At 41.9% G+C, this 98,413-nt stretch carries 75 protein-coding genes, 1 tRNA gene and 1 pseudogene; 43 read left to right on the top strand and 34 right to left on the bottom strand.

All coding sequences use genetic code 11. The features are described 5' to 3' along the window. Positions 1-199 precede the first annotated feature (199 nt). A complete protein-coding gene (locus AACX33_RS01125) occupies positions 200-1,558 on the top strand; it encodes a cytochrome P450 (protein WP_194001230.1) in 1,359 nt (452 codons plus the stop codon). Between the two features lie 179 nt (positions 1,559-1,737). Here the strand turns inward: AACX33_RS01125 and AACX33_RS01120 are convergent, their stop codons facing one another. From AACX33_RS01120 to AACX33_RS01105, 4 genes are all read right to left on the bottom strand, one after another. Further along, positions 1,738-3,198, bottom strand: coding sequence for a hypothetical protein (locus AACX33_RS01120; protein WP_194001227.1), 1,461 nt, complete (start codon positions 3,196-3,198; stop codon positions 1,738-1,740). An 83-nt stretch (positions 3,199-3,281) separates the two neighbouring features. Beyond that, positions 3,282-4,088 carry a tetratricopeptide repeat protein gene (locus AACX33_RS01115; RefSeq protein ID WP_194001225.1) on the bottom strand — a complete coding sequence of 269 codons (807 nt, stop codon included), beginning with the start codon at positions 4,086-4,088 and terminating at the stop codon, positions 3,282-3,284. Positions 4,089-4,178: 90 nt separating this feature from the next. Further along, complete coding sequence (locus AACX33_RS01110) at positions 4,179-5,270, bottom strand: response regulator (protein WP_227788838.1); 1,092 nt, start codon at positions 5,268-5,270, stop codon at positions 4,179-4,181. A gap of 232 nt (positions 5,271-5,502) precedes the next feature. Beyond that, the gene (locus tag AACX33_RS01105; RefSeq protein ID WP_194001223.1) at positions 5,503-11,691 is read right to left on the bottom strand and encodes a hybrid sensor histidine kinase/response regulator; all 6,189 of its coding nucleotides are present in this window, start codon (positions 11,689-11,691) and stop codon (positions 5,503-5,505) included. A 703-nt stretch (positions 11,692-12,394) separates the two neighbouring features. On the opposite strand from AACX33_RS01105, the gene AACX33_RS01100 reads away from it, so the two are divergent. The 8 genes from AACX33_RS01100 (at position 12,395) to AACX33_RS01065 (ending at position 23,133) form a co-directional block, all read left to right on the top strand. Continuing rightward, positions 12,395-14,404, top strand: coding sequence for an EF-hand domain-containing protein (locus AACX33_RS01100; RefSeq protein ID WP_194001221.1), 2,010 nt, complete (start codon positions 12,395-12,397; stop codon positions 14,402-14,404). Between the two features lie 99 nt (positions 14,405-14,503). Next, a complete protein-coding gene (locus tag AACX33_RS01095; protein WP_227788837.1) occupies positions 14,504-15,088 on the top strand; it encodes a hypothetical protein in 585 nt (194 codons plus the stop codon). Between the two features lie 45 nt (positions 15,089-15,133). Then, positions 15,134-16,063, top strand: a complete 930-nt coding sequence (locus AACX33_RS01090) for a bestrophin family protein (RefSeq protein WP_194001219.1) — start codon at positions 15,134-15,136, stop codon at positions 16,061-16,063. 128 nt (positions 16,064-16,191) lie between these two features. Continuing rightward, the gene (locus AACX33_RS01085) at positions 16,192-16,509 is read left to right on the top strand and encodes a hypothetical protein (RefSeq protein ID WP_194001217.1); all 318 of its coding nucleotides are present in this window, start codon (positions 16,192-16,194) and stop codon (positions 16,507-16,509) included. Positions 16,510-16,563: 54 nt separating this feature from the next. Beyond that, positions 16,564-18,615 carry a histidine phosphatase family protein gene (locus tag AACX33_RS01080; protein WP_194001215.1) on the top strand — a complete coding sequence of 684 codons (2,052 nt, stop codon included), beginning with the start codon at positions 16,564-16,566 and terminating at the stop codon, positions 18,613-18,615. Between the two features lie 150 nt (positions 18,616-18,765). Then, entirely contained in the window at positions 18,766-20,766 is a 2,001-nt protein-coding gene (locus AACX33_RS01075; RefSeq protein ID WP_194001213.1) for a pentapeptide repeat-containing protein, read from the top strand. 4 nt (positions 20,767-20,770) lie between these two features. Then, complete coding sequence (locus AACX33_RS01070) at positions 20,771-21,793, top strand: DMT family transporter (RefSeq protein ID WP_194001211.1); 1,023 nt, start codon at positions 20,771-20,773, stop codon at positions 21,791-21,793. Positions 21,794-22,056: 263 nt separating this feature from the next. After that, complete coding sequence (locus tag AACX33_RS01065) at positions 22,057-23,133, top strand: mechanosensitive ion channel family protein (RefSeq protein ID WP_227788836.1); 1,077 nt, start codon at positions 22,057-22,059, stop codon at positions 23,131-23,133. A gap of 280 nt (positions 23,134-23,413) precedes the next feature. On the opposite strand, the gene AACX33_RS01060 is transcribed toward AACX33_RS01065, so the two are convergent. The 3 genes from AACX33_RS01060 to ruvB all read right to left on the bottom strand — a co-directional run bounded on the left by AACX33_RS01060 (position 23,414) and on the right by ruvB (position 26,796). Then, complete coding sequence (locus tag AACX33_RS01060) at positions 23,414-24,901, bottom strand: arginase family protein (protein WP_194001209.1); 1,488 nt, start codon at positions 24,899-24,901, stop codon at positions 23,414-23,416. 518 nt (positions 24,902-25,419) lie between these two features. Beyond that, positions 25,420-25,590, bottom strand: coding sequence for a hypothetical protein (locus AACX33_RS01055; RefSeq protein WP_194001207.1), 171 nt, complete (start codon positions 25,588-25,590; stop codon positions 25,420-25,422). Positions 25,591-25,695: 105 nt separating this feature from the next. Beyond that, a complete protein-coding gene (gene ruvB / locus AACX33_RS01050; RefSeq protein WP_194001205.1) occupies positions 25,696-26,796 on the bottom strand; it encodes a Holliday junction branch migration DNA helicase RuvB in 1,101 nt (366 codons plus the stop codon). Positions 26,797-26,957: 161 nt separating this feature from the next. Between ruvB and hisF the strand changes: the two genes are divergently transcribed. Together hisF and AACX33_RS01040 are read left to right on the top strand one after the other, a co-directional pair. Further along, the gene (gene hisF / locus AACX33_RS01045; protein ID WP_194001203.1) at positions 26,958-27,731 is read left to right on the top strand and encodes an imidazole glycerol phosphate synthase subunit HisF; all 774 of its coding nucleotides are present in this window, start codon (positions 26,958-26,960) and stop codon (positions 27,729-27,731) included. Positions 27,732-27,838: 107 nt separating this feature from the next. Then, positions 27,839-28,030: a hypothetical protein gene (locus AACX33_RS01040; RefSeq protein WP_194001200.1), complete on the top strand. Its 192-nt coding sequence runs from the start codon at positions 27,839-27,841 to the stop codon at positions 28,028-28,030. Positions 28,031-28,264: 234 nt separating this feature from the next. On the opposite strand, the gene AACX33_RS01035 is transcribed toward AACX33_RS01040, so the two are convergent. Next, entirely contained in the window at positions 28,265-28,987 is a 723-nt protein-coding gene (locus AACX33_RS01035) for a D-Ala-D-Ala carboxypeptidase family metallohydrolase (RefSeq protein ID WP_194001198.1), read from the bottom strand. Between the two features lie 325 nt (positions 28,988-29,312). Here AACX33_RS01035 and AACX33_RS01030 point away from each other — a divergent pair. Then, positions 29,313-29,385, top strand: a tRNA-Ala gene (locus AACX33_RS01030). A 541-nt stretch (positions 29,386-29,926) separates the two neighbouring features. Then, positions 29,927-30,436, top strand: a complete 510-nt coding sequence (locus AACX33_RS01025) for an orange carotenoid protein N-terminal domain-containing protein (RefSeq protein WP_194001196.1) — start codon at positions 29,927-29,929, stop codon at positions 30,434-30,436. Between the two features lie 140 nt (positions 30,437-30,576). On the opposite strand, the gene AACX33_RS01020 is transcribed toward AACX33_RS01025, so the two are convergent. The 3 genes from AACX33_RS01020 to lepB all read right to left on the bottom strand — a co-directional run bounded on the left by AACX33_RS01020 (position 30,577) and on the right by lepB (position 33,571). Continuing rightward, a complete protein-coding gene (locus tag AACX33_RS01020) occupies positions 30,577-30,834 on the bottom strand; it encodes a hypothetical protein (protein ID WP_194001194.1) in 258 nt (85 codons plus the stop codon). A 4-nt stretch (positions 30,835-30,838) separates the two neighbouring features. Next, positions 30,839-32,428, bottom strand: coding sequence for a leucine-rich repeat domain-containing protein (locus AACX33_RS01015; RefSeq protein WP_227788835.1), 1,590 nt, complete (start codon positions 32,426-32,428; stop codon positions 30,839-30,841). Positions 32,429-32,998: 570 nt separating this feature from the next. Further along, a complete protein-coding gene (gene lepB, locus AACX33_RS01010) occupies positions 32,999-33,571 on the bottom strand; it encodes a signal peptidase I (protein WP_194001190.1) in 573 nt (190 codons plus the stop codon). A 256-nt stretch (positions 33,572-33,827) separates the two neighbouring features. On the opposite strand from lepB, the gene AACX33_RS01005 reads away from it, so the two are divergent. Further along, a complete protein-coding gene (locus AACX33_RS01005; RefSeq protein WP_228049049.1) occupies positions 33,828-35,417 on the top strand; it encodes a SpoIID/LytB domain-containing protein in 1,590 nt (529 codons plus the stop codon). Between the two features lie 850 nt (positions 35,418-36,267). On the opposite strand, the gene AACX33_RS01000 is transcribed toward AACX33_RS01005, so the two are convergent. Beyond that, the gene (locus AACX33_RS01000; RefSeq protein WP_194001186.1) at positions 36,268-36,567 is read right to left on the bottom strand and encodes a ferredoxin; all 300 of its coding nucleotides are present in this window, start codon (positions 36,565-36,567) and stop codon (positions 36,268-36,270) included. A gap of 496 nt (positions 36,568-37,063) precedes the next feature. Between AACX33_RS01000 and AACX33_RS00995 the strand changes: the two genes are divergently transcribed. Together AACX33_RS00995 and map are read left to right on the top strand one after the other, a co-directional pair. Then, positions 37,064-38,083, top strand: coding sequence for a Gfo/Idh/MocA family protein (locus AACX33_RS00995; protein ID WP_194001184.1), 1,020 nt, complete (start codon positions 37,064-37,066; stop codon positions 38,081-38,083). Further along, a complete protein-coding gene (gene map, locus AACX33_RS00990; RefSeq protein ID WP_194001182.1) occupies positions 38,080-38,841 on the top strand; it encodes a type I methionyl aminopeptidase in 762 nt (253 codons plus the stop codon). The genes AACX33_RS00995 and map overlap by 4 nt, the downstream gene beginning before the upstream one ends. A 153-nt stretch (positions 38,842-38,994) precedes the next feature. Here the strand turns inward: map and AACX33_RS00985 are convergent, their stop codons facing one another. After that, positions 38,995-40,329 (bottom strand): pentapeptide repeat-containing protein, encoded by a 1,335-nt coding sequence (locus AACX33_RS00985; protein WP_194001180.1) that lies wholly within the window; start codon positions 40,327-40,329, stop codon positions 38,995-38,997. Between the two features lie 309 nt (positions 40,330-40,638). Between AACX33_RS00985 and AACX33_RS00980 the strand changes: the two genes are divergently transcribed. Both AACX33_RS00980 and AACX33_RS00975 read left to right on the top strand, forming a co-directional pair. Further along, positions 40,639-41,391 carry a tetratricopeptide repeat protein gene (locus AACX33_RS00980; protein ID WP_194001178.1) on the top strand — a complete coding sequence of 251 codons (753 nt, stop codon included), beginning with the start codon at positions 40,639-40,641 and terminating at the stop codon, positions 41,389-41,391. Between the two features lie 20 nt (positions 41,392-41,411). Beyond that, positions 41,412-42,284 (top strand): SDR family oxidoreductase, encoded by an 873-nt coding sequence (locus tag AACX33_RS00975; RefSeq protein ID WP_194001177.1) that lies wholly within the window; start codon positions 41,412-41,414, stop codon positions 42,282-42,284. Between the two features lie 148 nt (positions 42,285-42,432). Here the strand turns inward: AACX33_RS00975 and AACX33_RS00970 are convergent. From AACX33_RS00970 to gcvT, 6 genes and pseudogenes are all read right to left on the bottom strand, one after another. Continuing rightward, positions 42,433-43,239: pseudogene (locus AACX33_RS00970) on the bottom strand (IS5 family transposase). A 145-nt stretch (positions 43,240-43,384) separates the two neighbouring features. Continuing rightward, complete coding sequence (locus AACX33_RS00965) at positions 43,385-48,154, bottom strand: PAS domain S-box protein (protein ID WP_194001175.1); 4,770 nt, start codon at positions 48,152-48,154, stop codon at positions 43,385-43,387. 265 nt (positions 48,155-48,419) lie between these two features. Continuing rightward, positions 48,420-51,278: an aminomethyl-transferring glycine dehydrogenase gene (gcvP, locus tag AACX33_RS00960; protein ID WP_194001382.1), complete on the bottom strand. Its 2,859-nt coding sequence runs from the start codon at positions 51,276-51,278 to the stop codon at positions 48,420-48,422. 119 nt (positions 51,279-51,397) lie between these two features. Further along, a complete protein-coding gene (locus AACX33_RS00955; protein WP_194001173.1) occupies positions 51,398-51,565 on the bottom strand; it encodes a hypothetical protein in 168 nt (55 codons plus the stop codon). A gap of 144 nt (positions 51,566-51,709) precedes the next feature. After that, positions 51,710-52,099: a glycine cleavage system protein GcvH gene (gene gcvH, locus AACX33_RS00950; protein ID WP_194001171.1), complete on the bottom strand. Its 390-nt coding sequence runs from the start codon at positions 52,097-52,099 to the stop codon at positions 51,710-51,712. 101 nt (positions 52,100-52,200) lie between these two features. Next, the gene (gcvT, locus tag AACX33_RS00945) at positions 52,201-53,337 is read right to left on the bottom strand and encodes a glycine cleavage system aminomethyltransferase GcvT (protein ID WP_194001169.1); all 1,137 of its coding nucleotides are present in this window, start codon (positions 53,335-53,337) and stop codon (positions 52,201-52,203) included. A 44-nt stretch (positions 53,338-53,381) separates the two neighbouring features. On the opposite strand from gcvT, the gene AACX33_RS00940 reads away from it, so the two are divergent. Both AACX33_RS00940 and AACX33_RS00935 read left to right on the top strand, forming a co-directional pair. After that, positions 53,382-53,549 carry a hypothetical protein gene (locus tag AACX33_RS00940; protein WP_194001167.1) on the top strand — a complete coding sequence of 56 codons (168 nt, stop codon included), beginning with the start codon at positions 53,382-53,384 and terminating at the stop codon, positions 53,547-53,549. Positions 53,550-53,580: 31 nt separating this feature from the next. Beyond that, positions 53,581-54,075, top strand: a complete 495-nt coding sequence (locus AACX33_RS00935) for a pentapeptide repeat-containing protein (RefSeq protein ID WP_194001165.1) — start codon at positions 53,581-53,583, stop codon at positions 54,073-54,075. 233 nt (positions 54,076-54,308) lie between these two features. Here the strand turns inward: AACX33_RS00935 and AACX33_RS00930 are convergent, their stop codons facing one another. The 4 genes from AACX33_RS00930 to AACX33_RS00915 all read right to left on the bottom strand — a co-directional run bounded on the left by AACX33_RS00930 (position 54,309) and on the right by AACX33_RS00915 (position 58,138). Further along, positions 54,309-54,839, bottom strand: coding sequence for a helix-hairpin-helix domain-containing protein (locus AACX33_RS00930; protein ID WP_194001163.1), 531 nt, complete (start codon positions 54,837-54,839; stop codon positions 54,309-54,311). Between the two features lie 13 nt (positions 54,840-54,852). Continuing rightward, entirely contained in the window at positions 54,853-55,227 is a 375-nt protein-coding gene (locus AACX33_RS00925) for an NINE protein (protein ID WP_194001161.1), read from the bottom strand. A 96-nt stretch (positions 55,228-55,323) separates the two neighbouring features. Beyond that, entirely contained in the window at positions 55,324-57,135 is a 1,812-nt protein-coding gene (locus AACX33_RS00920) for a bifunctional serine/threonine-protein kinase/formylglycine-generating enzyme family protein (protein WP_194001159.1), read from the bottom strand. Between the two features lie 277 nt (positions 57,136-57,412). Beyond that, positions 57,413-58,138 carry an ABC transporter permease gene (locus tag AACX33_RS00915; protein ID WP_194001149.1) on the bottom strand — a complete coding sequence of 242 codons (726 nt, stop codon included), beginning with the start codon at positions 58,136-58,138 and terminating at the stop codon, positions 57,413-57,415. A 570-nt stretch (positions 58,139-58,708) separates the two neighbouring features. Between AACX33_RS00915 and AACX33_RS00910 the strand changes: the two genes are divergently transcribed. Together AACX33_RS00910 and AACX33_RS00905 are read left to right on the top strand one after the other, a co-directional pair. Beyond that, the gene (locus tag AACX33_RS00910; RefSeq protein ID WP_194001147.1) at positions 58,709-59,797 is read left to right on the top strand and encodes a glycosyltransferase family 4 protein; all 1,089 of its coding nucleotides are present in this window, start codon (positions 58,709-58,711) and stop codon (positions 59,795-59,797) included. A gap of 168 nt (positions 59,798-59,965) precedes the next feature. Next, positions 59,966-60,238, top strand: coding sequence for a hypothetical protein (locus AACX33_RS00905; RefSeq protein WP_194001380.1), 273 nt, complete (start codon positions 59,966-59,968; stop codon positions 60,236-60,238). 181 nt (positions 60,239-60,419) lie between these two features. On the opposite strand, the gene AACX33_RS00900 is transcribed toward AACX33_RS00905, so the two are convergent. The 6 genes from AACX33_RS00900 to dnaK all read right to left on the bottom strand — a co-directional run bounded on the left by AACX33_RS00900 (position 60,420) and on the right by dnaK (position 67,990). Continuing rightward, positions 60,420-60,686, bottom strand: a complete 267-nt coding sequence (locus AACX33_RS00900; RefSeq protein ID WP_194001145.1) for a DUF3143 domain-containing protein — start codon at positions 60,684-60,686, stop codon at positions 60,420-60,422. Between the two features lie 149 nt (positions 60,687-60,835). Further along, positions 60,836-61,375 (bottom strand): DnaJ domain-containing protein, encoded by a 540-nt coding sequence (locus AACX33_RS00895; protein ID WP_194001143.1) that lies wholly within the window; start codon positions 61,373-61,375, stop codon positions 60,836-60,838. A gap of 141 nt (positions 61,376-61,516) precedes the next feature. Beyond that, the gene (locus tag AACX33_RS00890; protein ID WP_194001141.1) at positions 61,517-62,278 is read right to left on the bottom strand and encodes a DUF4476 domain-containing protein; all 762 of its coding nucleotides are present in this window, start codon (positions 62,276-62,278) and stop codon (positions 61,517-61,519) included. 163 nt (positions 62,279-62,441) lie between these two features. Further along, entirely contained in the window at positions 62,442-64,139 is a 1,698-nt protein-coding gene (locus tag AACX33_RS00885; protein WP_194001378.1) for an iron uptake porin, read from the bottom strand. 641 nt (positions 64,140-64,780) lie between these two features. After that, entirely contained in the window at positions 64,781-65,776 is a 996-nt protein-coding gene (locus tag AACX33_RS00880; RefSeq protein ID WP_194001139.1) for a DnaJ C-terminal domain-containing protein, read from the bottom strand. A 120-nt stretch (positions 65,777-65,896) separates the two neighbouring features. Further along, positions 65,897-67,990: a molecular chaperone DnaK gene (dnaK, locus tag AACX33_RS00875; protein ID WP_194001137.1), complete on the bottom strand. Its 2,094-nt coding sequence runs from the start codon at positions 67,988-67,990 to the stop codon at positions 65,897-65,899. A gap of 317 nt (positions 67,991-68,307) precedes the next feature. On the opposite strand from dnaK, the gene AACX33_RS00870 reads away from it, so the two are divergent. Continuing rightward, positions 68,308-69,159, top strand: coding sequence for a M20/M25/M40 family metallo-hydrolase (locus tag AACX33_RS00870; protein WP_194001134.1), 852 nt, complete (start codon positions 68,308-68,310; stop codon positions 69,157-69,159). A gap of 24 nt (positions 69,160-69,183) precedes the next feature. On the opposite strand, the gene AACX33_RS00865 is transcribed toward AACX33_RS00870, so the two are convergent. Both AACX33_RS00865 and AACX33_RS00860 read right to left on the bottom strand, forming a co-directional pair. Beyond that, positions 69,184-69,510 carry a type II toxin-antitoxin system HicB family antitoxin gene (locus AACX33_RS00865; protein WP_194001132.1) on the bottom strand — a complete coding sequence of 109 codons (327 nt, stop codon included), beginning with the start codon at positions 69,508-69,510 and terminating at the stop codon, positions 69,184-69,186. 192 nt (positions 69,511-69,702) lie between these two features. Beyond that, positions 69,703-70,698, bottom strand: a complete 996-nt coding sequence (locus tag AACX33_RS00860) for an NAD(P)/FAD-dependent oxidoreductase (RefSeq protein WP_194001130.1) — start codon at positions 70,696-70,698, stop codon at positions 69,703-69,705. A 282-nt stretch (positions 70,699-70,980) separates the two neighbouring features. Between AACX33_RS00860 and AACX33_RS00855 the strand changes: the two genes are divergently transcribed. The 14 genes from AACX33_RS00855 to AACX33_RS00790 all read left to right on the top strand — a co-directional run bounded on the left by AACX33_RS00855 (position 70,981) and on the right by AACX33_RS00790 (position 87,213). Then, positions 70,981-71,823, top strand: coding sequence for a YaaW family protein (locus tag AACX33_RS00855; protein WP_194001128.1), 843 nt, complete (start codon positions 70,981-70,983; stop codon positions 71,821-71,823). Continuing rightward, complete coding sequence (locus AACX33_RS00850) at positions 71,820-73,070, top strand: O-antigen ligase family protein (protein WP_194001126.1); 1,251 nt, start codon at positions 71,820-71,822, stop codon at positions 73,068-73,070. Before AACX33_RS00855 ends, AACX33_RS00850 begins: the two co-directional genes overlap by 4 nt. A 40-nt stretch (positions 73,071-73,110) precedes the next feature. Next, positions 73,111-74,034: an ion channel gene (locus tag AACX33_RS00845; protein WP_194001124.1), complete on the top strand. Its 924-nt coding sequence runs from the start codon at positions 73,111-73,113 to the stop codon at positions 74,032-74,034. Between the two features lie 128 nt (positions 74,035-74,162). Then, on the top strand, positions 74,163-74,687 hold the full coding sequence (locus AACX33_RS00840) for a Ycf51 family protein (RefSeq protein WP_194001122.1): 525 nt from the start codon (positions 74,163-74,165) through the stop codon (positions 74,685-74,687). 414 nt (positions 74,688-75,101) lie between these two features. Next, positions 75,102-76,286 (top strand): iron-containing alcohol dehydrogenase family protein, encoded by a 1,185-nt coding sequence (locus tag AACX33_RS00835; RefSeq protein WP_194001120.1) that lies wholly within the window; start codon positions 75,102-75,104, stop codon positions 76,284-76,286. Beyond that, positions 76,283-77,494: an aspartate aminotransferase gene (locus AACX33_RS00830; protein WP_194001118.1), complete on the top strand. Its 1,212-nt coding sequence runs from the start codon at positions 76,283-76,285 to the stop codon at positions 77,492-77,494. The genes AACX33_RS00835 and AACX33_RS00830 overlap by 4 nt, the downstream gene beginning before the upstream one ends. A 29-nt stretch (positions 77,495-77,523) precedes the next feature. Continuing rightward, positions 77,524-77,847: an ArsR/SmtB family transcription factor gene (locus AACX33_RS00825; protein ID WP_194001116.1), complete on the top strand. Its 324-nt coding sequence runs from the start codon at positions 77,524-77,526 to the stop codon at positions 77,845-77,847. Positions 77,848-78,165: 318 nt separating this feature from the next. Next, positions 78,166-78,840, top strand: coding sequence for a hypothetical protein (locus AACX33_RS00820; protein WP_194001114.1), 675 nt, complete (start codon positions 78,166-78,168; stop codon positions 78,838-78,840). A gap of 156 nt (positions 78,841-78,996) precedes the next feature. Continuing rightward, entirely contained in the window at positions 78,997-80,007 is a 1,011-nt protein-coding gene (locus tag AACX33_RS00815) for an ArsJ-associated glyceraldehyde-3-phosphate dehydrogenase (RefSeq protein WP_194001112.1), read from the top strand. A gap of 83 nt (positions 80,008-80,090) precedes the next feature. After that, complete coding sequence (arsJ, locus tag AACX33_RS00810; RefSeq protein ID WP_194001109.1) at positions 80,091-81,353, top strand: organoarsenical effux MFS transporter ArsJ; 1,263 nt, start codon at positions 80,091-80,093, stop codon at positions 81,351-81,353. Between the two features lie 165 nt (positions 81,354-81,518). Beyond that, positions 81,519-82,670 (top strand): ACR3 family arsenite efflux transporter, encoded by a 1,152-nt coding sequence (gene arsB / locus AACX33_RS00805; protein WP_194001107.1) that lies wholly within the window; start codon positions 81,519-81,521, stop codon positions 82,668-82,670. 622 nt (positions 82,671-83,292) lie between these two features. Next, entirely contained in the window at positions 83,293-85,590 is a 2,298-nt protein-coding gene (locus AACX33_RS00800; protein ID WP_194001105.1) for a sensor histidine kinase, read from the top strand. Beyond that, complete coding sequence (locus tag AACX33_RS00795) at positions 85,544-85,990, top strand: response regulator (protein ID WP_194001103.1); 447 nt, start codon at positions 85,544-85,546, stop codon at positions 85,988-85,990. Before AACX33_RS00800 ends, AACX33_RS00795 begins: the two co-directional genes overlap by 47 nt. 65 nt (positions 85,991-86,055) lie before the next feature. Next, positions 86,056-87,213 carry a hybrid sensor histidine kinase/response regulator gene (locus AACX33_RS00790; protein WP_194001101.1) on the top strand — a complete coding sequence of 386 codons (1,158 nt, stop codon included), beginning with the start codon at positions 86,056-86,058 and terminating at the stop codon, positions 87,211-87,213. A 280-nt stretch (positions 87,214-87,493) separates the two neighbouring features. Here AACX33_RS00790 and psbA read toward each other — a convergent pair whose 3' ends face one another. Continuing rightward, on the bottom strand, positions 87,494-88,576 hold the full coding sequence (psbA, locus tag AACX33_RS00785; RefSeq protein ID WP_089090755.1) for a photosystem II q(b) protein: 1,083 nt from the start codon (positions 88,574-88,576) through the stop codon (positions 87,494-87,496). A 334-nt stretch (positions 88,577-88,910) separates the two neighbouring features. Here psbA and AACX33_RS00780 point away from each other — a divergent pair, with 334 nt between their 5' ends. Next, positions 88,911-89,951 (top strand): 1-acyl-sn-glycerol-3-phosphate acyltransferase, encoded by a 1,041-nt coding sequence (locus tag AACX33_RS00780; protein ID WP_194003853.1) that lies wholly within the window; start codon positions 88,911-88,913, stop codon positions 89,949-89,951. Between the two features lie 40 nt (positions 89,952-89,991). Here AACX33_RS00780 and rppA read toward each other — a convergent pair whose 3' ends face one another. After that, positions 89,992-90,687 carry a two-component system response regulator RppA gene (gene rppA, locus AACX33_RS00775; protein WP_194003851.1) on the bottom strand — a complete coding sequence of 232 codons (696 nt, stop codon included), beginning with the start codon at positions 90,685-90,687 and terminating at the stop codon, positions 89,992-89,994. 56 nt (positions 90,688-90,743) lie between these two features. On the opposite strand from rppA, the gene hisG reads away from it, so the two are divergent. The 4 genes from hisG to AACX33_RS00755 all read left to right on the top strand — a co-directional run bounded on the left by hisG (position 90,744) and on the right by AACX33_RS00755 (position 97,082). Continuing rightward, positions 90,744-91,391, top strand: coding sequence for an ATP phosphoribosyltransferase (gene hisG, locus AACX33_RS00770; protein WP_194003848.1), 648 nt, complete (start codon positions 90,744-90,746; stop codon positions 91,389-91,391). A gap of 428 nt (positions 91,392-91,819) precedes the next feature. Next, a complete protein-coding gene (locus AACX33_RS00765; protein WP_194003846.1) occupies positions 91,820-94,372 on the top strand; it encodes a GAF domain-containing protein in 2,553 nt (850 codons plus the stop codon). A gap of 17 nt (positions 94,373-94,389) precedes the next feature. Beyond that, entirely contained in the window at positions 94,390-94,815 is a 426-nt protein-coding gene (locus AACX33_RS00760; protein WP_194003855.1) for a response regulator, read from the top strand. Between the two features lie 8 nt (positions 94,816-94,823). After that, positions 94,824-97,082 (top strand): hybrid sensor histidine kinase/response regulator, encoded by a 2,259-nt coding sequence (locus AACX33_RS00755; RefSeq protein ID WP_194003844.1) that lies wholly within the window; start codon positions 94,824-94,826, stop codon positions 97,080-97,082. Here AACX33_RS00755 and AACX33_RS00750 read toward each other — a convergent pair. Then, a complete protein-coding gene (locus AACX33_RS00750) occupies positions 97,075-97,500 on the bottom strand; it encodes a Fur family transcriptional regulator (RefSeq protein WP_194003842.1) in 426 nt (141 codons plus the stop codon). The genes AACX33_RS00755 and AACX33_RS00750 overlap by 8 nt on opposite strands. A gap of 192 nt (positions 97,501-97,692) precedes the next feature. Between AACX33_RS00750 and AACX33_RS00745 the strand changes: the two genes are divergently transcribed. After that, a complete protein-coding gene (locus AACX33_RS00745) occupies positions 97,693-98,241 on the top strand; it encodes a peroxiredoxin (protein ID WP_194003840.1) in 549 nt (182 codons plus the stop codon). The last annotated feature ends 172 nt before the right edge of the window (positions 98,242-98,413 follow it).

Here is a 98,413-nt window from a genome sequence, read left to right as displayed (position 1 = left end):
CAGCCGTCTCTGCTGTAGGAGGGGATGTCAGACCAAAGCTTGGGCGAAAGTCTAAGTTGCGGCATTCCCCTGTGAGTACAGAAGCCGACACTTTACTTGGTACTCCAAGTCAGTGTGGGTAGTTCACATTTGTGTTCTAAAATTTATCAAGTAATGGGTGCATAAAATTCTGGCTCCAATCATTGGAAAAATAATCAAAATGCCTGCACTTCAACTACCTGATGGCCCCAAAAATCACCCTTGGCTACAGACATACCGATGGCTGACTAGCCCTTTGGAATATATGGAAGACTGTGCTAAAAGCTATGGTGATATTTTCACCCTCCGCGTCGGACCACTTTTTACTCCTCAAGTATTCGTCAGCAACCCTGAAGCTATTCAGCAGATTTTTAACACCGATCCCAAACATTTAGACTGTGGTGCAGCAGCTGGGTTTCAATCGCCTTTATTGGGAAATCAATCACTACTATCCCTAGATGGTAAGCCTCACCAGCGACAACGCAAGCTGTTGACACCCCCCTTTCATGGAGAAAGAATGCTGGCTTATGGCGATTTAATTCGTGATATCAGTCAGCAAGTGACTAATCAATGGCAAGTAGGTGAAACAGTTTCTGTGTTGTCATCGATGCAAGCCATTTCCTTTCAAGTGATTTTAAAGGCTGTATTTGGTCTAGCTGAGGGGCCACGTTACGAAAAACTCAAGCAACTTTTAATTGCCATCCTCAATCCCAAAAAACCTATTTTACGGTCAATGCTGGTAATTTTCCCATCACTGCGCCGGGATTTAGGTGCTTGGAGTCATTGGGGAGAGTTTCTGCGTTTACGACAGCAAATTGATGAACTCATTTATGCTGAAATTCAAGAACGCCAAGCACAGTCTGACTCATCCCGGACTGATATTTTATCTTTAATGATGGCAACTCGTGATGAAGCGGGTAAGCCGATGACGGATGTGGAGTTACGTGATGAGTTGATGACTTTATTACTAACAGGTCAAGAAACTACTGCTACAGCACTGACTTGGGCTTTGTACTGGATTCACCATCAGCCAGAGGTGCGTGAGAAATTATTGCCAGAGATAGACTCTTTGGGTGAAAACTCCGACTCCAATGCTATTTTTCGATTACCTTATTTGAATGCAGTTTGTGCGGAAACACTGCGACTTTACCCAGTTACAATGTTGCTTTTGAGTCGATTAGTCAAATCACCGCTACAAATTGGGGAATATCAGTTTGCACCTGGGACGTTATTAATCCCCTGTGTGTATTTAACTCATCATCGGGAAGATTTATATCCTGATTCCCAGACATTTAAGCCAGAGCGTTTTTTAGAAAGGCAGTTTTCCAGTTCTGAATATATACCCTTTGGTGGTGGTAACCGTCGCTGTATTGGCATGGCGTTTGCCCTGTTTGAAATGAAACTAGTGTTGGCCACAGTGCTGTCTAAATGGCAAATGGAATTGGCGGATAGTCAACCAGTGCAGCCAATACGTAAGGGCATACTGTTTGGGCCTAAAGGAGGTGTGCCGATGGTTATCAAGGGAACGCCAAAAAATTAAAGCCCAGCGTAACCAACCATCCTCGGTTTTCGGTGCGTTAGGACTAGCATCTATAACGCACCTTAAGAGTTTCAAGCCAATGTGGGTAGGGTTTTTCGACTTGTGTGTACACGGTAGCTCCACTTGCGGGGAGGGGTTCATTGATGGTGATCATCGTCACTCATGAACCACACTTAATATTACCGAAGAATACCTCTTTGTTTGATAGAGGTTTCTGTTGTCTGAGATAAACTAGGCCAGGAGAGAAAATTGAGTCGAAGAATCCGCTTTGTCGGGTCGTTATCCCAAATACTATAAAGCTTTTTATAAGCTTCTAAAAAATAGGGTTCTAAGCGTCCTAAAGTTTTAACTAAAGAGTAATAAACTAGTTCTCTCTTTTCTTCATCTAGAGCAATCCCTTGTATAGTTTCTAAATCAAATGATAAATATTGTTTATTTTCTTCGTAAACAATTTTAGCCCGGTATAGTCCTGTGAGAATATGATTTAGCTCTTCATGTTTTACGGCTTCATCTAACATATATTCCATTAGATTTGCTGCCCCAATTATCAAACAGCTATCAGCCCGACCTGTGACCGCGATTAAATCAGGAAGCATCTCACCAGCTGATTCTAGAAGTTTCACCCAAGGTTCATCTTGAGAATTGAGCTGATCTGAGGAGAGAATGGCTTGTCTTAATTCTCTCCAACTGTATAAAGATACTCGGTCATAAAGAATGTAGCGTACCAGAGGAATTCCTTGCCAAAGAGTAATACATAGGTTTCCGTTCACAGTTTCCAAAAATGTGTTCGGTGCAACAAAATGATAAAATTGGGGAATCGGAGATTCTAACCCTAATTCTTCAGCAAGAGCTTCATTTTGGCAGAGTTTTCGCAAAGCGACTGAATACAGGGATTCAAATCCGAAATTCCCAGTATCAGCGCTCCCATACACAGAAAGCATAAATGGGATATTGTGTTCTACCCCCGCCTGATTTTGGAAAGAAGTACGCAGTGTTTCTGGAAATGGTTCGCCACCCACTACATATCTGAGTTTTTTGACTGGAAGAGACTGTTTTAACTGACTGGCTCTCAAGTGAAGATGACCAATGGCGGAGGGGACGATAAAGAGGAGAATCTGCTCCACAGACGACTCTAATTGGCAGATTATTTTGATGATCTCATCGATATCATTCCCTGGGCAGAGAACGGAAAAAGAATAAGGAGTATCGAGTGCCACATTTTTGAGATTCCAAGAAGAAGATTCTCCCCCAATCCAGCCGCCAAGATTAAATCCAACAATAGCTAGTGTTTTTTTCTGATCAATAGAAAAGATATCTTCAAGAGACTTTCTTGTTGCTATAGGTGAAAAGCGATAAGCTGATTTAAGTTGAGGCCAATAAAAGCTATTACCTGATGAACCGGAAGAACGAAACAGAGCAAAAATTTCTTCTTTCTCTGTCGCCAGAATATCTTCATAGGGATAGACTAGGGCATAGGATTTCTTATCTGAGGTTGGTAAGTTTTCAAAAGGTTCACCAGGTTTTAAACCATGTTTTTCGAGATATTGCTGATAAGCAGGGACAAATTTTTGAACTTTTTCAGCCAATTCTTTTGCTGTATCTTTTGAACCTAGACTCTCTTTCAAAAATGCTTTATTCATGTTTTTTATTTCTAAAGGTATCTATTTTTGTTGATTTCTCAAACAGATTTGCGTTGAGCAATTGTGAAGGCCTTCAGCGGTAATTACTGAAGTTTCAAGAACTTATCTAAAGCTACCACCATAGTGGGAGGCCAACGGCGGATATTTGTTACCCAGTTCATATCTTTGTAGCGGTTATCCAGGCCATAAGCTGCTACCCAGTTGCTTTCAGCTTCGCCTTGGTTACCATTTACCCAGTAAGCTGCTGTGAGGGCGGCACGCATATCGGCAAATTGGGGATATTTGCGGACGATGTTCTTCATCTCGCGGATGGCTTCGTCGATTTGACCAGTTTCATAAAGGGCGAGGGCATAGTTGGCCCGCGCAAAGGCAAAATTTGGGGCAATTTCCATTGATTTTTGATAATCAGCGATCGCCTCTTGCCATTGTCCTAATCCTGATTTGGCATTACCCCGATTGTTGTACGCCATCGGATCATTGGGATCAAGTTCTAGTACATGATTATAATCCGCGATCGCCTCAAGCCATTTTCCCAACCCTTCTAAAGCTGTACCCCGATTTAAATAGGGATCAGTGGCATTAGGCACGAGTTCTATAGCTTTATTGTAATCTGTCAATGCTGCTTGCAATTTATTCTGACTCACCCGCGAATTTCCCCGGTTACTCCATGCACCTGCATTGGTGGGAAACTGCTCAATAATCTGTGTCCAGTACGTTTCCGCAGTGGCAAAATCACCCTTATTCGTAGCAGTCAAAGCCTTCTTCGCCCATTCATCCCCTTGTTGTAACTGTACTTGAGTAATACTAGGCGTTTGGGATACTGCGCTCGCTGGTGTACTCCAACCCAACACAAGCAACAAACTCAAAACAATACCAATTAATTTAATCATTAAACTCTCTATTATGTGCAACATAATTTATCTTAAAACAATGTTCCATCTCTAGTGAACTACAACAGAAAAAATTCTGAATCAAATTTATCAAGGAACAGCTCGTCCAGTAATCGAACAGCCATCTCCAAACTTCACAATAGTAAAGTTATACAATTTTTGAACTTTACCATTTTTACAGTAAATTTTTTTCTCCATTGGTTTTCCTGTCTTAACTACCCATACTAATGTATCAAAGAATTCTGGAGCAAGCAGATTCACCAAGTTCTTCACCCCTGACATATCTGTAAGACGTTCGCGTTTTACACCAAAGAATTTAGCAAAAACAGGATTAACCACCAGATAGATAAAGTCATCAATTTCTCCATCAATCGTATTTCTCACCGCCTGTATAGCGGCAATTCCATCTAGAGAATTATTCAACAAATTAGCCAACAAAGCCCGAGATTGATAAAGAATTTCTGCCGTTTGCTGATGTTCTTCAATTGCCTGTCGTAGTTCAAGCTTTTGTTTTTGAATAGTTAATTGAGTTTGAATGCGAGCTATTACTTCTTCTGGATAAAAAGGTTTAGTGATGTAATCAACTCCCCCAACTTGGAAAGCTTTAATTTTATCAATAACTTCATCAAGTGCGCTTAAGAATATTACAGGTATTTCTGAAAGCAATTCGTTCATTTTGAAAGCTTTGCAGACTTCATAACCATCAATCTGTGGCATTTTAATATCCAATAAAATAACATCAGGCAGTTTATTAATAGCTGTTTTTAATGCCATATTGCCATTAGTCACGCTGCGGACTTTGTACCCACGCCTAATTAAAATATCTGTTAAAAAACGCAAATTATCTACAAAATCATCAACAATTAAAACATTAGCTTTATCAGCTTCAATTTCTTCTATTTGAGTAAAAGCAGGATTGTTTATTATAGCTTGGTTCTCTATGAAATAGCGAAAATTTCTCTTGTTAACTTTTGCTTCCATTACATATGAAATGCGCTTCCATAAAAGAGAAGCTAAATCTTTAATATGTCCTATGCTCAAGTACAAACTGTCAGAAATATTATTGTACGGCTGGTTTTCCCAAGCAGCTTTTAAAATTCTTTTTTCTGGATCTGTTAATTGCTTTCCCGTTTTATCTTTAAAGATAGATTCTACCAATAATAATGCTTGCTCAAAGTTCATATTTAAATATTTAATGCTGAAAAATTGGAATTTATACAGAACTTACGCAACTTTCATAAACAATCAAGCAGATACACAGCGACGCGCCCTAAAAAACTAGACCATCAACGTTGCGTCAGTCCTGTTTTATATTTTATACCTTATTGTCAGTATTTCCAATTAAAGATTCGCGCACATAATTTGAAAAGTAATTATGTTTTTAAATAAATTAAATATTAATTAATAATACATATCAATTGCCCAAGAATGATTCTGTTAAATCAAGAATTTTTTCAAATTCAAACTTATTTACCCAATTTCTAATAATTTGAATTGTGGAACCGTGAATTTCTGGAATTTGAACAACCATTTCATTAACCAATTCCGAGTCAGCATCAAGAGCTGCTGCATTTAATTTTATGATCCATTCCCGTGGCATAGCGCTCATAAATTCGCTGAGGTCAAACGGCTCATTAGGCAAACAAAAAACTTGAGAAGATAAAGTCTTCTCTTCATATATATAACTAACTTCTAAATATTTAGCTATAATTTCAAAGATGACTCTTTCTTGAAATGGCTTACGCACAAAATTATCACAACCAGATGATAAAACCACCGCTTTCTGCTCTTCTAAAACGCTAGCAGTAATAGCAATTATAGCTGTAGCTTGACCTTTAGTTGTGCTTTTAATGTGTTTAGTTGCTTCATAACCATCCATCACCGGCATTCGCATATCCATCCAGATCAAATGGGGTGACCACGCTTCCCAAATTTCAATTGCTTCTTGACCATTAATTGCTTCTCGCAACTCAAAATCTAAGCGTCCGAGAATTTTAACTAGCAATTGGCGATTGTATTCATGATCGTCAACAACTAACATTCGATATTTTGGTTGATTGGGAGCTAAATTAATCACGCGAATAAGTTCAGATTTGTTCTCAACTTCGACCCTATCAATAACTGTAGTTGTAACGTCAAATATAAATGTTGTGCTAGAGGGAGGTAGAGCAGTTTTCTGGTTAGTGACTTGCTGTTGGTCAGCGATGTCTAGCGCTAGGGAATCTGTCGCTGATTTTTCTAGAGATGGTGAAAAAGATTTGCCACCACTGATCACAGTTATTTCACCTCCCATTAAATTAATGAACTGACGGCTGATAGTTAATCCCAATCCTGTCCCTTCTTGTACTTGTTGGCTTGAAGAAGTTTGTCCAAAAGGTTTGAATAATTTTTCTAGTTCGTGAGGAGCAATACCAAGACCTGTATCTGAAACTTCAAAGATGATTTGACATTGAGAGTGTAGAGACATTTTAGGCAATATCTCAACAGCAGCTTTCAATTTGATTTTTACAGATACACTTCCTTGAGGAGTAAATTTAATAGCATTATTCAATAAATTAATCAGCACTTGCCGTAACTTAAGTTGATCTGTGGAAATATATTGCGGAACATCTTTAGCACATTGAAAATGTAATTGTAAACCTTGCTCTTTAGCTTGCAAATAGAAGATATTTTCTACATCGGCTAGTAAGTAGTAAAGGTCAAAATTAGTTTCATTAAGTGTCATTCGTCCCGCTTCAATTTTGGAGAGATCAAGTACTTGGTTAATTAAATTCAATAAATGTTCTCCACTACGATTAATAATACTCAGATTTTCTTGCTCTTCTGCACTCAAATTTGTATTACTCATCATGAGGTTAGAAAATCCTAAGATTACGTTCAGAGGCGTTCGCAATTCGTGGCTCATATTGGCAAGAAAAGAGCTTTTAGCCTGGTTAGCTGCTTCAGATTCTTGTTTAGCTATCTCTAATTCGGCAGTCCTTTCTTTAACTTTTTGTGCTAAATTATTGTAAATCCGGGCATTTTCTATGGAAATAGCAGCTTGAGATGATAGTAATTTTAATATTTCCACCCTGTCGGGAATAAAAGCTTTGACAGTCAAATTATTTTCTAAATAAAGTATGCCAATTAGTTTTCCTTGATTCAGGATAGGAATACATAAAACTGATTTTGGTTGCTGTTGGATGATGTAAATATCATGAGCAAAATTCGTTTCAGTTGTAGCATTGTCAACTAATAAAATTTCTTGGGTGCGTGTGACATAGTTAATGATACTGTTGGGTATTTCTTCTGGGGTGAGTGCTACTGATGGCAGCAAATTTACTAAAATTTCTGGTGTCTGGGTTCCTGTTTCGGAAAGAGCTATCGCTTCTAAAGTTAAATCACCCTGATCGTGCAAGACAAGTACACCTTTAGAAGCTCCGGCATTTTCGATCGCTACTTGCATTAAAGTAGAAAGCAAGCTTTCTAAATTGATTTCTTTTGACATAGCTTGAGAAGCTGCAATCACCGTTGCTAAGTCTAAAGCTTCTGAACCTCTTGTTGAGTTAGAAATAGCATCACCTGTCGTGACTTTACTAACCTTATCCTTGATATCAGAGTTAGTTTGTTCAATCAATTGAATGTGAGATAATAAGTTAGGATAGCGGTTTTGCAAATCTTTTAGTTTGGCTAATGCACCCCAGTGAAAGTAGGCATAATAAGCCTCAGCAAGGTAAATACGGGCAATTTTTTCTTTCCCCCATGCTAAATAAAATTTAGCAGCGAGTTCGTTAGCAAGAGCTTCTTCATTTAAATACTCATTTTCTTTAGCTCCGGCAATAGCTTTGTCATAATATTCCATTGCCTGAATATTTTCACCCATAACTCGATGCTGTTCTGCCTTAAGTAGGTCAAATTTATGCAAATAATTCATCGGCGCATGATCCGCCCAATTCCGCATCTTTGCCAAATTAGATTCTGCATTTTGGAGAATATTTTTTTGTTCATATTCTGAACTTTCAGAATATATCGCTAGCCTAGCTAGAGAATCGTAAAAATGGAAAATCGGCACAATCATTGTGGATGTTACACCAGCTAAATATTTTTCCGCATTTTTCGCATCTTCAATAGCTTTTAGGTAATTATTAAACAAATAGTTTAAAATAAGCTGAGTGCAATATACTTGGCAAGATGCTGTTTTGTGATTAATTTGAATTTGATGATTAATCACCAACTTTGTATTTTCATCTTGTTCATTTAGCTCAGTTAAGGCGATGACAGCATACTCATATATTTGCAACTTCTCTAAAGTAGCTTTTTGTTTCATTTGAGTCAGAACTTCTCCATATTTAGCCATCTCTTGCCTAACTTGCGATAGTTCCTTACCAGTAAAAAACAAAATGTTGCAGTATAAGTAAGCAGAAAGAGCCGCAAATTGTAAATCTCCCGTCTCCAAACCATTAGTGTAAGCATCCAAAAAGTTTTTTAATGTATCTTTAAGATGCACTTTCCAATGTTTTGTCCATACAGAAACGTAAAAGATAGTTTTGGTTTTAATTTCTGGAGTTTTTAACCTATCTAACAGATTTAAAGCTAGTTGACCAAATTGATAGCCAGCATCAATTTTTCCTAATCTACCGCAGAGAATTAGTCCATAATTGGTATAGGCGATCGCCGACTCTAAAGCATTTCCATATTGAATTGATAAATTGACTTGTTTAAATACAATCAGTGATAATAGTTCAATATTGGTGCTAAACAGAGAAGAGGTAATAATTGAAAATATCCTCATGGCTGCTAGCTTTTCCCGATCGGTCATTTCGGGTAACTCAATTAAGCCCTCAATTTTCTTCAGAGCCAAATTTGACTGGATTTCCTCCACGCCATCCTGAATATCTAACTGGCTTGGCTGTTCAGGAAATTCTATTCCCAAAAGTGCTAAAGCAGTGAGGGCAATTTTAATCGCTATTAGTGGTTTATTCTGACTTTGATAAGCTTTAATTTTCACTACATATATTTTCATTTTGTCCAGCACTGTCCTAGCCTGTTGCAGCACTATCTCTACCAAAGAAGACATTTCCACAAAGTCCCCAGTCAGGTATGCTGTCTCTGCTGCTGACTCATACAAGCAGAGGGTTAAGTCATATAAGTTCAGCCAACTATCTGCTGGTAAAAGTTTCTTAGAGATAGTGAAATATTTTCCAGCAGCAGTATAAGCAGTGGAAGCTAAAGCTTTACGTCCCGCAATTAAATTTAATTGAGCTAGTTCATCTCGCTCAGTTTGATTTTTCAGTAATTCCCACCCATAATTTAACTGATTGACAATATCAAAAATTCTTGTTTCTCGTTTTGACTCTGGAATCTTAGTTAAAAGTAATTGCCCAATTTTTAAATGTGTGGACTGCTTTTGAGCTTCTGGAATTAAAAGATATGCAGCTTGCTGCACTCGGTCATGTCCAAATTTGTAATGTATTTGTTCTGAATTTTGACTCTGTAATCCTAATATTTCGGGGTCATTTAAAAAATGAGTTTTGTCTTCAAAGATTATTAAGCTTTCTTGTAATGCACTAATTAAAGCCGCGGCTATTTCATCAGGCGATCGCTCGTGAGCAATTACTAAAGTATTCAAATCAAAAGAATTGCCAATACAAGCTGCTAACTTTAAAATTTCCTGGGTATTTACGGGCAGTTTTTGTAACTGAGTTGCCATAAATTCGACAACATTATCACTGGTATAAAGGGCTTTAATTTCAGCAATGTTATATTGCCAGATTCCCGTATTTTTTTTATATCTAAAGTAAATTAAGGATTGTTCATGAAGAGATTTGATTAATTGAGTCGCAAAGAACGGATTACCTTTAGTTTTATTAAATACAACTTCTGTTAAAGGCTGCACGGTTTTTTTTAAACAATTCAACGTATCAGCAATTAAGGCATTAATAGAATATTTATTGAGAGGCTTTAAGGTAATACTGTCAAACCTAACCTGATTTTTTTTAAGTTCATCCAATGTTAGCATTAACGGATGGGTTGCAGAAACTTCATTATCTCGATATGCACCAATTAGTAATAAATAGCTTGTATTGGTTTCATTCATGAACAGTTCTATCAACTTCAGAGAAGCTGTATCTGCCCACTGCAAGTCATCTAAAAAAATTACTAAAGGATGGTCTTTGGTAGCAAACACCAGAAGAATTTTTTTTAATAGCAAATAAAAACGATTATGTCCAGCATTTTCTGAAAAATCTGATACATCAGGTTGCTGACCAATCAAAAGTTCTAATTCGGGAATAACATCAGTCAGCACTTTAGCTTGTGTACCCAAAGCTGTTAATATTTTTGTTTTCCATATCTCGACTTTAATCAAGCTTTCACTAAATAGTTGTCGGATTAAATTTTGCAATGCTTGTATCCAAGCCAAAAAGGGAATATCGCGTTGAAATTGATCAAATTTTCCTTTAATAAAATAACCTCTTTGACGCACTATTACTTTGTTGACTTCATTCACTACTGCTGTTTTACCAATGCCTGAAAATCCGGATACTAATATCAATTCGATTTGATTTTGGGGATTTTCAATAGTGCGATACGCGCCTAGTCTAGAGGATTGGTTAGTTGGTTCTATATCCGCATTCCCTTTCTCTGATAATCGGTTGAAAGCAGCTAACAGGGTGGCTACTTCGGTTTCTCTGCCGTAGAGTTTTTCTGGAATAATCAAGCGGGAGTCAATATCATTTTGAGCTAATTTAAACGGAGTAATACTGGTTTTTTCTAAAAATTTTTCTCGACACTTTTCTAAATCTATTCGCAGTCCAAAAGCTGTTTGATAGCGTTCTTCAGGTGTTTTTGCCATCAGTTTTAGAACAATATCATTTAACATCTTTCCAATTGCAGAATTAATTGCTATTGGAGAAATTGGCATCCTAGCAATGTGACAGTGAAATAACTCCATTGTGTCATTGCTTTGGAAGGGTAGTTGTCCGGTGAGCAATTCGTAAAAAGTTACACCTAGAGAATAAAAGTCAGTACGATAGTCAATCCCTCGATTCATTCGTCCTGTTTGTTCTGGAGACATATACGCAGTAGTCCCTTCAAACATATTAAGGTGAACAATTTCGGGTTTTTGTCTGGGTAAAATAGAGCAAATACAAAAATCAATAATTTTTATCTGTTTAGTTTCTGGATTAATTAAAATATTCTTTGGCTTAATATCTTTATGAATAATATAGTTTTGATGTATTGTTTCTAGAGCCTGAACAATCTGGATAGCAATATGTAAGAACTCATCTAAATGTAAATTTTGGGGAACAGAAGAGGCTTCAGTCTGATTGTTAGCTCCCATATAATCAGATAACGAAATACCCCCAAAATCTTCTAAGACTAATAGATAACTATTACGGTATTTTTCTAAGCTTAGGTGTTTGATTATTCCTGGTAAATCGAGATTTTTCGCAATAGTATACTGATGGCGAAATTGCACCAATTCATTGAGGGTGGGATACTCTGAAGAGAGGAGTTTCAGAATTACGCTTTGGTCGTTGAGTGCAGAGATAGCTCTATACACCAGGCTGCGGGAACCAGAATAAAGCTGTTGAGTAATTCGATAATTGGGAATTGTGAGCATAATGGTAAATTTAGCAAGATATTTTATTTAGATATTGAGTTTTTTGGCGACATTATCAGGACTTACGCACTTGTGACACGCAGACATCTTGTCCGTACTAAATATAAGGCTGAAAATAAAGATAACTCTATATGTAGTATCTTAGCCTAGCGGGCGCGATCGCATCTTAATCGCACCTGATGAGACATCTCCAGAAATTCAATATGTGCCAGTTGAACCGCGATGAAGGAGAAAACAAAGATGTTGCGAATCTCCCTTGAGGCTGGAGTTGGTCGTGGGGATAAATTTTTTACCCAATCATACCTTAGTAACTTCATTGTAAGTATTATTACGTAAAATCTTCTTCGTTGCAAATCAGGTGTCAGTCAGTTAAGGGGTTATGACTGGACTTTTTGATCACAAACCAACTTTTCCGACTTTAACTTCCGACTTTTCCGACTTGATTTTCCATTACGATACAAGCTTTGATACTAATAAAAGTTAATTAAGCTACTTAATCATCTAAAAACTAACCTATGTCTATTTATTTCCTTTTCGAGTCAGTTTTCCTAGCTCAAAAGCTTTAAACTCATTAGACAAAAGGGTTTTAGCTGACTGCTTACCGCCTAGCCTCCGGTTCGCGCAGAGTCCCGAATAAAAGCTATTAGCTAAGTACTTACAAGAAAAGCAACTTAAGTAATAAATCAAATAAGATGACCAAACAATGGAAACACCAAAAATTATTTTAGAGGAATTGCGACAGGTCTTCACCAAAATTGCCGGAGAAGACCAAAAAATTGATCAAACAGAATTTAAGAAAGCTTTAGGACTGAAAGACGAATATTTTGCCAACAGATTATTTTCTATATTTGATACTGATAGTAGTGGCACTATCCAAATAGAAGAATTTTTAATATCTGTAGAAAACCTGGTTTTTGCCAGTACAGAAGAAAAACTAAAATTTGCCTATCAATTACACGATATCAACGGGGATGACTGTATTGAAAAAGCAGAAATTGCTGATTTGATTGCGGCTAGTTTGAATGAAAATAATCTCAGTTTCAAACCGGAACAAATTAACGATTTAGTTGATATATTGTTTCTCGAAGCCGACAAAGACAAAAGCGGGGAAATTTCTTTTGCAGAATTTAAAGCTCTCATAGGCAAATTTCCTGATTTAATTTCGGCGATGACAGTTAGTCCTGTTAGCTGGCTCAGACCTGACAAGCAAAACTCACAAGCAGTCTCTACCCCAGAAAAAAAGCGGTCAAAAAAGGCTTATATCAAGCATTATATTCAAAATAATTGGGTCAAAATTGCTTTTTTAACCCTGTATGTTGCTGTCAATTTGTTTCTTTTCTTCGGGGCAGTTGAGCGATATGCAGATTTAGGAAAAAATGTCTATGTTCAAATTGCTAGAGGTTGCGGTGCAACCCTTAACTTCAATGGGGCGCTTATTCTCATCCCGATGATGCGGCATTTTATGACTAGGCTTCGCAAAAGTAGCTTTAACGACTATTTACCCATCGATGAAAGCATTGAGTTTCACAAGCTGGTAGGTCAAGTTATGTTTGCGTTGGCAGTCGTGCATACCCTAGCGCATTTCCTCAATTACAGCACTTTACCCACTGCCTTCACTGAAAGTTTATTTGGCACAAAAGCTGGTTTATCGGGCTTTTTATTACTGCTAGTTTTCACAATTATGTGGGTAACAGCGCAAGCACCTATACGACAAGGAGGGAAATTTGCGCTGTTCTATATAGCTCACATGGGGTACGGGCTGTGGTTTATTCTGGCGTTAATTCATGGGCCAGTTTTTTGGCAGTGGGTGTTATTCCCTGGGCTGGGATTTTTGATTGAATTATTTATTCGTTGGCGAACAACAAATGATGCAACATTTGTTGTTAATGCATCTTTACTTCCTTCTAAAGTTTTAGGTTTAGAAGTTCAACGTCCAGCATCATTCCAATATCAACCAGGGGACTATTTGTTTATTAAATGTCCCAGTATTTCTAAATTTGAATGGCATCCATTTACAATTAGTAGCGCCCCTGAAACACCAGATGTCTTATCTTTACACATCCGCGCAGCAGGAAGTTGGACTGGTAAGTTATATCAACTTTTTCGAGAACAGAGGGAAGAATGGATACGTTCAAATAATTCTCAGACTGAGCCAGGGGTTCCAGTTTATTTAGATGGTCCCTATGGTACACCTAGTACACATATTTTTGAATCTAAATATGCTGTTTTAATCGGTGCTGGTATCGGTGTGACTCCCTTTGCTTCTATCCTGAAAAGTATTTTGTACCGCAATCAACATCATTCTTCTAACATAAATTTAGAGAAAGTACATTTCTTCTGGCTAAATCGAGAACAAAAAGCCTTTGAATGGTTTGTTCAACTGTTATCACAAATCGAAGTGGAAGACACTAAGAACTTGTTTGATATCAACTTATATCTCACAGGCGCACAACAAAAGTCAGACATGAAATCTAGCACGCTGTTTGTGGCAATGGATTTGATGCACTCCCAGACAAAGGTTGATTTGATCACAGGTTTAAAAAGTCAAACAAAAACTGGTCGTCCAGACTGGGATAATATTTTCCGTGACTTAGCCAAACAACACGCACCCCATCAAGTTGATGTATTTTTCTGCGGACCTCCTGGACTTTCAACACAGTTGAAGAGTCTTTGTAGCAAATACGGATTTGGCTATAGGAAAGAAAATTTCTAATCAAAATACTTCTTAAGTATGAAGTATTTGAAACACGAACTCTAATTTTGCCTAAATATACCCTTTGACAACGAATTCTTTACTGACAAATTCATTATCATGAAAGAACCTAATATGCAACCGCAAAAACCTATTCAAGCCGCCATTGAAGACTTGCAAAAAAGTCATTCTCATCCTTCCAGTAAGCGCCAGAAGTTTTTTGCTTACCTCAAGCAAAAACATCCCAATTTTCACATTTTCTACGTCTTTTTCAACATCATTGCTATATGGAATGGCTTTTTCAATATATTCGGATCATGGGCTGATGGAGTAAATTTGTTAGAAGCACCCGCCCCTGAATTTTCTCTCCCAAGTGTTCTGCGCTATTTGAGTTTATTAGCGATTGGCCTGATCATGCTTCTTTTAGATGACCTATCCTTGAAGGAGTTGTTATTTGGCAGAAAAACTACTTCAGAAAAACCTTTCAAAGTTATGAATTATAGGGAGAAATTATTTCATATCTTCAAGAACAGGTATCCAAATTTGTCTACTATTTATACTCTCATCGGAATCGTTTTCTGCTGGTGCGGTATGATTGGTCTTTTGAACAAAATTCCGATGCCACCATTTTTATTGGCGTTAATATCAGTATTTGGCGGTTTCTTCTTCCTATATATTGACGATATGAAGCTGGATGAATTATGAATCAGGCTGAAATATCCTCAAATTTAAACAAAATTCTTTCTCATCATGAAACTCAAAAAAACAAATTGGTTTAAACTCGTTTTTCAGCTAAAAGGATCAGTTATTTCAGCCATTTATATCCGGGTTATTGGTTTTGGTCTGTTTGGTTTTATTATTTCTGTTCTTTACTATTTAAAACTCCCTGTATCCCAACCTATTTTGGGAAGTGTTGTTCCCAGTATTGTCTTAGGTTTATTACTAGTCTTCCGAACTAATACCGCTTACGAAAGGTTTTGGGAAGGTCGGAGGTTATGGGGAAATTTAGTCAACGATGCCCGTAATATGGCTTGGCAAATAGGGGCAATTATGAACGACATTGAACCACAAGATCAAGCCAACAGAATTAGAGCCATGCGCCTTGTAGGTGCTTTACTTGTGTCCTGTAAATTGTATCTTAGGTTAGAACCTGTAAATAGCGAATTAGAAGCATTGATGTCTCGCTCTCAATATTTACAGCTAAAAACAATTAACAATCCACCGCTACTGATTGTTTCTTGGATAGCAGATTATCTACAACAGCAGTATAAACGTGGTAGCGATGTTTTACATTACAGTCATGTAATTTTTATGCAAACTACTGTGAAGAGTATGATGGAGTCTTTAGGACACTGCGAACGCATTTTAAGAACGCCCCTCCCCTTAGCTTATTCCATTCATCTCAAGCAACTGTTATTAATTTACTGCCTGTTATTGCCTTTTCAGTTAGTTAAGGATTTGGGATGGGGGACAGGCTTGCTTGTTAGTTTGATTAGTTTTACATTACTTGGCATTGAAGAAATTGGAATGGAAATAGAAAATCCTTTTGGTTACGATCCGAACGACTTACCTCTTGATGATATTTGCAACAATACCAAATCGGATATTGAAGAGTTCATTATTTTTAATTCTAGCCTCGCATCTCATTCAAATAATATGTGTTATGAAGAATATAATTAATCTTTTTTGATTTTTAGCGGGTTTGTTTTTGCGTAGGAGTTGATTATCAAGGTAAGGCGATGTCCAGAAATGTTGTGTTAATTGTTCATGTCTTGTTTAAGTCTTTGTAAATTAGAAAAAAACCCAAAATGAAATTAGACAAATTTGTTCTTGCACAAAATATGGCTTTCCTGGTATCTATTCCCCCGGAAAGTAATCTAGCTAAATTACTTGCTTTTTGTTTAGCTACAAAGGCTAGAGAAAATACTACAGGAACAAAAATGTTGGAGATGACTTATGAGCTAATGCAAAATCCGTCTAAGTTGCCTTATTGGACTCAAGACATTATGGGACAGGATTTAGATTACACAACAGAAGAATGGAAAGCACTGGGAGAAATGGGTATTAAGGATGCTAATGATTTTATGTCTCTTCTCTGGCAGGAATTAGAAAGCTTGAGTTTATAACTGCTGTTTTCAACATCACAAAATTTTTTAGATTACAGGGATTCTAGAAACATCATGAATAATCTACCAAAAGAGCATCTATCTTCAAAAATAATTTTCAACTCGGAAACATCTAACCAAGTAGTAGAAAACAATCATCAAGAAGGAAAAGTCTATTTCATTCGGCATGGTGAAAGTACCAGCAATGAACGTAATATTTTTGCAGGTGTATTAGATGTAGATTTGACTGCATTTGGTAGATTGCAAGCGCGTCAAGCAGGTTCTGACCTTAAGAAAAAAGGGATGAAGTTTGATGCTGTATATGTCTCTCACATGAGACGCGCACGACAAACTTGTGAAATTGCACTTGCTGAAAGTCAGGCTTTGAAATCCTCTGATATTCCTATTCAAATCGACCATCGAATTAGCGAAAAATCTTTTGGTATTTTTGCAGGTCGTAACCTGAATTTGCTGCGTCTAGCTTTGGGCTACGAAGGCTTTGAGGAAATGTTGCATTCACATAACGAAGCACCTCCGGCTGGCGAGAAGATTGGACAAGTTTATCAACGCGCTGCAAGTTTCTATGAGGAGCGAATTGTACCGCACTTAGAACGGGGTGAAACTGTCCTGGTGGTGTGCCACCAATATGTATTGGAGCCTTTAGCACTTTATTTAAGTGATTTACCACCAACTGCTTATAAACATCTGAAACTCCCTAATGGTAAAGCTCTTAGTCAAGAGGAGTTAGTCAAGTTTCGTGATAAGGAATCGGGTGGTGCAGCTTCTGTGCGTAAGCAGATCAATGATCTGTCAATTATGTGGGCAATTTTTCTCTATGCTGCTGCCTTCTTACTAGGATGCTTGGTAAGGGCGTTAAGTGCCTCCACAGGAGGAATGCCATCAGAACTATTTCGAGGAATAATTGTTGTTTGTCTGGCTGCTTCAACCTTTTATACTTACCTGGATATTGACTTTGCAGCGAGTAAACGCAAAGTAACTTCAACTGTGAAGTATATAGTCTACGGATGGATGTTAGTGAGATGGATAGTTGGGCTATTTTTAATATTTTCGGGAATCTTGTATCAAAGCCCAGGCGATTTGTACAAAGTTATGTGGGTGCTGTTTTTGATGGTTCCACCCGCCCTGACTTCCCCAGTTTTATCGGTACTTTGGGGCGGTAATCTTTATCCTTCGGCTATCTTATCTAGGACTTTATCAATCATCGCTCCAGTTGCACTGGTTGTGACATTTGGCTTGGCAAAACAATTACCAATTAACAATTCAAGCCTGATATTTTTCGGGATTATTCTCATTGTTGGTCTGGCAATACCAGGAGCGATAGCTCAGTTTTGGCGTGACAAATCTCCTGTTGAGTCAAACCATCACAGTAAGAACTGGAAATTTATTGGAGTGCTTGCTGTCGCATTAATGGCTTTGGCTACAGGGTTTCAGTTTACTCCATCAACATTTATTTCCGATTTATTGTCATCAACCGATCCGACCCGCTCACTAGCCTGTTTGCAACAACTAGCAGTGGCAACATTAGTTTTTATCTTAATCCGTGTCTCTGCCGTATTAACTTCAGTATTGACAACAGGCAAGCTGAATAAAGCAGAAGCTAAGGATGCTTATATCCTGCTTGTGAATCCCAACTTTTTCCTTTGGGCATCTCTTTTCGTGGGAGTTACTACAACTGCAAATCCAGAAGCTGTAAAATATGCAATTTTTTGGGCAGCATTAGGGTTTTTCTCCATACCACTCGTCGAGCAGATATTGTTTATGAATTCATTTGGTAATGAATTATTGAGAGAAACTTTACGCTCTTCGAGAATGGCAACAGAAGATATCAGAAAGCTTTTCCTTGAATTGGATACAGATGGAAGTAAGGCACTCGATAAAGACGAAATTATGGAGCTTTTAGGCCGAATAGAAGATATGACAACAGGTGAACGTAGCTCACAAGAAATTAGGAGATACATAACTGATTATCTGTTCAACACTCTTGACGCAGATAAAAATGGCACAGTTGATTTGCAAGAGTTAGAAGAGTATGTATCAACCTATGGGTTAGTTGCTAACCTTAACGTTGTTTCTGCTGCTGCATCTCCAGGTTCATTAGGAATTTAGATAGAATATTCAAAATACTTGAAGAATATCAAGTTATTGTATGAGCTTATTTCAAGTAATTAAAAGTAAAATTTTAACGATATATTTATATATTTTAAATCCTTTACTTTTGATTTTTGACTTGTCTAAAAATTGAAATTAAGGAAAAATATGTCGTTAAACGTTGAACTTTTAGAGCAAAGTTTTGATAAAATTAAACCCCGTGCTAATGAATTTGCAGCCAGTTTCTATGAGAATTTGTTTCAAGCCCACCCAGAGGTGAAACCGCTATTTACCCATACTGATATGGGAAACCAAGAGAAAAAGTTGTTAAATTCTCTGGTTTTGGTAGTTGAAAATCTCCGCAACCCAGAAGCTTTGGGGCCAGTTCTCAATGCTCTAGGAGGTAGACACGTTGGCTATGGAGCGATTCCCAAATACTATGGGCCAGTGGGAGAAGCTCTGCTGTTGACCTTTGAGCAGTATTTGGAAGAAGATTGGACTCCTGAAGTTAACAAAGCTTGGCTAAATGCTTATCGAGCAATTACTGCTTTGATGTTAAAAGGTGCAGGTGTAGATTATGCACCAACTCAAGTTAAATCAGAGATAGCCGCAAATTCCAAACAACCAGTAGCGACAAAACCAATTGAGCAAAAAATCAAGGAAATTCCACAAGTAGAAACAGCCGAGCCAATATTAACAGAAATACCAGAGGAAGAATCTTCCGAGTTACCTGTAGATTTACTAGAAAGCACTTTTGCAAAAGTTAAACCCCGTGCTAATGAATTTGCAGCCAGCTTCTATGAGAATTTGTTTGAAACCCACCCAGAGGTAAAACCGCTATTTACCCATACTGATATGGGAAACCAAGAGAAAAAGTTGTTAAACTCTCTGGTTTTGGTAGTTGAAAATCTCCGCAACCCAGAAGCTTTGGGACCAGTTCTCAATGCTCTAGGAGGTAGACACGTAGGCTATGGAGCGATTCCTAAATACTATAGACCGGTGGGAGAAGCTCTGCTGTTGACCTTTGAGCAGTATCTGGAAGCAGATTGGACTCCTGAAGTTAACAAAGCTTGGCTAAATGCTTATCGAGCAATTACTGCTTTGATGTTAAAAGGTGCAGAGGAAGAATCTTCACCTAAAGTTATCCAAGCTGAGAAACCTGCTGTTTTACCAAAACCTGTCCAAGTTGAGAAACCTGTTATTGTATCAAAACCTGCAACATTAAAAACCCAAATTCAAAAAGAATCTCAGCTATTTCAGCCCTCAGCAGAGCTAGAGAAAAAATCTCTGATATCAATTCAGTTAGATGGTGAAGTTTTAAAAGAAATTATCAATAATTTTACTGCTAATTATCAGAAATTTCAGACGAAAATATCAGAACAGCCAATCAGTGAAGTCCTTAAACAACTTCCTGCTAAACTTATTGATGCTTTCTGGATAGCACCAGTATGGTTAGTCGCTATTGGTTCGGCAGTTATTTTTACAGTAGTTCTTGTAATTGTCGATGACAACTCTTTACTAGCAGAGGTTTTGGGTGCTGCTGATACTATCAGTTTGGTAGTTGCGCTAGTTCTATTCATTAAAGAAGCTCCAGATCGCAGAAAACAATTTCATTATCAAGCCTGGGGTACGGTTGATGCAGCCCACGATGTTAAAGTGAGTTATGCGAGAATTTTGGCACTGCAAGATTTGAATGAGGATGGTGTTTCTCTGAGAGGTTTGGATGCTCCGGGTGCGGAGTTGGTAGATATTAATCTCTCTCATGCCAATTTGAGTAAAGCTAATTTAATGGAAAGCGATTTGACAAATGCTAATTTGAGTTATGCCAATTTAGATAATGCTAATCTCAGTCAGGTTAAACTGAGTGGTGCAAATTTGAGTCATGCAAAATTGGGGTTTTCTCGTTTGATTAAGGCTAATCTTAATAGTGCAAATCTGAGTAATGCTAATTTAATTTGTGCAGATTTAAGTGATGCAAACTTGAATGGTGCAAATTTGAGAGATGCTAGTTTGAGTGGTGCAAACCTAGCAGGAGCTTACCTAACTGGTGCTAATCTCAAAAATGCTAAGGTGAGCGATTATGAACTGAATAGTGCTTTCCTGGAAGGTGCGATTATGCCTGATGGCTCAAAGTATAAATCTGTGGAAGATCGGACTAAAAATAAATAAATTTATGTCCGATCTAAATATTTCTTTTGAGTCCAAAAGCAGTCTGAAATTGCAGCATACCCAGGGGATCATCCTGCTTGTGGCTGTAACTATTTTCTGGGGAACGACCTTCCCTCTGGTTAAGCAAACAATTGTTAGCCTTTCTCCGGGAACGCTGATCGCCGTTCGTTGCTCCTTAGCAGCACTAGCTTTTGCTGTGCATTTGCGTGACTTGAATATGCGATCGCTCCGGGATGGCACAATCTTGGGATTGCTGCTGTTTGCCTCTTTAGCAACCCAGGGGATGGCGCTTGAGACGATCTCTGCTAACCGATCAGCATTCATAGCTAGCATGAATGTCATCTTAGTCCCGCTCTTGGGACAGCTACTTGGTCAGCGTGTACTGGTTACGACTTTCCTCGCCGCCGGACTGGCTTTAGGTGGTGTTGGTGTCATGTCTTGGGAGGATGGAGTCTTAGGCATCGGTGATCTGTTGATGGTAGGTGACGTTCTCTGTTATGCCGCCTATATCATGACGCTTGAAGCGGTCACGCCACGTCACTCACCCTTGTCACTGACCGCAGTCCAGATATTGGTAGTAGGAGTACTGGCCACCCTCTGGTCAGCCCCCGAACTAATTGGAGAGCTTCAGGCGCTGACAACGAACTGGACAAACTTGATTCCGATTGTCTACTTAGCTTTAGTTACCGCCGCCACCACTTGGCTACCTGCGATCGCTCAGAACTCTGTTTCGGCTCAAGAGACGGCGATCATCTACACCTTTGAGCCTGCGGTTGCAGCAGTATTCTCGTTTTGGCTGCTAGGCGAAAAGCTGGGAGTACGGGGTTGGCTTGGCGCAGGGATGGTACTAGCCGCAATGATTCTTAGCCAGATTCCCATGATCAATTTCCCCATCAAAATCAAACCTCTTTCTCAAGAACCAGCGAAGGCTCAAGAAGATGTGAGTGAGTTCGCTCAAAAGTTAGAGTTTGAGCCTATGGAAGAAAAATTGCCTGAACAGAAGATGTGTGGGGGTTTGCTGAAGTAAGTGCTATTAAATACAGCACATTTCATTTTTGTAGATACCTTCGGGAGGGCAGTCCTTGCCCTCCTCCACAACATTTTCACTATTGCTTTTGTACCTCAAATACCTGCAACCTGCTGTATGTGGAGAAAATTTCTATCGGGATAATGAAGGACTACTTATAGTTTATGCTTAAATCACCTTCTGGGTTGCTATATATGGAGATTATTTGGAAACAATTTCAGGAAACTCTACTTGATTCAAACATAACTATTGCAGATATACCTATGAATAAAATATTTTTGATCGTCACCATCATGACGCTGACACAGCTGTTGAGAGGATTGTTTTTTTCGATAATCATCAAGAGAATCAAACATTTTACTAGCGGAACTGAGACTACACTGGACGATGAATTAGTCGAGATTCTGGAGGAACCATTAGGGTGGCTGATTTTCATCGCTGGACTTTGGATAGTGCAGTTAATTTTGGCAGAGAATCTCAAGCCTCAAGTCAGTGAGATACTGGGTAAGACTCTCAGTCTGATCGCTATTGTTGCCGTTGCATATATTGTTTACCGTGCTTCTCCATTGTTAGGAGAGATACTGAGAAAACTGACGCTGAACACCAAAACGGAACTAGACGACTTGCTTGTACCCTACGTGCCTCGTCTGTTTCAGACGGTGGCGATCGCTATTGTAGCTTTGAAGGCAGGTGAGGTGTTGTTAGGCGCATCTGCAAATGCGCTGGTTGGTCTATTAGGGGGAGCGGGAATCACGTTCGGTTTATTGCTGAAGGACATTATCTATGACTGGTTCTGTACCATCATTATTTATACGGATAATCTATATCGACCTGGTGACTGGCTGGTTGTGGATGGAATAGATAGTACTGTTGAAGTCCTAGAAGTCGGCATCCGAACTACAAAGCTTCGTCTAGCAAAATGGGACTCTATCAAAAAGATACCCAATTCCACAATGATTACTGGAATTGTCGAGAATTGGTCGCAAAATCCTGGCTCTGAAGAATCATTTGGCATTAACTTAACTCTGAAGATTGATAGTATTTCGGCGGAAAAAACTGCGCTAATTTGTGAGGCAATTCAGAAGCTACCTAAGTCTATTGATTCCTTACATGACGGATGTGATGTTTGGTTGGATAGACTTGAACAGAATGCTCGCATCATAAATATTCGAGCTTTTAATAACAATATGGATTTATACTTTAACGCTTGTGAAAAATTAAATTTAGCAATATTGGTACTACTGGAAGAACAGGGTATAGATACCCTACACGTGGAATTTAGAACATACTTGGACAGCTATAAGCAGACTTGGGGAAAAACTGATCAAGCGACAAATTGATGTTGCACTTTCCCTGGAATCAGAGTTTGGGGGAATGGCATTAAGATAATGGCAAATTGATTATTTACAAGGCTTTTAGGTATGGGGTGTGGGGAATTAAAAAGATGTTGAACTCTAGGAAGTACTAAAATTCAATGTCTAATGAACTACACCCAACACCATACCCTGAGGAGGTTTCACTCTCATTTCCCTCTGCCTCTTCGTTAAAACCTCAAAACTTTTGGGGTTTTTAGGCGGGAACGTTTTTTAATTCGGGGATGAAAGCCGGGAAAAGAGTTGATTAACGCTTCGCTATGGCATCTACCACACTTTCAAAAATGAGCAGAGAGTTTTCTACCATCGTATTCAGGGTATCAAGCAGGGGATTAATTTCGCAGATTTCCCAACAACATACCCGTGGATCTTTGACCAACGTTTCATTGAGCAGCCGCGCTTCTTCAAGAAAAATGCCATGAGGAGCCGGAGTCCCTGTTCCCATGCAAATCGAGGAATCCATGCTATCCACGTCAAAAGTGACGTAAATCAGATCCACCCCATTTAATTTTGCCAAACAGTGTTGTGCTACGACATCCGCACCCCAGGTACGAACTTGCTCGGCGGTCATATTCAGGATGTGGTGTGTTTCAATCAGGTGATCTTCTGCTTCTTCGGTATCTCGCACTGCCACATACACCAGATCGTCAATGCTCAAATTGGCACCATTTCCTAATCCTAATGCTTTGCAGAGATTCCACATTTCTAGGGTGTCTGAGTCTAAGTCATTGATTTGTTTGGCGAAGTTATCAGTGCCAGTAGCGATCGCCACTGGCATTCCATGCATATTCCCCGATGGGGTCGTATAGGGTGAATGAATATCGGCATGAGCATCAATCCAGACGACTCCTAAACGGCTATGGGGAAAGGCTTTTTTGATGCCAGCGATCGTTCCCGCCGCCGTTGAATGATCTCCTCCCAGTACAACTGGAAACAACCCCGCCTGTAGGGTTTGTGCCACCAGTTCACTCGTTCCAGTCAACACTTTATACAATGCATCAATATACTTGGCGTGGTTATGTTTGTTTCCCAGGGCATCTGCCTTATTTTCTGTTTGCACTTTCAGACTATCCAGACTCAAAACACCATTCTCGGCGTGCATGAGGGCAGACTGTTTTTGGATTGCAGCTTCTCTCAATGCGGCCGTTCCCATAGATTGACCGCGCGTTCCTGCTCCCAATTCAGAATCAACTTCAATCAGGGCAATTGAGGAAAACTCGGCAACTTTCTTGTACTGAAGCAAAGTCTTTTTGAAACTGCGTAAGGCTGCGATGGAAATCTTCAGAGGCGATTCAGAAGTCTGACTCACAATAAACTCTTCAAAATCAATTTCACCATCTCCATCTAAATCGACTGCTTTCACCGATGCGGCAATTTCTGCATCGCTGGCTGTGGTATTGAAACAGCGAATAACTTGCGTGAACTCATCAACGGATAATTTGCCACTACCATCAACATCAATCAGATGGAACACTTGTCGTAGATCCGCCGCCATGTCCATATCCTGGCGGTTTGCCATCCATTCAATGAAAGCATCCCGTGTCACGATATCGTTGGTTTTGAGTACATTCAACAGGTTAGTCCGATCTTGAGTCGAAACGCCTTTTCCCAGAACTTCGAGAGCATCCACGATTTCCTCATGAGTGATGAAGCCATCACCATTAGCATCAAACAATTGGAAAACATGGTCAAATTCTGCATATTGTTGAGATGTAATTGATGTGGTTGTAGTCATGGTTAAGCACCTGTTTTGGAGATTTTTACGAGTATTGTTAGCGATCGCGTTCAGCGCAACTGAGAAATCTGGCTTTGGGAGAAAACTTTTTGGTTAACTGATTATTGATTAATCGGACAGCAATATATAGCACAACCATTTGAAGTCAATCAAAAGTCTATAAAATCAGCTTTTTGACTTTTGACTTGACGGCTGTACTAGGCTTTGATATCCCCTACCCCTGAAAAAAAGGGATTCTGATTGTCTCTCTCAACCTATCAGGATGTTAGGGTGATTTTTGCGTAAGTCTTACTTTTAATTTGTCTAAAAAAAAACTTAAATATATTATATGGATGAAATAGCCAATTTCATCGAGCAATCCGACTTTTAGGCGCAATAATCCTGACTTTTCCGACCTTCTTTGTGATCAAGTCGGAGATGATGAGGATGTTTGAAAAATCGCAAAGTATTCTGAAACCCCTGCTTCCTACTGTGTACACACAAATCCTACCTGTCTTCGTTTGTGCCTATCTTGCCCCCTAAATCCCCCAACTCTGGGGGACTTTAAAAATTCTTGTTCCCGATAATTCGGGGTTAGGGGGCGGTTCGGTGAAGGCTTGACTAAATTCGATCACTTGTGTGTACAGGGTAGCCAGAAATTCAGTTCCTAGTACAAGTTGGCGTAAATAAACAGACCATTCAAAACCCATGAAAAGCCCATTTTATAAGCTTTTTGACTTTTGACTTTTGACTTTTGACTTTTGACTTCCGCCTTGCGGTACTAGACCTTGCAAAGTCCGGGTGAGGCAGTGCTGTTACAGCAACGATAATTGTTCATTAGGCGGCTTAAAACCCAAATGCTTGTAGGCTGAGGTTGTGGCGATTCTGCCACGGGGAGTCCGGCCTAAATAGCCAATTTGCATTAAGTAAGGTTCATAAACTTCTTCAATTGTTTGGGTATCTTCACCTGTAGCGGCGGCAATTGTTTCTAATCCTACGGGACCACCATTAAATTGTTCAATTATGACACTCAGCATTCGGCGGTCTGTCCAATCTAAACCGCATGGGTCTACTTGAAATAGTTGTAATGCCTCGGATGCAACGGTTTCATTAATCTCACCTGATGATTTTACTTCAGCGTAATCACGTACACGCTTAAGTAACCTATTGGCAATCCGGGGTGTGCCTCTGGAACGCCGAGCAATTTCTATCGCCCCATCATCGGCGATGGGAGTTTTGAGAAAATCGGCACTTCTTAACACAATTTGCCTGAGTTCGTCAACTTCGTAAAATCGCAGCTTCTGGACTAAGCCAAAGCGATCGCGTAATGGTGAACTCAGCGCCCCTGCACGAGTTGTGGCTCCCACGAGAGTAAATTTGTTCAGTGGTATACTTCTGATGCGAGCGCCAGCACCCTTGCCTACGGTAATATCTAAACGATAATCTTCCATAGCTGGATAGAGAATTTCTTCGGTCATCCGCGAAAGACGATGAATTTCGTCAACAAAGAGGACATCTCCGGGTTTAAGGTTAACTAGTAGCCCGACAATATCTCTGGGACGTTCTAGCGCTGGCGCACTGGTAATTTTGTAGTCAACTCCCATCTCTGATGCTAAAATCATTGCCATTGTTGTTTTACCCAATCCCGGAGGTCCATATAGCAGCAAGTGATCCAGCACCTCACCCCTTGACTTAGCTGCTTTGATGGCAATATCTAGCACATCCTTTAAGTCTTTCTGTCCAATGTAATCAGCAAATTGCTGAGGTCTGATACTCTCTTCTTGCTTACCTTGTTCGTCAGTAGCAGCTTCAGGTTGCAAAATGTTCTGATTTGCAGGTGCGGGGGCCGACTCCCGATGCGGCTTTGGTTCTCCGTTGGGTTCTTGAGGCTGTTTTTTCGAGGAGATTATCGCCATAATTCAGCTATCACCTTTGACTTGAGGACTGTTTGAGGGCTATCTACGCCGCAATGGCTGCGAGTAAACACGAGAAAAGGGGCAAAAATTTTCGGCGAGAACTACACGCGTCAATTTAGAATTTAAATTCCAGTCGATTACCCAGGAGTGAAAAAGTTATTATGTTATCTAAAAGAATCTTACCGTGCTTAGATGTGAAGGCGGGACGGGTTGTAAAAGGAGTTAACTTTGTAGACCTCAAGGATGCCGGCGATCCGGTGGAACTGGCAAAGGTTTACAATGAAGCCGGTGCTGATGAGTTAGTGTTTCTGGATATTACAGCTACTCATGAAGACCGGGATACAATTATTGATGTGGTGTACCGCACTGCTGAACAGGTCTTTATTCCGTTGACTGTGGGTGGTGGGATTCAATCCTTAGAAAATGTTAAAGCTTTGTTACGAGCAGGGGCTGACAAGGTTAGTATTAATTCGGCGGCGGTACGTGATCCAGACTTAATAAATCGGGCAAGCGATCGCTTTGGTAATCAATGCATCGTTGTTGCAATTGATGCCAGACGCAGGGTTGACCCCAACAATCCTGGCTGGGATGTGTATGTGCGAGGTGGGAGAGAAAATACTGGTTTAGATGCCTTACGTTGGGCGCAAGAAGTGGAAAGACGAGGTGCAGGAGAATTACTGGTGACAAGTATGGATGCAGACGGAACTCAAGCTGGCTACGACTTAGGTCTAACAAGAGCGATCGCCGAATCTGTACAAGTTCCCGTCATTGCTTCTGGTGGTGCAGGTAATTGTGAACATATTTATACGGCATTAACTGAGGGTAAAGCCGAAGCTGCATTACTAGCATCATTACTGCATTACGGACAATTAAGCGTGGCAGAAATTAAGAACTATCTGCACGATCATTCAGTACCAGTACGGTTGTGTTACTGATTTCCAAAACGTCATCAAAATTTAACCACATCCATCATCAGTTAGATACAGTTCTCTCAAACAGTGTTAACATTGGTTTACAAGTATGAATAAATATTAATAATATTATGTTGATTGTTATTTTACTATTTGACGTAGCGTTAGTAGCGTGGTCACTGCACCTCATGGAAAAAGCCGTACAGCATAAAGAGTTTTCGTTAATGCTGGCGGGGACATTAGTGGCGCTGGCTGCTGCTGCTATGTTGGTAGTCTATTTCCTCATGGGACACTGTATGACTTATTTGTTACAAGTGTCCTAAAACATCCTGTTTCATCGACGATATATATTACATTTAATCAATTTGACTGGACAAAGCTCAAATATTAAGAAAATATTAAAATTCTGTGTAGTAAATTAAAATACTAGAACTCCTGAACATACACTCAAGAAATATCAGCCTTGGCTAGAAGGTCACATATTCCGGTAATGCGAAACCTTTGACGCACTCGGCATATCTTGATTCATTAAGTATGCTGAGTGCGTACTAACTAAATTAATAGCCGAATCTAATCTGTCCTCTACCACTTGAAGGACGGATGTCTGAGTGTACAAACCCTTTGTTCACTGCATCACCTACTGCGGTAAATTCTGGTGTTGCCATTAAAATACTATGCCACTGCCGTAAGTCACCACGATTTAGTGGACAAGTATCAATTGCCCTCCCAGGAATGTGCTGTGAGTTACGCACGCCTATACGAAGCGCCGCAGGGCGATAACCTGAATTAACACCTACAGGTTTGCCATACTTAGCACGCGCTTTGCCAAATACTACAGCCAACGCCCTGATATTTCGCACAATATCTTCAGTATTTGGGATTCTGCGCGGGTCAAAATCTTTTGTCATTTCACCCCAGGTTAGAGGGATATCAGGAACAATAAATTCATTCGTGTAGACTAACCCTACCACTGGCAAGGTAACGCTTTTTCCGGTGCGTGTTCCTGCATTCTCTATAAGCTTTGTGGGTTGGTTATCTAGCTGCTCTGTAATAACGTGCTTTTCGGCGTGAACAATTAAAGATTGAGCCGTAGATACTCCTATATAATCCGGGTAATCTAAATATCTTTTTTCCTTAAAATCTGTAAAAGCTTTGAGTGTTTCCGGGCCAACTTTACCATCAACAGAAACTCCTAGTATTTGCTGTATTTCTTTGATCACCTCAGCACTTGCTTCAGTGATGTGCATTCCTTCAACGATGGACTCTAAGCTTGGATACATAATTTAAAGGCACAAGTAAACTCCTTTTATTATAAGTATAAAAGACATTATATTGACACTGCAATTGCTGTATTGCTGCCTCAAAATACAATCACTATTTTTATGTTAGGGAGCATAAAAAGATTTTTAAGGAGTGGAGGAAGTCAAAGGTTTAGTTAAGGAAATCAACCATAAATCAAAATAAACCTGACTTAATTTTATATAACTTAACAATTGCCTTGTTGAAAATTGACATAAGCTGCCATATAATTGATTAATACGACAACTTCAGAAAAAACACCTAATAGCTCAAAGCTATATATAGGGCATCTGTAGAGGGTCGCATGGGGCTATAGCACAGTTGGTAGCGCGTCTCAATGGCATTGAGAAGGTCAGCGGTTCGAATCCGCTTAGCTCCATATTTTAATAATCCAGTCACGAAAGCTGGAATTGTAAATTTGGTATTGGGTTTGATCTCCGGGTTTTCGCCGTTGCAGGAACTCCAGCCAATTTTCTAGTATTTACTTCCTCCGCGTCCTCTCCTACGAGACCTACCGTGTACACACAAGTGATCGAATCGCCCCCTAACCCCCAATTATGGGGGAACAAGAATTTTCCAAGTCCCCCAAACTTGGGGGATTTAGGGGGCGAAACAGGCTCAAACGCAGGCAGGAAGGACTTGTGTGTAGACCGTAGCCTACGAGACGCTGCGCGAACTCCGCCTCAGTGGTTCAATACTCTTCCCCATTAGCCAAATACACGCCCAAGGAATCAATCGACCAAACCTAAAATACTGATATTTCATCCTTCTTGTGGCTGGCTTAAAACATTAAAATTTACCATAATTCTCTATCTTTCTATAGTGCCTGACATAGAACCAAAATTTCTAACCTTAAAAAAGTCCAAAAATTAAATTTCCCACCTTTTTAGATCAAAAATATCATCAAACGGGAGGCTTTTATGACATCTACCAACATTAATCCTGTCCAGCAAAGCGCATCCAAATTTAAACAGTTGGATATAGATGATAGATTAGGAGTAATAGGGCGACTTTATACCGAAATTGCGGAGCAACTTCCTGCTGATATGATCGATGCCTTACCAACACAAAAAGCAGCAGAGTTAGTAGCACAAATTCAGCAAATTTCCCCAGAAGAACAACTTTATGCTTTGCGTGATTTGCTACCAGCTACAAAAAATGATCAAGATGAAATCATGCTTGATCCACATCCTACCAAAGCCACAGTAGAACTTGCACAAGGCGGAACCACAATTCCCACAGGTGAGTATGGCGCAATGAAACCTGAAGCTAAGGTGGCTTTTTGGTCTCTGTTAGCGGAAAGATTGGGAACTACAATCATCGATATTCCCCATGACTATAGCCTTTCTCAACCTGCAACAGAAGTATTGAACTCCCTCAAATCATTAGAACCTAACGATTTAGTATACTTCTTAAAGCAGGTGCTATAAGTAGAAATATAGATCCCCGACTTCTTTGAGAAGTCGGGGATCTGAGCCTCTCATTATGTGCAATACTTTTATTTTTTACCTGTAATCTGTTTAATTAAATTGCCAATTAAAGGTAACTGTTCTAATACCATCTTTATTAATTATACAGTATTTATTTCAGATAAGCGGTCATCTTGACGAAGTTGTAAAACTCCAATCAAGACAATAAATATAGTTGTGCCAATAATTGTTAAAGCTAGATAAGGCAATGGTAATGAGCCGCCGAAAAATGCAATCATACAAAATACAATTACAAATACAAATACAAATAAATAGAACATTCCATTTCTAAACGCAGATGGCAATTTAACTTGCTCTGCTGGTTGAAGTTTTTCTTCATTATTAGAATTTTGTGTCATCTCATTATTTCCTTGTTGAACTTGTGCCTTCCTCTTTTAATTGTCGGAAATAATCTTTAATTGCCTCCAGACCTTTTTCTACAACTTCCAGTGGTGGCTTTTCAATGGAGTTGTTGTCTAAATAAAGTTCTGTGAGATTTTGGAGACGGGCGATCGCATCAGGCAATGTGGTGATTTGGTTGTCGCTTAAATCCAGTTGGGTGAGATTTTGGAGACGGGCGATCGCATCTGGGAATATGGTGATTTGGTTGTCGCTTAAACCCAGTTCCGTGAGATTTTGGAGACGGGCGATCGCATCAGGCAATGTTGTGATTTGGTTGCGGCTTAAATCCAGTTCCGTGAGACTTTGCAGACGGGCGATCGCATCTGGGAATATGGTGATTTGGTTGTCGCTTAAACCCAGTTCCGTGAGATTTTGGAGACGGGTAATCGCATTTGGGAATGTGGTGATTTGGTTGCGGCTTAAATCCAGTTGGGTGAGATTTTGCAGACTGGCGATCGCATCAGGCAATGTTCTGATTTTGTTGCCGCCTAAATACAGTTCTGTGAGACTTTGCAGACTGGCGATCGCATCAGGCAATGTCGTGATTTGGTTGTCGCTTAAATCCAGTTGGGTGAGATTTTGCAGACTGGCGATCGCATCAGGCAATGTTCTGATTTTGTTGCCGCCTAAATACAGTTCCGTGAGACTTTGCAGACTGGCGATCGCATCAGGCAATGTTCTGATTTGGTTGCGGCTTAAACCCAGTTCCGTGAGACTTTGCAGACTGGCGATCGCATCTGGGAATATGGTGATTTGGTTGCCGCTTAAATCCAGTGAGGTAAGACTTTGCAGACGGGCGATCGCATCAGGTAATGTGGTGATTTGGTTGTTGTATAAATTCAGTGAGGTGAGATTTTGCAGACGCGCGATCGCATCAGGCAATGTCGTGATTTGGTTGCCGCTTAAATCCAGTGAGGTAAGACTTTGCAGACGGGCGATCACATCAGGTAATGTGGTGATTTGGTTGTTGTATAAATTCAGTGAGGTGAGATTTTGCAGACTGGCGATCGCATCAGGCAATGTCGTGATTTGGTTGAAGCTTAAATCCAGTTGGGTGAGATTTTGCAGACTGGCGATCACATCAGGCAATATTGTGATTTGGTTGCTGCCTAAATACAGTGAAGTGAGATTTTGCAGACTGGCGATCGCATCAGGGAATCTGGTGATTTGGTTTCCGCTAAAATGCAGTTGTGTGAGATTTTGCAAACTGGCGATCACATCTGGCAATGTCGTGATTTGGTTGTTCCTTAAATCCAGTTTTTTGAGATTTTGCAGACTGGCGATCGCATCTGGCAATGTCGTGATTTGGTTGTTCCTTAAATTCAGTGTGGCGAGATTTTGAAGCCGGGCGATCGCATCAGGCAATATTGTGATTTGGTTGTAGCTTAAGTTCAATACTTGTAACCAGTTGCAATCAAATACCTCAGCAGGAATGTCTGTTAATTTTTCCTTGTCATCAGCGTTCCAATCATTGCTTAAATCCAATTCCTGAAGCCGCTTCTCCTTTACTTCCTGGATTTTTTCCCAGACGCGTTGAGGTATTTGTGACATATTTGTGCCTTGCAGATAAAAGAAATGTTGCGCCTTGCGCCTGTCAGCAACCACATTGTTAAAAGCTATTTACACCAGCATTAACTAGTTTTACGGAATTATCAGGTCAAATATAGCGCTTTTTGGTTAAATACAGCAGTACCCCATCGTAGCGTGTGTTACTCGGCACATCCTAAAATTTCGGTGCGTTAGGACTAAAGCCCATAACGCACCCTACTGGCGTGGCAAGCTTAAATTAGTGCATAAGCATAAAGATTGTGGGGTGGGCTACTGGTCCCTCCAGAACAGGCAAGACGTGTACTGAGCTTGTCGTTCGCGTAGCGTGGCGTTAGCCATAGTATGCTTGTTCCACAAGAGAAACATAATGCAACATTTTAGGCTTGTCAGTCCACTAGTACAACAGGGCGTAAATAAACAGACCATTCAAAATCCATGAAAAGCCCATTTTATAAGCTTTTTGACTTTTGACTTTTGACTTTTGACTTCCGCCTTGCGGTACTAGTTGTATCCTAGAAAAAATGCGATCGCTTAGTTTGGACTCTAAAATCCCAAATCCCAAATTGAGTGACACTAAATAAAGCCAATGCGATCAGGAGGCCAAAAACGAAATGCTGCCCGACCGATGATATTTTGTCTCGGTAAAAACCCCCAGTAGCGAGAATCGTTACTATCGTTGCGGTTATCTCCCATGACAAAAAACTCTTCTTCTGGAATTTGTACGGCGGGAAATGGCTGATTGGGGGGTTCGGCGATGTAGTCTTCTTCTAAAGCTTCTCCGTTCAGGTAAACTTTACCGTTAGTGACTTTGAGTATCTTTCCAGGGACACCAATGACGCGTTTAATAAAGGCTTGGTCTGGGGGATATCCCCGGCTTTGCAGTTCTGCGGGAGGCTGAAAAACGATAATCTCTCCAGCTGCGGGAGGGTGAAAACGATATGAGACTTTTTCTACTACCAAGCGATCGCCTGTGTGTAAGGTAGGTAGCATTGAGTCTGATGGGATATACCGGGGTTCGGCGATAAATGTTCTGATCAGGATGGCTAAACATAAGGCGATCGCAATCAGAGTCAGATTTTCTAGCCAACTACTCCATCCTTTCGATGACGTAGCAGCTGGTTTTGCATCACTTTCGTGAGGAGTCATAAAGATTTCAGCCAGTTCAAAATGTGGGACGAATACCTTGATTATTTTGGCGCTAAAGGTATGCTTTTGACATTTTCACCCATTCCCAGAGTGAATATTTGCTTTTGTTACCGATTGATCAATTTTAAAACTTTTCTTTGGATGAAAGGGTCTGTTAATTTATGAACTATAAGTGCCAACACTTTTAGGTAGAAACAACAAAAAAATCTCCGTAATTGTTTGCATTTTTGAATTGGTAAGAAAGCATATGACTACTATGACATCTACATTCTGGCGTTTTTCCTACACTGTACTGACAACATTTTGTTTGTTGGGGCTGACAGGGGCTTCGGCTGTTGATAGCAAAAATCAGGATGTAGAACTGAGAGTTGGGATTGTACAGCGATTTGGCGAGAATCTCCAAGTCAAGTTGCAACTGGAACCAACATCAGGCGATCGCTTACAGCTTAGATTTACAGAAGGTAATCAGCAAAAAACCTTAGTCACCCAAAACCCAGTCAATCTAGAAACAGTCATGGAACCTTTACCGAAACCTGAAGTGGAGGAGGTAGTGGTTTTAGGTACATACCGCACCTTTGAAACTGCGGAAAACAGCGCCGAAAATTGGCGTTCTCAGGGAATAGAGGTAGAAATAGCCCAACCAGAACGCTGGCAAGTTTGGGCTAAACGGGATGTTTACAGTAGTCCCTTGCTGCGACGGTTGCTATTTCAGGGCGTACAAGCTGCGGGAAAGGAAATGGCATATATCGATACGAAAATTTTGCCAGAAGTGCCGCGAGTGCGTTGGTTGGTCAACGGTAACAGTTACAGCCCCAATAATTTAGAAATTAGTACAAATAACAACTTAATTCGGGTCAAAAGAGGCGAAAAACTCGAAACTAATCGTCTCTATCCCGGAAGTCTGACTTTACAGCCCAATGCCTATGGTACATATACTTTAGTGAATGAAGTACCTCTAGAAAGCTATTTGCGTGGGGTTGTACCTCACGAAATTGGCACAAGTGCGCCAAAGGCCGCCGTGGAAGCCCAAGCCATTCTCGCCCGGACTTATGCTTTAAGGAATTTGCGGAGATTTGTGACTGATAACTATCAGTTGTGTGCTGATACTCACTGTCAAGTTTATTACGGTTGGAGTGGCACAGCCCCTAGTACCGATCAGGCGATCGCCGCAACGAGGGGTATGGTTTTAACTTATGATGATCAGCTAGTGGATGCCCTATATTCTTCTACTACTGGCGGCGTTACTGCCTATTTTAGTGATGTTTGGAATGGTGAAGATCGTCCCTATTTACGCCCTGTAGTCGATGCAGCGACTAATTTTTGGAATTTATCTGAGCAGAGTTTAGCCGATGAAACCAACTTTCGTAACTTTATTAATCGGCGAGAAGGATTTAATGAAAGTGCCTGGAATACCTTTCGTTGGAACCGGGAAACTCCCATTGATGATATTAACCAACTCTTAAAAAAATTCCTGGAAATCAAAAATAGCCCCTATGCCAAATTTAACACCGTTGAGGCTATGTCTGTAGTTAAGCGGAGTAAAAGTGGCCGGATTCTGGAACTGGCTGTGAAGACAGATATCGGCGTTTTTACCCTAGAGAAAGACGAAATTCGTAGCGCCTTTGCAGCTCCGAGAAGTACGCTGTTTTATATAGAAGCTCTGAACAAAGGTACACCAGATTTGTGGGGATATGCTTTTATTGGTGGTGGATTGGGGCATGGAGTTGGCTTAAGTCAAACTGGCGCTCAAAATTTAGCTAAACTTGGTTGGTCAAATTCCCAAATTCTGCAATTTTATTACCCTGATACCCAGATTAAAAGTCTCAGCAACGAGATCAAGTTTTAGGGTGAAGTACTCCGGCTTGCTTCGCTGAAACCGGAGCTTCAGTAAAACAACCATCATCGTTTCGCGTCTCATTCGTCGTTGCCACGTTGGGTATATCACAAGGATATTCGGGACTAAACCCGATGATGGTCTTACACAGCGTCTCTGGTATTGCTACCTTTATCAACTCATCGGAAGAACCCGCGCAGCCGTCCGCCTCCCGCAGACAGTTTGATTACTTTCTCGTACACCTCTGTATGGCTTATTTTTACCGCAGGACGTAACCTTGCGAACCAGTGACCGAGGTCTTTCCCCCTTTCTCTCGCTCTTAGACTTGGTAAGCATATTACTGCTACTGTGACCGTTTGTTATGAGTCGAGTGGGTGGGTCAACAACCATTTATATATTACCATAGATATGTCCACGGTATAGACATATTTATGAAAACAAAGGAAGTGCATATCCGTATATCGGAAAAGCGTTTCAACAAACTAAAAAACCATGCCACGTTGAAGGAAAAAACAGTAACTCAAATGATTGAAGATTACATTGACAGGTTGCCTAGTCTCAAGATTGACGACTCCTTATCCAACCCGCTCTCTAATCAATCTGAAGATTGATATTGGTCGGAGTTGGAATCGTCGCCGTCCGCTCCCTATCCCCACCCTATGAGTACATTGAGGGTGGGGACTTCCGCGACACGTTAAATCTCAGAAACCGGGTTTTTGCGAGTTGGCACCAGAAAAATTTGATCTTTCCAGGGACAAAAACCCGGCTTTTCTAACTTAAGCAGGGGTGCAAGGCCTTACACCCCTGCTATACCAGTATTAACTCTTGCAAGAAAGAGGTGTTTGATTGAGACAGTGATCTCTTAGTAGAGGTCTTCTTCTTTGTTAGTTTCGATTGTACAGTCAGAAGTTGGGTAAGCAACACAGGTCAGCACATATCCACCTTCAATCTGGTCATCGTCTAAGAATGATTGGTCAGATTGGTCAACACTACCCTTGACGATTTTACCAGCACAGGTTGAGCAAGCACCAGCACGGCAAGAGAAAGGCAGGTCAAGACCAGCTTCTTCTGCCGCATCAAGAATATAGGTGTCTTCCTCACAATCAATTGTTTGGTTTAAACCTTCGGCTTCGTTAATTAAAGTGACTTTGAAAGTAGCCATTAAGTAATCCTCTCTTGTTCAAACGGCAGTATAAGTTATTCTGAAGCACAGCACAGGGCTTTCCTTATGAGATGAGCCGCTAGTTTCCAATGACTTCAATTCTGATACTACGAGAAAAATCACAGGTTTTAACTGGAAATCGACCCCGATTAGTAATGAAGTTGAGTTATTAGATAACAATAAGTTTATTTTATATATTAAATGCCATCAGTATTCTCCCCTGCTCCCTGCCCCTCCTCTTTGTCTCTTCTTCCTGCCCCCTTTCCTATTTCTTGACCCATGAACCAACAATTTCGCATATTCTAGGCGTGGGATGTCACGAATGGGGTGTAGGGGGTAGGGTGTAGGGAAGACGGTATTGGTCGGGGCTTGGAACCCCCATCAATACAATCGTCTTGAGACGACGGGGCTTGTGATCCACTGGTTGTTCGATGCTCTTTCTTCCCCCACACCCCGCCCCAACTGGGCTTGGTCAAAAACAGAACTGGTGAGGATCATGTATAATTCAGAGAGAACTTTGGAAACAGCAAAAGTGCGTGTAGGCTTAGTCGGTACTGGATATGCAGCAAAACTACGGGCTGAGGCATTACTGGGTGATCAACGCACAAATTTAGTAGCGATCGCAGGTCATCAGCCAGAAAACACAGCCGCCTTTGCTCAAGAATACCAGACAGAAGCGTTGACTTCCTGGGAAAAATTAGTAGAGCGCGAAGATATTGATTTGGTAGTGATTTCCACAATTAACCGCGATCATGGTGCGATCGCTCGTGCAGCACTTTTACAAGGCAAACACGTAATTGTCGAATATCCCTTGTCTGTAGATGTCACCGAAGCTGAGGAATTAATCGCCTTAGCCAAAGCCCAAAATAAGCTGTTACACGTCGAACACATTGAACTCTTGGGTGGCTTACATCAAGCCTTGAAGCAGAACATAGCTAAAGTTGGCGAGATTTTTTATGTTCGCTACAGCACCATCAATCCTCAGCATCCCGCACCCCGGAAGTGGACTTATAATCATCAACTGTTTGGTTTCCCTTTAATTGGGGCGCTGTCGCGATTACATCGGCTCACCGATTTATTTGGTAAAGTCTTTACAGTTAACTGTCATCAGCGATATTGGGAAACAGAACAGGATTACTATCAAACTTGTTTCTGCATCAGTCAACTGTGCTTTGAAAATGGACTGTTAGCACAAGTAGTTTATGGCAAAGGCGAAACCCTTTGGCAACCAGAACGGAAATTTGAAGTTCACGGCGAACAGGGTGGTTTAATCTTTGATAGCAACACCGGACTTTTGATTCAATCCGGGGAAACAACACCAATAGAGGTTGGGACTCGTCGGGGTTTGTTTGCTAAAGATACAACTATGGTGTTAGATCATCTTTTTGATGGCACTCCTTTGTACGTCACCCCAGAGTCAAGTTTATATACCCTTAAGGTTGCTGATGCTGTCCAAAGAGCTGCACAGACGGGTTTAACTATATTTATGAGAGATCCTGCCGACAAAAGTTTATGAAAACCGAACCAATTGTCATTTTATCTACACGAGAACTCGACAAAATGCGTCAAGCAGGACGCTTGGCGGGGCAACTTTTACAACACTTGGAACCAATGGTGAAGCCGGGAGTTACCACACTCCAACTGAATGATGAAGCTGAACGTTGGACACAAGCTCACGGAGCTAAAAGCGCACCTCTGGGTTATAAAGGCTATCCCAAGTCAATTTGTACCAGTGTGAATGAGGTCGTCTGTCATGGTATTCCTAACGCCAGACAGATTCTCAAGGAAGGGGACATTATCAATATCGATGTCACATTGATTGTGGATGGCTACCACGGCGATACATCCAAGACATTTTTAGTTGGAACTCCTTCCCCAAAAGCGCAGAAACTGGTAGAGGTAACCGAAGAATGTCGTCGTCTGGGGATTGCTGAAGTCAAGCCTGGGGCAAAAATTGGGGATATTGGTGCAGCCATTCAAGAGTATGCGGAGGCGCAGGGCTTTTCTGTGGTGCGCGACTTTGTAGGACACGGGATCAGCAATATTTTCCACACTGCACCCGATATTCCCCACTATGGTACACGAGGCAAAGGCAAACGTCTCAGAGCCGGAATGGTGTTTACCATCGAGCCGATGATTAATGTTGGTACTTGGGAAGTTGAGGTTCTCGATGATGGTTGGACGGCGGTAACTCGCGATCGCCAATTGTCGGCACAATGTGAGCATACCTTAGCTGTAACAGAAGATGGCGTGGAAATTCTCACCCTAGCTTAAGTTCAGTTATCAGTTAACAGTAGACATCTGCTGACCAAGAATGTATAGACGTTCCATGCAACTGGGGCGGGATACAAGCGACCTCTGGGTCTTCCCCCATGCCCCCCTACGGCTACGCTCAGGGCAAGCCCGCACCCTGCCCCCTGCCTCTTTTTACCGTCCCAATTTGTTAGGAATACCTTCGCAACCGCCGGGAATAGTGGCTCTAGTTTTTTCACCACCCCAAGCACAGCAGTAGTGACGAGTCATCTCAGGTAGACGCTGGACATTGGTAAAATCGGCATTTTCCACCACAGCCCCAGTGTGTTCTCCCGTCTGGTAGTTTGGTGGCTCGTCACGACTGCGGGGTGAGGCTGTTGCTAGTGAACCATAGAAAAAACGAGTCCCATTTAAATCAGCACCAGTGAGGTTAGCACTATATAAGATAGTGCGGGCGAGATTAGCTTTGACTAAATCACAATTGCTGAGATTACCGCGCACCAAATTAGCTTCACTCAGGTCAGTCCAACGTAAATCGTTACTAGAAAGGTCTGCTGCGGCTAACATTACGCCTAAATCGATGACGCGGACACCATCTAGGCGGTCTTCTTCGTAACCCCCCATACCGTCAAGAATGGCTCTACCTAAGCGGCGATCGCGCTTGAGAGGGGTGAGCAATTTGGAACGGGAGAGAAAACGGATAATTTTCGCTTTACCACTGCCATCTACACTACTAAATATAGCGGCTGTCCGTCCTTCTGCGATCGCTCTTTCTTGGGGCCAATCTTCTAATAATCCTTCTTCATCTAAGACCAAATCTGAGACACCTTGGAAATAGGAATCTATGGTTTGCTGCTGAGTAATAATATTTTGCTGCACTGTCAGCAGGTTTTGCTGAATTGTCAAGTCTTTGGAAATCACATATTGTCGCCATGCGACATAAACGGCAATAATCGCAATCAGAATTTGCCCCAAAGCCCCAAACCATTCGGCTAAACTACCCGAAGCTTCCCAGCTAATTTGCTTTCCCCAAATCAGCAAGCGGGAGCCTAAACCAGTAAATTTAAATACGCCGATTATCCCGACTACTAGACCGACAAAGGCGACAAATAGTGTTCTATCTTGGGACGAAAACCACTTTTGCAACACATATTGCCACCAAGGTAATAGCATCGTCAGAGATAATACTAAACTAATCACAGTTCCCAAGATGCCTATCAGCCAGTTATTGATTACAAGTCCAAAAAAAGTGATGGCGATCGCGACTAAAGTAAACAGTAATGCCCTCGGCTTGACAGTGAATTGACTAATAGTGTATTGCTTAATTTGGGAATGGGCTTTTTGCAAAGCATCTCTATTTTGTGGAGATTGCAAAGAGGCAATTTTTGCTAAGGATTCTTGCGCGGCTAGTGCTTCTGGGGTCAAGTTATTGTCATCTGTACCACTGTCAAAATTGTCTGGGGTTAAAGGTTCTGGATTTGGTGGCTGGGGGGGAGTAGATTCAGTCATTATGCTTACTATTTTTACCCAACAGGTTGAGATTTGTGGGATATAAATTCCTGACTCGTAGTTACTGCTTTATACCAATTCTGTATGATAGCTTGTGTGGTGTAGCCATAGATGCACTGAACTGTAGAAAAACGTGCGCGTAGCCCATAACGCCTCAAGCCTTTGTCTACGAGAGGCTCCGCGTTACGCTAATGGCGCTAGTTAATTTTCCAGATCAGCAAAAATTAATGCAAAAATTTAATGTTTTTTGATAGTATTATAAAATTTCAAAGTGTTTGAACATTGTTCTATGAGTTTTGTAGGTATAGCATGGTTTTTTGGCGTTGCTTAGTTGCCTCTAGTGTGATGAGTTTTTTCACGTTTGGCTGTGGTAATGGCACAGGAACATCAACAAAATATGCTACGCAAGTAGTACAAGAAATTAATGTTGCTCAGTTACTAACAGAAGCTAAAGCCACCCAAAAAGCGCAAAATTTATTTCATGAAGGCAATAGTTTACTAGACACGCAACATTACCAAGATGCTGTTCAAGTATATGACAAAGCGATCACTGTCCAACCGAAGAATCCTGACACTTGGATAAATCGTGGCAATGCTCTGATATCATTGCAGCAATACGAAGAAGCATTGGCATCTTATGATCAGGCGATCGCACTAAAACCCGATAAAGATGAAGCTTGGTATAACCGGGGTAATGCCTTAACAGCATTGCAAAAACATTTAGAAGCATTAGCATCATACGATCAAGCGATCGCTCTTCAGCCAAACAAACACGAAGCCTGGATTAACCGAGGAATTGTCCTGACAAAAATGCAAAAATACCCAGAAGCATTAGTATCTTATAATCAGGCGATCGCCCTTCAGCCGGACAAGCATCAAGCCTATTATAATAAAGCCTGTGCTTATGCCTTACAAGAAAATGTTGACTTAACAATTGAGAACCTGCAAAAAGCCATGCAACTGATTCCTGGGAAGTATGAAGAGTTAGCAAAAACTGACCCAGACTTTGATAAAGTGCGTAATAAGCAGCAGTTTCAAAAAATTATTCAGCAATCATTGTAGAGTGTATCATACTCCGCGAAATGAAAAAAATCTTAATCACCGGAGCTAGTGGTTTTTTAGGGTGGCATCTTTGCCAACTAGCCAAACAAGAATGGGAAGTTTATGGTACTTATTGCACCCATTCTCTAGAATTGCCAGGAATCAAAATCCTCCCAGTAGACTTAACAGATTTTTCAGACTTAAAGCGCCTCTTCAATGATATCAGCCCCAATGCAGTCATTCATACAGCCGCGGGATCGCAACCTAATTATTGTCAAACCCATCCCCAAGAAACCCAGACAATTAACGTCACCGCATCCTGTAATATTGCCGGACTTTGTGCAGATTATGCCATACCTTGCGCCTTCACATCAACAGACCTAGTTTTTGATGGTTTAAATGCACCCTATAAAGAAACAGATTCTGTGTCTCCTGTCAATACTTACGGCGAACAAAAAGTCATGGCAGAAATAGGAATGTTAGAACGATATCCCATGACAGCAGTGTGTCGAATGCCCTTAATGTTTGGTAGAGAAACACCCACAGCCAAAAGCTTTATGCAACCATTTATCCAAACCTTAAAAGAGGGCAAAGAATTAAAATTATTCACAGATGAATTTCGCACCCCAGTTAGTGGAATCACAGCCGCTAAAGGCATTTTATTAGCATTAGAAAAAATCAACGGCTACATTCACCTGGGAGGAAAAGAGCGAATTTCGCGCTACGATTTCGGCAAATTACTAGTAGAAGTATTCCAACTCCCAGAAACCGGACTCAAAAGTTGCCAACAGCAAGACGTAAAAATGGCAGCACCCAGACCCGCCGACGTATCCTTAGATAGTGCCAAAGCCTTTGCATTAGGGTATCAACCCCTATCCATAAAAACAGAACTAGAGCGAATTCCAAAAATTTAGCTCATCTCTTCCTCCTCCTCTGCGTCTCTGCGCCTCTGCGTGATAAAAATTAAAAAACTCCCCTCGCCTTGACAAAGCTATCCATTACCCACAAAATTCTTAACAATCTTAAAACCCCCAAAGGGAGAGGCTAGGGCGTGTTTTCAAACTATAACCACAACAAAATGCAGGCGATCGTAATCATAGCTGTATAATTGGCTGCAAGTTTTTCATATCGGGTGGCAATGCGGCGAAATTGTTTGAGTCTGTTGATAGCGCGTTCGACAATGTTGCGTTGACGGTAGATTTCACGGTTAAAAGGGCCGCGTCGCGGTTCATTTGAGAGTCGTGGAATGGTGAGACGGATACCACGGCGGCGAAGGTAATTACGTATTCTCCGACCCGTGTACCCTTTATCTCCGACTAATCGTAAAGGGCGTAAACGTGGACGACCACGCCCAGAACGCTTGACTGCTCCTTGTTCCATCAATTGTTCTAGAAAAATGGACTCGTTTCTTTGTCCAGGGCTGAGAATAAACGTTATGGGTTTACCTTTACCTTCACAACGTATGTGTATTTTTGTACTAAACCCACTCGCGTGTTCGACCTAGTTTCTCCTCTTCTGCGCCCCTTTTTTTCCACCAGCTGCGTGTTGGTGGGCGCGGATCACTGTTCCATCAACGTAATGAACCTCCCAATCAAGCTTTCCTTGTTCGTCAGCGCTTGCTTGTAGATGTTCTAAGATTTGATTCCAGATTCCAGCTTTTTGCCATCGGTAAAACCTTGTGGCCACACTCTGCCACTTTCCATAACGTTCTGGTATATCCCGCCACGGTGCGCCTGTTCTCAGTATCCAAAGAATGCCATTCACAACTGTGCGGTGGTCATTATTTGGCTTCCCTGTTGGTGGCTTTTCTGGTGGTAGTAACGGTTTTAACCTCTCCCACTGTTCGTTGCTTAAGTCTGGTCTATTCATCATCACTACAACGCGATCGCCTATTTCTTAGGATACAACCAGTTTGAAAACACGCCCTAGCGCCAATGCGTGAGATATAAAGATGTAGTTCATTTAGCTGAAAATAGCTGTAACAAAGCTGAGTTTAATCAGCGCTCAATCCCGATTATGGTGCAACTACAACTTGATTACGTCCGGCGGCTTTGGCACGGTAGAGGGCAGCATCAGCAGCTTGTATCAGGGCTATGCCTGTGGTGCCGTGCTTTGGGAAGCCTGCAATGCCGAGTGATATGGTAAGGTTGCCCAAATGCTTTCCGTTGTAAGCAAGAGTCAGTTTGGCGATCGCCTCTCGAATTGCTTCTGCCTTAATAGTGGTTTCCTCTAGGGAAGATTCCGGCAGAACCAGGGTCATTTCTTCTCCCCCATAGCGACAGGCAATATCTGACCCACGCACCCTTTCTTTCAGTAGTGCGCCAATGGTTTGCAGCACATAGTCCCCGGCATCATGACCGTAGGTATCATTGAATCGCTTAAAGTGATCCACATCAATCATCACCACACCGATTGAGTGTTGCTTACGTTGGGCGCGATCAATTTCTTGTTTCAGGACTTCTTCCAGATACCGTCGGTTAAATAAACCAGTGAGAGGATCGCGGATGCTCTGATGTTGTAAGGTTTCCCGAAGATTGAGGTTAGCGATCGCCAGTGCTACCTGTTCGGCAACAGTACGCGCCATCTGTCGTTTAGCGTCGGGTAGGGCGGTAGGTGTATCGGTACTGAGGTAGAACAAACCCAAAGTCTCACCCTGGGCAATCATGGGGATGCAGAGGGTAATGGCTATCGCTTCATTTGCCGGGATATGCTGGCAGCGTAGCCCCGACCGATGGTGGTCGCAGGTATGCAATCGCCCCCGCCGCAATGCCCAGCAATCCTTGGGGTGAAAGTCGGGTGCAGATTGGAGGGAATCTCCCCAAGAGGACAGCATCTCCAATCGGTTACGAGACGGATTGGTAACAAACACTCCCCCTGTACAGCCAGGGAAGAGGGATTCCACCAAGCTGCTGAGGGCGGCACAGGCTTCTGCTACTGTCAGACAGGCTTGCAGAAAATCGCTGATTTCGCTCAAGATCAACATTTCGGCATGGCGTTGATCAAGGTCAGCAACACGCTCTTTCAGTTGTTGATTCACCAGTTTGAGCGCCAGTTCTGATTTTTTGATCAGCGTCACATCGCGAAAGGTGACAGCAAAGCCATCTCCCAATTTGACCGCAATATTTTCAAACCAAGACTCAAGCCCATCCTGGTTATAGTAAAACTCTCGCTGAATTGGCTCGCCAGTTTTCACCACGTGAACATAGAGATCAAACAAACCCTCATCTCGATTGCCAGGAAGTTCCTGCAACAGCCGCTTCCCAATCAGGTCATCTACTTGTCGTCCCACAAGGGAGTAGGCGGTGGGATTGCTCAACAGCCACTCAAAGTCGATGATCATGCCTTGGTCATCGCGTAAGGCACGAAACGCCATGATGCCATCCAAGGAACTATTTAAAACACTACTGAGTTGCATTTTCGAGGTTTTGAGTGCATCTTGAACAGTGACGAGTTCGGTAATGTCGGTGAGTAAACCAGTTATCCCCATGAACTTGCCGTGGTCATCTAACAACAGTGTTGCTGAGATGATCGCCCACAGATCAGTTCCGTCCTGGCGCTTAAACTTGAAGGAATGCTGTTCCTCAATGCCTTCTCGTCGCCTTTGCAGATAACTTTGGGCTTGGGGGAGGTCACCCGGAGCAATGAAATCTATGAGCGTGGTGTCTTTCATCTCGGACTCAGTGTAACCCAGCATGGTTGCCATCCTCTGGTTGACAAAGGTGGTTTTACCATCTGCATCCAGCATCCACACCCCTTCCAGAGTGGTTTCAATGATGTTGCGATAGCGGGATTCACTTTGCTGTAAGGCGAGTTCTGCCTGTTTGCGATCGCTGATATCTTTCATCAAACAGTAATGCCCGATGAATGCGCCCTGGTCATCGTGGTCTGTAATCATGATCACCTGCTTGTAAAACAGAGAGCCATCCTGACGCACCCCTCTGGCTTCAACATTTACCTTGCCCGTTTGCAGCATGGTTTCATAGGCCGATTCCAGAGCAGGTAAATCCTCTGGATAAACTGTCACCTTCCATCCCTGACCGATTAATTCATCACGTTCATAGCTACAAATCTCAGCATAGGCGCGGTTAACGCTGATGTATCGCCCAGTAGTATCTAAGCGGGCAATTCCTTCCACAGCGTTTTCTAATACCAGGTTAATGTGGCGGAGGTTATTTTCTGATTGTTTGCGATCAGTAATGTCAATATGACAACCAATTATCCGCATGGGATTGCCTTCGTTATCCCACTCAATCACTTGTCCTGAACACATCACCCAAACCGTTGAGCCATCCTTGTGACGATATCTGACTTCGTTGTAGTAGGGAATCTGCCCACGACTTTGAATATGTTGCTCAAAACAGGCTAAGACCCTGGTTAAATCCTCTGGAAAGATCAGTTTTTGCCAGGTTTGTGGTGAATTGGGGAGTTCGTGAGCATCATAGCCAAACATCCGTTTAAAGCCGGGGCTGAGGTATTCTTGATTTTCCTGAATATCCCAATCCCAATAGCCCGCCAGGATGATATCTAAGATATTCTCCAGGAGTTTGAGTTCATGACTGACTTGTTCCGCCTGACGCTGCATAGCTTCTGCACGCTGATGCTCAATTTCCAGTTGTTTGCGTTCAGTAATATCTTGCACTGTATAGGAAAATTGCGATCGCCCACTGTTGGCAATGCCGATAAATTGAACTGCGGCTAACAACCAGTAAGTCTGAGCCTCCGTTTCATGTTCATATTCAAATTGAACCGGCTTTTGCATCTCCTGGCTTTGGTGGTAGTGAAACAACCAAAGTTGGATATGCTCTGGTGGAACTCCAATTTCACTAGCCCATTTGTGGTCGAGGGCTTCGGGAGAAACCCCAAAAAACTTGAGGTTGGTTGGGTTATGGTATGTATGGAGAATGTCATTGTCTGATAATTCCACCACTCCCAGGATTAGGGGCGAAGATTCATAGAAGATGCGGAGTATCGTTGTTTGCTCCTGGAGAGTTTTTTCCACCTGGCGTTGCGCTGTCTCATCCCGCAAGATGGCGCGGGTGGCAATGGGTATCCCTGCTTCACAGCGGACATTGAGACTACCTTCCAGGAGAATCTTTTTTCCTGTTTTACTGACAAAGGCAATTTCCAGTGGCTCAACATGGTCAATTGCTCCCGATTGCAATTCCTGAAATATCCTTTGATAATCTGGTAGACACTCAGGGGCAATCAAGTTAAAGATAGTCAAAGCGGCAAGTTCATCGCGCTCGTAGCCCAGGGTGGTCAGCCATAGGCGGTTCACATAGAGAAACCGCCCATCCTGCAAAGAGACGCTCTGGATCAGGTCGCTGGCATTGTCAAAGAAATCTTCAAGTTGGGCGTTGCTCTGGCGCAGCTGAAGTTCGGCTTGGTTTCGTTCAGCTTCCAGACGTTGGCGATCGCGAATATCCCTGGCAATTTTCGATGTGCCAATTACCACACCGTTTTCGTCCCGAATCGGGGAAATGGTTAATCCTACATCTACTAAGCTGCCATCCTTATGTAACCGTTGGGTTTGGTAGGTATCAACCCACTCCCCTCGGTGGATGCGCTGTAAAATCAATTCGGCTTCCGACTGGCGCTCTGGTGGAATCATTCCCGTCACATACTGACCGATTACCTCCGAGGCGGTGTAGCCAAATAATCTTTCTGCCGCCTGATTCCAACTGGTGATCATGCCATCAAAGGTTTTGCTAATGATGGCATCCTGGGAAGATTCCACAATCGCCGCCAGTTGAAACCGTTCGTCTCGGCCTTGGCGCAGGGCAATTTCTGCTTGTTTGCGTTTAGTGATATTAATGCCAGAGGGAATCAGATGAGTGATTTTTCCAGTAGCGTCGCGGAGGGGATTGAGGGAAAAATCGATAATGATGCGATCGCCTCCCCGCACCTGCACCGGAATATCAAATCGCACGGAATTTCCTTGCTGGGCTTGGGCGATGGCCTCACGAATTTGTGCCTGTGCCTCTGAGGAGTAGCACCACCAGTAAGCATCAGCAAAGGGCTTGCCAATTACATCCTCAGTTATGCCAGCGACATCCAAGGGAGCTTGGTTGGACTCGATCAACACCCCATCGGGGGTTAACACCCAGACAAAGGTAAACAGACTATCAAGAACCTGGTGCAAAAAGGTTTCCCGTTGGTGCAATGCGATCGCGACTTCGTTGCACTCCTCTACTTTGGCTAAAAGTTGCTGATTAGCCTGTTCTAGTTCCTGGGTGCGAGTTGCGACCTGAGCTTCCAAATCCGCGTTTGCAGCTTGCAACTGAGCCACCAAGCCCGCTTGATGAATTGCGATGCCCAGATGAACGGCAATTTGTTGCACACCAGCAATTTCTGCATCTGGCCATGGGCGAGGAGCCGTACAGTTATGGACAATTAACAACCCCCAAAGCTGGGATGTACACAGCACTGGAACCACCAGGTTGGCTTTGACCTGAAATCCGGTCAGAAATTCGGCATGGCAGGGGGTGAGGTTGGCAGCAGCAACATCAGCGATCGCGCGGATCTGCTTTTCTTGATAGGATTCCAGCCAGCAGGACTCAAAACAGGTATCATGTACCACCCGATTCAACAACGACCACTGGGGATCGGCAACGGCTTCCACCACCACCTGACCGCTCCAATCAGGGTCAAATTGATATAGTAGTACGCGATCGCACTTAAGAAGTTGATGCACTTCGTCCGCAGTGGTTTGTAAAATCGTAGCCAGGTCTAAGGATTGACGGATCTGGAGAGCGATCATTGCCACCAAGTGATCCCAATTCATTATTTCTGCCGACTTTTACTAGATTATTCGCGATGGACAATTGCAAATAATTTGACTTTCTTTATTTTTACACATTTGAGATACTCCCTACTGAAAGTTTAACAGGGTTCATCCGTAATTTCTCTGAAATCAGTGAACATTTAGGAAGGCCGATGGTGGGGGATTTAGACCCGCCACCAACGCTTTTTGTGGATTTAACGCCGATATAGTCCGGGAGTTAAACCCAATTATCTCTCTTGACTGATAACTGATAACTGTTCACTGTTCACTGATAAGCTTCCATTGGCAGACAAGAACAAACAAAATTGCGATCGCCAAACGCCGCATCAACTCTTCCCACACTCGGCCAGAACTTATGTTCACGCGTCCAAGGCGCAGGGTAAGCAGCTTGTTCACGAGAATAGCCGTGATTCCATTCACCCACAATCAAACTTTGGGCAGTATGAGGTGCATTCTTCAAGAGATTATCTTGAATATCCATCTTTCCTGATTCAATTGCCGAGATTTCCCCACGAATAGCAATCAACGCATCACAGAAACGGTCTAACTCCTCCTTAGACTCGCTTTCCGTCGGTTCCACCATAATAGTACCAGCCACAGGCCAAGAGACAGTCGGCGCATGGAAACCATAATCTATCAGCCGCTTGGCAATATCATCGATTTCGATACTCGCAGATTTTTTGAGCGATCGCAAATCTAAAATACACTCATGGGCAACTAAATCATTTTTCCCCTTATACAGCACCGGATAGTAATCACTGAGTCTGTGGGCGATGTAATTAGCATTGAGAATTGCCACCTTCGTTGCATCAGTCAAACCCTCAGCACCCATCATGGCAATGTACATCCAGGAAATCACTAAAATACTAGCACTACCCCAAGGCGCAGCTGCGATCGCCCCAATCTGAGAATGCTGAGTCTTAGGTACAACAGGATGTCCAGGAAGGAACGGTACAAGATGTTCCGCCACACCAATCGGTCCCATACCAGGGCCCCCGCCACCATGAGGAATACAAAAAGTTTTGTGCAGATTTAAATGACAGACATCCGCGCCAATATCGCCAGGACGGCAAATACCCACTTGGGCATTCATATTCGCCCCATCCATATAAACTTGTCCACCGTGACTATGCACAACAGCGCAGATTTCCTGAATTCCTTCCTCAAACACACCGTGAGTTGAAGGATAAGTCACCATTAAAGCCGCCAGTTGCTGACTGTGTTTTTCAGCCTTCCCTTGCAAATCATCTAGGTCAATATTACCGAATTTATCACAAGCCACAGCCACCACCTTCATGCCGCACATCACCGCACTAGCTGGATTAGTTCCATGTGCTGATTCCGGAATCAAACAGATATTGCGGTGTCCTTCCCCACGAGTTTCGTGATATTGCCGAATCACTAAAAGTCCTGCGTATTCCCCTTGAGAACCAGCATTAGGTTGGAGAGAAACTCCTGCAAATCCCGTAATTTCAGCCAACCATGCCTCAAGTTGCTGGAACAGAATTTGATAACCCCGTGTTTGTGACGGTGGCGCAAAAGGATGAATCTTGCCAAATTCCTCCCAAGTCACCGGAATCATCTCAGATGTTGCATTCAACTTCATTGTGCAGGAACCCAAAGGAATCATCGATGTAGTTAAAGACAAATCCTTCGTTTCTAGCTGATGCAGATAACGCAACAACTCAGTTTCTGAATGATAGCGATTGAATACAGGATGAGTCAGATAGTTACTGGTACGGGGGAAGGGGATGTGAGAAGATGGGGGTAATTCTTCTATGGTAAAGGGAAGATGATCTGTACCTGCAAAAATCTGCCAGAGGTCAATTAAATCTTCTGGTGTCGTGGTTTCGTCTAAGGAAATCCCCACAGATGTAGCATCGAAAATCCGCAGATTAATATTTCGCCCTTGACAAGCTTCCAGAATAGCTTTGACAGATTGTGTACCTAAATCCACTTGCAGCGTATCAAAGAAATGTTCAGAATTAATCTTGTATCCTAACCGCTTCAATCCTGCTGCCAAAGTGACAGTTAACTGGTGAACATTCTCAGCAATATTCCTGATACCATCCGCACCATGATATACAGCGTACATACTCGCCATCACTGCCAATAAAACCTGTGCCGTACAGATATTACTAGTTGCTTTTTCTCTACGAATGTGCTGTTCACGGGTTTGCAAAGCCAGACGTAAAGCGGGTTTACCTTGAGCATCTTTTGATACTCCCACAATTCGCCCTGGAACCAGCCGTTTATACTCTGCTTTCGTAGCGAAGTAAGCCGCATGAGGTCCCCCAAACCCCAAGGGAATACCAAAGCGCTGAGTACTGCCCACAGCAATATCAGCCCCAAATTCTCCAGGTGGCGTGAGTAAAGTTAAACTTAAAGGATCTGCCGCTACCGTCACCAATGCACCCTCAGCATGGGCTTTTTCAATAAAAGCGCGGTAGTCGTAAATCGTGCCATCACTGGCGGGATATTGCAGAACAGCCCCAAAAATCGGTTCAGCAAAATCAAATGTCTGATGATCACCGATAATGATCTTAATCCCCAAGGGTTTAGCCCTAGTTTTTAACACATCGATAGTTTGGGGATGGCAATTCTCAGAGACAAAATAAGCATTTGCCTGATTTTTGCACACACCATAACTGAGACTCATAGCTTCGGCTGCGGCTGTCGCTTCATCAAGTAAGGAAGCATTGGCAATTTCCAACCCTGTGAGGTCAATAATCATCGTCTGAAAATTCAGCAGCGCTTCCAGTCTTCCTTGGGCAATTTCTGGCTGATAGGGAGTATAGGCTGTATACCAACCAGGATTTTCCAGAATATTCCGTTGAATGACCGGGGGAGTGATACAGTCGTAGTATCCCGTACCGATATATGAACGGCACACCTGATTTTTGGCAGCAATTTGTTTTAATCTTGCCAGTGCTGCATACTCACTTTGGGCTGGTGGTAACTTGAGGCTTTTCTGGAGTCGAATACCCTGCGGTACTGTTTTGTCAATCAGGGAGTCCAGATTTTGTAAACCCAAAACCTCAAGCATTTGCTGGATGTCATCAGAGTTAGGGCCAATATGTCGTTGTGCGAAATTACTTGACTTGGGACTCCTTTGACTCACCATCGGTGAATGGCTTGATTTAGGAAGAGGCGGGTAATGTACCACAAGTTGAACTCCAAACGTAACTATTTCATATTTTGCAACAAATACTCATAATAAGTGGGAGTCGCAGATTAATTCATCTAAATTTCATCGCTGATTTTTGAACAAAATTGTTTAACCAATTTGCAAAGCATTTCTTCCTTCTCTTTCTTCTCTTTCTTCACTTGGCGTACTTCTCCCTTGGCGTACTTGGCGTACTTGGCGGTTCGTTTAAAAAAAAATTGATTTTGACAAAGTGTTTGAACCATAACTGAACCATATTTTCTCAGGAATTAGGAATAATTCAGGAAAAACAAACCACAGAGGACGCAGAGGACACAGAGTCAAGAGAGGTCAGCAGATGTCTATTGTGAAGTGGGGGAGTAAATTAAGAATTATTCCCCCTGACTCTTCTACTCGCCTTCTACTAGGGCGCGATACTCATCGGCTGTCAAAGCATCCAGAACTTCATCTGCATCATTGACACGTACTTTTAATAGCCAGGCTTCCCCATAAGGGTCATCTGCTATTTCTTCGGGAGATTCAATCAAAGCTTCATTGCGTTCTATGACTGTGCCGGTGACTGGTGAATTCAGGTCTTCAACGGCTTTCACAGATTCAATTGTGCCAAAAGTTTCACCCTTGGTCAGCAAATCACCAATGTCTGGTAATTCCAAAAATACGACATCACCCATTTGGTCTACAGCAAATTCAGTAATGCCAATGGTGCCAATTTCACCATCTAGCCGCACATATTCATGAGTATCCAGGTATCTAAAATCCTGCGGATATTCAAACGACATATCAGTTTTCCTTCGATATCAAAATAGTTAGCGCCCCAAAGTTATCCAAGTTATGGTCGGTTATTAACCATAGTTGAGATTGAGTAACTCAACACACATTATCAGCTAGTGACACGATTTTTGGCGCGATAAAAGGGACGTTTTACTACAACGCCTGGGTAAGTTTTGCCCCGAATTTCTACCTCTAGCTGTTGACAAACCTTTGCTAGCTGTGTACGAACGTAGGCTAAGGCTATGGGATAACCAAGTGTAGGCGATAATGTCCCACTAGTAATTTCTCCCACAACTTCACCTGCTGAGACAACTGGGTAGCCGTGACGGGCGATATTACGCCCTGACATTTGTAAGCCGATTAATCGCTTCTGCACTCCATCGGCTTTTTGCTGTGCTAAAACTTCTCGACCGATAAAATCACCTTTGGTATCGAGGTGAACCAGCCAACTCAAACCTGCTTCTAGGGGTGTGGTGGTGTCGTCGATATCTTGTCCATAAAGTGCCATTGCTGCTTCTAGTCGCAGGGTATCTCTAGCACCAAGTCCGCAGGGGGTAACGCCAGCTTGATAAAGTTTTTCCCACAATTCTACTCCGACTTCTGGATCAACCATCACCTCAAAACCATCTTCGCCGGTGTAACCTGTGCGGGCTATAAAAGCAGGTTTACCCAGTATTGTTGCGGGGAGATGACCAAAGGCTTTAATTGGTTCTAAGTCTGACTCTACTAAGGCCTGGAGATATTTCGCTGCTTTTGGCCCTTGGACGGCAATTAAAACTTTTTCTGGCGATAGGTCTTGAAATTCTACCTGATTGAGATCAAGCTGTTGTAATAGCCATGCTTGATCTTTATCTGTGGTTGAGGCATTGACAATAATTACAGCCTGTTGTCTACCAGTGGCATCTTCACCCTGAAAATAGACAATGATATCGTCAATAATTCCCCCTTGGGGATTTAACAATACGGTGTATTGCGCTTGACCTGGTTGCAATCGGTGCAAGTCTGAAGGCACTAAACGCTGAAGTTGGTCAATTAGGTGTTTACCTTGGAGGGTAAATTTGCCCATGTGGGAAATATCGAACATTCCAGCGGCGTTTCTCACTGCTTCGTGTTCTTTGCTAATACCAGCAAATTGTACAGGCATTTCCCAACCGCCAAAGCTGGTAAAGCGGGCTTTGAGTTCTGCACTCCTTTGATATAGGGGGGTTCGCGCTAGGGCTTGGGTGATGTCTTGTTGATTAGCCACAGGTATTTTTGCGATCGCACGTCAATATCTCTATATCCTAAGAGATGGTTGATAGTTTGACAGGCAAGCGACGCTACGCGGAAGTCAAAAGTCAAAAGTCAAAAAATCTCAGGCTTTTCATTGACTGGGAATGGTTGGTTTATTTAGACGATTTACAAATCTCTGGCAAATCACAACAGTTGGAGTTAGCTGTAAGGTTTAATGGTAAATAGTGCAATTGTTGAGATTTGTTAATAAAAGATTATGAAGTATTGGCAACTACTGGCTAGCTGTGTTTTAGCTATGGTTCTGTTTTTGTTTCCCCTCTCGGCGCAAGCTGCTAGTTCTTCCAGCATTACCCGTTCTGTGGGTGATGAAGTTGAGATTAAGGATTACTCTGGTCAAAATTTGGTGGGATCTGAGTTTACCAATGTGATTTTAGAGAATACTAATTTTAGCAATGCTGATTTCCGTGGCGGCGTATTTAACGGTTCGCTGTTGGAGGGAGTGAATATGCATGGTGTCGATTTTAGTGATGGTATCGCTTATTTGACACAGTTCAAGGGTGGGGATTTCACTGATGCGATATTCACTAACGCCATGATGTTACGTTCGGTTTTTGATGATGTTGACATCACGGGGGCTGATTTTACCAATGCAATTTTAGATGGGACGCAGATTAAAAAACTCTGCACTCAGGCTAGTGGGGTGAATTCTCAGACTGGTGTGGATACTCGCGAGTCTTTGGAATGTAGATAAAAGAAGGAACTTCAACCTACCAAGGCTACGGTGTACACAGAAGTGATCGAATCGCCCCCTAACCCCCAATTATGGGGGAACAAGATTTTTCAAAGTCCCCCAAACTTGAGGGATTTAGGGGGCAAAACAGGCTCAAAGGCAGACAGACAAGACTTGTGTGTACACCGTAGCGCCAGCGAGGAGGGGAACCGGATTTACAGTGCAATTCGGTTTGTAGGGCGTGAGGTTCTGTATCAAAAGCGGAGAAAATACATCAGCTGGGCGATCGCCTCACCAGGTAGATCCAACCGTCGCTGTAAATCAGCCAAGTTGCGGTAAAGCCCAGCCGATAGACGATTTTGAACGACAGCCTCAGCCAGAGATACATCCATAAAAGGAATTGTCACTAATTGTTCAACCGTCGCCGTATTCGGGTTAACTAACTGAGTCGGATAATCTAAAGATTCGTTGTCATAGTAAATAAAAATTAGCAGAGGCTTTAAGGGTTCGAGTCGCTGAGTCGGTATAGCTAAAGCCGCAGCCACATCTTCAATGCAGTAAAATTTAACACCAGAGCGGGAAAGTTCCACAAGCGATCGCCCTTGGTGAATTGACAAACCAGGTAGCCGTAACCAATCATCCACAGTCGCTTGATTCGCATCAATCCGTATCCCCAATTTTACCGCCAGCTGAATTTCCTCCCCAGACTGTAATCGATAATAAGGGTCATTGAGGAGTTTGGCACGGAGTTTTTGCAACTTGGAATTTAAAGGTAGCCAGTTCATATTTTTTGGTTCATCAAGAAATTTGGTCTAGCAGCTGGCGGCGCTTTTGCTCAAATTCGTACTCAGTAATCAGTCCATCTTGACGCAGAGTATCTAACTCACGCACAGCGTTAGCGATCGCTTCCACCTGATTACTCCTTTGTGGTGAGTTCTTCACTGCTGACTTACCCAAATTAAAATGACGGTCAAAAGCTTCCTCATCTTGCGCTAAATACCAAACGCCCTCAATAGCGCTGGCTACCTTGGGGATAGGTGTCCAGGAAAGCAACACATACAACACACCCCACAACGGTTGTCCCAAATAAAACTTATGTAACCCGGAAATAGTCAGCGTCCCGGATAAAGCTAAAATTGCCGCAATGCTGCGACTTTTGCGTTTTGTTAACATCTTCCCCATCAACCTACCACGACCACAGTTTCTTTAAGGATATGATACATAGCCGATGTGTGGAGCGGTTTAATATAGACTTTAAACGCAGTGCTACTAGGGAACTGTGGAAAATACCACCCGAAAACCGCATATCCTCAAACCACCATCAGAATCATTCCAACTCCGGCTAGCGCTACGACAAAGTTCTGCACTAAAACTCCAAGAACCGCCACGTAATAAGCGACGATAAAAGTCACCCTCAACTTCCCAGGCCGTTCCATCAGCAGGTGCGCCCCGATAATCATTATGCCAAGTATCAGCACACCACTCCCACACCAGCCCGTGCATATCATACAATCCGAAAGCGTTTGCCACCTCAAAACTGCCGACATCGGTTGTTTCTTTGCAGCTACAATTCACTAAATCACTGGTAATCATTTCCCCAAAGTGGAACGAAGTCGTAGTTCCGGCGCGACAAGCATATTCCCATTCAGATTCGCTGGGTAAACGATATTCACGTCCGGTTTTTGCGGACAGTCTGGCGCAAAATTCTACCGCTTCGTACCAAGAGACTCTTTCTACAGGAAGATTAGCACCTTTAAATTTTGAGGGATGAGGATTTAACCGTTGTTTGACTTGAGGTAAAGCGGCTACAGCTTTCCATTGAGCTTGAGTTACGGGATATTTACCCATAAAGAATGGGTTGAGAATCACTTCGTGTTGAGGACGTTCGTCAGCATCTCCTTCAAACTCTGGCGAACCCATCATGAAACTACCACCGGGAATTGACACCATTTCCAGTGTTATGGCTTGGCTGATTTTTTCGGCAAAAAATTTGGCGCTCAGGAAATTGCGGTTGACTTCTCTACCTGCTGTATCTAGTGTAACTACTTCAAACTTAAATGTTTCTAAGGGGGGTAATGGAGGTGTGACTTTCTTTGGTGGTGGTAATTTGATTAATACAGGTAAAGGAATTTCTCGACCTTTTACTTCAATAGCCGTTTTTTTGAGAGATTTCAAATCATTGATCACCTCTGTGGCTGTTTGATATCTTTCACTCGCTAAATGTTTTAATAATTTATTTAAAATTTGGCTTAATTCGTCGCCGATAGTCATGCCTTTTTTCTGTAATTCTTCTTGCCATAACCAATTACCGTTCATGGCATCATAAAGAGGATCATTAATTTCCCCATAAGTATTTTGGCATGGTAAACATTGCGTTAACAGACGCACGCAAGTTACACCCAAAGCATATAAATCACTTCCATGACAAGGAAATCCCGCCATTTGTTCAGATGGTGCATAACCAATGGTATAAATCACCGTAGCTTGTCTAGCTAAAGTTGTTTGTGTGACCTGTTTAGCACCACCAAAGTCAATTAATACTGGTTTCCCATCACTGTCACGGCGAATGATGTTTTCTGGTTTGATATCTCGATGAATCACGTTAGCAGCATGAACAAATTGCAGAACTGGTAATAAATCAGTTAAAAGCTGGTAAATTTGCTCTTCAGTAAAAGGTTTTTGCTGAACTTCTTGTAAAAGAGTTTGCCCTTCGATAAATTCTTGCACCAGATACAAGCTGGAACCTTGTTCAAAATAAGCCAATAATCTGGGAATTTGAGTATGATTTTCTCCTAATTCATATAACCGAAATGCCTCTTCTTTGAAAAATTCGGCGGCTTTGTTGCGTTGGATTGTACCTTGAACTTGAGGAAAAAATTGTTTGATGACGCAAGGCGCATTCAGTCTGTCTGCGTCTTCAGTTGCATAAGTTCTGCTAAATCCACCTTCACCTAAAAGTCTCAAGACGCGATAGCGATTTCGCATAAATTTGCCAAAGTTACTTTGTCCGCAACTCATGCAAAATCTATTGCCTTCAGGGTTGAATGGATTCGAGCAATTGGGATTTTGGCAAATTTGCATAATGAGGAGGAAATAGCATCTTATCCAAAGTTAGCCCCAATGAGATCAAATTCAAAATACATATATAGACAAATCAACCTGAACTACATCTGCATATATACTTATAGGAAAAATAGACAGGCAGAAATTTAATTTATATTTGGTTCTAGGTAGTATTTAAATACGAATAATTCGGAGATTATATATTTTGAATTTTGATCACAAGAGAAATAATATTGTGAAACTCTGGAATTTGTCAAGTCTGTCTCTATCCGGTTAATTTTGTACAGTTTACCAGTTATTTATTGTGATCAAAAGCACGAATAAATTCAGCTATAAAGGCGACAATTGCCGATACTGTAATCAGGAGAACACTCAAAGCATTCATATCAGGCTGAACTCCTGTTCTAATGCGACTAAAAATTTCTAGAGGTAGGGTGTTAGAACCGCTACCTGATGTGAAACTGGCAATGAGAAAGTCATCTAAACTCAGTACAAAAGCTAGGAGACAGCCAGCTATAATACCAGGCATTAACTGAGGTAGTAATACTTTTATAAATGCTTGGATTGGTGTCGCGCCTAAATCTAACGCTGCTTCTTCTAAGTGGGGATCTAAATTTGTCAGTCTGGAAGAAACTACAACTCCGATATAAGCTAGGCAAAATACGATATGAGCGGCAATAATTGTCCACAAACTCAAGGGAACGGCAAAGGCGGCGAGAAAAACTAAAGTAGCTACTGCGATCGCAATATCTGGAATAATTAATGGTAGGTAAGAAATACCACGATACAAATTCTTACCCAAAAACTGATAACGTGCCAATCCTACCGCCATTAAGGTTCCCAACACAGCCGAAATACCCACCGCACAAAAGGCCACTATCAAACTATTTTTCAAAGCTGATAAAATCCGCTCGTCGCTGAATAATTTGTAGTACCAATCAAGAGTGAATCCTTGCCAAGATGCACTGTAGGGAGACTGGTTGAAGCTATAAAAGCCCAGTACCAGTATAGGCAAATACATAAATACATATAGAACTACTGTGAAAACCGCCTGCCAGGAGACACGCGGTTTTTTTGATGAAGAAATATGCACGTTTAGTATATTTGTGATTTTTTATAACTGATGAACGTGTTCTGTATAACATAAATATTTTACATTGTCAAGAGTGGGGAAGTAGGGAGTGGAAAAGTGGGAAATACTCCTTCTTCAGATGCATAGATTTTATTACCTTCTGGCTGTGGGGTGAGACGAACAAAAATCAGAGACGAGGAAAAACATCCGAAAAACTTGGTTCCAGAAATTGAATTTTGGGAAAAAATTGCCAAATTTAACCAACATTTTCCAGAAAATCGCCAAGATTAGATTAGCTGAATTTTTAAATAAAAATAATCTAATTTATGTCCTAAAAAAAGCCATATTTCCCTACAAAGGTAGAAAGGAAATTTAGGATATGGACAATATAATTTTAATGAACCTGTTTATAAAATTGGTATTGAATTGAATTTGAAAGTGCTAATTAAATCCTTTTAAGGCACTGGAAAAACAGCCAACAGATAGATCGTTTTCAGCTTATTTTGCAGGAGTTTTGTGATGCGAATTGCTCAAATTGCCCCATTATTAGAGAGAGTACCGCCTCCAGCTTATGGCGGAATAGAGTTAGTGGTAGGATTACTAACTGATGAATTAGTTCGCCGGGGACATGAAGTTACGCTATTTGCTTCAGGAGATTCTATTAGTTTGGCAAAGCTAGTATCAGTTCATCCCCGTGCCTTAAGACTCGATCCAGACGTGAAAGAACATAACATATATGAAATGTTACAACTAGGTTTTGTCTATGAACGGGCAGAGGAATTTGACATTATTCATTCCCATGTATGCTGTGCGGCACTACCCTATGCGAATCTGATTAAAACACCCACGATTCATACCTTACATGGTATTTTTACCCCTGATAACGAAAAGATGTTTCAGTATGCTAAAAACCAACCTTTTGTGAGTATTTCCAATGCCCAGAGGGAACTCAGGTTAGGCTTAAACTATGTATCAACGGTTTACAATGGGATTGATGTTAACAGTTATAAATTTCATCCCCAACCGGATAATCCACCATACTTGGCGTTTTTAGGGCGGATATCTCCGGAGAAAGGCACACACTTAGCGATCGCCATTGCTAAACAAACAGGTTACCATTTGAAAATCGCCGGGAAGGTCGATGTAGTTGACCAAGAATACTTTGAGGAACAAATCAAGCCACACATCGATGGTCAGCAAATTGAGTATTTGGGTGAAGCAAACCATAGCCAAAAAAATGCCCTGATGGGAGGTGCAGTCGCAACTCTTTTCCCCATCACTTGGCGAGAACCTTTTGGGTTAGTGATGGTAGAATCAATGGCAGCAGGTACACCCGTGATTGCGATGAAACTCGGATCTACTGTTGAGGTAATTAAACACGGAAAGTCTGGCTTTCTATGCAATAACGTGGCAGAATTTATTAGTGCTATTGATCAGGTAAGGCAGTTAGACCGCTATGTTTGCCGAGAGTATGTCGAAAATTACTTTAGCCTGCAACAAATGACCGATGGTTATGAGGCAGTATATCGGCAAATTATCCAAGAAAAATCTGCTCAAAATGCTAATATCCAGGATGTGGTGAGTCTAGGTATGAGCAGCAATTCCTGAGATGCTTCATTTTCAGAAATAGTTATAGGTAATTGAGAATGGGTAACTGACACAAACCATGAGCAATTACCTAAAATAAAGTTGATGATTCCGCACTAGCGAGTAGCCCTTGGCAACACTGGGAGAAAACTGGTGCGCGTGTTGATTAAAGAATTACAATTAGAAATGATGGAAAATACATTATTTGATCAAACATTCCGTGACAGCAATGGCGAAATTGTTTTAGCTCAGATGCCAAACCTACCGCTGATTGTTTGGATAGTAGCTAGTATATTAGCTCTAATTTTTACAGATGGCAAAGTTAATACAGTGTTAGACGTACTGGCAAATGGTTCCTTATTTACTTGGGCGTGGATGGAATTATTTCAAGGTGTTAATTACTTTCGCAGAGCGCTAGGTCTTGCAGTATTTATTGGTATTATCGGCTCAAAAATCCTGTAGATTAAATTGCCTGCGCTACCCTCGGCAAGCGTCAAAGTCTTGTTCAGTAGTAGCAGGAAAAAGCTGCATAATGCCTGTCCCTCGCTGACCTGATTTTTCTTTGCTGCCCCTACTTATTGAGCAGATACAATAAATCTGGACTTGATCTCAATGAAAACTGCTGTAATCGCTCCATTCTGTTTTAGGGGCCAGAAAACACAGCTTGTTCTATATCTTCGCGACTGAGAGAATATTTAAATGAGCGTTGCATTTCTTGGTCATTTTCTCCAGATTTGATATATCTGACTGTAATTTGCTCAACATCAAGCCACAGTTCAGCTTGCCAACTAGGTCGTTTTACACGCCAACAATGTAGCTCATTTTCATCTTGTTGACAGCCTTGCTCTTTTAACCACTTCTCGATTTGTGGTAGCGAATGACTATATAAAGGTGTGTCAGGGGTAAGCATAAAAAACTCAATAAAACAACTCAAAAATTCAAATTTATCACTAAAAAATCAAAATTCAATAATCTTAACTTGTCCAGGGCTGGGGACTAGTACCGCCGTGAAGTCAAAAGTCAAAAGTCAAAAGTCAAAAAGCTGATAAAATGGGCTTTTCATGGATTTTGAATGGTCTGTTTATTTACACCAACTTGTACTAGAGAAATATGGGTAATTTGTGCTGGGGTAACTTGGCTGGGGATGCTGCTGTCACCACGAATCAGACCAACAGCGATCGCTACTAATACACAACCTGCCAAGGTTAAGCCTAACACAAATAATACAAAGATTTCTCCGGCTGATAAGGGGCGATCGCTGGCATCGAGATACATTGATTTTGAGTAATCGTAAGGTTTACGCACCGGATGGTTTAAATCCGTTGGTGCTTGAATTACTCCAAACCGAGAATAGCCAATTTTCACATCATAACTTAAACGCCGTTCTGGACTACTGAGAGTGGCGTAAGCTTCATTAATTTGCTGAAATTTGGTAGTCGCAACCGTAGCAGGTAATTCTGTAGTATCTGGATGATACTGTTTACTCAATTCCCAATAAGCGCGACGAATATCAATCACCGATGCTGAGGGATGCAGTCCTAGCAGTCCGTAATATGTTGTATTCTTGCTGATTTGTCGCTTTGTCCCGTTTTCAGTCACGGCTTTGATTCACTTTGCTCCAATTCAGTTTTTTATATTTTAAATCTTTTCTCAATTCACGTGCTGCAAAACTTCATAATTTCGACCCCCAGCTTTATCTGGAGGTTTGAATCTAGTTTATATTTCTGCCATTCTCGCCAATTACTGACTAGATAAATTAGCAATCTGACGGCGCAATTCCCGGCGCTCACTCTCGAAAATAAAAGCCTGCTCGACCACAAACCAATTACCACGATCCACAACTTGGGGATATAGCATCACCGCCACCGGTACCTTATTTCTCGAAAATTTTATCTCCTTGACAATCTCAGTAGCTTGGGCTGCTGTGAAGTAGTTGTGAGGAACCGCCTGAGCTAAGAACTCAAGTGGTGTAGCCCAGTTACTGTTCAAAGCATTCATTAGTTGCTTAAAAGCAGCATCACTGATAACGGTTGCACTAGACTGAGGCGGCGTACTAATAGGAGACTCACCTATGTCTGTGACAATAGAATTGAATACAGAATTAAAGTTAGCCGCAGAGACAAATTTTGTCCCAGCAACCATCAGTATTGCTTCCGATAACTGAGGATTAATCGGGCGACAGTATATGGTAGCGCTGATCTCTTTTCCTTGAGCATTAATCGAGTTTTGTCTAGTATTTTGACGCACCAAACCAGAACGCTTTATAGCAGTTTCGGCACGGTTGAGACAAGTAGATAAATTGCCATTTACCTCTAGAAACTCATAGAGGAGTTGCGGCGATGCTTGGGCGGGTAGACTCCATCCTGCTATTCCTAAACTCAGCAGCAGAGTACCCAGTCCATGCTTATTCAGAACGGCGTTGGTGGAAATTGGCATCGTCCATACTCCCAGAACAAACCTGACCAAATCCCTTTGCTTCTGGACTGACTTTTCTGTTTTCATTTTGTGTAACCTTACAAAATATAGGGAACTTATATTACCCATTCTCTTTGATTTATGAATTTATTGAACCGCCAAGTCGCCAAGGTCGCCAAGTGAAGAGGTTCAGAAATGATTTAGGACTGCTATATTTCCCATTTCTCAGCTAAGTCAGCCAAAAGCTGAATTAAAACGTGAAAGTAGTGCGAATCGTACCAATGACTACATCAGGATTATTGCTGGTTTGATTAGGAGCGACGAGCCAAATTACACCTGGTGTAATGGATATATGATCATTTAATTGATACTTGTAGAAAACTTCCAGATGTAGTGGTGTTTTGGCAGCATTAGGGATGTTACTGAGTATCTCCCTATTTGCACCAGCCAACAACGGCCTATAAAAGGGAACGAAACCAGAAATATCAGCATAGGGAGGGACACCGACTACAATACCTCCCAGATTACCGTCTTTACCCAAATCAGGAAACGCTAAGGCGATCGCATAACTGTAAATATCCGCACTCTCATTATCCGCCCCTGCTGATCTACCTTGTTGATTAGTATACGTCAACCAACTATTGACGACAAATTTGGGAGAAACTCGCCACAACCCCGCTACACCATAGGAATTTATCGTGCGTCGGTCATTATCCGAAATTAAACTGGGAGAATTGGCCGCCGTTGTCCCCACATCATTGAGAAAAGTGGGTATTCCTGCGGTATAAGCATTGACGTAAGTTAACCCAAAAGCTAAATTGTTTGTCGGTTCGATAGTTAATTGCGCCAAAGCTGAATAGTTACCATTAAATAAACCTCCAGCCGTTTTACCATTGCTACTATCGGGAGTTAAATCTTCTGGACTATTAGCATTTGCAGCTAAATAGCCCAAACTCAAATTAATAGCGGGACTCAATTCATAATTTAAGCCCAAACCCGCACCACGTGAACCAATGCGATAAATCGGGCTATATTGAGCAAAAGTAGAAAGTGAACCAGAACCACCATCTTGATCACCAACTGCACTAAACACATTCGGTAAATAGTCTACGTGTTCACCACGATTGGCAAATACAACCGCCCGTAATTTATTACCTACCGGAAACTTATAACTCACAGTCCCGATTTCTACACTACCCGCTTCCGAAAAGCCCTGGTTAAATGTTTGTCCACCTTCTGGGGTTGTTTCTCTACTACCTAACGCAGCTATCAAAGCATCTGCACCATAGCGAAAACCGCCTTCACTGTGGGGGGGAGGAGTGCTACCAGATTGGAGTCTAATTTTTAGCTCATCTCTCCCTGTAAAACTACTAACTAAATTCAGACGAACTCTGTTAGCGAAGATAGTGTTATTTCCAGATCCACCAACTCCAAAGGGGTCACTATCTCCACTCAAAACATCAGTCAGAGCAAAAATCGCTTCACCCGAAAGCTTTGTAGTTGTAGAAAACTGCTGACTTTCTAAAGCTGCTGTTCGGCTTTCTACTGCATCTATTCGTCCCCGCAAAGTTGCCAATTCTGAGCTAAATTCTGATTGTAGTCGTTGGATAGTTGCTAAATCTTTTTTCTGCACTACATCTGATGTAGCTGTAGCAATTAGCTCATTAACTCTATCTAAACAAGCATTTAAACCAGCTGCAAACTCATAACGTGTTAAGGCGCGATTTCCCTGGAATGTACCGTTGGGATATCCTGCTATACAGCCATACCGTTCTACTAAAGATTGTACAGCACTAAAAGCCCAATCTGTGGGTTGTACATCAGACAACTGAGATACAGAATTTACTTGGGCAGAAGCATCAATTTCTCGAACTTCACCAGCCCATACAAAGGGAGAAAGCACAACTATTGGCGCTGCTAAAAATAAAGCTGATAAAACTTTTAACATCATATCCTCACTGTTCAGACACTCTGATCATTCCCGCGATTTAGATCATCGAGACACAGGCGTAGATATATATACTTAACTTTTTCCTCCCATCGGGAATAAAATTAGTACATCATCGTCTGAATAATTTCAGCGAAAAAGATTTATAAAGATCAAAAGCTTTTATAGCAACCTCTTAAACCTATAGGAATCCGGTTTGATTTATGAAAAAATTAAGTATTGTAGGGTGCGTTAGGATGAAGTCCGTAACGCACCATTATTAAGGCTTTGGTGCGTTACGCTACCGCTAACACACCCTACGTGTCTGTTCAAAAATCAAATAGTAGTCCTATAATAATGCAGTAATTGCAATTGCTGAAGAAAGAGTAGGTACTGAACGTGCTAAGGACAAAAGTAATTTAGCGAGATTACCGCAAGAAAGAGAAAGTTTAATTCAACGCCAAATTCAAATTAAAGACTAAATAAATAATACATAAAAAGAAGTCCAACAAGTTTTGATACAGGTCAAATAATTGCTGTAGTACCTATTGAGGTGGGAATGGCGATAATGTTTTGTATTTGGGTAGTTAGGAAGAAATAAGGAACCACAGATGTAGACACGTAGTGGCTGACCGCATGGTATGCAGATTCATCTGTGTTTTTTAACCTAATAAATCAGCGCGGGGTTTAAAGCTTTCTATTTCCCGCAATTTTTCATACAGTTCCCGTTCTTCAGGTGTAAGATTCTTGGGCATAACAATTTGAATTTCTACTAATTGATCGCCACGTTTATCGTTTTCACTAGGGTAACCTTTATTAGCTAAACGCAGTCTTTGACCAGTCCTCACCCCTGGAGGGATAGTCATTTTCACTGGGCCATCTAAAGTGGGTGCTTCTACTTGTCCTCCTAAAACTGCCTCACAGGGAGTAACTGGGACTTGGCAAAATATATTGAAACCATCTAGTTTAAATAGGGCATGGGGCAGTACAGTAATTTTTAAGTAGAGGTCGCCACCACCAATACCTTGGTTGCGTAAGCGGATACTTTGTCCTGTGACCATACCTGGGGGCATATTTACTTCGAGCGATCGCCCATCTTCGAGGCGAATCCGTTCTTTACCCCCTTGATAAGCTTTTTCTAGTGGTAAAGTTAATCTAGCTTCAATATCCCGGCGAGGTGTGCGCGGCGGGCTTTTAGGAACTGTATATTCAACTCTGCTTTTAGGAGTACGAAATGGATCTGTTTTGGTGCTACTACCCCCATTTCTGGTGTCTTTACGACCCCCTACACCAATAACTTGATTAATGAAGCTTTCAAAATCGTTAAATTGTCCTGGATCGACATCTTCAGTGCTAGTGCGACCATTGGCGGAACCAGCCCAGCTTTTAGCTTTTGGGGCTTTGTTACTGACAAAGCCTTTCTGCTTCCAGTAGCGGCTAAACTGGTCATATTGCGATCGCCTAGCCGGATCAGAAAGGACTTCGTAAGCCTCACCGATATCTTTAAACTTTTCCTCTGCTTCTTTGTTTCCGGGATTGAGATCGGGGTGATATTGCCTTGCTAACCGCCGATAGACCTTTTTAATTTCTTCGCCGGAGGCATCCTTAGTTATTCCTAAAATTTCGTAGTAGTCGCGAAAATTCTGCAAATTTTGCATAGCTCAATTATTTAACTTTTAATTTTAGTAATACGGACTGATGACTCAAGAATTTTGGATTTTGGATTGGCAATTTGAGATTGCAGTTTCATCCAAAATCTCAAATCTCAAATTGATTGACTACAACCAATCATCATCATCATCCCAGTTATCCTGGTAGCTTGGTCGAGAGGGTTTGCGAGCCGAACGCTTGTCGTCGTAGACAGGGGAACGGCTATCTCTGCCATAATCCCTATCGTAGTCTCTGTTGTAGTCCCTGCCATAGGAATCACGGGAATCACGAGAATCACGTTCTCGATATGAATCACGGGAAAAATCGCGATCGCGTTCCTTTTCCTTGTCGCCACCCGTAAAAATGTCCCGAATCGTGCCGAACAAGTCCTCATCGTCGTCCTCAGCATAATACTCACGGACTTCTCGGTTCAGTTCATACAAAGCATCTTGCAAGTCAGCGTAGGCTTGATCAATGCCGCGATCTTCATTTTCCTGGAGACTTTCCCGCAGTTCTCGGCAAATACCATCAATTCGCTGGCGGCGGTTGCGAGCAAACTGCATCCCAAATTCTAGTGCCACTTCTCTGAGTTGGCGTTCTGCTTGTAAAATCAAAGCTTCAGAACGAGTCCGCTTTTCTACTCTTTCTTTGCGTTCTCGGTCAACATCGGCGTATTTTTGAGCATCCTGAATCATCCGATTCACTTCTGATTCGCTCAAAGTAGAAGCGCCTTGAATTGTGATGCTTTGTTCTCGTCCGGTGGTTCTATCTACGGCTGTCACCTGCAAAATTCCGTTAGCATCGATATCAAAAGATACCTGAACCTGGGGAATACCTCTGGGCGCTGGTGGGATGCCATAGAGTTTAAAACGTCCCAGGGACTTGTTATTTGATGCCATTTCCCGCTCACCCTGGACTACGTGAATTTCCACAGTGTTTTGGTTATTTTCTGACGTAGAAAAAGTATCAGAACGGCGAACTGGGATGGTAGTGTTGCGGGGAATCAGTTTTTTCATCACGCCACCAATGGTTTCTAATCCCAAAGATAATGGTGTCACGTCCAAAAGCAGCACATCTTTGAGTTCACCCGCCAAAATACCTGCCTGAATGGCAGCACCGATGGCTACAACTTCATCAGGATTGACATTTTCATTGGGTTCGATGCCAATTAAGTCTCGCACTAACTGCTTGACTATGGGCATTCGTGTAGAACCACCAACTAGCACCACTTCCTCAATATCTACAGGAGAGAGTCCAGAATCTTTGAGGGCGCGTTTGACTGGTGTCCGGATACGACTGATTAAGTCAATACATAAACCTTCAAATTGAGAACGAGTCAGGCGAGTTTCTAAATGTTTCGGACCATCTTCAGTAGCGGTAATGAAAGGTAAATTAATCTCAGTGACGCTGACCGCCGAAAGCTCAATTTTCGCCTTCTCCGCAGCTTCCATGAGACGTTGTAGAGATTGTCTCTCGCGTCTTAAGTCTACCCCTTCAGTTTCCAGAAATTGGTCTGCCAACCAATCGACTATTTGTTTATCAAAGTCATTACCACCCAGTTGAGTATCTCCACTGGTAGCTTTCACTTCAAAAATGCCATCGCCGACTTCCAAAATTGACACGTCAAAAGTACCACCGCCCAAGTCAAAGACAAGGATAGTTTCAGTCGTACCCCTATCTAAGCCATAAGCCAAAGATGCGGCTGTCGGTTCATTGAGAATCCGCAACACTTCCAAACCGGCAATTCTGCCAGCATCGCGGGTAGCCTGTCGTTGAGAATCATTAAAATAAGCGGGAACTGTAATTACTGCCCCTGTCACCGCTTCACCCAAATAGCGACTAGCATCTTCTGCTAATTTTTTCATCACCATTGCCGAAATTTCTTCGGGGGCGAAATCCTTTTTGAGACGGGGACAGGGAATTTTAATATTACCTAATTCGTCTTTGCGGATAGTATAAGGTACACGCTTAGATTCCTGGCTGAGTTCACCATACTGCCGCCCGATAAAGCGCTTAACTGCAAAAAATGTATTTTGTGGGTTGAGAACTGTTTGCCGTCTGGCCATTTGCCCAACCACCCTTTCGCCCTCTTTGCTGAAGCCGACAACAGAGGGGGTTGTTCGCATTCCTTCTGCATTGGCAATCACCACCGGCTTACCACCCTCCATTACGGCGACTACTGAGTTGGTTGTACCCAAGTCGATGCCGACTACCTTGCCCATGCGTTACTCTTCTCCTAGCGTGTCTTGTACTTTAATTATGATTATGCGGGACTACCTCTAGCTGTTTGCTATTGGATGAAAACACTTCAATGGTATAATAGTCATCATTAGGGTCAGAAGTAGAGGAGTTAAGCTTGAGGAGCTAGTTGCAAGACTAGGATAACATTGGGAATGCTAAGTATGTCCAAGTAGCTTAAAATCTTATCCGGCCAATACTAAGCTCTACAGTTTATTTAACTTGGGAAATCCACCCTGATCAAAGTTGCTTTTCCCTTTCTCCTGTCAGAAAAAGTTAATCCTGCAACTATTTTAAAGCTTTGATTTTAAAAGAGCGATTACTAAATCATCTGCGGCAGATAGCGCGAGAACGCGACCCTTACATGGCCACAGGCGGGCATTTTTTTGTTCAAGAATATATCCGTCAAGAGTTTGCCCAATGGGAAAGTGTGGAAATCCACACCTTTTTAGTAGGCAGTAAAAGCTGTAATAATCTCATTCTCAATTTACCTTGCCAAACTAAATCGCAAAAAAAAGATTTACCACCAATTTTAATTGCGGCTCATTACGATGCTGTACCAGGGACACCAGGGGCGGATGATAATGCTACAGGTGTGGCGGTATTGTTGGAGTTAGCACGAAAATTTGCGGCTGAACCGGTTAAATATCCTTTACGGCTGGTGGCTTTTGATATGGAGGAATATGGGTTGCTGGGTAGTGCTGCATATGCAGCTTTGTTACATGAGCAACGGCAACCTCTGCGTTTAATGATATCTCTGGAAATGTTGGGATATTGTGATTTTACTCCTGGCTGTCAACGTTATCCATCTCCTCTTCTAGAACGCTTTTATCCCAATCAGGGCGATTTTATCGCTTTAATTGGGAATTTACGCACAATTGGCGATTTAATCGGGATGAGTCGCCATATTCGCCAAGTTGGTGTACCTAGTCAGTGGCTACCTGTGCCGAATCGTGGTTTAATTGTGCCGCAAACTCGGCAAAGTGATCATGCGCCATTTTGGGATTTAGGTTATCCAGCCATGATGGTGACAGATACGGCATTTTTAAGGAATCCCCATTATCACAAATCTAGTGATGCGATCGCTACTTTGGATTTAGATTTTCTCACAGGTGTTTGCGAAGGTTTAGAAGTTGCGATTCGGCGATTATAATTTAATGAATTATTGTGGAAAACTTTAATATGCAAGTTTAAGGCTGACATAGCGGTTTAAACTAACATTTTCCTCTGCTGCTTCTATAGCTAGTCTACGATGAAGCTCTGGAGGAATACGAACTTGAAATTTACCACTGTAGTTTCTTTCTGCAATAGGTTCTGGAATCCTTTCATGATTCGCTTCCATATCAACTACTATATCTTTTACCAAGTTTGTAATACCTTCAAGTGCAGTAGAACGATTTTCATGGAGATAAGATAAACTTGGAAATTCGGCACACAGTACTACAAATTCTTGATCATCACTTGACCAAGTAACTCTATAGGTGTAGTGGTCGTAGTTAACCATTTTTCATTTCCTCAATTTTTTCAATCGCATCTAAAACTTGCTTTATACCAATTATTTGTGAGGCTGCATATTATTTCGACCCCACCCCTAGCCCCTCCCCGCAAGCGAGGAGGGGAACTAGATTTCTGGTTAAATTATATTTATGCATCTTTATATTAAATTGGTATTAATAGTATCAACATTAATACTATGTCAAGGGTTATTCTTTATTAGATAATTAATTTCCCTAGATGCAGCGAGTCCAGAAATCATTGCGTCTTCGGCAAGATAGCCACCACACCAATCACCACAACATACTAAAGGTGTGGCAGAACTTGCAGATAATACTGGATTTGTCCACGGACGACTAGGAAAAGCGTAACGCCAGCGATGTACTTGCATCCACTCTGGTGTTTCTAGCCAGGGAAGCGCTAATTTCTGGGCGGCTTTTTGCAACATATCTTTTCCCACTGGTTGTAAATCTGGGGTTTCTAAATGCAGTTCTGCGTATTTAGCGCTACTTTGTAAGACAAATACAGGTTGTTGAGGGTTGGGACGTTTGCTGCTATCTAATCCAATCCATCCCAGAACAGGATCATCTGTAAATTTTCGGTCTGTCCAATCTGGTAGCGGTTGGGATTTGGCAGGATATCCAGCGATCGCACTCACAGAAGGATAAAATTCTACAGAACTCAAATTGTCGATAAATTCTTGACCTAATACAGCTTCCCCCAATGGTGCTAACAGTGTCAAAGCTTGGGGCGCTGGAATGGCTAAAACTAAGGCTTTTGCTGTTAATTGTTCGTTATTTTCGAGAGTCAGACACCAATGATTTTCAAGAGTAGGGTGAATAGCTGTAACCCGTTGATTTAGTTGGATTTGTAAACCTGCGGCGAGAAATTTAGCGATCGCACTCATTCCATCTGGTGCAATATAACGGTGTGCTGAGTTGGGTTGAGTCGGATCTGTCCAGACTTCTAAAATATGGCGATCGCATAACAATTGCACAAAATTTCGGAATAATTCACCTTGAGGCTTTAAATAACACGCCCCATGATCTGCCCAAGTTCCATATAATCGGCGTGTAGCCAGTCGTCCGCCTAAACCACGGGACTTTTCCAGCACCAACACCGAATATCCAGCTTCAGTTAACCTTTGGGCGCATATTAAACCAGCCATTCCGGCACCAATTATGGCAATATCAGTCATACAATTTTAGATTTTAGATTTTAGATTTTAGATAGCGTAGCGTTAGCGAGTCCGCGTTCGCGCAGCGTCTCGTAGAGAGCGTCTTTTTGTTCAACCCACAGATAAATCTGGGAGCTTGTAGCACTAAGGAACTATTGTCATAATTTAGGCGTGATTCTCAGGGATACTCATAACCAATGACCAATGACTAATGACCAATGACCAATGACTAATGACCAATGACTAATGACTGCTAATAGTAGAATAAAGTACATAAAGGCTGCACGCAGAGAGGAAGGGAAATTGGATGAACTGAGGGCGGTGCTGGAGTTAGCAACAGAAGAGGAATTGCAGGATTTGACCGCAATTCTGTTTAGTCGTAAATTTAATCCCCTAGATTACGTTCATACACCTGAACCGATTGAGGTTCAAAGCCAAAATCACAAAGCTTGGTTAGATACATTAGAAAATCGGTTTCGGTTTTTAGCAGCCGATGGGATGACGGTATTAAAGGGGCGTACAAGTCAGGTAACTTATCGCCAAGCATTAATTCAAGTCTGTAAGTATTTGAAAATTCCTTATTCTGATGAACTGACAACCGTTGATTTAGAAGCTGAGTTATTTTTACATCTATTAGGACAGGTGTGGAAAAAATTGCCGGAAAATGAGAAGCAAAAATTAAACGAGCAGGTGCAACGTCAACTGTCCCAGTCGGACTTAAAACAACCGCTACCATTGTTATTGCAGCGTGATCCCTTGGGATTACTTGTTAAAGGTGGTAGCGCCTTGGCTGTTACTTCTATTCTTCAGCCATTGGTTTTGCAACAAATAGCCCGGCAATTTGCTATCCATTTTGCTAAATATCAAGTAGCTCAACAAACTGCAATTGCGGGTTCTCACGCAGCTGCTACCCAATTTAAAGGCTATGTAGCTCTACAAATGGCGCGACGGGGTATGACGATGAATGCGGCTCGTTATGGGGCAGTTCGGAGTGTTTTTACCTTCATTGGGCCAGTGATGTGGACTTGGTTTTTTGCAGATTTAGGATGGAGAGCGATCGCTACTAACTATGGTCGCATCATCCCCACCATCTTTGCTCTCGCACAAATTCGTCTCACCCGTGCTGAATATTGGGAACCAGCTTGAAGTTAGCTTTTAATCATCCCAACCCTCGTTTACAAACCCCTTGGAATGTTACCCAAATTGGACTCCTGATTTTTCCCTTGAGTCCGTTGCTAGGGGGTGTGAGTATACTTTTGGCAGCATTAAGAACTTGCCAAGTCCAATACCGTAGTGTTATTCACAGTCCCCTGAACAGGGGATTTGCTCTGTTAAGTGTATTACTAATCATTAGTTCCAGCTTTGCTGATGACAAAATACAGGCTTTTCTGGGCTTGTTTAATTTATTACCATTCTTTCTAGTTTTTGCTGGACTCAGCGCCCTGATTCAAACAACTGCCCAATTGCGGCAAATAGCTGGGATTTTCGTCATTGGTTCGGTTCCAGTGGTGATGATGGGCTTTGGGCAAATGTTTTGGGGTTGGAGTTTCCAGTTACAGGTTTTGTGGATTTTATTAGATTTAGGACTCGCCCCTGGAGGAAATCCGCCTGGACGCATGGCTTCTATTTTCATGCACGCCAACCTTTTTGCTGCTTATTTAGCGATCGCCTTCACTTTCGGATTAGGCTTGTGGTTAGAACAATGGCGATTAAGGTCTAAAATTCCCACAATTTTGTTAACGGTGTCAGTAATTAGTAGCTTTGTGGCTCTGATTTTAACTGACTCACGCAATGGATGGGCGATCGCGATCGTTGCCTGTTTAGCTTATGCACTTTATCAAGGTTGGCATCTAATTATAGCTGGTGTTGCCAGTGTAATTACTAGCGTCCTGTTAGCCGCTTTCGCACCCTCACCAATTGCTGAAACCTTTCGCCGCTTTGTCCCCGCTTACTTTTGGGCGCGGTTAAATGATCAAATGTATCCAGATAGACCAGTGGCTTTAATGCGAAGCACCCAATGGGAGTTTGCTTGGTCGTTGACTCAGCAGCGGCCTTGGACCGGCTGGGGTTTACGCAGTTTTAGCGACCTCTACAAAGCCCAGATGCAGATTGATTTAGGTCATCCCCACAACTTATTTTTGATGCTATCGGCTGAAACTGGTTTACCGAGCGCACTTTTATTTTTTGGTTGTCTGGCTTGGATATGGATTGCAGGTGTGCAATTGTTGCAAAAATCTCACTATATAGACAAAAAAGATAGATTAATAATTTTCAGTTATGTTGTTGTCATTTTACAGTGGTCAATATTCAATACCGTAGACGTAACTTTATTTGACTTCCGCCTGAATACAATTTCTTGGTTATTGTTCTCTGCACTTTGGGGACTTGTATAGAACCCATTTGTCAAACTCCCCGTTTTTTTGGCTACTCCCAATGAAACTTCGACTGACGAAACTTTCACGAAAGCAAAAACAGCGTCTAATTCCAGAGATTCACATCAAGATCCAAAATGGACTGTTCGAGATTATGGGTATGGGTACATGGTATTCCTACTGGCGTGATCCCTACCATTTGCTGCTGACAATTCCTTGGACTGGCTTCGTCATCCTCATTTTTACTTTTTATGTAACTATTAATATCCTATTTGCTCTAGCTTATTGGTTAGGGGGAGATTGTATTGCTAATGCTCAACCAGGCTCGTTTTTAGATGTCTTTTTCTTCAGCGTGCAAACCTTAGCATCCATCGGCTACGGTGCAATGTATCCTCAAACAATTTACGCCAATATCATTGTCACCATTGAAGCGATGGTCGGACTGATGGGAATTGCTATGATGACAGGACTCGCATTTGCCAGGTTCTCTAAACCTACGGCTCGTGTCATGTTTAGCCGAGTTGTGGTGATCATACCTCATGAGGGAGTGCCTACTCTGATGTTTCGCACCGCTAATCAGCGCCGTAACATGATCCTGGAGGCACAGATGAAAGTTTACTTAACGCGTGATGAAGTGACCGCAGAAGGGGAATTTATGCGTCGGATTTATGACCTCAGACTGCTGAGACATCAAACGCCTAGCTTCTCATTAACCTGGTCTGTAATGCATATAATTGATGAGTTTAGTCCTTTATATGGAATGACTCCAGAATCATTAACCAAAACAAATGCTTTGCTGATCATCTCTGTCAGTGGTATCGATGAAACAGTTGCACAGGTCGTTCATGCCCGTCATACTTATGGTGCTAATGAAATTTTCTGGAATCATCGCTTTGTCGATATCATTCATCATACAGCCGATGGACATCGCTATATCGACTACAAGCATTTCCATGATATCCAACCTTTAGAGGAAGTAGGTTGAGTTTTTAACCACCCTAATTTTCGGATAAGTCTAATAAATTGCTCTCAATCTGGATTATGAGAGTCCTGCTACTCGGTAAAATGGGTGTGTCGGTCATCAACCAAAATACGCCTAAGTAGCCCATCTGTATGCTTTCAACAGCTGACTTTCTTCAGTATGCCCAATGGTCGGGTATTGCCACACTTGTATTCGCGGCGATCGCAGTCCTGGCTTTTATTCTTAAATGGGGTATCCGCTTTCGGCTGGTAGGTACAACCGGCTTTATGCTGGTGCTAACTGCGGGTTTATTTTCTCTCTCGTTGGTTCCTCTGAGTCGCACTGTCATTCCAGGCGCAGTCAAATACACTCTCGTTTATGATAATGCTTCTACACAAACGGTAATTGCAACATCACCGAATATTACCCCCTTGGAATTAGAAGCGACTTTACGTCAAGCGGCTAGTAATCTCTATTCTTTCGGTCGTTTAGGTTCACGGGGAAACAATCAACTCACGATTCGCGCCCGTACTGTGATCCATCCTGAACCAGGGGTTTCTGTACCGCTGTTCTTGGGTCAAATCAAGCGCACATTAGCTAGCCGTGAAGATGCGGATATGGATATCGAAATTTACTTGGAAAAATTCGATCAATTACCTAACTCGGCTGCTTCATAGTTTTCATTAGACCTCTTTAACAAAGAATGTAGAGACGTTCCATTGAACGTCTCTAAAAGGGTTCTCTCTTCACTACAGGGAAAAACCCCATTTATTTGTTACCAAAATCACATATATTTTTTGTATTGCACTATACGTAAATCATTATCTTTAGATTAAAATAAGACTTGCTCAAAAAACCTCTCAAACTCTCATAACTCTGTGTCTCTGTGGTAGCCTGCGGCAAGCCACTCTGTGTCTACATTTTTTCCTAAATTCGTACATAATCACTATATAAAGTATAAATATCCAAAAATTTGGTAGTTCAGAATTTGAGACGAATGGGCATGATTAAAGCCAAGGGAAACGAAAATTCCTGGACATAAGTCTAAAATTTTATTAAGAAATATCAATATTTTGGCAAACTAGATTTATATGCCCAATCAATTTTCTACTCAAACTGTGTCTACTCAAACCTCTAGCTCATTCTTGACGCTGACGGTTGCTCCAGGAAAAATCATTCGTGGTTCTGGTGTGTTACAGACAGCATCAGCAGAAATTACCCGCTTAGGGACTCGTCCATTAATTATTGCCGGGAATTCGACCCTTGCCATTGCCCAAAAGAATTTACAAGCAATTTTAACCAAGTCAAACACTGCTCAGTCCTCCTATGGTGTAGATTGCTGCGAAGCTAGTTTAAAAACTTTAAAGAAAGCAGCCCAGGAACATCAAGCCGATGTAATTATTGGTATCGGTGGCGGTAAAGCTTTGGATACAGCGAAATTAGTCGCTGATCAATTACAGTTACCAGTGGTGACAATTCCTACCTCAGCAGCTACCTGTGCGGCTTGGACTGCCCTTTCTAATGTGTATTCTGAGTCCGGGGCTTTTCTCTATGATGTGGCGCTGTCTCGCTGTCCTGATTTATTAATCCTTGACTATGATTTAATTCAAACTGCACCACCACGGACATTAATAGCAGGAATTGGGGATGCGATCGCTAAATGGTATGAAGCATCAGTGAGTAGTGGTAATTCTCAACAAACTCTGATTATTTCCGCAGTCCAACAGGCGCGAGTTTTACGAGATATTTTATTACAAAAGTCAGCTACAGCTTTAAAAGAACCAAGTAGTCAAGATTGGCGAGAAGTCGTAGATGCTACCGTGTTACTGGCTGGGGTAATTGGCGGAATGGGAGGAGCGCAGTGTCGCACAGTTGCTGCTCATGCTGTACATAATGGTTTAACTCACATTTCGGGACACAGCAGTATCCACGGTGAAAAAGTCGCCTATGGTATTTTGGTGCAACTGCGTTTAGAAGAAATGTTACAAAGCAATCAACTAGCGGCCTCAGCACGGCAACAATTATTAAAATTCTATGCAGAGATTGGACTGCCGCAAAATTTAAGTGATTTAGGTTTGGGCAACATCACATTAAAAGAGTTGCAAACAGCCGCCGAAGTTGCTTTAGATCCTCAGTCTGACATCCATAGACTACCATTTAAAGTTGCACTAGAACAGTTGATGGCAGCGATGGTTTCTACCACTGCACCAACGGATAGTAGAGATGTTATAAATCGTGTCTCCACTAGGGGAATGAGTGAAGAGGTTTCAGAATGAGCTTGAATTGGATTACCCCCGCAGATCGCATACAACAGCTACCGCCTTATGTATTTGCCCGTCTAGACGAATTGAAGGCGAAAGCACGAGAACAAGGACTGGATTTAATTGATTTGGGCATGGGAAACCCGGATGGGGCGACACCACAGCCTGTAGTAGAAGCTGCGATCGCCGCTTTGCAAAATCCCGCCAATCACGGTTATCCGCCCTTTGAAGGTACTGCTAGTTTCCGTCGTGCCATCACTAATTGGTACAATCGCCGTTATGGTGTAGTACTTGATCCCGATAGTGAGGCTTTGCCTTTACTGGGTTCTAAAGAAGGATTAACTCATTTAGCGATCGCCTATATTAACCCAGGTGATGTCGTTCTGGTTCCTTCTCCCGCCTATCCCGCCCATTTTCGCGGCCCGTTAATTGCTGGGGGGAAAATTCACAGCTTAATTCTTAAACCGGAAAATAACTGGTTAATTGATTTAGCGGCTATTCCTGATGCAGTTGCCGAACAAGCCAAAATTCTCTATTTCAATTATCCCAGTAATCCCACCGCTGCCACCGCTCCCCGTGAATTTTTTGAAGACATCGTAGCTTTTGCGCGGAAATACGAAATTCTGCTAGTGCATGATTTATGTTACGCCGAGTTAGCTTTTGATGGTTATCAACCCACCAGTTTGTTAGAAATTCCCGGTGCGAAAGAAATCGGCGTAGAGTTTCACACCTTATCCAAAACCTACAATATGGCGGGTTGGCGTGTGGGTTTTGTAGTGGGAAATCGCCATGTCATTCAAGGTTTGCGAACTCTGAAAACCAACTTAGATTATGGGATTTTTGCAGCCTTGCAAACCGCAGCCGAAACCGCATTGCAATTACCAGATGTGTATTTGCATGAAGTCCAGCAACGCTACCGCACCCGCCGGGATTTTCTGATAGCAGGTTTAGGAAAATTGGGCTGGGATATTCCCAAAACCAACGCCACCATGTATCTGTGGGTAAAATGTCCCGTGGGTAAAGGTTCTACAGATTTTGCTCTGGATGTATTGCAGCAAACTGGCGTTGTTGTCACCCCTGGGAATGCCTTTGGGGTTGCGGGTGAAGGCTATGTGCGGATAAGTTTGATTGCAGATTGCGATCGCTTGGGTGAAGCTTTGCATAGATTTAAACAAGCTGGTATCCGCTATCAACCCGAAGCTGTCGTTTCTGCTCCACAATAAAGATAGATATATTCTGAAAAATGTCACTGATGCCTACCCCCTCTGCTACCAATTCTCATTTAATTGCTGCTGGCTTTCATGCACTTTCTGATCCAATCAGGATTGGCGTACTGGAACTGTTACGAAAGCGAGAACAGTGTGTATGTGACTTGTGCGACGCTTTGGGGGTGAATCAGTCCAAACTATCTTTTCACCTCAAAACTCTCAAAGAAGCTGGCTTAGTTAACTCCCGTCACGAAGGACGCTGGATTTATTACAGTTTAAACTTACCCCAATTTAAAGTTTTAGAAGCATATTTAGCCGAATTTAGCAATAATAAAATCATTTTATCTGCCCGTCTCTGCTGCGATTAAGAGGATGTTTTCAAAATTGTGGGCGAATATAATTTGCTACTACACAAGCATAACGCGTAGCGGTTGACCGTCAGGGCTTTACGCGGACTAATGAAAAATTAACCCACGTAGGTGGGTTTCGTCTGTGTAGCCGCGACTTCTAGTACAAGTCGGCGTAAATAAACAGACCATTCAAAATCCATGAAAAGCCCATTTTATAAGCTTTTTGACTTTTGACTTTTGACTTTTGACTTCCGCCTTGCGGTACTAGTCGCCAGGGTTAGTAATAAATTAGACTTGTGCATTCATCCTCTAAGAATAATTTTTTCAAGTGATAAAGTGGTAATCGTTTTGGGAACCCTGACATTAGAGCAAAATGGATTTTTCCACCTACCTGACTTGAACTTAATTATGCGTATAGGACTCAACTCTGTTGGGAAAGAATATCAATTGCAACTTGTTCAAGAAACCTCACTAGAATTAACCTTTCAGGTAGGTGTTCGACCGAAGTCTGCTGCGTTGAAGTGGGCGAGGCTTTCGTGCTGTATAAATTTAGTCATAGCAGTTTTAATGCTTGGGTTTATCTATGTATTGATGACCAATATGGCTAATGACCCAAATATCCCAAATATACCCTCTAGATCCTTCATATATTATATTCTGGGGATTTGGATGATTGGCCCAATCATGATGTTAATCAGTATCCCTTTTTACAAATACTTTACCGTATGGACATTTGATCGCATAGATCAACAAATTCTCAAAACCACAACTTACCTATATCGGAAAGACCATACCGACATTTTTTCCTTCACTGAAGTTCAATCTATTCTAGTTGAACAGGATCATGATGATGGTAGTACCTCTACAGAATTATATATGGTGCGGAAATCTGGCAAAAAAATTACTCTTAGCAAGAGTTTCTGCAACAGCAATAAGACAAGCCAACAAGCTTCTGACCTCAAATACCACCAAGAAATTGCTCAAAAGATGCGTCATCATCTTGGCTTGTAGAATTTGTCCGGCTTGCGGGACAAACAGTTAGTATAATAACTTTTCCTGATACATCAAGTTTTTTTGATGAATATTTGTATACAGTACCCTGACTGTGGTTGACATATCAATTTTTTTTGAAATGATATAAACATAAACTTAATATCACCCCTAAAAATGAAACTTCGCGTAGGAATCAATGGATTCGGTAGAATTGGACGGCTGGCTCTGCGAGTTGCGTGGGGTTGGTCAGAATTAGAGTTTGTTCATATCAATGAAATCAAAGGTGGGGCTGTAACGGCTGCACACTTGCTGAAATTTGATTCTGTTCACGGACGTTGGACACCAGAAGTAGAAGCAGAAGGGGAACGGGTATTAATTGACGGTAAACCCCTCAGCTTTAGTGAGTATGCTAAACCAGGCGAAGTTCCTTGGGATGAGTTGGGTGTTGATTTGGTGCTGGAATGCTCCGGTAAATTTAGAACACCTGCTACTCTCGACCCCTATTTTAAGAGAGGTGTGCAGAAAGTAATTGTCGCTGCGCCGGTGAAGGAAGAAGCCTTAAATATTGTCATGGGGGTGAATGACCACCTCTATCAGCCGGAAAAGCATCATTTACTGACTGCTGCTTCCTGTACTACTAACTGTTTAGCCCCAGTAGTCAAGGTAATTCATGAAGGTTTGGGGATTAAGCATGGCATCATTACTACCATTCATGACAATACCAATACTCAAACTATTGTCGATGCACCTCATAAAGATTTGCGTCGGGCGAGGGCTACGAGTCTGTCTCTGATTCCCACAACCACAGGTTCAGCAACCGCAATTGGTTTAATTTATCCTGAACTCAACGGTAAGCTCAACGGTTTAGCTGTGAGAGTGCCTTTACTTAATGCTTCTTTAACAGATTGTGTGTTTGAAGTGGTGCGACCGACCACAGTAGATGAAGTTAATAGTTTGTTGAAAGCTGCTTCTGAACAAGAACCACTCAAAGATATTTTGGGTTATGAAGAGCGTCCTTTAGTATCTATTGATTACAAAGATGATCCTCGTTCTTCGATTATTGATGCTCTCTCCACAATGGTGGTGAATGAAACTCAAGTCAAAATCCTGGCTTGGTATGACAACGAATGGGGTTACGCGAATCGCATGGTTGAATTGGCTCGTAAAGTTGCATTGAGTTATTAGTCATTAGTCATTAGTCATTGGGAAAAAACTTCACCCCTGCTTCTTCTTTCCTCATCTCCCTACTCCCTACTCCCCAATTTTTCATGACTTCTTCTACAGCTTCTCGCGCTAATCTCAAGAATTACACTCTTGTCACCCTTGCCTATTGGGGTTTTACCATCACCGATGGTGCTTTGCGAATGCTGGTACTGCTGTATTTTGACAGTATTGGCTACACACCATTACAAATCGCTTCTCTGTTTCTGTTCTATGAAATATTTGGCGTTGTTACCAACTTTTTAGGCGGTTGGATTGGCTCTCAATTCGGATTAAAAATAACTCTTTACGCTGGTATTGGGTTACAGGTTTTCTCGATGGTGATGCTGTCATGGCTAAATCCAGATTGGTCTGAGTGGATTGCTGTTGGTTATGTGATGGTGGCTCAGGCTTTTTCTGGGGTTGCTAAAGACTTAACCAAAATGAGTTCTAAGAGCGCCATTCGCTTGGTTGTCCCCCAAAAAGCCCAGTCATCTTTGTTTAAGTGGGTAGCAGTTTTAACGGGTTCTAAAAATGCTCTCAAAGGTGTTGGCTTCTTTGTTGGTAGTGTTCTCCTAACTTCTGTTGGTTTTAAGAATGCTCTATTAATCATGGCCGGGGGACTATTCTTGATTTTATTCACTGGGTTGATGTTGCCTAAAGGTATGGGCAAAATCAAAACGAAAGTTAAATTTAGCCAACTATTTTCTAAAAGCAGAGAAATTAATATTCTCTCAGCGGCGCGATTTTTCCTCTTTGGTTCACGGGATGTTTGGTTTGTGGTGGGTTTGCCGGTTTTCTTACGGGGGACTTTAGGCTGGTCATTCTATCAAGTCGGTGGATTCTTGGCTTGTTGGGTGATTGGCTACGGCGTTATTCAGTTTTTAGCACCAGTGTTAATTCAGCGATTTGGTTCTGGTCAGCCACCCAGTTCAAAAACCATCCAGTTTTGGACATTTACCCTCACAGCTGTTCCTGGTGCGATCGCCTTAGCCTTACAATTGGGTGTACCTGGCAATATAGCGATCGTTGGTGGACTGCTAGTATTTGGTGTAGTCTTTGCCTTCAATTCCGCCGTACATTCCTACCTAGTATTAGCCTTCACCGATGACGATAAAGTAGCGCTAAACGTTGGCTTCTACTACATGGCTAACTCCGGTGGACGATTAGCCGGCACAGTCTTATCAGGATTAGTCTTTCAATATTTCGACTTAGTAGGTTGTCTATGGACATCCATGTTCTTAGTCTTAGCAGCTGCAATAGTTACTACGAAGTTACCCGACCCCCAACCAGCCAAAGCGATCGCTTGGAAAACCGAAGGTGGAGAATAAGAAATAGAAATAAAGAAAAAAGATGTTAGTCCTCAGCACCAACATAATATATATAGAGATCCTCCTCTTCCTCTCTGCGACTCTGCGCCTCTGCGTGCAATAAATCTTGATTCAGCAACGCCCACGAAATATATCCCCAATCCCTGCAAAGAGAAGCTTAGATAGATGAGTACAAATCAAAACAGCAATCAAACGCCTGTACAAGCCGGGAGTAATCTCAATTTTTTTGAGAAATACCTTACCCTTTGGGTGTTTTTGTGCATCTTCGCGGGAATTGCATTAGGGAGACTATTTCCTGGGGTAGCGGTGGCGCTGGATGCAATGAGTATTTATCAAGTGTCAATTCCCATTGCGGTATGTCTGTTTTTCATGATGTACCCAATCATGGTAAAAATTGATTTCACCCAAGCTGTGAATGCTGTCCGCGCCCCCAAACCTGTAATTCTTACCTTAGTAGTAAACTGGTTAATTAAACCATTCATAATGGTGGCATTTTCGCAGTTTTTCTTGGGTTGGTTATTTCGTCCACTGATTACAGGTACGGAATTAATTCGTGGGAACGAAGTAGAAATAGCAAATTCCTACATTGCTGGGACAATTTTATTGGGAATCGCGCCTTGTACTGCAATGGTATTGATGTGGGGATATCTTTCCTACGCTAATCAGGGACACACCTTAGTGATGGTGGCAGTTAATTCTCTGCTGATGCTGTTTCTGTATGCACCTTTGGGCAGATGGTTACTAGCAGCCAATGATTTAATAGTGCCTTGGCAAACCATAGTTTTATCGGTGATAATTTATGTCGGATTGCCTTTATTGGCAGGAATGTGCAGCCGCTATTGGATTTTAAAACACAAAGGTAGAGAATGGTTTGAAAGGCGGTTTATCAAGTATCTCACGCCAGTTTCAATTACGGCTCTGCTGATTACTTTGGTGTTATTATTTGCGTTTAAAGGCGAAGTTATTGTTAATAATCTCTTACACATTTTATTAATTGCTGTACCACTATTTATTCAAACTAATTTCATTTTCTTAATTAGTTATGTCGCAGCATTAAAGCTGAATATATCTTATGAAGATGCCGCACCAGCAGCATTAATTGGAGCTAGCAATCACTTTGAAGTGGCGAGCGCCACGGCTGTAATGTTGTTTGGCTTAAATTCTGGGGCTGCACTTGCTACAGTGGTAGGAGTTTTAATCGAAGTCCCAGTCATGTTGATGCTGGTTGAAGTTTGTAAGCGCACGGCTGCTTGGTTCCCCAGGGAACCGCAAAAGGCTACATTAAAAGATCCACGTTGTATTAATAGTTTTTCATAGAGACAACAAGGTAAAAACCAGAATTATTAAGAACCTAATAGCCATTAAAAACAGCGCTGATCATCTTACCACTCCCCGGTGAATTGTTTATTTAGCTTGCTGTTCAGATACAACTAGCGCACCTTGTACCGCGCATTTTTCTAGTTCCCACTAGCAGCTAAAAACCGATAATCTATACTTCAGCACTTCAGCAATTTCAGGTCTTTTTAATAAAAAGCCAAAACAAAATATATTTTGTAGATTTACTTAATATATCTACACATAGTCTATTTCAATCAATCACAAAATTTTCATATTTCTTATCTCTATCTGAATGAATTGACTGTTAGACTGTTAATCGCAAGCAGCTTAAGAAACACTGCAAAATGCTACTGAAAAATAAAAAGTTAGCGGTAGAAAAAATCCTATCTTAGGAATTACTGATGAGAACAAGATTAAGTGCGAACGTTGAAAGTTGAAAAACTGGATGAGATTTCTCAATTGTTGATCATCAGTAAGGTTTTGATAAGTTGTTTGTTGATGCACACAAATATTACATACTAACATCTAAGTAGAGTAGCTGGAATAACAATATCAACTCTACTTTTGATGCTCCCAAATAATAGAGGAGGATCGGATCATAATGACTATAGAATTAGAACTGCCAGGGATTAATGTAAATAGCTTAAAAGAAGCTCCCATACATCTTTTTAAGCAAATTCAACCCCACGGGGTGCTTTTGGTTTTAGAAGAACCAGATTTAAAAATATTACAAATTAGTAATAATACTTGGAGTATTTTTGGGATTCATCCTGAAAATATTTTGCAAACAAAACTGGAAGACCTGCTAGATCCGTTTCAAATCGAAAGAATTAAAACAGGTATATCAGAAGGTAATCTGGAATTTATCAATCCTACAAAAATTTGGGTAAGAAAAAAAGGTGATGATTATGCAGTATTTGATGCAGTTTTTCACCGCAATTCAGAAGGATTTTTGATTCTAGAGCTAGAACCCGCAGTTTCTCGTGAAAATATTCCTTTTCTGAGCTTTTATCATCTAGCCAAAGCTTCGATTAACCAATTAGAAAAAACCGCAAATTTGCATGATTTTTGCCAAATAATTGTCCAAGAAGTGCGAAAAGTCACCGGATTTGATCGGGTGATGCTATATAAATTTGATGATGACGGACATGGTTCAGTCATCGCCGAAGAAAAACTAGAAAGTATGGAACCATACTTAGGATTGCATTACCCTGAGTCAGATATACCCAAACCAGCCAGAAAATTATTCGTTGCTAATTCCATCAGAATCATTCCAGATTCTCATGCCGAGTCAGTACAGATTATACCTGCTCAAAATCCAGTCAGCGAGCGCCCAGTTGATTTAACTAATTCGATTCTCCGCAGCGCCGCTACTTGTCATACAGAATACTTACACAATATGGGTGTAGGTGCTTCGTTGACTATTTCTTTAATTAAAGACCAAAAACTCTGGGGATTAATAGCTTGTCATCATCAATTACCCAAATATGTTTCCTATGAATTGCGGAAAGCTTGCGAATTTTTAGGACGAGTCATATTTTCGGAAATTTCCGCCAGAGAGGAAACAGAAGATTACGACTATCGAATTAATTTGACATATATTCAAAGCAAGCTAGTGGAATATATGTCCCAAGAAGAAAACTTCATTGATGGGTTGGTGAAAAATCAGCCGAATTTGTTGAATTTAACCAGCGCTCAAGGTGCGGCTGTCTGTTTTGGTGAAGAATGTACAGTAATTGGAGAAACTCCTAAACCAGAAGACCTGAATTTTTTAGTGCAGTGGTTAAAAAATAACGTTGAAGATGAAGTTTTCTACACAGATTCTCTGCCACAAATTTATCCAGATGCGGAAAGATTTAAAAATGTCGCCAGTGGTTTATTAGCAATTCCCATTTCCCAGCGCAATTATGTTTTATGGTTCCGACCAGAAGTAATTCAAACTGTGAATTGGGGTGGTGATCCCAATAAAGCCTTTGAAGTGAGTCACACAGAAGGTCATGTGCGTTTGTGTCCCCGCAAATCATTTGAACTGTGGAAAGAAACAGTCCACCTCACCTCTTTACCTTGGCGATATGTGGAAATCAAAGCCGCATTAGAATTGCGGAAAGCAATTGTCAATATTGTTCTGCGTCAAGCCGATGAACTAGCACAATTAGCCCATGATTTAGAACGTTCCAACGCCGAACTGAAAAAGTTTGCCTACGTCGCCTCCCATGACTTGCAAGAACCATTGAATCAAGTGGCAAATTATGTGCAGTTGTTAGAGATGCGCTACGAAGCAGAACTGGATCAAGATGCCAAGGAATTTATTACCTACGCCGTCGAAGGAGTCAGCTTGATGCAGACCTTAATTGATGACGTGTTGGTATATTCTAAAGTAGATACCCAAGCGATCGCCTTTCAACTGACTGAAGTAGAAACACCTTTAGAACGCGCCCTCAGCAACTTACGCCAACGCATTACTGAAACTGGGGCAACTATTACCCATGATCCCTTACCCACCGTCATGGCTGGTAGTACCCAACTGATGCAACTATTTCTTAACCTCATTGCCAACGCCATCAAATTCCGCAGCGATGAACCACCACAAATCCATATAGGAGCCGAAAGGTTAGAAGATGAGTGGTTATTCTCGGTGCGAGATAACGGTATAGGCATAGATCCCCAGTTTAGCGATCGCATTTTTATCATCTTTCAACGCTTGCACACGCGAGATGAATATCCTGGCACAGGTATGGGTCTAGCCATCTGCAAAAAGATTATTGAGTGCCATCGGGGGCGGATCTGGCTAGAATCACAACTGGGAGAAGGTTCAACCTTCTATTTTACCATTCCCGTTGGAGGACGTGACCGTGAGCGTAGAAACGGAAGAAAAACTCAAAACCATCTTTTTGGTTGAAGACAATAAAGCCGATATCCGCCTGATTCAAGAAGCATTAAAAAATAGCTCAATACCGCACCAAGTGGTAACAGTCAGAGATGGTATGGACGCAATGGCTTATTTACGTCAGGAAGGCGAGTATGCTAATGCACCTCGTCCAGACCTGATTTTGCTGGATTTGAATTTGCCCAAAAAAGATGGTCGAGAAGTGCTGGCAGAAATTAAAGCTGATCCAGCACTCAAACGCATTCCGGTAGTAGTTTTAACAACGTCTCGTAATGAAGATGATATCTTTCACAGTTACGACCTACACGTCAACTGCTACATCACTAAATCCCGCAACCTCAGTCAGCTTTTTCAAATCGTCAAAGGCATCGAAGACTTCTGGCTATCTACCGTCACCTTGCCATCGGAGTGAGGAAGATATAGCAAAAGTCAAAAGTCAGCACTTTTAAGAAAAATAGGGGGTGAAACCCAAAGATTATGACTTTGAGCAACTTAGTAAAAGTTTTGTTAATTGAAGACAGCTTGCCAGAAGCTAGGTTGTTGCTGGAATTTTTGCGGCAAGCGGACTCTAAAGAATTTCGTTTAACTCATGTTAAGCGATTAAATGAAGCACTTAACGCATTAATTAGGGAAAGTTATGATGTCATTTTATTGGATCTTACCTTACCTGACAGTCAAGGATTGTCATCCCTACCTGTACTCATGAATCATGCTCCCACTACCCCAATTGTCGTATTAACAAATACCAATGATGAAGACTTGGCAATTGAGGCAGTACGCCAGGGAGCGCAGGATTATCTTGTGAAGCGACAGGTAAATGTTGATGTGTTGGTTCGTTCTGTGTGTTATGCCATCGAGCGTAAGCAAGCATTGGAAACATTACGCACAGTTAATCAACGCTTAGAGGTGCGGGTGGAAGAACGAACTGCTGAACTAGTGAAAGCCAATGAACTTAATCAGTTTAAATCTGAATTTGTTTCGATGCTTTCTCATGACATCCGTAATCCTCTGAATACTATTCTCTTAGCTGCGGGATTACTGCAAAATTATGATGATAAACTCACCCAAGAGACAAAATATCATCATTTAGAAATGATTCGTTCAGCAATCAAAAACATGGCACAGCTATTAGATGAAGTTTCATTGATAGGTCAAGCCGATGCTGGAAAACTTGAGTGTGAACTCATTTGTTTAGATTTGGAATTATTCTGCCAACAATTAATTGATGAAGCTCAATTGAGTACAGGGGAGAAAAACTTAACTATAGAGTTCACTAGTGTAGGAAAATTAGCGGATGCAGTTTGGGATGAAATCCTACTGCGTCATATTTTAGGGAATTTACTGGGCAATGCCATTAAATATTCACAACCAGGGGGTAAAATTCAGTTTGAACTTATTGCTCAAGAACACACCGTAACTTTCCGTATTCAAGATTGGGGAATTGGCATTCCCAAAGAAGATTTACCTATGTTGTTTCACTCTTTCCATCGTGCAGCCAATGTTGGAGGAATTCCGGGAACTGGTTTAGGGTTAGCCATTGCGAAAAAGTGTGTTGAAGCGCATGGTGGAGAGATTTTAGTTAATAGCGAAGTGGGGATAGGTACAGCATTCACCGTAACTCTTCCTGTGATTTGAATCTACGGTGTACCAACTCTGCCAAATTACCTACGGCTAACCCTACAGAAGAACTCAGAGTCAATGCTAGGGTGACAAAGCGAGATTTTTTAGACGATGAAACATTGGTAACTCCTAACCTTATAGTAAACAGCCTGTTCAATCTTTATATACGAATGGTGGCTATCCAGGTTATGCAAAAATACAGAAATAAGTAGGCATGAATCAGGGTAGGGATTTTTCGCATGAAAAAACGCCCCCCATTTCTGAGAGGCGTTTTTTATTTAACTAAGCTTGAAGATTAACCGTTGATTGCAGGTGCAGTTAAAGCAACTGGAGCAACATCAGCAGCAGCCAAGTCTAGGGGGAAGTTGTGAGCGTTACGCTCGTGCATTACTTCCATACCCAAGTTAGCGCGGTTGATTACGTCAGCCCAGGTAGCGATAACCCGACCTTGAGAATCAATTACTGATTGGTTGAAGTTGAAACCGTTCAAGTTGAAAGCCATTGTGCTGATACCCAAAGCGGTAAACCAGATACCGATTACAGGCCAAGCAGCTAGGAAGAAGTGAAGTGAACGGCTGTTGTTGAAGGAAGCGTATTGGAAGATTAACCGACCGAAGTAGCCGTGGGCTGCAACGATGTTGTAGGTTTCTTCTTCTTGTCCGAACTTGTAACCGTAGTTTTGTGATTCGGTTTCGGTTGTTTCACGTACCAAGGAGGATGTCACCAAGGAACCGTGCATTGCGGAGAATAATGAACCACCGAAGACACCAGCTACTCCCAACATATGGAAGGGGTGCATCAAGATGTTGTGTTCTGCTTGGAACACAATCATGAAGTTGAAGGTTCCGGAGATACCCAAAGGCATACCGTCGGAGAATGAACCTTGACCAATTGGGTAGATTAAGAATACTGCTGTAGCAGAAGCCAAAGGCGCAGAGTAAGCTACACAGATCCAAGGACGCATACCCAAGCGGTAAGATAGTTCCCACTGACGACCTAAGTAGCAAGCGCAACCGATCAAGAAGTGGAAAATTACCAATTGGTAAGGACCGCCGTTGTACAACCACTCATCTAAGGAAGCTGCTTCCCAAATGGGGTAGAAGTGCAAGCCGATCGCGTTAGAGGAAGGAACAACTGCACCAGAGATGATGTTGTTTCCGTAAATCAAGGAACCAGCTACGGGTTCGCGGATACCGTCGATGTCTACGGGAGGAGCTGCAACAAAGGCGATGATGAAGCAGGTGGTAGCAGCTAGTAGGGTTGGGATCATTAGAACTCCGAACCAACCGATGTAAATGCGGTTGTCGGTGCTGGTAATCCATTCGCAGAAGCGATCCCATACGTTGGCGCTTTGGCGCTGTTGTAAGGTAGTAGTCATGTGTTTATGATTGCGGTTATTTATGTATGTATGAGACAGATGCGTTTGCTTTTCTGTCTATGAAATTACTTTACACTACTTTACAAATGTTACGCAAGTTAATTAATATGAGTAAAAATTATACATATAGTTAGTTTTACTTATGAGTGATAAGTAATCAAATATATCTGTGGATAATTAATTCTTCTAAACGCGACGCGGTAAGGGCAGCTATGCCGCAAATACCATATAAATGTAGTGAATGTTACGCCCTGGGTAGGATACAAATCACGACAATATATATGAGGCTAGGATATGTGCTTTAGATAATTTTTATCTCATCTACTTAGTGCTTGTGATTTATCAACACGCTGAAAAGCTGCTTAAAACTCAACAGGGAAAAGCATCAGGTGAAAATTATAGATTTAGCTGGTTTGACTGGTGTTGTCTGTGGTATCCTCCTGGTTGGCTGGTTTTATTTAACCGCCACTGGCAGCACTATCACGCTGATCCAGATGGTTGGAATTGGGTAGAATATGGATTATTTTTAGTTCCAGGTGGATTCTACTTAGCACTGCTAAATCGATGGTTGCGTTTGGGATGTCGTTCACCAAGAAAAGAAGTTGATGAATTTAATCCTCAGTATCAGAAAGCTTTTCGGGAAGAAATTCTAGCTCCTATAGTTAAATATTATTTTCGGGGTGAGTTGCAACAAATTCATAACTTACCGCCACAAAGTTCTGTCATTGTAGCGATGAACCATGCAGGGATGTGTTTTCCTTGGGACTTTATCACTTTAGGTTATTTATTAAGTCAAGCCCAAGGTTGGGAGGTGCAACCCTTAGCCAGTGAAACACTATTTGAGCATCCTTGGATGAGTTGGTGGTTACCTCCTAAATGGTCACAGGTTTTAGGTGCTGTGCGCGCCCAGAGGAGTGATTTTGAAAAAGCAGTTGTTAAAGGTAAAACTCTGCTATACGCACCGGAAGGAGTACGTGGACCGCTTAAAGGTTGGAGTCAACGCTATCAACTACAAAAATTTGATGTAAGTTTTATGCAAATGAGCGATCGCTATCATATTCCCATTCTCCCAGTTCTTTGCATTGGTAGCGAATCCTTGCATCCTTGGACAGTCAACCTCAAGAAGTTGCAACGACTATTTAAATTACCGTTTTTGCCCATATCGCCATTAATTATTCTGTTGCTCATATTTCCCTCAATGGGAGTTTGGGCTATGAGAACTCGTCTACAATACTTTATCCAACCTGTACAAAAAGTCAACTCAGTCCAAAAACGTGCGGAAAGTTATAAACAAGTACAGCAACTGCGAGAAAAACTCCAAATTCAAATTATGGCGTTGTTATCTCACGCAGAGGCGCAGAGGCGCAGAGAATAAGACTGAGAAAAACTCTGCGTACCTTCGCTTACCTCTGCGTTTAATCCATAGAAGAAGTTCCAAAACGGTAGCCTTTGCCGTAAACAGTATGAATTAGTGGAGTTTCTTTGCCTACTTCAATTTTACGCCGCAGCAGGCGAATTAATGCGGCTATGACATTACTATTGGGTTGTTCGTGATCTTGCTGCCAAAGATTTTGTAAAATTTGGGCATGAGTTAGCAAATGTCCGGTATTTTCCATAAAGTATTGCAGCAGCTGATTTTCCTTTTGAGATAACTCAATAATTCGCCCTTGACGATAGGCTACTTGGTTTTCACTATCAAGTTCTAAATCAGCGACTGTCAATCTTCCAGTTGTGGTTTCATAGCTGGGGGAACCAGCACGACGTAACAACGCCCGCACTCGCGCTAATAACTCTCGCAGTTCAAAGGGTTTGACTAAATAGTCATCCGCACCCGCATCTAAACCTTCTACTCGGTCATCTAGGGTATCTTTGGCTGTGAGAAATAGTACAGGTGTGGCTTTACCTTGGCGGCGCAATTCCTGACAAATTTCTAAACCTGTTTTTCCGGGTAACATCCAATCTAAAATTAGTAAATCATAAGTACCCACGGCGGCAAATTCGCTACCTGTGGCACCATCGTAAGCCATATCCACACTGTAACCCTCGCGGTTTAACACGCGACTTAGGGGGTCAGTTAGTTCTACTTCGTCATCAACTAATAAAATTCTCATGCTGCTTGTGGTAAGCAATCAAGATATTCTCAATTAAAGGAACTACCAAAAAGAAAATGTTAACTGTTGCGTTACCGAAAGGGGAACTACTTAAAAATAGCATCCGCTTGTTGAAATCTGTAGGTTTGGATTTTAGCGCTTTTTTAGATTCTGGAACTCGCCAACTGCAAATTCCTGATGCTAGCGGACAAGCAAAAGGACTTTTGGTGCGGGGACAAGATGTACCTGTATATGTAGAATATGGTCAGGCACAGTTGGGAATTATTGGTTACGATGTGCTGCGGGAGAAAAAGCCGCAAGTGGCACATTTAGTTGATTTACAGTTTGGTCATTGTCGAATGTCAGTGGCTGTAAAAGCATCTAGTGCCTATAAATCACCCTTAGATTTACCCCCTCATGGTCGAGTCGCTTCTAAGTATGTTAATTGCGCTCGTGAATATTTCCATAGTTTGGATCTACCTATAGAAATCGTACCTTTGTATGGTTCTGTGGAGCTAGGCCCCATTACTGGAATGTCAGAAGCGATTGTGGATATAGTTTCTACGGGGCGGACTTTGAGCGAAAATGGTTTAATCGAAATTACGACTTTGTATGAAAGTACAGCGCGCTTGATTGGTCATCCTCTGAGTTATCGTCTCAATACAGGGAATATGCATCAATTCGTGGAAAAAATGCGCCAGGATGTTGCTTTGACTGCTGTTTAAGGCTAAAAAATCTCCAGAATGATTCCATTCTGGAGTGCCAACAAGTGCCTCTCATACAGCAATTTTTAACTGCGAACGCCATCAACGTCACCAGGATACAAGTAAGTCGGCGTAAATAATTATTGTTGGAATAAAGCAGGGGACAGGGAGCAGGGGGAGAAAGAGTTTGAGCCTTATTTACTTTTCTTGACATAAGTAGGTAGGCACAAATAAACCTAACTATGTAACGAAAAGTAAAAACGCTGAAAACATTGTGATTGCTTTACTCCACTTTGTTACGTTCGCAATGACATAGTTGTAAAGAGGAGTGAAAACCTGCATGAGCAAGTTATGTCTTAGATCCAAGAATCCCCGTGCGTTCACGCCGGGGAGTGTCAAACTATATGTATGCAGTGAAACTTGTTTTTTTAATTTTTTTATAAAACCCGATGAATGCTGAATCGAATAATTATGAAGCGGCGAGGCTGGAAGTTCTCCGCCAGTATCAGATTTTGGATACGGAACCGGAAGAAGCTTATGATAATTTAGCTCAACTAGCTGCTTTTATTTGTGGTACACCTATAGCTTTAGTCAATTTTATTGATGAAAATCGGCAGTGGTTTAAAGCAAAACTAGGTATATCTGTCCCGGAAATGCCCCGTAATGTCGGTTTATCTTATCTTTGTCAAGAAAAACGGGATTTTGTCATAGTACCAGATGCTTTGGCTGATCCCAAGTTGGCAACCAATCCGGTGGTTACTTCTTATCCTTATGTCCGATTTTATGCAGGTGTACCCTTGATTACGCCGAAGGGTTATATGCTAGGAACCCTGTGTGTAATTGACAAAGTACCTCGGCAACTGAGCCAACAACAAGTGGAAGCACTGGTGGCTTTGAGTCACTTGGTAATTAACCAACTAGAACTGAGACGGAATGTGTCGGAAGTGTCTCGGATTAGTGAGGAATTCATTACCCATGAGCAAGCAGCTAGGGCGACTTCAGAAGCGGCGAGAACTCGGATTACCAATATACTCGAAAGTATCACTGATGCCTTTTTTGCTCTAGATCAAGAATGGCGATTTATATACATTAACGGTCAAGCAGAAGGACTTTTGCAGAAAAGCAAAAATGAGTTGTTGGGTAAAAATATCTGGGAAGTTTTACCAGCACTGGTAGACACAAAATTTGGTCGGGAGTATCACAGAGCGATCGCACAACAAGTTAGTGTGGAATTTGCAGAATTCTATCCACCCCTGAATGGCTGGTTTAGTGTTCACGCCTATCCCTCGCGCGATGGCTTGTCTGTATATTTTCATGATGTTACCGAACAGCAACAAACAGCCGCAGCTCTGCGAGAAAGTGAAGAACGTTGGCAATTAGCCTTACAGGGTAATAATGATGGTATTTGGGATTGGAATGTCAAAACCAATGAAGTCTTTTTCTCCACTCGCTGGAAGGAAATGTTGGGATATGCAGACCACGAAATTACTAATCATTGGGATGAATGGGAAAAACGAGTCCATCCTGATGATTTAGATCATGTACGGCAAGCCTTTGAACATCATTTTGCCAAAAAAACACCGTTTTATGTAACCGAGCATCGAATGTTATGTAAAGACGGTAGTTATAAATGGATTTTGGATCGCGGACAGGCACTTTGGGATGAAACTGGTGATGTGGTGAGGATGCTAGGTTCCCATACTGATATTGCTGAACGCAAACGAGCCGAAGAGGAATTAAAACGGCAGAATTTGCGATCGCAACTTTTCGCGGAAATCACCCTCAAAATTCGGGAAAGTCTCCAAATAGACGAAATTCTCCAAACTACTGTCAAAGAAGTCCAAAAACTCCTGCAAGCTGACCGAGTGGTGATGTTTCAAGTTTGGGCTGATGGTTCGGGAACGGTGGTGCAAGAAGCTGTCCTACCTGGTTGGCCTGCGGTTCTAGGACAAGACATCCTCGACCCCTGCTTTCAAGAACAAGGCTATGTGGAAAAATATCGTCTAGGAAGAGTCGCTGCAATTGTAGACGTTGAACAAGCTAATATTAAAGACTGTTATCGGAAATTTCTTCAGAAATTGGGTGTCAAAGCTAACCTTGTAGTCCCAATTCTGGTCAGGGAAAATCTTTGGGGTTTGTTGATTGCTCATCAATGTGCTACACCTCGCCAGTGGAATGGCTTTGAGTTGGATTTATTACAACAGATAGCCAACCAGATTGGCATTGCTCTCGCCCAAGCCAAGTTATTGGAACAAGAAACCCACCATACTCAGGAACTGGCTCGTTCTAATGCTGAATTAGAACAGTTTGCCTATGTAGCGTCCCATGATTTGCAGGAACCGTTGCGGATGGTGACCAGTTATTTACAACTGTTAGAGCGCAAGTATAAAAATGACCTAGATGCTAATGCCGAACAGTTTATTAATTACGCTGTAGATGGGGCGCGGCGGATGCAGAGCTTAATTAATGATCTGTTGAATTATTCTCGTGTTACCAGCCGGGGACAGCCCATTGTCGAAGTAGATTTTAAAACGATTTTGGAGCGGGCGATCGCTAATCTCAAAATTGCCATTGAAGAGTGTCATGCCACAATTACCCATGATCCTTTACCTGTAGTCATGGCTGATCCTAGCCAACTCACCCAAGTATTACAAAACTTAATCGGTAACGCCATCAAATTCCGGGGAGAATCACCACTCAAAATTCATGTGGGAGCAGTGAAAGCAGAACCAACAGAAGAACAACTCCCCACTCAGCCCAATGAATGGCTATTCTCCATCAGCGATAATGGAATTGGTATAGAATCCCAATATGCTGAACGCATTTTTGTAATATTTCAACGCTTGCACGGTAGAAGTAAATACCCAGGGACTGGAATTGGGTTGGCAATTTGTAAAAAGATTATAGAACGCCACGGCGGCCGGATCTGGGTTGAGTCGAAACCGGGTCAAGGCTCGACTTTCTACTTCACAATTCCCGAAAAAGCTGGTAAAAAATCGTGAATCATCAAACAGCGATTATGCCCATAGAGGTTTTATTAGTAGAAGACAATCCCGGCGATGCTCAACTGACCAGAATCGCCCTCGAAGATAGCAAAATATCAGTTAACCTGAATGTGGTGGAAGATGGTGTAGAGGCGATGGCATTCCTACGAAAACAGGGAAACTATGCTGATGCACCTCATCCAGATATTGTCCTGCTCGATTTAAACTTACCCAGAAAGGACGGGAGGGAAGTACTGGCAGAAATCAAAGCCGATCAAAGTTTCAAGCGAATTCCTGTAGTTGTTTTGACCACTTCTCAATCGGAGGAAGATATTCTCAAAGCTTATAACCTGTCAGCTAATTGTTTTATCACTAAGCCGGTTGACTTTGACCAATTCGTTAAAATTGTACAGTCCATAGAAAATTTCTGGTTTGCGATTGTAAAACTGCCACCGGAGTAAAAGAATTAATGGCAGGAAAATCTATTAAAGTCTTGTTAGTAGAAGATAACCCTGGTGATGTCTTGTTACTGCAAGAGTTATTACAGGAAGTAACTACAGCTCAAGTGGAGTTACAACCGTTTGAGCAACTTTTTGAAGCACTCGACTGTATAGCTAGAGATAGCTTTGATGTCATACTGTTAGACCTTTCATTGCCTGATAGCCAGGGACTAGACACCTTTATCAGCATGGCTCATCATGCCAAAGCCACTCCGATTATTGTGTTGACGGGTTTAGATGATGAAACTCTCGCACTCCGAGCGATGCAATCAGGCGCACAAGATTATTTAGTCAAGGGTCAAGTAACTGGTGACTTGCTGGTACGTTCCATGCGCTATGCCATTGAGCGTCAACGTTCCGAAAATGCCCTGCGCCAGAGTGAAGAACGCTTTCGGGTGGCGCTCAAAAATTCTCCGATCTTTGTTTTCAATCAAGACACAAATCTATATTACACCTGGGTTTATAACTCGATGTCTGGATGGACGAGTCAGGATATGTTGGGTAAACATGACTTTGATTTGATTCCAGAAAAAGATGCTCAACGTCTGACCGCAATTAAACATAGTGTGCTGACTAACGGCATTGGGATTCGAGAGGAAGTATCTATCACTACCCCCCAGGGGACTCGATATTACGACTTGACTGTGGAACCATTGCGGAATGAGTCGCAAGAAATTGTCGGCATAACTTGTGCCGGTATTGATGTCAGCGAAAGCAAGCTTTCGGAAGCAAAAATTCGTGAACAAGCGGCTTTACTAGACATCACCACTGATGCAATTTGTGTATGTGATTTAGAAAACCAGATTCTCTTTTGGAACAAAGGTGCAGAAAATCTCTATGGTTGGCCAGTTCAAGAGGCTGTGGGCAGAAATACTAGCGAGCTTTTAGATAATGAAGCGGCGCAGGAAAACCACGAGGCTTTATTGTCTGTGATGACTAAAGGTAAGTGGGAAGGCGAGTTAACTCAAATTACTAAAACTGGTAAAGAACTCCTGGTAGCTAGTCGTTGGAGTTTAGTCCGCGACGCACAGGGAATGCCGAAGTCAATTTTGATTGTTGATACGGATATTACTGAAAAGAAGCGTTTAGAATCACAATTATTTCGCGCTCAACGTCTGGAAAGTATCGGTACACTGGCTAGTGGTATTGCTCACGACCTGAATAATATTCTCACACCGATTTTGGCAGGAGCGCAATTACTACCGTTGAAATTCCCCGATGCTGATGAACGGACGCGGCGGTTGTTGGAAATCTTGGAAATCAACGCGAGACGGGGAGCGGATTTAGTTAAGCAGGTACTATCTTTTGCCAGAGGTGTAGAAGGAAAGCGGATTACTTTACAAATCAGACATCTAATTGTAGAAATTGCCAAAATTGTCAAAGAAACATTCCCCAAATCTATCGAAATTAATACTGATATCCCCAACGACTTATGGCTGGTTTCTGGAGATAGTACCCAATTGCATCAGGTACTGATGAATCTGTGTGTCAATGCTCGCGATGCTATGCCTAATCGGGGGACTTTAACTATATCTGCTGAGAATCTTGTGGTTGATGAAAATTATGCTCGGATGAACTTGGAAGCAAAAGCAGGATTATATGTAGTGATTACGGTTACGGATACTGGAGTTGGCATTCCGCAAGAAACCTTAGATAGAATTTTTGAACCATTTTTTACCACTAAACCAGTCGGACAAGGCACAGGCTTAGGACTTTCTACTGTGATTGGGATTACTAAAAGCCACGGTGGTTTTATCAACGTGTATAGCGAGGTGGGACATGGTACTAGTTTTAAGGTCTACTTACCAGCCGTGGGGGGAACGGAAACACTCGCTGTTGAAGATGTGGAAATACCCACGGGACATGGGGAATTAATTCTGATTGTGGATGATGAACCCTCAATACAAGATGTCACCAGAACATCGCTGGAAAGTCACCAATACCAGACTTTAATTGCTAGTGACGGCAGTGAGGCGATCGCACTATATGCTAAATATGCAGACAAAATTAGTGCCGTACTCATGGATATGATGTTACCTTCCTTGGATGGACTCACCGCTATCCGGACTTTGCAAAAAATTAACCCCCAGGTGAAAATTATTGCTACCAGTGGTCTGATGTCCAAAACCAAGTTAGAAGAAGTGATTGAAACTGGTACACAGACATTTTTACCGAAACCTTATACTGTCAATGAATTATTACTGTCTTTAGATAAAATACTTAACTAGCTATTTCACAGCTATCGCACCAACCCCGAACAGTCACTTCATAACTTTCACCACGCATTCCAGGGCGGAGACTCTTCATATCTACACACTGGAAAGTTTCCCAGGCAATATCTTCAATTGCACCACATCGGCGGCAGCAAAAATGATGATGCGGTTCGACATTCGCATCATAGCGACAAACACCCTCTTCCAGTAAAACTTCCTGCACAAGTCCCACCTCTCTCAAGGCTTGGAGAGAACTATAAATAGTCGCCTGAGATGACACCGGAAAATCTTTGTTCAGATCCGCCAGGATGGTTTCTACTGTAGGATGATCGGCCCGAGATAACAAATTTGCATAAACTGCGAACCTCTGAGGAGTCACCCTCAAACCCTTAGACTTTAAGGTTTGAATAATTGTGTGTGCCTCTTGCTGCATATCTACTGCTACATTTTGCGTGTTAACGATTTCCCTATTATAATCGTCCCCACAAATAAATTAGTATTATATGTGAACAAAATAAATAAGTAAGTATTTATAACTATTGAAATTTTCGTAAATCAGAATTATTCTGATATAAGTGAGCATAATGCAATCACAAACTAACACTCAACTCATCAAAAGATTAATATGGCTGTTATCGAAAAAGTTCCCAACGTTGTATTCAAAACCCGTGTGCGCGACGAGTCCATTGGTGGCACTAACCCCTTCCGTTGGGAAGACCGCACCACTCAAGATATTTTCGCTGGTAAGCGTGTTGTAGTATTTTCACTACCTGGAGCTTTTACCCCCACTTGTTCCACCTCCCACCTTCCCCGCTACGAAGAACTCTATGACCAATTCAAAGCCTTGGGAATTGATGATGTAGTTTGTGTATCTGTGAATGATGCCTTTGTCATGTTCCAGTGGGGCAAGCAACAAGGCGCTACAAATGTTAAGCTCCTCCCCGATGGTAATGGTGAATTTACCCGCAAGATGGGGATGTTAGTTGATAAATCTAACCTGGGCTTTGGTCTGCGCTCTTGGCGTTATTCAATGGTCGTGAATGACGGCAAAATTGAAAAGATTTTCATTGAAGCTGGTTACGAAGATAACTGTCCCACCGACCCATTTGAAGTTTCGGATGCAGACACCATGCTGGGTTACCTGAAACAAGCTAAAACTCCTGCTGCTGTGTAATATTTTAGGGACTGGGAATTAGGTATTGAATATCGGGACATTGAGTGTTGGATATCGGGGAAGAGAAAAACTCTTTCCCAGTCCCCAGTCCTCAGAAGAAGAGGGAGAGCATGGGAGCGCGGAGAAAAGGAAAAGGATTGTGATACAAGTCCAATTTATTCCCCCCCTGCCC

The organism is Nodularia sp. LEGE 04288 (genome assembly GCF_963896525.1).
In the GTDB taxonomy this organism is placed as follows: Bacteria; Cyanobacteriota; Cyanobacteriia; order Cyanobacteriales; family Nostocaceae; genus Nodularia.
Note: the sequence above shows the minus strand (reverse complement) of the source record. Positions and strands in the feature narration are given on the sequence as shown.

Bases quoted from the DNA above. Each gene is read 5' to 3' on its own strand.
- AACX33_RS00840 (WP_194001122.1), top strand. From the start codon at position 74,163: ATGCTTTCAACAGCTGACTTTCTTCAGTATGCCCAATGGTCGGGTATT.
- AACX33_RS01025 (WP_194001196.1), top strand. From the start codon at position 29,927: ATGACATCTACCAACATTAATCCTGTCCAGCAAAGCGCATCCAAATTT.
- AACX33_RS00815 (WP_194001112.1), top strand. From the start codon at position 78,997: ATGAAACTTCGCGTAGGAATCAATGGATTCGGTAGAATTGGACGGCTG.
- AACX33_RS01095 (WP_227788837.1), top strand. From the start codon at position 14,504: ATGAAAGAACCTAATATGCAACCGCAAAAACCTATTCAAGCCGCCATT.
- AACX33_RS00985 (WP_194001180.1), bottom strand. From the start codon at position 40,329: ATGACTGAATCTACTCCCCCCCAGCCACCAAATCCAGAACCTTTAACC.
- map (WP_194001182.1), top strand. From the start codon at position 38,080: ATGAAAACCGAACCAATTGTCATTTTATCTACACGAGAACTCGACAAA.
- AACX33_RS00835 (WP_194001120.1), top strand. From the start codon at position 75,102: ATGCCCAATCAATTTTCTACTCAAACTGTGTCTACTCAAACCTCTAGC.
- AACX33_RS01125 (WP_194001230.1), top strand. From the start codon at position 200: ATGCCTGCACTTCAACTACCTGATGGCCCCAAAAATCACCCTTGGCTA.
- AACX33_RS00930 (WP_194001163.1), bottom strand. From the start codon at position 54,839: ATGAACTGGCTACCTTTAAATTCCAAGTTGCAAAAACTCCGTGCCAAA.
- AACX33_RS01065 (WP_227788836.1), top strand. From the start codon at position 22,057: ATGAATAAAATATTTTTGATCGTCACCATCATGACGCTGACACAGCTG.
- AACX33_RS01110 (WP_227788838.1), bottom strand. From the start codon at position 5,270: ATGAACTTTGAGCAAGCATTATTATTGGTAGAATCTATCTTTAAAGAT.
- arsJ (WP_194001109.1), top strand. From the start codon at position 80,091: ATGACTTCTTCTACAGCTTCTCGCGCTAATCTCAAGAATTACACTCTT.
- AACX33_RS00825 (WP_194001116.1), top strand. From the start codon at position 77,524: ATGCCTACCCCCTCTGCTACCAATTCTCATTTAATTGCTGCTGGCTTT.
- AACX33_RS00765 (WP_194003846.1), top strand. From the start codon at position 91,820: ATGAATGCTGAATCGAATAATTATGAAGCGGCGAGGCTGGAAGTTCTC.
- AACX33_RS01035 (WP_194001198.1), bottom strand. From the start codon at position 28,987: ATGTATCCAAGCTTAGAGTCCATCGTTGAAGGAATGCACATCACTGAA.
- AACX33_RS01015 (WP_227788835.1), bottom strand. From the start codon at position 32,428: ATGTCACAAATACCTCAACGCGTCTGGGAAAAAATCCAGGAAGTAAAG.
- AACX33_RS00900 (WP_194001145.1), bottom strand. From the start codon at position 60,686: ATGCTTACCCCTGACACACCTTTATATAGTCATTCGCTACCACAAATC.
- AACX33_RS00955 (WP_194001173.1), bottom strand. From the start codon at position 51,565: ATGGTTCAAACACTTTGTCAAAATCAATTTTTTTTTAAACGAACCGCC.
- AACX33_RS01105 (WP_194001223.1), bottom strand. From the start codon at position 11,691: ATGCTCACAATTCCCAATTATCGAATTACTCAACAGCTTTATTCTGGT.
- AACX33_RS01020 (WP_194001194.1), bottom strand. From the start codon at position 30,834: ATGACACAAAATTCTAATAATGAAGAAAAACTTCAACCAGCAGAGCAA.
- AACX33_RS00915 (WP_194001149.1), bottom strand. From the start codon at position 58,138: ATGTATTTGCCTATACTGGTACTGGGCTTTTATAGCTTCAACCAGTCT.
- AACX33_RS01085 (WP_194001217.1), top strand. From the start codon at position 16,192: ATGAAATTAGACAAATTTGTTCTTGCACAAAATATGGCTTTCCTGGTA.
- AACX33_RS00885 (WP_194001378.1), bottom strand. From the start codon at position 64,139: ATGTTAAAAGTTTTATCAGCTTTATTTTTAGCAGCGCCAATAGTTGTG.
- ruvB (WP_194001205.1), bottom strand. From the start codon at position 26,796: ATGGCGATAATCTCCTCGAAAAAACAGCCTCAAGAACCCAACGGAGAA.
- AACX33_RS01100 (WP_194001221.1), top strand. From the start codon at position 12,395: ATGGAAACACCAAAAATTATTTTAGAGGAATTGCGACAGGTCTTCACC.
- AACX33_RS01055 (WP_194001207.1), bottom strand. From the start codon at position 25,590: ATGGGTTTTGAATGGTCTGTTTATTTACGCCAACTTGTACTAGGAACT.
- AACX33_RS00975 (WP_194001177.1), top strand. From the start codon at position 41,412: ATGAAAAAAATCTTAATCACCGGAGCTAGTGGTTTTTTAGGGTGGCAT.
- AACX33_RS00760 (WP_194003855.1), top strand. From the start codon at position 94,390: ATGCCCATAGAGGTTTTATTAGTAGAAGACAATCCCGGCGATGCTCAA.
- AACX33_RS00790 (WP_194001101.1), top strand. From the start codon at position 86,056: ATGACTTTGAGCAACTTAGTAAAAGTTTTGTTAATTGAAGACAGCTTG.
- psbA (WP_089090755.1), bottom strand. From the start codon at position 88,576: ATGACTACTACCTTACAACAGCGCCAAAGCGCCAACGTATGGGATCGC.
- AACX33_RS00935 (WP_194001165.1), top strand. From the start codon at position 53,581: ATGAAGTATTGGCAACTACTGGCTAGCTGTGTTTTAGCTATGGTTCTG.
- AACX33_RS00910 (WP_194001147.1), top strand. From the start codon at position 58,709: ATGCGAATTGCTCAAATTGCCCCATTATTAGAGAGAGTACCGCCTCCA.
- AACX33_RS01120 (WP_194001227.1), bottom strand. From the start codon at position 3,198: ATGAATAAAGCATTTTTGAAAGAGAGTCTAGGTTCAAAAGATACAGCA.
- AACX33_RS00750 (WP_194003842.1), bottom strand. From the start codon at position 97,500: ATGCAGCAAGAGGCACACACAATTATTCAAACCTTAAAGTCTAAGGGT.
- lepB (WP_194001190.1), bottom strand. From the start codon at position 33,571: ATGACTCCTCACGAAAGTGATGCAAAACCAGCTGCTACGTCATCGAAA.
- AACX33_RS00890 (WP_194001141.1), bottom strand. From the start codon at position 62,278: ATGAAAACAGAAAAGTCAGTCCAGAAGCAAAGGGATTTGGTCAGGTTT.
- AACX33_RS01000 (WP_194001186.1), bottom strand. From the start codon at position 36,567: ATGGCTACTTTCAAAGTCACTTTAATTAACGAAGCCGAAGGTTTAAAC.
- AACX33_RS00830 (WP_194001118.1), top strand. From the start codon at position 76,283: ATGAGCTTGAATTGGATTACCCCCGCAGATCGCATACAACAGCTACCG.
- AACX33_RS01075 (WP_194001213.1), top strand. From the start codon at position 18,766: ATGTCGTTAAACGTTGAACTTTTAGAGCAAAGTTTTGATAAAATTAAA.
- rppA (WP_194003851.1), bottom strand. From the start codon at position 90,687: ATGAGAATTTTATTAGTTGATGACGAAGTAGAACTAACTGACCCCCTA.
- AACX33_RS00865 (WP_194001132.1), bottom strand. From the start codon at position 69,510: ATGGTTAACTACGACCACTACACCTATAGAGTTACTTGGTCAAGTGAT.
- AACX33_RS00905 (WP_194001380.1), top strand. From the start codon at position 59,966: ATGGAAAATACATTATTTGATCAAACATTCCGTGACAGCAATGGCGAA.
- hisF (WP_194001203.1), top strand. From the start codon at position 26,958: ATGTTATCTAAAAGAATCTTACCGTGCTTAGATGTGAAGGCGGGACGG.
- AACX33_RS01090 (WP_194001219.1), top strand. From the start codon at position 15,134: ATGAAACTCAAAAAAACAAATTGGTTTAAACTCGTTTTTCAGCTAAAA.
- AACX33_RS00940 (WP_194001167.1), top strand. From the start codon at position 53,382: ATGGTTGATAGTTTGACAGGCAAGCGACGCTACGCGGAAGTCAAAAGT.
- AACX33_RS00745 (WP_194003840.1), top strand. From the start codon at position 97,693: ATGGCTGTTATCGAAAAAGTTCCCAACGTTGTATTCAAAACCCGTGTG.
- AACX33_RS00860 (WP_194001130.1), bottom strand. From the start codon at position 70,698: ATGACTGATATTGCCATAATTGGTGCCGGAATGGCTGGTTTAATATGC.
- AACX33_RS01115 (WP_194001225.1), bottom strand. From the start codon at position 4,088: ATGATTAAATTAATTGGTATTGTTTTGAGTTTGTTGCTTGTGTTGGGT.
- AACX33_RS00980 (WP_194001178.1), top strand. From the start codon at position 40,639: ATGGTTTTTTGGCGTTGCTTAGTTGCCTCTAGTGTGATGAGTTTTTTC.
- AACX33_RS00965 (WP_194001175.1), bottom strand. From the start codon at position 48,154: ATGAATTGGGATCACTTGGTGGCAATGATCGCTCTCCAGATCCGTCAA.
- AACX33_RS01040 (WP_194001200.1), top strand. From the start codon at position 27,839: ATGTTGATTGTTATTTTACTATTTGACGTAGCGTTAGTAGCGTGGTCA.
- AACX33_RS00845 (WP_194001124.1), top strand. From the start codon at position 73,111: ATGAAACTTCGACTGACGAAACTTTCACGAAAGCAAAAACAGCGTCTA.
- AACX33_RS01080 (WP_194001215.1), top strand. From the start codon at position 16,564: ATGAATAATCTACCAAAAGAGCATCTATCTTCAAAAATAATTTTCAAC.
- AACX33_RS00920 (WP_194001159.1), bottom strand. From the start codon at position 57,135: ATGCAAATTTGCCAAAATCCCAATTGCTCGAATCCATTCAACCCTGAA.
- AACX33_RS00800 (WP_194001105.1), top strand. From the start codon at position 83,293: ATGACTATAGAATTAGAACTGCCAGGGATTAATGTAAATAGCTTAAAA.
- arsB (WP_194001107.1), top strand. From the start codon at position 81,519: ATGAGTACAAATCAAAACAGCAATCAAACGCCTGTACAAGCCGGGAGT.
- AACX33_RS00880 (WP_194001139.1), bottom strand. From the start codon at position 65,776: ATGCAAAATTTGCAGAATTTTCGCGACTACTACGAAATTTTAGGAATA.
- AACX33_RS00925 (WP_194001161.1), bottom strand. From the start codon at position 55,227: ATGTTAACAAAACGCAAAAGTCGCAGCATTGCGGCAATTTTAGCTTTA.
- AACX33_RS01060 (WP_194001209.1), bottom strand. From the start codon at position 24,901: ATGACTACAACCACATCAATTACATCTCAACAATATGCAGAATTTGAC.
- AACX33_RS00755 (WP_194003844.1), top strand. From the start codon at position 94,824: ATGGCAGGAAAATCTATTAAAGTCTTGTTAGTAGAAGATAACCCTGGT.
- AACX33_RS00995 (WP_194001184.1), top strand. From the start codon at position 37,064: ATGTATAATTCAGAGAGAACTTTGGAAACAGCAAAAGTGCGTGTAGGC.
- gcvP (WP_194001382.1), bottom strand. From the start codon at position 51,278: ATGGTGAGTCAAAGGAGTCCCAAGTCAAGTAATTTCGCACAACGACAT.
- AACX33_RS01005 (WP_228049049.1), top strand. From the start codon at position 33,828: ATGACATCTACATTCTGGCGTTTTTCCTACACTGTACTGACAACATTT.
- AACX33_RS01070 (WP_194001211.1), top strand. From the start codon at position 20,771: ATGTCCGATCTAAATATTTCTTTTGAGTCCAAAAGCAGTCTGAAATTG.
- hisG (WP_194003848.1), top strand. From the start codon at position 90,744: ATGTTAACTGTTGCGTTACCGAAAGGGGAACTACTTAAAAATAGCATC.
- gcvH (WP_194001171.1), bottom strand. From the start codon at position 52,099: ATGTCGTTTGAATATCCGCAGGATTTTAGATACCTGGATACTCATGAA.
- dnaK (WP_194001137.1), bottom strand. From the start codon at position 67,990: ATGGGCAAGGTAGTCGGCATCGACTTGGGTACAACCAACTCAGTAGTC.